Source organism: Mycolicibacter algericus DSM 45454 (assembly GCF_002086455.1).
Lineage (GTDB): Bacteria > Actinomycetota > Actinomycetes > Mycobacteriales > Mycobacteriaceae > Mycobacterium > Mycobacterium algericum.
Window position 1 is genome coordinate 1 of sequence record NZ_MVHC01000008.1, and the last position, 110,980, is coordinate 110,980.

The following is a 110,980-nucleotide window of genomic DNA, read 5'->3' on the forward strand; positions in this document are numbered from 1 at the left end:
GCAACGGCGTCAACGGGATCGCGCTGCGGATGATCGTGGGAGGCGAGGCGACGGCAGCCTGCGACTCCAGGACCGCCACCTTCTGCTGCAGCGTCGTGATGGCGTCGATCGCAGAGTTGAGTGAGGCCGTGAGGTTGATGATGGCCTGGTCGTTGGCGTTGGAGTTGGCCAGCGCCTGGACCGCCGTCTGGTTGATGACGGTCAGCAGCCCCGCGACATCCGCCGGGGTCTTGCCCGCCCCGCCGTCACCGCCGAGAGCCGCGTGCATCGTGTCCCACGTCTCTTGGATCGCGGATCCCACGGACGCCCCGCCCTGAGCGGCGGCGTTGTTGATCGGGCTGGTGACGATCTGGAAGTCGACCTGTGCGATGGCTTCCGACGCGATGCGTGTCGCCTGCCGGACCGACGGCGCTGTGTACCGCACCAGCCCTGCCGTCGCCCCGCCTCCCACGATCATCCGCAGCGCGATCCCGTTGACGCCGTTGCCGATCTGCACCATCTGTCGCAAAGGCTCCGGCAGCCCGCCCGTTCCGGTCGTCGGCACGATGCTGGCCAGGGTCAGCACCTGAACCGGACGGCCATCGAAGTACGCCACCACCTGCATTCGCACCGGGGTGTCGGTGACGCGGGACTCAAAAACCAGATCTTCCCACTCGATGTCCATCATGAAGGTGATCAGTTGCCCGACACCGCAACCTACCGCATTGCCGTACACGGCCTGCACACGGCCGCCAACCGCCTCGACCTCGCACACCCCATCGGAGAACGTGGTGCGGTCGTCGCCAACGCCATAGGCCGCGCCGAAATTGGGCGCGTACAGCAGTTCCGGCGCACTCGCGGCGACGTGGCCGGATGGCAGCACCTGCAGATTGCGGGGCGGTACCGGGGTGACGATCTTGCTGCCCGGCAGATCCGGCACCGAATTGAGGTGCACCAGCTCGGTGCCGGCAGAGAATCCATCTGCCTTGGCCTGCGCCTGGACCGCCTTCGTATCGACCACGTCGATCTGCTCGCCGACAGCCTGCGCGGCCAGCTCCGCATCCGTCTTCGGTGCCGCAACCGTGCCACCCGACCGCGGCGTGCTATCCACCACCGGGGCCAGCAGCGTGCCATTAGACGCAGGCGAAGCCACCAACCGCCAGCCGGTCGCCTGATACGTCCCGTCCACCTTCCGGTAGACGCGGTACGACGAAGCGCCCGACACTGCATCCCACCGCAAGTCGACATGCGTTGACGAGTTCGGCGGAAACAGCGTCCCCACAAACGTTTTGACGTGCGTGGCCGGACCCTCAACCCCGGACTTCACCGCAGCAATCGCATACGTGATATTGCCCGCCGGGAAGCCAGAAACCAGAATGTCCCAGAACGGAATCGCCGACACATTCGTCGGGGCCGCCGGGATCGCGGTATTCACACCCGGAGCCAGCGCGCCACCGTCGCCATCGTTAGTGCCCGGAGTCAGCACCGGATCGGCACCACCCGGCAGTGCGGCGGTCGGCGTCGTCAACGACGCAACCCACGCCCAGTTCGTGTCGAAATAGCCTATACGCCACGGCTCAATCATCTGATTGATGAACCGACGCACATCGTCAAAGAAGCTGTTGATCGGGTTGGTGATCGCGTGGATCGCATCGTCCAGCCAGGAGCCGCTACCGCCGAGCATCCAGTCGACAATGTTGTTCCAAAACCCACCGTCATTGATACCGTCGATGAAATCTTCCTGCGACGACAGTTCGACGTGAACCGTCGACCACCCGAGTAGGTCATCGATCACGTTGTGCAGCCAGGTCAGGTCGAGATTGCAAGCGTTCTCAGCGAACCGAACCGCGCCGTGCAGCAGTGATGCGATCCAGTCGAACACCGTCGCAAACGAATCCGCAACCAGATTCGCCGCCGACGTGATCGCCGTGTCCAGGAACGCCACCCACGACGACACATCGAACACCGCGGCCGTGGTATCGACGATCTTGTGCAGCAGCGACCGCAACCACTCCAGTTGCAGGTCCGCGACCGTCTGCAACCAGTCAATGACAGTATCCAGGCCCGCCTTGATGTGCGCCGGCCAGTCAATGAAGAACTGCCGAATCTCACCGAGCACCCGCGAAATCTGCTCAGTGAACAGATCCTCGAACGGCGGCTGCCCCATGCCCTCCTGGCTGCCCGAGGGCCGAATGTTGATGCCGGTCTCTTCGCGCGGAATCTGGTAGTAGTCCGGCAATTCCGGCGGCTCTGGGCTGCTCACGGCATCACGTCCGCGGCGCCAGGGTCAACACGTTGATAGCCTCCATGACTCCAGTGATATGCCGTTGATGCTTCGCCAACGGTGGCTCGCTGGCCTTGCCGTCGCCGATCTGCGCGGTAATCTCCCGCTCCCGAGGCGTGATCCGCCACATGATGTTTTCGACGTAGTTGGTGAGCATCTTCGTGCGCCGCATGTACACCAGGCTCATCAGCGAGCCGCGGAAGATGTCACGCCCCAACTTCAGCGGATGCCCATTGCGGAACACCACAGTCCCCGACGTGTGCCCCCTGCTCTCCCACAGCGCATTGATGTAGGCGTACAGCGCTTCCACGTCGTACGTGCCCGAAGTCGGGGTGAGCACCTCCATGGCCGGATGGTAGGGGCCGGCATCAGCACGCCGCCGGTAGTTGTCGAGCATCTGAAACGCCAGAAAGCTGTCCGCCAGGAACCCGTCCATCAGGTTCGATGGGATTCCCGTGAACCCGAGAAGTATTGAGGCACTGTCGATAAGCCAGGAAAAAGCAGCGTTGATGGCATCCGTCAACCACTTCGGTGACTTGCCACCGATGATGTGCCGCCAGCCCTTCGGGGTGTGATCCACGATGTTGCATTTGATGATCGCGCCATCCTGGCCACTGTCCGGGGCTTCAAGGATCGCCCACGGCTGCACATAGTTCACGCCCAACGCCGGCGCGGTGAACACCCCCGGCGGCGCGTAATCGCCGCGCGGATTCAGCAGCGGGTCCAGGGCATTGCCAAGCAGGGAGCCCTGCAGGTCCACCACGGTTCGGATCGCTGAGTCCAGAACCGTTTTCGTCGGCCCCTCGACCTGGGAGCGGTCGCGCACCCGCACCACATAGGTCGGCTGGTCGAGGTTCGCGAACTCGTCGGGCTGATCATCGCCCGGCAGCCACAGGGCCACGTCCACGTCGACACCGTAAGGGCCGGAAATGTCCTTGATCACCTGCCCAACCGACTGCATGCGCACCGTCTTGGCGACCTGCGGACTGGTGTCCAAGAACGGATTCGTGCGCACCACGTAGATGGGCGTCTTGAGCATCTGCTCAATGTTCCCGTTCGACAACATCATTGCCGCCGACCACGCCTGAGTATCGAAGTTCAGGGATGTGACAGCGTTGACGAAGTCGCCCCAACCGGACTGAATCCGCAACGCGCACTGGGCGATCATTGTTTCGATCACGGTCACGATGGGGCCGATGAACACGGCGTGGGAGAAGATCTGCGCGGCGATCGGCATCCACCACATCGGCCAGATCAGCATGTAATTCAGGGTGTCGTAGATGCTGAGGCAGTTGGACGTCGATGTCCACGCGGCATCCTGATACATGTACTCGTGGGTGTCGACGTAGTAGGCGTAGCGCAGGCCGGCGACTTCGCAGATGACCCCGACCAGGGTGTTGCGGCAGCCCATGAGGTGCTCGATGAGGACGCTGTCGCCCTTGAGCTTCAGCCGCGCCGACCCGACATCATTGCGGGGGTCTGTGCCGGACGCTTCCATCAGATCGGTGCCGGGGTTGCCCTTCGGCATCCACAGGTGGTCAGTGACCGTGAATGCGAACTCAAGGTCGTCGGCCTCTTGCGCGTCGGCCAGGGTGGCCGCAGCCTGCGAGATGGCGGCCGGGTCGCCGCCGTCGACGATCGCGTTCCACTCGACGGGGGTCAGCGTGTTGGTCATCGCAGCGGGTACTGCCGTAGAGGGATGCCGGTGGAGATCAGTTGCGAATTCGCGTCACCGTCGGTGATCGACGCGTTGATGTAGTAGGGCTGCGCCTCGCCGGAGACCGGCGCCGGCGGAATCGCGGAGTCGGTGCCGAACCGGCCCTTCAGCAGGCTGTACAGGTTGCCCTGAGGCGGCTGAATCCCGAACTGCGACGCCAGCGCGTGCATCAGCGGGGGTGCGTTGCCGCCGGTAGCGAAGTCGAGGAAGTCCTTGACGGCCTGCTGCCAGTCGTTGAGCTGCTGCGGCGTCGGCGGCTTCGCAGTCAAGTCAGTGATGGTGGTCTTGCGCGGGTCAGTCCGCAGGTAGACCACCTGGTTCTCCAGCAGCGGACCCATGCTGATCATGTCGTCAGATCCGGGCGCAACCCCGATATTGAAGGTGCCGGGCCCGACGAGTGTGTACGTGCGGTACATCGGCTCGGAGCCGATGTTGAGGCACTGGATCTGGCCCGCCTGGGGTGCGGTGTTGTTCGATGACAGTGCCCACCGGGCGACCGGCGCCGGGGTGGTCGCCATCCACAGGATCGTTGCCCCGGCGTGCATCTCCAGGCCGGCCGACCGATAGTTCGGGCCGACGTTCTGCGGACCCGTGTCGAGATGGGTCAGGATGACGCGGCCGTTGCGGCGCACCGTGTACGTACTGCCCGCGCAGATCAGCTCGAACAGGTCACCGTTCTGCGGCTGGACGTCCAGCGCCGCGCCAGTCAGCGGAAACTCACTGCCACCAACGAACTTCGTCAGGCGTACCTGATGCAACTCGACCAGTGCCCGGATGCCGTCCTGGCCCGGCGTGCCCGAGTTGTTCATGCGAGCCCAGATGCCATTGGCCGCGTTGCCGGGGAACGGCAGCCCTGTGCCGTAGCCGCCGAGCAGCAGCTCCGCGATCATGTCGTCGTCGGCGGCCCGGTGAGTCCGGTGGCGCATGATGCCCGAGCGCTCCTCGGCCAGCCACTCCGGATTGGTCGGCGGCGTCCAGATCAGCTCGCCGCCCGAGGTAGAGACATGCCCACCGTGGCCGCCGACGTAGGCCACATCCCAGCCCTCGTCAACGCCGACCTCGAGCACGGTGTAGTCGAACTCGTCGATGTGGCGGTCGTACTGGAAGCCCAGCCCGGAAATGTCCGCCTCGCTGCGCCAGAGCGCGCCGTCGATCCGCAGGCGCAGTGTCAGCTTCTGCTTGCGGGACTCGCCCCAACTGAATGGCTCGGCCGGGGTCTTGTTCCACCGCACGCCAGACCACCAACGCTCCCCGGTGGGGCTGACGACGGTCAGGGGGCTGGTGCGCTTCTTGTCGATCGACCCCAGCAGCTCGGCGACCAGCGACTGCAGGCGGCGCGGATCCCGAGCGATCGCTTCCACGGTGAGCTCGAGCTCGGCCGGGTCGTGGAGGGCGTCGATGAAGGTTTCGCCGTCTTCGGTGGCGCCCTTCTGGCCGACGATCTTCCACGGCGCGATCAGGCTCTTGATGCCACCCTTGGTGAGTCGCACGACCTCGGGGCGGTCGGGCCACGGAATCGACTCGCCGCCATGGAGATAGAACTCGACACTGCCGTCGTGGGAGGCCAGGTGCACCGTCGGGTAGCGGCCGGAGTCACGGTAGTACTGCCCGTGGGGTGTTATGGGGCCCGCGGGATAGGTCGTGACCGTCATCGCGGTCCCGGCCTCGCGTACTGCTGGCTGAGATGGTGTGTCAGGTCTTTGCCCTGGGCGTCCTCGGTGGCGTTGTTGTTGTTCAGGGTGATCTCGTTGTTGATCGTGTTGCCGCCCTGCCCCTGCTGTCCGGGCTGCTGCTTGCCGCGGGCGTCGTCGGGGTTGGGCATGGTCGACTGGCCGGCCATGTTGTTACCGGCCGGGCGCGCCCCCGCGAACCCGGAGGCGATCCGCCCAAGCCACGAGTTGCCAACATCGGCCAGCGGGGACTCGCGTGGCAGGAACGTGTTCAGCAGCCCGGAGACGCCGATACCGGCCATCTGGCCGCCGAAGGCGATCGCCCGGTTGATTTCCTTGATCGCGATCTGGGCTGCGATTCCCGTTCCTGGTATCGGTGACATCGAGGCCGCGGTCATCAAGGCGTCCATCGGTAGCCCACTGAGGCCTTGGAAGCCTTCACCACCGGCGCCGACTGAGGGGTCCAGGCCGACCGGGGCCATGCTCCCACCGCCGGCGCCGGCAATCCCGATCGGCGCCGGCATGGGCACACCGCCCGGCCCGATCGCCGCAGTGGCCAGGCCCTGCCCCGCACCCGGCACCAGGCCAGGCAGCATCGCACCGTCGCCACCGATCACCGACGCAGCCGGCGGCGTCGAGGACAACGCCATGCCGGGTAGGCCCGCCATGCCATACCCGCCACCGCCGCTGTAGCCGATGCTCGACGGCGGGCCGACAGGCATGTGGTAACGCCGCTCAAACTGCGGATCGTCCGCGCCGGCCGCATTGCCGCCATACTGGGCCCCGCCGCCGGTCGCGCCCCCGCCCTCGAAGTGGACCCCGTTCGGCAGGGTGGCCGCCATGTGCCCGGACTGGCCCGGATACGGGTTGACGCCGACATTCAGAGCACCCGGCATATAGCCAGGCCGGAACCCGAGCTTCGCCGCCTCCTCATCGCTGGCGAAGTTGGTGGTCGTGAACAGCCGGCCCGGTGTGGTCTTGCCGGTCTGCAGCATCTCCACCAGATCCGAGATCGAACCCGAGCAGTCCGCCAGCCCATTCACCAGATCAGATGCGGGACCGTACTTGGTGCGGCCGGAAGCTGATTGCGCCAGCGCCATCATCGCCGCCACATTCCCGCCGTAGCCGCCCATCGGGAAGCCGCCAATCCCTGCGGCGGCCATGCCCTGCGGCATCACCATGCCGCCACCAACGCCGCGAACGGGCCCGGCGATGGCCTGCAACGCCCCGAGCGCCGGCGCCAGCGCCAGGTTCGCCAGGAACTTGGTCAGGTTCTCCGCGATCCCCGGCAGGCCCTTGGAGATGCCGAAGTCCTGATCGATCTGCGCACCGATGGACTCCAACGCCCCGGTATGACGCTGCAACGCCTTCTGATGCGCCTCCGCGGCCTTCAGCTCGGCATCCCGCAACGCCCGCTCAGCCTGCAATACATTGTTCTTCGCCGACACCATCGTCGACTGCGCGACATTGCCCTTAGCCTCAAGCTCCAACAGCCGCAGCCGCGCCTCTTCAACGCGGGTCCTCGCATTGAGGATCGACGTGTTATCGGTCGGCCCCACACTGGTGCCGGGCACCGGAATAGCCGCCAACGACCACAACGACGGATCGAAGTAGGGGGGCGGTTCCTTGCCCGCCTTGCCGCCGCCACCGTCGCCGCCAGCGATAGCGATCGGCGCGCCACCAGCCACGCCGGCCCGCATCGCGGCACTATCCCCGCCCTGCTTGCGCTTCCAGGCGTCCAGCATCGCGTTCGCGTCAGTGGTGCGCGGAACGATTCGGGTTCGCCCGTCGCCCAACTGCTCTAGACCGAACCCCATGCCGGCGAGCTTCTCCGCTGGGCCACCCGGACCCTGCGGCAGCGGGCCAACGACCACGTCGCGGTCGACCACCTCGGCGGTCGTGCCGCCGAGGGCGTCACCGAACCGGGCCGACATCTTGCCCTGCTCAGCCCAATCCTTGATCGAATCCTTGAAGCCGTCGATCTTCACGCCGGCCTGGTCGAACCCGTCGCGGATCCGGAATACCGAGTCGGCCCACTGGTCGAGCTTCGCCGCCTCGGCCTCGTTGCCGCCCATGCCGGGAATGCGGTTGAGGAACTTGTCGACGCCCGCCATCGCCCGCAGCAGGCCACCGATCATGGTCATGGTGCCCGAGATGCTGGTGTTGACGATGTCCAGGGACGTGACCGTGATGTTGGCGACCGTCGACCAGAAGTCAATGACCGCGCCCTGGTTGGCCTTCATCCAGGCGGTCATCTGGTCGAGCTTGCCGGTCAGCGCACCAATCAGGCCGGCGGCGCTATCAAACGGGGCCGCGAGTGCAGCAGCGCCGAGGCGGCCGATAGCGGCCCCGAGGTTGTCCATTGCGCCGGAGAACGATTCGCCCATCTTCAAGGCTGACCCGCCGAGTTCCTGCTCCAGAACGGTGCGGAATAGGCGTGCGTCGACCCCGCCCTTCTTGACGAACTTGGTGAACTCATCGCCCGCCAGGCCGGTGGCCTTCTGCAGATAGGTGAAGATGGGAATGCCCTTGTCGGACAACTGCTGTAGCTCGCTGGTGAATGCGCGCCCGTTGGCCTGCACCTTGTTGAAGATCGACGCCATGTCATCGAATGACACCTTGGCGACCGCTGCGGTGTCACCGATCGTGGTCAGGTACGTGGTCAGGTCAGCGCCGGGATTGACGCCGGCCGCAACCGAGGACGCGGCCGCACCGACCGCGGCGTCCAGGCTGAACGCGGTTCCCTTCACCGACGCCTCGGCATCGGTCATGATCTTCTTGACCTCGGAGCCAGTGTGTCCAAGCGCTTTCAGTTTGGATTCGGCCTGGTCGATGTTCTTGAGCCGTTCGAACCCCTTGGTCAGGGTGTAGCCGACACCGCCGATCACCGCGGCAACACCAGCGGTGGCCGCGGCCAGCCCGGCGGTGATGCCGGCGCCCATCGCCCGCCCGGCCAGCACGCCGGCCATCGAGCCTGACGACTCCGCTTCCGACTTCAGGTCCGAGAAGAAACCGCCGATCCGAGACCGACTGAACCCGCTACTGAATCCGGTCTCGAACGCGCCAGACGCCTTGCGGGCCGAGTCCTCGTAGTCCTTCAGGTCGTTGATCGTCTGCCGGATCGCCGCAGATTCCTTGCGCCGCGCCGCCTCCAGCCGCTCGGTCTCCCGCACGATGCGCGTGGTGTTCCCAGAGTCCAAGGCAGCGTTGTACTGCTCCTGAATCGTCCTGACCCGGCCCGTCGCATCAGCAACCTTGTCGTAGGACTTGACGACCTTCTCCGCAGACTGGCGAGCAGACTTCTCCCCGGAGCTGAACCCGTCAACGAGACTGCCGGACAGATCCTTGCCGATCTTGCCGCCCAGCTCCGAGAACACCTTCTCGACCTGATCGGCAACCGACTTGAACGACGACTCATCAGCTTTCGCGCCAACAGGGATAGCAACAACCATCTACGCCACCCTCCCTCCGGTGATCTGAGCAAGAACCTTCGCGTAGGCGTCGGCCTGGAATTGATCATCAGCGGCGTCAGCCGCCTCTTGTTCAGCACGCTCAACCGGCGAGACGAACACCTGCGGCTGATACTCGTACCGAGTGCCGGCGTATCGAGACGCCCTGCTGAGCGCCGCCTCTTTATGGATCTCCTTGAGCATCTGCATCCACGTCGGCCAATCGCCGCCACTCACAGCACGCCGATACGGGCCGTTCTCCGATGAATGCTCCAGCAGGACAAGCAGTTTCCTGCTGGACATGCGGCCCTGATGCCAGTCGGCTATGTCGTGGCCGCGGTCAGATAGCTCAGCCTCAATCGCTGTCGGCTGCTGCCGCCACACCGCTATCGCGATCGGCACTTTTGGAGTCGGCCTCACGCCACTTTCGGATCCGGCGGGCCTGCTTGGCGAACGCCACCGGTATCTCGTTGAACACCACACCGGCCTTGTCGGCGCGCTTGGCCTCGTCGAGGCCCCAGATCGCAATGGCTTGCTGCTCGGCGTCGGTCGCGAGCTCGCTCGGGTGAATCTGGCTCTTGACCAGTTTCTTGTTCTTGCGGAATGGGGTCAGGATGTCGCCGCGGCGGATCACTGTGCCGTCAGATGCCGTGATGTCGTCCTCACGGTCGTAGTCCTGGCGCTCGGCCAGCATGGCATCCCAGCGGCGTTGCTGGGCGTTGCTGAACAGGTCGCGGTGCGGCACCTCGAACGGTTCCCCGTTGGCGCCGTAGATGATGTCGCCGCGCAGCAGGCTGTCGTACTCGTCGGCCTGCTCGCGGGCTTCCTCGGCGTGCGCGGTGTGCCGGTCGATGACCTCGGCGGGAATCTCGTTAGACATGGGCTGCTTGGTGTCCTCTCAGGGCTGTGGCGGCTGCGAAATGGGCTGTTGGGGGTTGGTGGCCGGAGCGGCGCGGGCCTCACAGCCCGACACCCGCGCCACTCCGGGGATCGTGTGATCAGGCCGGAGTGATCTCCAGGCCAGTTCCGCCGACGAGGCCGCTGCCGTTGCCGGTCAGCGGACCGCCGGGAGTGATGACAGTGAACGGCCCGCCGTTGGATCCGGTGACGGTCCAGTCGCTGGCCTTGTAGCCGTCATCCAGCGCAACCAGGGCGCTCTTGACGCCCATAGCCGTCGGCGTGCTGGCGCTCGCGCTGATGGCATCAGTGGTCTCGCCACCGAACGTCAGGACGAAATCGCCGCCGGTCGCGCCACCGAGGTCAACGATGTATTCGTTGGTCTCCGGGGTGCTGGCCAGTGACTCCCACAGCGGCCCACCGATCCACGTGCCACCGAGCGACGGCTGATAGACACCGTCCTGCATCGCCATGAACGACGGGTCCGGAAGCGGCTTGAACTCCAACTCGGGAGCCTCACCATCGGTCGCGCTGAACGCCGACTCGCCCATGTTCGACCGCCGCGCCAACGGATAGCCGTCAACGCACACCAGCTCCTTGCCGTTGAGCTTGCGCACGATCACCAGCAGGAACTGGCGGTCAACCTGCCCACCGCCGAGCGGCTTCGCGTAGAACGCATCCGCGCGGCCCTCCTGACCCACAATCGGCGCACCGTTGGGCAACGACAGCGGCAGTTCATGCCGCAGACGACGCACCACATCCGACGCCGAATCCGACGGCGTGAACTTGAACGTCTCCTCCAGCTTGGTGATGGTCGTGTCGTACGGGTAGATGTCCTGCTCGGTCTCGTAGTCGTCGGTCTCGATCGTTGCCGTCTTCCGCGGCCCATCACCCTTGTGCACCGGGCCGACCAGCCGGAAGCCCTCATTGTCTCCAGCTGAGTCGATCAGCAGGTCTGAGCGCAACTGCCCATCCTCGGCGAGTGGGGAGAAGTTCACGCTGCCGTTCGGGTTGTGCGGCGACATGTTGGTGGCGGGGCCACGGGCGTCCCGGACCATGACCGCGATCAGGCGACCACGGATCAGTAGGGCCGGGTTGGGGCGGTGGAACTGGCCGACGTCAAAAGAGACTCCGGTTGAGGGTCGCGCCATGGTGACGGTTTCCTTTCATGGTGAATGAACCGACGAGCCGCCGGCGGTGAGGTGCTGCGAGTTGGGCTGTGGAAACAGACGTGCCTGAATCAGGCGGTGGCGTAGGACAATCCGAGCTGGTAGCGGGCCACGAGCCGCTCGACAAGCTCGTTCTTGTAGGGCATCGGGATCGGCTTCTGCAACGTCAGGAAGTAGTCCGCATTGGCGATACGCCCGTCGGACATGATCACGTCGGGCTGCTTGCGTCCCAGCAACTTCATGCGCCGATCCACCTGGCGCGCAATCAACTTCGCTGCCTGCACACCCTCGGCGAGAATGTCGACCTGGACAACCGGCTCATCCAGGCACTCGTCAGGGTCATCGCCGCCAGCAACGCGCTGCACCGCAGCAAACGGGAATTCGTCCGCGGAATCGCGGATTGTCCCGGCCCGTAGTAGCGGGGCCAGCCAGCAGATGACGAAGTCGGTTTCGTCGGGCGCTTCTTCATCGAGCAGCTCGACGGTCATTCGACGTCGACGCCCTTGAGGGTTCCGCCGAACTTGTTCGCCGTCTTCTCACCGACAGCGAAGGCCGGTGTCGGCGTGTTCTCGCCGAGCTCCACCCCGGCCCGCGGCACGTAGCGTTCCCCGCCCTTGCTGTCAGGGCCGGTGCCGTACTCGATCAGGTGGGCGCGGCGACTGCGGTTGACGACCCGCGTGCGGCCCTTCTTGGTCTCGACCTTCCACTTCGCGGCGTAACTGCCGGTATCCACCGGAGAGATCGACTTGGCATACTCGACCATCTGCTGGGCCACGCGCTTCTTCTCGGCCTGCACCTCAGCAGACGAGCGGATCGCCTCAGCCAGTTCTGCATCGGAAACGCCGAGTCGGGCAAGGGGGTTCGATGCCATCTAGCCCTCCTGCAGCTTCCCGATGATCGTCACGTGGTCCACGGTCCCGTCGGTGTCGTACTTCGGCATCGCCGCACCCTCGACCAGGTAGGTCACCCCGTCTGCCACAAACTCGTCGGGAGCGTTCATCGCCAACGCGGCGGCGGCCGGCGGCGCGGTGAGTTTCCACATGCCGGTTTCGACGTGGGTGGAATCGCTCTCTGTGGCCGACATCGGCCGCAGGTGGCATCCCCGCACCGGAGGGAACGGCGAGCGCGGGCGGTCCTTCCTGTCAGTCACGCCGAGATAGCCAGGCTGGTCGGCCTTGCCGACCTTCACGAACGTGACCGTGCGGTTCCCGAGGCTCATGGCGACGGGATGATCTGGAACGGAGCAAAGATGGCGGCGAGGCGCTGGTGATTGCTGATCAGCGACACGCCAAGCGTCAGACCGGCAGCCCCGCCCGACGTGGCCGACCATGAGCGTTCGACATCATCGACACGCTTGCCGATCATGTCCGCGCTCTCCCGCTTCGGGTCGGTGAGCTCACGCGACATCAGGTCGACCAGGCGCATCACACCCAGCCGGAAGTCGGCCGCCTGATCGTCGGTGTAGCCGTGCGTCACGACTGCCCTGACCGCGCCGAGCCCCGATGACCAGCGCATCCGGTTGCGCTTGGCGACCGTGCCCCAGGACCGTGAGAAACGCAGCTCGTCAGGGCCATAGACCTGGCCGTCGTCGTCAATCTCCTTGACAGACAGCAGGCGCATGGTCGGCAGGGACAGCACACGCGCCCCTGGGCCGTCAACCTCGAGCTCGTCGTCGACCCGCACGGGGCTGACGTGCCAGCCGCACCACCGACGAGCCGACACCAGCGCGGCAGCAAGAAGCTGCTCGGTCGACTCATCGTCCTTGAGCCGGCCGCGCGTGTAGGTCTCGATGTCGAAGGCGGTCAGCTCGGCATGACTACTAGGGGCTGTCATCGCCTTCGGCGCCCGCCTCGCCGGCGCCGCCGCCGCCGAGGAGTGTCATCTCGGGGGCGTCCTGCTGCTCACTGGCGTTCTTCTCGACGGGCCGCCCTGCGGCCCCTCGCCGTTCATTGCGTGACCGGCGGCGGTCAGTGCTGGCGGTCTCGCCGCCAGGTGTCGACGGCTCGGCGACCGCGACGAAGTGGTCGGCGTGGGTGGCCAGGATCGGGTCGCCGTCTTCGATCAGCGCTCCGCCCGCGATCACGCGGTCCCGGTAGGTGAACCCGCCTACGCATCGGTGCTGCATGGTGCCTCCAAGGGGTTGGGGGTGCGGTGGCGTAGCGGTGGCGGGGCGCCCGTTCAGGGCGGCCCCGCCACCGGCCAGTGCTACGCGTCCTGGATCTGCAGCAGGCGGAACGCGGCCGGGTTGACCACATCCGCACCCACCCGGAAGTGGGTCAGCCATCCGCGCTTGCCGGTCGGTCGACCGTTGGCGCCGAACAGGTTCGGGATGTACTCGATGGTGGTCCCGATCCGGTCAGCGATGACGTAGTTGGAGAAGTCACCGAACACCAACACGTTGGCGCTGTCGACCACCGTCGAGGCCATGGCCTCCGCTACGTAGTTCGGCCGACCCAACAGGTCGCGCTTGCGCGCCTCGTCCAGGTGACCCCACAGGGCAGCACCGCCGGCAGTGTCGAACTGCCGCAGCTTGTTGTAGATCGCCCGGTGCGCCAGCCAGGAACCGTTCGCCGCCCAACGCGCGGGCAGCGACTCGTCCAGCTTGTACACGTCGGCCAGCGCCAGGGTCGACGCAGCGGCGGTTTCCACCACCGACGTGCCCACGTCAGCCAAGGCGGTGATGACACCCTTGGGCTGGCCACTGCCCGACCCGGTGACGAACGCCACCGACTCCATCCGGTCCTTCTCGAAGGCCATCATGGTGGCGAGCTCCTGCGCCAAGTTGCTGGCATCCTGCACCGCCTCAAACGAGGCTTCCACGAACACCTGACCCTTGCCGGCGGTGATCGTCGGCTGCGCCAGAGTCGGCGAGTCATCCGACACCTCGGTGGCCTCGGCATCCCACGAACCGGTCACGCCGGCCGACGACACGCCATGCCACGTGCCGCTGACCGACTGCACCACCCGCGAGATCTGACGCACCTGGTTGAAGCTACCCGCGGCGGTCAGGATGACAGCCGGGTCGAGCTGGAAGGGCACCAGATAGCCACCAGCCGAACCGGTGCCGATCGCCATGCTGCGCTGCAAGGCATCCTGCTCTTCACGACTCAGCGCAGCAACCTGACCGTTGTGCCGCACGATCTTAGCGAACGCACGACTGTAGTCGGGGCTGGTGGTCGCCAGCACCATCTCGGCGGTCCGCATCGACTCGTCGTTGCCGACCAGCTGGGCCGACACCTCACGCACCTTGTCGTCAGCGAACGACATGCGCTCGACCGCATCCTCAGCACGGTGCCGCATCTCCACCTCAGCGCCGGGCTGCCCGAACCGCACCGTGGAGGTGTCCCACGGATTCCGGAACTTGCCACCCAGACTCGGCGCCGACGGGCCGCCGGCACGTTCGGTGTCAACCACGCGGGGCGCGGCGGTGCCCCGCTCGACGGAGACGGGATCGTTGGTGATCGCCGACCGGATCTCAGCCAGCGCGGCATCGTGTTCCAGGTCCAGGCGGTGCTTGTGCACCTCGCGGAACTCGTCGAGCAGGACGGTCACCTGCTTGGTGTCCTCGGGGGTCTTGTCCGCCTTGGCCTTGAGGCGTTCCAGCTCATCCTGGATGTCGCGCTCACGGTTGACGGCCTGCTTGTGGGTCAATTCGACAGCCACGATCAGATTCCTTTCATGGGAGGTGTTGAGTCCCGCAGGTTGGCGACCTCAGCCAAGGCATCGGCGAACAGCCGTTCTTCTTCGGCTGCGCGCGCGGCGTCCACGTCGTCGGTCGGTGCGGGATGTTCTTCGGGGGTTTCCGACTCGTGCCCGTCATCCTCAGTGGTGCCGGGCGGCGTGCCGGTGTCATCCTCCGAGTGCTCAACGCCCACGTCAGTGGTGTCTTGCGGCTCGTCGTCAGACGAATCGCCCTGCTGGGCGATCTGCTCCGATCGGAGCAGAAGTTCAGCGAGCAGGCGGCGCTGCTCGGGCTCATCAAGCCGGGCCGGGTCGATCGTCACCGGCTCAGCACTGCGGACCCCGGCAGTGGTGTCGGTGTACGCCGGCCACACCACCGGGCCAACCTCGGTGAGCTTGGCCTCCAGAATGGTTCGTAGCAGCGGCTCGTCGTCACCGCGCCGGCCATTCCACAGTCGCTCGTCGACCTCATCGGCAGGAACCACGCTCCCGGTGGCGTCACGCCACTCCTCACGCACCACAGAGAACCGGATCGACATGCCATTGATGGCACCGGTCGACAGGGCCTCCTGGATGAAGTCGATGAACAGGTGTTGCCCCAGCCGCGCCTGAACATCGAGGCCGCGCTCGTCCTCGGCAATGCTGGTGATCACACCGATGGGCACCGACCCGATCAGGGGGTGGCGGCCGTGGTCGAACTGAAACTTGGGCGTGTTCTCACGGATCGTCTTGCGGAACGCGCTCGGGGCGAACTGCTCATCGAACCGGCCCTCCCAGGAGTCGATCCGCGTCGGCGAATTGAACACCGCGCCGTACCCGCGGAACGTCCGACCGTCACCGTTGATATCGCCATCAGCGCGCTCGAACTCCACGAACCGGCACAGATCAGACCGTGCGTGCTTCTTACTGCTCATCAGGTATTCCCTTCCGGTGAGCCGTCTTGGGCGCCGGGCTTCTGCAGCTGCACGCTCATCAATCCGGAGTGATTCAGCAGCCGGAAGTCGTTGGCCTCCACGGCAGCAACCACCGACCCCGGCTCATACCCGGCGGTGATCAACGTGTTGATCGTCTCGGCGCGCGTCTTCTGAATGTCCGCGGCGTCCTTCTCGTCCTCCCGCAGGAACGGAACACCGGACGCGTCGTACCACAACCGCACATCAGGGCTCGGCGGGCTCATGATCAGCTCGAGCGACCCGGCCATGTTCTGCCACAACGGATGCGCGGTACCGTCCGCGAGACGGCGCCGGGCCTGGCCATAGTTGCTGTACGTCGCCGAATCCAGACCCTTACTGAGCCCGACGATCACCGGAGGCACCCCTGCCGCCGCGGCGATACGCACCTCGCCACCGGCGCGCACATTGTCGAAATCCATGTCCTTGAAGTTCGACCCGGCCACCGTGAGATCCGCCCCCGGATACAGGTGCAGCGTCTTGCCGGCGTTCTCGGCGCCAGCATGCCCGGCCTCAAGCTCTTTGGCCCACTTGATGATCGCGTCACGGTCGGCTGCAGGCGAGTGCTTGATGATGATGTTCGGGGTCGCGCCGTTGGTGAGGTAGTTGCGCTGGTGTTGCGTCATCGCCTGGTCGGCAGCGATCTCCCGAAGCACCGGAGTCAGCCACGACATGCCCGTGAACTCAGCCAGCGGATCCGGGATCGGGGCGAAGTGCGCGACCTGACTGGCCCGGAACGCTACCGGTTCACCCTGCCCAACTCCGCGCTCCCAGTACAGGTAGCCGATCTTGTGGTAGCTGACCTGGCCGCCGGCCATCATGCGCGGCTTACCGACGATCTGCACCCAGTCAGGCCGCAGCCGCACCAGCGACGCGCCGAGCATGTCATCGGACGGCCGGCCACCACCCGGGCCTTCACGCACCCAGTACGAATTACCCGCCAGGTCCGCGTCCTGAATCATCCGCGACAGCAAGTCTTGGGTCGTTCCACCTACCCACGGCCGCTCAAGCAATCCGAGGTCCAGGTTGCCGAACGTGTCCGACGGCGAGCCATCACGTAGGCGCTGCCACTGGAACCGCACCGACGAGAACACCAGTTGCCGAACCGCCATGCAGGCGAACACCACGCCGTTGGACGCGAACGCGCCGCGGGTGAACGCCTCCAGCGTGTTGGCCGGCAGCTCAACCTGCTGCTGGGTCAGCGTCTGCTGCAGCCCGTACGGCTGGTAGCCGAAGCCCGCGTTGAACTGGTTGAGCTGATGCGCGTAGTCATCGATGCTCATGTCCCGCGCAGTGCCGGCCACCCGCCCGCCCGCGAGCTGGTCAATCAGCCTCACGACGGGGCGCCGACCTCACGCAACAGCACCCATGCAGCACCGACAGTCGAGCCGCCCAGCAGGCCACCAGCGGCCACCAACGCCCAACCAGCACCGGCCAGAACAGCAACACCAGCCACCACCAGGCCGATCGACAACGCAACCAGCGCAATGGCCACAACAACCACAATCCGCGTCGGGTCCATCACACTCCTCACGTCCACAACGGTTCCCAAACCTCGACAGTCTCCGGCCGGCCGAACGCCATCAATCCGTGCAGCGCCAACGTCACCGCCACCAGCTGAGTGATGTCGCTATTGCGGTCCTTGCGATCCCACGCCCACGCATCAGCCAGGTCACGCTGCTTTCCTGAGCACACCGACGTCTGCAGTGCCATCGACCCCAGGTGCCGCAGCTGCTTCTCCTTGACCGCGGAATAGAACTTGCCGCAGGCGTTGGCCATCGCCGCCGAGTTCGTCGTCGCGACGTCGACCTTGACCGCACGCAGATCCTCAATCAGAGCGCCGGCCGATGAGCGTTCATCAATCACGACCGCACACGGCGACCACTTCGACACCAGTTCCGAGACCCGGTCGACGATCCAGCCCATCCCGGGCAGCGAGGTGGCATCGGAGCCAGATTCAGCCGGGACGATGCCCAGGTGGATCAGTCCGTCCTCGCGGTAGCCGGCCACCGCGATCGCAGCATGCGTCTGCGTCTTGTTGACGTACACCCCGAACGACACTGGATCGACTGGGCTCGACCCCGGGTCGGCCAGCTCCGACCACTCGGTATCGCCGATCAGGCCGCCGCCGGTGACCGGCCAGATCCCCATCGCTTCGCGCAGGAAGCCCGCAAGGGTGAGCTTCTTTCGCAGCCGCAGGATCGACACCAACGGGGTGCGGTGCGGGTGCGAGGGGTTCATCACCGGGTATTGCGATCGATCGTCGGGGTCGGCGTCCGGGTCGGCGCCGCACTCGATCCACGCCAGATCATCGGAGGTGCCCGACAGTGCCTCCGTGCGCATCCGCGTGAATGCCTCGGACGCATCCTCCGGCTTCGGCGGCGTACCGACGTACACATGCAGCCCGAACGACGAAGTGTTCATCGTCGCGAGCATGTTCTCTTGCGCCTTGTCAGACAGGATCTGTGCCTCATCCGCGATCAGACCGTCGACACCGGGGATGCCCCGGCCGAACCCGCGCTCCCGGGCCCCGAACAAGATCCTGGATCCGTTGACGAACCGGATCTCCTCGTCACCGGAGCCCTTGAACACCTGCTCGATGAACGGTGCGACCTTCGTCTTGCTGGCGAATGCCTGCATGGCCAGGAACGTCTCACCGTGCGTACGGGCGTGGTGCGCCGACCAGATGAACAACAGCCCCGGGTTGTCGACGCACAGACCGAACACCATCCCGGCCAGCAGATAGGTCTTGCCGACCTGCCGCGGCAGAGACATGCCGACACCGCCGACCGTCGCCGCCAAGGTGCCGTCCTTGCGCTTGGCCAGGATCAGACGACCGGCGCCACGCTGCCACTCGTCGAACTCGATACCGAGCTTGTCGCGACAGGTCTTCTCAACCGCCGGCCAGCCCGTCGAGGCAATCTTCGACGGCTTGACGACATGCCGCGCGACCTCAGAGAGCTTCTTCGTCCCAGCTGTCATCGATGTCGTCGTTGGTCTCGTCGTCGAGCTGCTTCTTACGCAGCTTGATCGCCTCGATCTCCTTGCCGATCTCGATCAGCTTCCTCGACAACGACGCCAGGTCTCGCGGTGGACAGTCCAGCGCGGCAATCTCTCGGGCGATCCGATCGCGCAGTGCGATCAGCAGAGCCAGTTGATCGCCGGTCTTGGCGGCCTGGGCGACGTTGAGCGCGCGTTTGCGTACCGGTTTCTCGTCGGGCTTGACCGATCGCAGGGTGCGCTTGGCGGGTGCAGCCACAGCGACCTCCTCGACAGGTTGATGGCGCGATTTTTCGCGTTCGTTGCAGACCAGAGACGAAAACAGCACATCAGCGCAGCTCACGCATGATTTTTAGCCCCGCGCAAATGCGTTGCAGCCCAATAGATTCAATGATATTGAAAGCTGTTGTGTCGCAGTGCATTTAGCGATTTTCAGAGCATGTATCGCGGATGGTGTGTTGGTGTGGAAATCGTGGTAGATAGATCGCCTGATGAGCGCGTGGGTCGACGGTGGCCTCCTGCCTCGATCGACCCCCCACCCCCCTCCGAGCTGCGTTTTCGCCGGTCAGAGGCTCGGCGATGGGCGTTTCTGCAGGTCAGAGTCTTTTCGGGGGGGTGTCCGGTCACCAGCTGCGGGTCGCGTCGGCTGATCCGCTGACCGCCTCCGGGGCCGACTGGCTCCCGGCGCGCTGCTCGTACCACTGCTTGGCGGCTTGGGCCATCTGCCAGGGGCGTTCGTTTTTGCATCGGGCGAGGACAATCGCGCGGCCGGGATCGACGGTGACGATGCGGGCGCCGGCGCGCTGGTATCGGTCCAGGTCGGCGGGGCTGGGTTGGGAGTGGATGAGGTAGACGTTGTGGTCGGCTGTGAGTCGCATGGCTGCGTCGATCGCTGCGGTGCGTGCGGCGCGGGCGACGGTGCGGACGTGGGCTGGTTGGGTCCAGGTGTCGCGGTCGGTGGGTGTGAGCGCGGCGGCGAGCTGGTCGTAGTCGATGGTGATGTCGCCGGGCTTGGCGTGCTGGCGCATCCAGGTGGTCTTGCCGGCGGCGGGTGGTCCGGTGACGACGATGAGGGTCACCAGTCGCGGGTTCCGTCGGCGCCGGGATGTTTGGCCGCTGCCCGCCGTCGTTGGGCCTTGCGCCCGGCGGCGGCGCGGTTGCAGCGGAGTGCGTGTTCGGGGCCGCGGTAGATGCTGCGGTCGTTGTCGTCGTGGCCGAGGTCCCAGGGTTCGTCGGCTTTGATGGGTTCGCCGCATCGCCAGCAGTTGACTTTGCCGGCGAGGACGAACGGTTCGAGCTTCTTGCGGAGGCGCTTGTGTGCGCCGCCGTATCCGCGCTCAGCTGATGTTGGCTTGCGCTGCCTCGTCATTGACGCTTGCTCGCATGGTGAATCCGCCGTCGTCGTCGGTGGTGATGTCGATGCGGCGGAAGGCTTGCCGGGTGACGCCTTCGAGGGCCGCCATGATCAGGATCTTCTTCCAGAAGGGTGGCCGGGATCCGGGTTGTACGTCGGCAGAGAACTTCTGCAGGTCGGCGAGGTCGGTCATGACGGTTTCGCCGTTGACGGTGGCGGTGATGGGGCCGGCGGCCTGGCGGTCGGGGGCGGTCGGGGGTGGTTCGGGTGCCGCGGCTGGTGGTGCGACGGGGTGCCGTCGCGGTGGCCGGGTGGCCGGCGGGCTGGACGTCGCGGCCTTGGCCGGCGTGCCGGCTGCTGCTGTACCGGTTTCGCCGGCGCTTGCCAGCAGGTCCACCAGTGCTTCGGCGACGAGCTTGGCGGCGTTGGCGTGCGGAAGGCCGGCCTCTTCGGCGAAGTGGCGGGCCATTTCGCCGGGCATGGTGCTGTTGCGGAACATCGGCAGCGGCAGGGCGACTGGTCCGTCGCCGGTGCCGGGGTGGACGAGCTCGGTAGTAAGTGCGTTCTCGATGAGGTCGACGAGCGCGGCGCGGTCGGTGGCTTTGGGCATGGTTGCTCCCCGGTGGGCTGTGGGGTGGGAATGCGAAACGCCACCGGTCGCGCTGGCGGTTCCCGGTGGCGTCTGCGGCGGCACATAGTCGCGCCGTAGGCGACAGCCTACCGGTGAGGTATGGGACAAGCTGTCAAGCACATTCGTCACGGCGTGTCACTTCGCGCCTCGACGGTTGCGGGCGAAGTGCGCGTGCAGCACATCGCCCAGGCGGTAGAACTTCGTGCCAGTGTCTGAGTCGGCGCCGACGGGGCGGATGTCGCCATGCCTAGCCAGCAGTCGCAGGCGGTCACGGTTGAGCCCCTTGCCCATCTCACCCAGGCGGCAGGCGATCGGGTCGATGGTGGCTAGGGTGACGACGCTGCGGTTGGCTTCACGCACGCGCGCCCTGTCGATCACGATCTCGTCGTCCGGCGGCAGGTCCACGCAGCGGTAGCAGGCGTCGATCCGTGCAGCGATGTCGATTCCCGCGTCCTCGCTGCCCGGCGTGAGCGCCAACGGCACCATGTTGCGCCGCAGCCATGCGGAGAGCGAAATCATGTCCTCGCGGCCCGTGTAGCGGATCTGGCGGTGCTCGCACACAAATCGCACCCACGTGACGAGCGCGTTATGCAACTCGTCAGCAGCATCGACCGCGCCGACGTGGTACGGCAGCTTGGATTCAGGCTTGACGCGGTGCAGCTTGCCGATGCCGGACGGCTGGATCTTCGCCTGGCGCGTGATCGTCACCGCCAGGTCCTCGACGAGCTGCGGCACGGTGGCCAGCTTGGCGCGCAGGTCGCGTTGGGACTTGCGGTCCAGGAAGAAGTCCATTGCCATCGCTCACGCCCCCTGATGCTCGTCGTCAGCAGGTCCGCGCTTGCAGGTGGTCATGCGTCCGCCTCGATCTGGATGTGGACGCCGGCCGTTTCGCCGATCTGGGCGATGCGCTTGTAGCCGGTCAGGCTGATCACCTGGGAGTCGTCGCCGAACACGACGTTGGTGAGCGCGTCGAGGCAGGCCCGTTCGAGCTTGTCCAAGTCGGGGCGCTTTGTCGCCGCGGGTGTGCGGGTTTTGGGGGTGGATTTCGGTCGGGGCAGCACGAAGTTGAGTGTCACGTCTATCGCCCCGGTGAATATTGGGCGGCCGGCCATCGCTGCGAATGCGGCCAGGGCGATGCGTTCGCGCCAGGGTCCTGCTTCTTTGCTTGATTCGATGAGTATTCCGCGTCCGACGTGTCTTTTACTGCCTTGGGGTGCTGGTTTTCCGGGAACGAAGAATGAAATCAATGTTCGGATTCTCTTTCTCTGCGCGGTTTAGAAGGGCGGTGGGGGCTCGAACAGGGTGCCGTCGGCGTTGAGCGGATCAGCTGCTGTTGGCGTGTGGAGGTTGGGTCGTGGGTCGATGCAGGCGGCCGGCCAAACGCGGCCGCATTGGTGGTCGGCGTGGATGGTGGCGTTGCCGGGGGGCCAGCGGTGGATGTTCCATTGGGTGCGGCGAGTTGGCCGGCGTGTGTAGCTGGCGGGGATTTGGTAGGTGGGGATGTCGGCGAGGGTGGCGCCGAGTTCGGCGTCGCGGGTGATGGGCGTGGGGTCGATGCGGGTCTTCTCGCCACCGCAATACCCCTCCCAGATGGGCGCTCGGCAGTGGCGGCAGCAACTGTCTGCGAGTTCGGTGGTGATGAGGTGTTGAGGGCTGCGGCGGCGCCGTTCGGTTTTAGGCATGGCGGCCGCCGCGCTGTTTGCTGGGATGGCCGGCAGCACGATTAGCACGATCTTTTCGCTCTATCAGCTCCAGGAAACGTGCCGGGGTGGCGAAACCGCAGGTCGCACCATATTTGCTATCTCGCATGGAAGTTAACTTAAAAATAATCGTGCTAATCGTTCTTTTTGCCGCCTGATCTGCGTAAAGGACAGCACGATTAGGGGTTTCAAGATCGTGCTGAAATCGTGCTGATCGTTCTGTTCTTGAGGGTTCTCTGAGGGGCAGCACGATCTTGAGCACGATCCTGTTCAGTCGTTCCATCGTTGCTCGCTCTCCTCGGAAACCAGCGCCACGCTGTTGTAGAAGCGCACACCGTTGCTGGCCACAGATCGGATGCCGAAGCGGTTGGCTAACTCGCGGCTGAGCACCTTCGCGCCCATCTCCGTCTCGCCGTTCTCGCGCGCCCAGCGCTGATAGCGGGCGAGCACGACGCTGGTCTTGGTTTTGACGGTGATGCCGCCGCCGAGGTGGCAGCATTCGTCGAGGAACCGCTTCAGCGCGTCCTCTTGCTCCTCGTACTCCCCTGTGGCGGCGGCGACCGAGCTGGGTTCGTCGAGGCCGCCGGTGAGCATGTCGACGGTGCCGGCGGTGATCCAGGCGAGAATGGCGGGGCCTTCGTGGTCGACGAGCTCGCGGGCCAGGTTCTCGTTACGCTGCTCTGCTGGGACTTCGTGGCGGAATGGAATCAGTCGTAGGCGTCGCCAGAACGATTTTCCGCCGGCGGATACTTGGGGCTGGTGGTTTCCGGCGAGAAATAGAGTGTGGCTGGGGGTGAAGTCGAAAAAGTCTTGCCGCATGAATCGGCCTGTGATTTTGTCGCCGCCGGTCAACGATTTAATTTTGGCTTCGTCGAATCGGGATTCTTGGTTGACTTCGGAGCAAACGACGAGGCGGGCACCGTTAAGGCGGGCGATTTCGGTCTCGTGTTTGGTCTGGCCGGCGAGAAGGAAGTTGGCTGGTGCGGTGAGTGCGTAGTCGCCGAGGACGTCGACCAGGACGTCGAGGAGCACGCTTTTGCCGTTCTGGCCGGCGCCGAACAGGAACGGTAGAACGTGGTGGGTGACTTCGCCGATGGCTGCATAGCCGGCGAGGCGTTGGACGTAGCGGATGAGTTCGTCGTCGCCGCCGAAGGTGGTGTGCAGGAACTGGTGCCAGCGTGGCGCCGGTAGATCACGGTCGTAGGCGGCGCCGGTGATCTTGGTGTGCCAGCCGTGCGGCGTGTGCGGGGTGAGCGTTGCGGTGCGCAGGTCGATGACGCCGCTCGGGGTGTTGAGGAGGTAGGGGTCGGCGTCGAGGCGGTCGCGGGTGATGCGCATGGCGGGGTTGCGGCGTGCGAGTGCCACCATGGCCTCCAGGCCGGTCTTCGACAGGCTCTTGATCTTGTGCTTGGCGGTGGCCTGGTCGCCGGTGGTGTCGATCGATTCGATGACGGTGTGGGCGGCAGTGATGACTTGGCCGTCGTCGACGGCGACCTCCCAGCGTTGGGTGTCCCAGGACAGCCAACGGCCGAGCTCGGGGCAGTAGCGCAGCCGGTCTGCGCAGTTGGCGACGAGTAGGCCGGCGTTGCCGCTGTCGGTCAGCGTGACGGTCTGTGTCTTGGTGATCGGTGTGACGGTGGCCAGTTCGGCGTTGTCGGTGGCCGGGGTCGCGGGACTGCCGGTGTTGGTGGGCAGTGGGGTGACGTTCGACGGCGGTGCGGGTGGGGTGGTGGTGGTGATGTTGATGCCGCCGGCGAGCTGGTCGAGGTGGGTGTGGTGGCCGAGTTCGTCGGCGAGCCGTGCGTCGGTCATGGTGGCGACGCGGTCGCGGCCGAACGCGAGTGCTGCGGCGATCTCGTAGGGGCCTGGTTTGCGGGCTTGGTCGCCGCCGGTGGTGCAGAGGTGTCGGAAGCGGTCGCAGAGCACTTTTTCGGCGTCGCGGTGCTGGTCGGCGGTGAGGCAGCCGTTGCGGTGGGCTGCGGCCAGCCGGACGGCTTGGGAGACGAGCCAGGGGTGTCGGGAGGTGGGGGCGTCGGTTTTCCAGCCGGCGATGACGGTGGGCATGTAGGTGCACATGCCTGGGGTGCCCCACGCCCAGGCGCCCGGCGGGGCGATGACCTCGCTACCGGTGCCGCGCGGGTCGGGTTCGTGGTAGATGCCGGCTTCGTTGAGGCGTTCGTCGACCTCATCGACGGTCAAGGGCCCGCCGCCGGTCGCGGCCGCGGTGACCGGCACGGGGGTGGTCTTGTTGTTGATCGTGCCGGGTACGCGCAGGATGCGGGGGAGGTCGTAGACGTTGTCGACCTGAGCGCCGCGGCGGTCAGCGACAAGCGCGACGAGGCGGCCCCAGCGGTGCAGCAGTGCGGCCGCGTCGGCGACCGTGAAGGTTTCGGTGATGGGGGCGTCGTCGATGGGCCAGTAGGGCTGCAGCCCGTGCCCGGATGCGATGACGACTGATGGTCGGGTGCCGAGGATCTGGGCGAGGTCGTCGATGATCTGCTCGGCGACGGTGAGGGTGTCGCAGCCGCCGGGCTTGACGTCGAGATCGCACCAGAGGGCTGCCAGGCGGGTGACAGCGTCGGCGGTCCCGCGCCCCGCGTTGGTGCGCACCGGGCCGCTGGTGGGGTTCACCTGGTACCAGATGTCAGCGGTGTCGGGGAGATTGCTGACGTAGGCGGTGGCGGCGTTCGATGGTAGGACCGCGGTGTTGAAGTGGCCTTCGAGTTGGTGGCAGATTCCGACGTGTTCGGTGTCGGTGTAGCCGAGGAGTTCTAGTAGTTCGTCGAAGGTCACCGTGTCCCATCGCCTTTCGTTCCTCGGGGTTTGACTTGGTGTGGAGCGGCCGGCTGAATCGGTGAACGATCCAGCCGGCCGCGGCGAGTGGCTACTTCGCGCTGGAGGTGACCAGGAGCGCGGCCTGGGCTTCCGGGGTGAGGGTGGCCCAGACTTCCGGGGTGATGGTGGGCGGCAGGCCGGGGGGCAGCGCCGTGCCGCCAGCCGGAGCCGGCGTGGGGGCGGCGGTCGGCGCCGGTTGTACCGCCGCCGGGGCGGCCTGGGTAGTGGTGCCGAGGAAACCCGCTCCGCCATCGGCCGCCGGCGGCGTGTAGGACGCCTGGTAGATCTTCGGCGGGTTGAATGCCGGGTTCTTGCGCTCACCGTCGGCGACGTAGGTGATGTTCAGCGTGCCGCCGACGTCGAGCCCCTTGGCTCCGGCCGCGATCACGGCCTGTTGCACGGCGTTGCGCATCTGGCCGCGCACGAAGATGCGGCGTTTGCCGTCGTCTTCGTCGATGGCTGGGTCGCGCAGCTGGGTTTGAACGGTGACGACCATCTGCATGCGCGGTGAGCCGTCTTGCCACACTAGGGGTGTGCCGTCTTTGATGTCGGTCTGCTGCTGGACTTGGGGTTCTTCGGTGATGACGCCGCCGACGGTGTCACCGTAGGTGGTGAACTTCGCCGACGGTGAGCCACCGCCGGACAGGAAGCCGTAAGAGTCGTTGCGTGCTGTTGTCATTTCGTTTTTCCTTTGTTTCGTTGTTCCATTGCTGTGCACTGTTTTTCGCCTCGGCACTCGGCGTTTGTCTAGGTCGAGCCGCCGGTACAGGCCGCGGGGTTCGGATGGCTCTGGTTCGCCGTCCACCACGGGCAAAACTGGCAACTGTCGGGGGTTTTCGGGAACCACGCCCAACGTTCTGGATGCTGTTCGACGTCGAAGTCGTGGATCAGTACCAGGGCGTTGTCGATGCGGCCGAGGGTCTCGTCGACCAGCGTGTCGTTGTAGGGTTCGGTCCACAGGTGGCTGGTGGCGAGTTGGCCGGCGCGCGGCAGGAACCAGATTCCGACGTGTTGGACGTCGAAGCCGGCGTTGCGGTAGCCGCGCCCGTAGAGGTGTGCTTGCCGGCGGTAGACCTCGCTGGGGCCGTGTTTGCGGTACTCGGTCATCTTTGTTGTGCCTGGGCAGTTGTGCGTCGGGATCATCGCTTCGGTGCACAGGAATGTGCTGTCTTCGCTGTCGACGGTGATGCATCGCGTTGGGATCGTTAGGGTGCGTTCGACGGCGGTGATGATGCGGCGTTTTGCTCTGGTGGTTCCGGCCGTCCAAACCTGTTCAGCTTTGCGGGTCAGCCGGAAAGGGTTATCCCCATACGTCACGAAGGTGACCGGATACGCCGTGGTGGTGACACCGAAACCGCGGGCCTGGTGCTCCCAGATGCGTGGCTTCCACCCGAGTGATGCGATCAGCTCAGCAGCGTCATGTGCGAGTTGCTTACTGGTAGTGGTGAATACGGCCTGCTTCCGTTTGCGGTTCCAGGTGCCGTCGGTGTCCATCATTCCTTGTAGCAGTGCCAGACGCTGCGCTCGGCTTGCCCGGAAATACTGTGGCGGAACGTGCTTGTCACCGATCAGGCCCGAGGCGCGCAATGCAGCGGTGAGACCGACGATGCGACGGCGGAATGGGCCGCCGCGGACGTTCTGCCATTCGCCGAGCTCACTGCCCGCGGCTGCGATGTTGTCGAATAACTCAGGTTCAGGTTTGCCGATGCGTCCGGAGTCTGATTCACCGTCGCCGAGCCAGGCGCCCAAGACGTAGGGTTCGATGGGCAGGTTGGCATCCGGGAGTTCCAGTGCGGCTGTGTTCGCAATTCGGATTCGGAGTTGTCCGCGATAGTCGCGCAGCTGAGCCGCGATCTCGGGTGCGGTCATGATCCGCGTTCGGGAGTTCTTGCCGAACTGCACGACCCACTGATGGATGTGATCACTGATGACGCTCACGCCGTCCTCGAATGTGATGCGGTAGCAGTCACGATCGGTGTAGACCGGTGACGTCTCGGTGACGGTGCAGGGCTTTCCGGCTGCGTCGATCACCTGATCGCCGACGGCCAGGTCACCCATCGTGGTCCAGCCTGTCGGCGTCGGGATGGGCGTGCCTAGCGCCAATCCTTTCAGGTCGAGGACGGTGTTGTTCCAGGTGTCGTAGAGGTCGCAGGATCCGGCGAGGTCGGGGCGGATGGTGACGCGGCGTTCGGAGATCCAGCGGCCGATGGGCTTTCCGTCGAGCCAGGTGCAGCGGCTGGTGGTGTCGAGGAGGTGTTCGGCGATGATGCGGCCGTTATCGAGGGCGACCGCCTGCTCGAGTTGGGCGTGCACCGCGGTGCCGACGTAGGAGGGCAGCACGTCACCGGTGGGGTTGATTCGGTCGATCTGCATCAGGCCTTGGGCGAGTTTGCGTACGCAGGGGTGTCCGACTTCGGAAGGCCCGAGGGTTTTCTGTTGGGAGCGAGGTCTGGCGGCGTCGTGGTTGCGGATCAGGGATTTCAGGTCGCCGAGCAGCTCGTTGTCGGTGTCGTCTGGGGTGTCGTCGTTGCCGAACAGGAAGGCCTGGGAGGTTGTGGGCGCGCTCACGGCTTCATTCCCTCTCGTTAGGTGTTGCAGTCGGCGCACCCGTGGCCGTCGCACACGGGGCAGGTGTCGGGTTGGTAGGTGGTGCAGCCGCAGTGGCAGGTGCCGCCGTGGAAATGGCCGCACAGGCACAGGATCGGGTGGAGCATCAGAGCTGCACCTCCTGGCCGATTCCAGGTAGGTGCTGCGGTGGAGCGACGTAGCCTGTCGGGTCATGGTGCTGATTGCGGCGGCTGGGCAGGCCGAAGATCTGTCGAATGCGGGGTTTTGGGGTGCTGTGGGTTTGGCAGCAGCGATTGCGACGGCATTGGCTACCGCGGCCTCTACTGCGACGGCGATCTGGTGGCGGTATCAGGATCGAACCGAAGCTGAGTGGTCGGTGCGGCTGGTCGGTCGCGGAGGTACCGACAATATGGGCTCCAAAGTTGCTTCGCCGCAGGTCCAGGTTGTGATCCAAAACATCGGTGACGGTGTCGCGCACCAGGTTTGCGTATCCGGCGACATGTTGGCCGAGCAACCATGGCTTGGTGAGGCGGAAAGGCCTGGGGACTGGCGGAGGGAGGCCTACCAGCCGATACCGGTGTTGCGTACTGGTGACTCGGTCTATGTGAGCGCGAAGGCCGAAAGTTTCGACGTATGGGATCAAGCGGCGATTGATGTCAGCTGGTGGCCGCCGCCGACGCGCAAGAAGAAGGATTGGTGGATTCGGTCCCGGCAGCAGAGCAAACGCTTCCTGTTGAAGGACATCACGGGCCCGCCGTCCGATCTTCCCCCGGTCAAGGAGGGATACGACGTCCTCTGAGACTGCGTTCGGCGCCATGCCGATCGACACAGGCGGCCGAATCATGCGCCGACTCCGAACAGTGCGAGCTGCCCGGGCGGTAGTGGCCCCGGCACGATCGCGCTCGACCGGTGCAGAGCGGTCGAGCCGTCCTCGTAGCGGACCTCCACGTGGTCCGGCGGCTGCAACACGGTGACCACAGCGGGCCGCATCCGGCCAGCAGCCAGGTCCGCCACATCGACGCGCTGGCCGACCGTGAGCTGATCCAACGATGTCGCGCAACGCATCACGCCACCCCCAGCTCGAACAGCTCCAACTGCCCGACCGGCTCGTCGTCGGTGACTTCCTCGAAACCGAGCGCCCGATTCAGGGCGCGCTCCTGCCGCGCGCCGAGTCGCCGCAGTTCCGCGTAGTGCGCTTCCACCTGGGCGCCGGACGGGTGGTAGCTGCGACACACGCCCGAATGTGGGTTCGGTGGTGTGTGTTCGTATGGGCAGCGGCACCACTCCCATGTGCGTTGATGCCCGGTGTGCATCGCCTTGCGGACCGCGCGCAGCTCGTCGGTGATCGCCTGCGGCAGTTCGCGGGCGTACCGGTTCAATTGCGCCTTGGTGACCGTGACGACCGGCTCACCGAACATGGGAGACAGGATCTTGCCTTTGCGGCACTGGTATCCGTGCGAAAGCCACTCGGGGCCGCCACGAACGCGGGAGCCACTGCAACCCTGCATCGACTCCATCAGGTGATCCACGCCCACCGGACCGATCAAGCAGTCGCGCATCGCCCAGCCGCCCACTGCTCGCAGCAGCCAGCGTTGATCGGTGGTCAGCATGCCGCCTCCCGGAATTGCTGGCAGTCGCAGAATCGGCACGGCGCGGTCTCGGTGTAGTCGTGCTGGGCCCACCAGTGCCCGCAGCAGGTGCCCTGCGTGTTGCGGGGCAGGCCGCGCAGGATGTGGTCGGCGTCGAACCGCGGTGTCGTCGGTTCAGCCGGCGGGGTGAACAACTCCAGCTGCCCGGTCACGATGCCTGCTCGATTCGCAAGGCCGCCCGGTCGCGGACGACTTGCTTGCTGCTGATGCTGAGGCGTTCGGCGATCTCCTGGGCGGACAGTCCGAGGTCGGTGAGGCGCTGCACCGTTGCTTGGCGTTCGGCGATGTCCTCCAATTGCTCGGCGCGCCGGTCCCGGACCGTCCAGGACGGGACCGCGGCCGCGGCCGGGTCGTCGATGGTGTCTTCGTCCCAGTCCAGGGGCAGCGGCCACCTGCGGCGCCGGCCTTCGTTGCGGGCCCGCGAAGACGGTCCGGGCTGCATCTGTAGTTCGGCGAAGAGGGCGTCGACCGCGCGGGCGGTGGTCGCCAACACCAGATCCTTGTCCTCGCGCCACAATCGACCGCCATTCGACTCTGCCATTCCGATACGTGCGCACAGGTAGCGCCGGCTGTAGCCGGCGGCCACTAGGGCCTGCAGTCGGCGCCGGGTGCCGAGTGCGGGGACCTTGCGGCCGGCGGCGGCGACCCGGTGCGGTATCTCGGGTATCGGGACGGCGAGCAGTTTCACGGCGGTGCGACGCCAGACCCGTTTGGTTGGGCCGGTGCCGCGTTCGGGACGTCCGGTGATGATCACCTGAATGGTGTTGTGCGACACCCCGGATAGCTGTCGTAGACGTTTGTTGCTGATGCCTCCGGCGCGCAGGGCGAGGATGTGGTCGCGGATGGGTTGGGCGTCGACGTAGCTGGGTTGCCAGTCGATGCGTGCCCGGTCGGACTCGTAGCAGTTCTGGCAGAGTTGCCGTGATCGCATGGGGCGCTGGCCGCAGCGGGTGCAGAGCGGTTTCGGGGTCATCGCGCCAGCCAGTGGTAGAGGACGGTGCCGATGATCCAACCGGCCTGCATTCCCAGGAGTGAGGCGTAGTGCGTCTCGATGGGCACGTAGCCGGGGATCCGAATCTTCTTCACAGTCCGTGCCTTTCCAGGATGGCGTCCACCACGGCCGCGCACGCCTTCTCGCCGGACAGCTTGAAGTCGGCCAAGCTGACGCCGCCGAAGAACGGTTTAGCGTCCACCGCCGCCAGAAAACCCCGGATCTCCTTGAGCGCCTGCGTCTGCCGGTCGACTAGCTCGATGGTGCTCATCCGCGGACCTTCGATGGTGGTAGGTGGTCGGGTTCGGCCTGGGCGACATCCACGTCACCCCATCCGGTCACCTCGCGGCAGCGTGGGCAGACGAACGGGTTGGCGTGGGTGTGCTGACTGCGGGTGAGGGCGCGCTGCCTGCACACATCGCAGTGGCAGAGGTAGCCGATGATGTCGGGAAAGGTAGCCATCAGCCGACCGCCTTGCGCTGGTGGTTGTTACCGCCACCGCGACCAACACCGCCGAATACCCGCGCCGACACCGCAATCTTGCGGCCAGGCTTCTTGTTGTAGCGCTCCATGATCACCAGCGCGGTCAGCACCGGCAGGGTGCCGGACTGCACATCCCGCAGCGCGACCGCCGAGGTCTTCAAGTGCCGCGGCATCACGTCGAGCAGCGCGTCGACGAGCCGTTCGAGGTCGATGTCATCGCGCAGGGAGTGCAGGATCAGGGCGAGACCGTGGATGATCGGGGCGTCGAGGGCGTCGCGGCGTTTACCCCAGATGTCGATGATCAGCTCGAGGGTTTCGTCCAGCAGCGCGTCGTCGATGTCGGCGACCTTCTCCAGCGTGCCGACGCAGCCAATGTGACCGTCCTTGGGTGCCGGGTCGACGATGAGCCCGCGTTTGTCCAGAACGGCCTGGATGCGGCCGATGATCCAGTCGCCGGCGGCCAGGCGGGCCTTGTAGTGCTCGAAGACGTTGACCTTCTTGCGGGCCCGGTTGAGCTGGTCGAACAGTTTCGCTTCGTCGGCGACGGTGAGACCGGTGTGGACGTTGGCGACCAGCGTGGGTGGATCGTCGAGGAGTTGGGCTGCGGCCCAACGGTGTTGGCCGTCGATGATCGCGTAGCGGGGCAGGTTGGTCGGGCCGCGGTCGGAGACTTCGATGATGCCGGCGAGGCGGGGGTTCCAGTCGCGGGCCATGGCGCGGGCGCGGGCGGGGTCGCAGGGCCGTTGGTAGGTGGTGTCGACGAAGACGTCGCTGGTGTGGATGGCGGTGACGTAGACGTCGGGGTCTGCGGCCGCGGCGGTCACGATTTCACCTCGAATCGGCGGACCTCACTCGTCGACATGCACTCCGCGAACACCTCGGGATGCAGTGACTTCAGCAGCTTCTGGTCCAATGATGTGCGTTTCGACGTCTTCCAGGTGACCACGGTGGTGCCGTCGAGGGTGCCGGTGTCGTCGCCGCCCATCGCCTCCTGAATTGCGGCTTTCGCGGACGCTTCGAGTTCGTCGATGCGGGCCGCGAGCTTGGCGCGTTCGTTGCGGCAGTACTGAAGGATTTCGACCTGGGCGCGAACGCTGGCGAGGTCGGTACTCATCGGGATTCTCCTGTTGATGATTCGAGGGATTCGAGGACATCGGCCACGCTGCTGATACACGCCGGGCAGCCCGACTCGATCAGCGACCGCGGGGTCGTCGGGGTGGCAGTGAGGGTTTCGCCCAGGCCGAGTCGTGGTGTGTCCAGCCATTCGTCTGCGTGGTCGCCGAGTGTGCGTTGCGCCAGCTTGTAGACGTAGTTCTTTCCAACGCTCATGCGGCCACGCTCCGGTCTGTCTTGTAGTGAGCAACGAACTGCCTCAGCAGGTTTGCGTGGATGGGGCAGACGAAGACCACCGATTCGGCGATGGCGACACCGGATTCGTGCGTTGATAGGCCGGCGGTTTCGAGGGTGATGAGGACGTTGATGACGCCGGGGACGGTGGGCCGGATGTCCAGCGCTGAGCACACTTCGGCGGCGTGTTCGTCGGCGTACAGCTGGCCTGGGCTGGCGGGTGTGGCGTGGGCGCTGTTGATGCCGGCGGCGCCGCCGATGATCACTGCGGCGACCAGCAGCCACAGGATCGGGACGACTTTGTCGCGCCAGGTTCGGCGCCAGGGGTTGCGGGGGGTCATGCGGCCACGACCTTGGCGGCCAGGAGCGCGTTCTGCGCTTCGTGCTCCAACCAGGCGCGGGCCTCCGATTCGCTCCACACCAGCACTCCCGGAGGGGCATCGGCGCGGTAGGAGAAGAGATTCCACCGGTATCCGCTGATCGGTTCGATCAGTTCTTGCGCGACCCACACCGGCTCGCCGTTGATGCAGGCGAGCAGTGTTGTGCCGCCGTCGTCGCGGACGTGTTCGCGGATCTCCCAGCCGGTCTGGGTTACGGTGGTGTCTGGCACTGCTTCATTCCTTTCGGTTGGTGGTGCCTTCGCCCCGTCGTCAGTCGCCCTGACGGCGGGGCACTTCTCTATCTGCGGTGCGTGTCGAGGTCGGTCACTGCGGCGGCCCTGGCGAGCCCGGTCGGGGTGGGGTCGAGGCGTTCGATGTGCTCGACGACGTCGGCGCAGGTGTCGCCGAGCCGGGCCAGCAGGGTGCGGAGGGTGTTGAGCCATTCGGCGCCGGCGGCCTCGACGTCGGTCAGCGGGTATTGGCTGGGGTGGCCCGCGCCGGCGGATTGCGGCGTGCCATGACCGCTGGCGATTGTTGTGGAGCTCGGCGCGGGCCGGTCTGCCGAGTTGTGAGCCCGAAGCTCAGACACGACAGACGTCTGGGGGTGGCCGACCGCACCTGCTGTGCCGCCAAGTGCGGTCGGCCCGTCCACGCTGCGAAGCCCCGCGGTGCCACCCGACGGTCGTTGCGTGGACGTGTCCGCGAGCTGCGGCGGCCAAGGGGAGGCGGTCGCCGGCGCGGACGGTTCATCGAGCAGGTCGTAGTCGTGAGCGGCGGTCAGCCCGACCGCGGCATTGAAGTCACGGAACGCTTCGGCCAGCCAGCGGCGCATGCTCATCGGCGGACTCCTTGCGTGTGGAGTGCGGCCTGGACGGTGGCCCGGTAGGTGGCCAGTGCGGCGACGACGTGGCGGGCGCTGCCGGTGGCGACGAGCTCGGCGCGCATCTTGTCGAGGTCGATGAGCACCCGCCGGTAGAGGACCGCGGCGGGGTTGGTGGCGGGATTGTGGGCGGCGCTCATGCGGCGGCTGCCAGTCCGTCGAAGCCGCGTACGGGGTCGTAACCCATCTCGGTGGCCAGGGCGGCGAAGATCGGCGGCCACGCGTCGGCCGCCGCCGCAGACGGGGACGTGTGCGCCCGGGCCCGCGCGGCGAACCGGATGCCGGCCAGCGCGACGTCGTCGTAGTAGTCGGCCAGATCAACGTCGGTCAGCGCTGGCAGTTGGCCGGTGGGAAGGTCCGCCCACCAGTCGTCGATGTCGCGGTAGTCGGGGCCGGGCACGAACGGCAGCGGGCCGTCGGGTTCCGGCGCGGGGACAGCTGCGAGCGGCGGCCGGCCGGCGCGGTGGCGACCGTGCTCGGGGGTCGGGGCGGGCCCGGGGGTGACGGTGCCCGCCAGCATCCATCCGATACCGGCGAACGCGAGGATCATTAGGGCGCTGACCAGACTGGTCTGGGCGTCTACTGCGGGGAGCCACCAGGCGGTCATCGGGCACCGCCGGTGGTGGTGGCGTCCGACGGCCGCGGGATCGCCGCGGCGCGTCGGAGCCCCGCCTTACGCTGCAACTGCTGGAGCGCCGCAAGGAAGAGCGCTCCCGCCACATAACGGGCAGCAACCCGTGCAAACGCAAGGAGATCGTGATGAGCGGTATCGACGACCTGCTCGCGTTGGAGATCGACGAGGCGATCTGCCCTTGGGCCTACTCGCTTCAGGAGATCGTTCGAGAGCGGTCCGCGAGCCGCATTAGTGACGAGGAAGCAGTTCGGCTGACTCTCGTCACGGTCAGCACGGCGGTTCTGGATTTCGAGGAGCGGTTGAACCAGTTGGAGGGGAAGCCCAAAGGTTTCCGCCAGCCCTGACATTGTTGTGCGGCGCCTTTCGGCGGCAGCGGCGCGCTCTTGGCGCATGTCGGTGAGCGCTTGCGTGAGTCCCGGTTGTAGGCCGGGCAGGCCGGCGCTCACTGGTCACCGCCGGTGGTGGTGCCCGGCCCCGGCAGTTCCCCGCTGCCGGGGCCGGTCTCTCCTACGCTCGCTGTGTCAGCAGTGCCCGGACGGGCATCGAACGAAGGAGAAGCATGGGAGACACCGACGAATCGCTCCGCGCGATTCTGAGCAAGTTGGCGAACGCGGATGTGCCGGCCGAGCTGGTAGTCACGAAGCGGCTGCAAGACGCGTTGAAGGAGACCGACTGCAACCTGGGTGATCGTGATTCGATGCTCACGATGCTGTTGGTGGCGATTGTCGACCTGGAGACTGAACTGAGACGCCCGAAAAGCCGTTAGCTCGTCCCATACGTCGTCGATTATCAGAGGGCCTCGGATGTGTTGCGTGAGTCCCGGTTGTAGGCCGGGCAGGCCGGCGCTCACGCCGACGCCTTGGCGTTGGCTGTGATGAATCGCTGGACTTCAGCGACTGAGATCCGGCGGTGCGCACCGATCTGCACCCACCGCAATTCGCCGGCGGCGAAAAGTCGGTAGAGGGTGGCGCGGCTGACCTTTAGTACGCCCATCGTCTCGGTGACGGTCAGCAGCTGCGGAACCCGGACCGCGGCGGTCATGACTCACCGCCAGACAGTTCGTCAGCGGTGTCGAGGAGCTTCCGCGCGAACTCTTGCGCCTCATCCATGGTCAGCAGAGCGCCGCCGCCGTGAAAGCCGTTGACGTACAACCAGATGAACGGCTGGTCGTCGCCTTCGAAAGAGCCGGCGGAGAAGTCCACTGTCCGGCCGTCATCGGAAATGATCGGCTCGGACTCGGAGTAGTGAATGAAGTTGCTCATGCCGCGCCACCGCCAATCTCGCGGCGGATCTGCTCGTCGAGTGCGAGGTCGAGTTGCAGTTGCGCTTGAAGGTCACCGAGTGCGCGGCGGGTTTCGACGAGCTTCCGTGTCAACTCAGGCAGTACGTGCGGGTGCACAGTCCACGCGGAGCCGGTGTGCCAAAACCAGGCTCGGTATGCCTTGCGTGGTGCGCCGGTCTGCTTGAGTACGCCACCGTCGCGTAGGCCGCGGGTGATGTCGGTGGCGTCGAGGTCGATGCCGTACCGCTGCCGGATCAGCGCGGCGAGTTCATCCCAGGTGACCGTGTTCGGCGTGGTGGTGTGGTGGCGTCCGCCGGTGAAGTACGCCTCGATCACGTCGGCGACCTCGCACTGGTAGGCGGCGAGCTTCGGGCGGACATGCTCGGCGACCCGCGACAGCGGGATCGTCGCCAGGTGCATCAGAAACGAACGAACGTCGGCGGTGACCATCCGGTGGCCGACCTCGTGACCAGCGCCAATGGTCGTTACGACCGTGGAACCAAGAGTCGCCCAGTGCTGCTTACGGAGTCGCTTGATCTGCATGCCAGGGTCGGCGAGCCCGATCAGCTCGAAGGCGGGGCGAAGAACAACGTGCGGCTTGCCGTCCACGTCCGCAACGAGCAGGTCGTCACCGTGGAACGGGATCGTGGCGAGGGCGGCGGACATCAGGCCACCTCGCTACTGGCCGGCGTGTTGCGCGGCACGTAGTTGGTGGAGATCGACCCGGCAGGCAGCTTGTATGCGTGCTCGAGCCCGGCGATCAACTGGGCGCTCGCCCCGCGGTGGCCGTTCTCGATAGCACTCAGCGCACCCTTCGTGGGACGGTCTCCGGTGACTTCGGCGACGAGGTCGCAAACCTCGTCGAGCTTCAGGCCGGAGACCTGGCGGAGGATCGCGATCGAGACGTGCGGCGGGACTTTCGGGTTTCTTTGGCGGTCGTACCGCCGAGGCTGGGCTTCCTTCGGCACGAATCCGACGGTACACCATCATGAACCGACGGCAAACCGATATTCCGAAACATGTCCGAAGTTGGCAAACAAGGCCGACCTGCATAAACGTGCCGCCAACGCGGATTGCGCCAGGGAATTACCGGCTTGTTGTTTGCCACACGGCACGAAGGTTTGCCGAAAAAGTCTGGAACAATCGGGGGATGGCACCGAAGAACACCGAAAGGTTCGGCGGAATCATCAGCGATGCGTTCGCCGCTCTCGGCGTAACTCAAGTCGAGCTCCAAAAGCTCGGCGGTCCTAGTGACACCACCCTGCGCAGGATCATGGAAGGCCACGACGTCGGCATTTCGGTGCGCACTCTCAACGGACTTGATGCCGCGTTCGACTGGCCAACAGGGACCGCTGCGCGAGTGCTTGCCGGCGCTGACCCGCCACCCCTCCCCCATCGACACCGGATGCACGTCGGGCCAGACGCCTCCACATCACTCCGAACTTCGGACCGCGTATCCGAGCCGGCGGCACGACCCGGTACCGACTACTCGCCGGTGCTAGCCAGCATCGCCGTGGACGCAGATGACTTACGAGATGCCAGCAGCCATGTCGATACCTCGATCACAACTAGCATCGACGCCAACGATCCTGACGATGTTGAAACGCTGATTGGCGAGGTCGAAACGCTCATCTCAGACGTTGACGATCTCATTGGTGACATCACGGAATTCGCCGACATCGTGGACGAACTAGCAACGAAAGTGGTTGGCCGAGAACGGCTGCAGCGAATGAAACAGGACACCCGCCGGTTTCGACGTCGTCAGTACCTCCAGCAGCACAGCGTGAGTCTTTTCACCGACGCCGATGATGATCGCCAATCTGCTCGGCCAAATGCCGCACGCGGGAGCACGCGCGATTTGTCGCCGGATGTTGACGGCGCCGAGACCAACTCCCAAGACACGGTTGGCGAAACTCCTGAGACTGGCGCGGGGGTGCCGCCTCCGCCGACCGACAATGTCGCGCGCCGGATGACCGACGAGGAGATCCGCAGTGCAGCAGCGGCGGACCCGCTGTGGGCTGACTATGTGCGGACGAAGCGTCCCGAGCTCGCTGAAGACTGGACGTTCGAGTGACCCTGCCACCGTGTGACGGAACGTTCGCCGCCCTGCCGTACCGGGATGCTCCCTACCCGGCCACTCTCAACGAGATCGAGGCCCACTTCGTCGACGCCGCTCCCGAGTCCACGCGCCACCGGCGGGCGTTGATCATGCGGGCTCTGCGTCTGCATGTGGACATAGTGACCACGTTGGCCAGTAAGCACGGCACTGCGGTGAGGATCTTCCTCGATGGTGGGTTCATCACCTGGAAGCCGAAGGCGCCGCGTGACGCTGATCTTGTCGTCTTGGTGCCGCCGGCCGCGTACCCGCATTTCGTGCAACCACCCCTATTCCCGTTGTGGACGCTGTCAGAGGTCGGTGCCACACTGGGGCAAGGCGGTGGGGAGGTGCACGCGGAGGTTCTCCGGCCGGGCTTCGGGCTCGCAGACTGCTACGTGAATCCAGACCTGCCTACAAGCCGCAGGACGTGGCATGAGACTTGGTCTGCGGCACGCGACTTGAGCACCGACAACGTCGTCGAGGGACCACATAAGGGCTACATTGAGGTGGTGAACGACCATGGCTGACGCACCATCGATGTCGGCCTCCGAATTGCTGATCGCCGCGATCCGCGAAACCCGCGAAGCAGCGGTCGAGCACGGCTGGGATGACTACACGACCTCGTTTGCGCTCGGCCAGATGTACGCGGGCACGGTGCAGGGCAATCACGAGCTTGAGTCGATCTGGTCCCGCGAAACCGCTCCCCCCCAGGCACGCCTGGACCTGCACCTGACCGAAGGCTCCATCGAAGGGCACACCGCGCCGGCGGAGAAGTTCGCCCGGCTGGTCGCCGGCCTCTCGGATGCGACGAAGGAAATCTCGAAAAAGAAGCTCGACCGCAAGAGGTACCCGTCACCCCTGCTCGTCCGGGGCGCTGGGCCGGGCTCGTTGCGCCTGGTGATTGAGATTCAACCCCACCCCGATGATGGGCGTCCGGATTCGATGGGTGAGCTGTCGACGGTGGACAGTGAGTCGCTGCGGCAGATTGCGGCGGTCCTGGGCTCCTCCGACGACCTCTCCGAGGATTCCACGCTGACCGCGCAGATCAGCCACCTGCCAGCGAAGGCACGAGCCGCACTGCGTAAGGCCGCCAAGCAGATCGCCGGCGAGCACTGGCACATCGAGGGCAAGGTCGAGCAGCGTGGTTTTCTACCCGCTGCGGTGGGAATCAGCCCGGCCGGCGCCAAACGCCTGCACTTGGAGTTGACGCACGAGGACATCGAACCCAAACCCGTCACGATGTTCGGAATCATCGACGGGACAATCGATATCGAGCGCATCGTGTGGTTCAGCCCCGAAGGTGGACGGCGATTCCGCGCGGTGGCGATTGACAAGGAGACCGCCGAGGCGGCCTTGGAGTTGCAGCCGGGTCATCCGCGTGTGAAGGCCGAGTTCGTCGCCTACGAATCATTGGGGGCGGGCGATGATGTCGTTCGGCGGAGCTGGGAGCTGCGGTCAGTCGAGTTGGCGCCAGCCGCACATGTCGGCGGTCAGGAAGGGTTCGGCGGGCTTGTTTAGCCTCGAGCAGATGTGGAGGTCGTGATATGAGCAGGATCGAGCACCTGCGGCCACTTCAGGAGGCCGCGGTAGCTGCGTGCAATGGTGTGACGAACCCGCTACGTCATGCCGCCGACGACCTTCAGGCCCAGATCGCCGACACCACCGACGTTCAACGGCAACGCAGCCTACGGATGGCCCTCGGCTCGGCCCTGGCCGCCGAGTCGAAATTCTTCGCGCCGAAAAGCGATACGCAACCCGGAACTTGAACAAACGCGCCATGGCCGAACCCCGTCGCCAGCTGCCCCCGCAGATCAAGCCCGTCGAACTCGCCAAGCGCAAGAACGGCCGGCCGGTAGTCCGCTACCAGCTCACGGTCGATGTCGGCGAGATCGACGGCAAGCGCAAGCAGTTCCGCAAGCGCTACCCCACCGAGAAGGCAGCGCGCGCCGCGCTGGACGAGATCCGCGGCCAAGTCGCGACCGGCACCTACGTCCACCCCTCGACCCGCACCGTGGCGCAGGCGTGCGAGGACTGGCTGGCGGGTAAGCGGGCCGCAGACCGGGCCGAGTCGACCGTCGACGGATACGCGGAGAAGCTGTCAGTGGTGATCGCCGAGCTCGGTGACCGCGAGGTGCAGAAGCTCACCAAGCGCCACCTCGACGATCTGGTGATCGCGCTGCGCGCCGGCGGGCTGCCCTCCCCTACCGACAAACCGCGCAAGCCCTGGTCCCCGCGCTCGGTCAACTACCTCCTCGGCCTGCTCGTCGCGATGCTGGAATCCGAGCAGAAGCAGGGCCACGTGGTGCGCAACGTGGCCGCGTTGGTGGATCGCATCGACGGCGACGCGAAGCCACCAGATCCGCTCAGCGAGGCGGAGGTAGAAAAGGTTCTCGCGCACATCGAGGGCGACCGGTACGCCATCGCCTGGGAGCTCGCGCTGGCCGGATTCCGGCTCGCCGAGATCAGCGGCCTGCGCTGGTGCGATGTCGACCTCAAAGCGAAGTCGGTAACGGTCGCCAACACCCGGCTGCAGCGCGGCAAGAAGCTCATCGAGAAGACGCCCAAGTCACGAGCCGGGAACCGGGTGCTGCCGCTGCCGGATGACCTGTACGCGGTCTTCAAGGCGACCCGCAAACTGCAGGCTGCAGACCGGCTTCGGCTCGGCGCGGCCTATCAGGCGAGCGGGTACGTGGTGGTGAACGAGGCCGGTGAGGCGCTGACACCCAACGCGGTGGAAAACCGGTGGGCGCGGATGCTCGCCGCCGCGGGCGTGCGGCACGTCCGGTTGCACGATGCCCGGCACACCTGCGGGACATTGATGCACCTTCGCGGGGTGCCGATCGCGCTGATCTCCGCGTGGCTGGGGCATGCGTCGAAGGCGTTCACGATGCAGACGTACGTGAATCCGAAGCCGGAGGCGTTGGCCATCGCGGCGCAGAGCTTCACGCGAGTTAGCCGCGAGTTGTGACAATTCCCGTGACAACTTTGGCCTGGAGACGATGTCAGGCCCCCTCGAAAGGGGGCCTGACCTGCGGTGGCAGGTGCAGGATTCGAACCTGCGTAGGCTTTCGCCGACGGATTTACAGTCCGCTCCCATTGGCCGCTCGGGCAACCTGCCGTATCGCGCCTAGCAGACTACAACGAGGATGGACCCGCGACACAAGCGGGCAGCACAGCACCACAGCGCAGCACCGCACCAAAGAGAGGACAGGTTCGTGGCGGACTCATCGTTCGACATCGTCAGCAAGGTCGACCGGCAGGAGGTCGACAACGCTTTGAACCAGGCCGCCAAGGAGCTGGCCACGCGGTTCGACTTCCGCGGCACCGACACCACCATCGCCTGGAAGGGTGAGGAGACCATCGAGTTGGTCAGCTCCACCGAGGAGCGGGTCAAGGCCGCCGTCGAGGTGTTCAAGGAGAAGCTGATCCGGCGCGACATCTCGATGAAGGCGTTCGACGCCGGCGACCCGCAACCCTCGGGCAAAACCTACAAGGTCAGTGGCGGCCTCAAGCAGGGCATCAACGCCGAGCAGGCCAAGAAGATCAACAAGCTGGTCCGCGACGAGGGCCCCAAGGGCGTCAAGACCCAGATCCAGGGCGAGGAGATCCGGGTCTCGTCGAAGAAACGCGACGACCTGCAGGCCGTCATCTCGCTGCTCAAGGGCGCCGATTTGGACATTGCACTGCAGTTTGTCAACTACCGGTAGAAAGGCCCTGCCCACCGGCCCGCCGAGTGCCTAGGCTGGTGACCGTGAACACACAGGATGCCGTCGACGTCGTCATCGTCGGTGCCGGGATCTCCGGTATCGGCGCGGCCTACCGCATCGCCGAGCGAAATCCGGGCACCAGCTACGTCATCCTGGAGCGCCGCGAACGCATCGGCGGCACCTGGGACCTGTTCCGCTACCCCGGGGTGCGCTCGGACAGCAGCATCTTCACGCTGTGCCTGCCGTACGAGCCGTGGACCGGCCGGGAACGGGTGGCCGAGGGCCACGAGATCCGCGAGTACCTGACCGACGCCGCCCGCAAGCACGGCATCGACTCCCACATCCGGTTCAACAGCCACGTGACCGCCGCGGACTGGGATTCGTCGACCGACACCTGGACGGTCACCGTCGATGAGGGCGGCACCACCCGGAGCTACCGCAGCCGGTTCGTGTTCTTCGGGTCCGGCTACTACAACTACGACGACGGCTACACGCCGGAGTTCCCGGGCGTGCAGACCTTCACCGGCACGGTGGTGCACCCGCAGCACTGGCCCGAGGACCTGGACTACACCGGCAAGAAGGTGGTAGTCATCGGCAGCGGCGCCACCGCGATGTCACTGGTGCCGGCCCTGACGCAGCGGGCCGGGCAGGTCACTTTGCTGCAGCGCACGCCGACGTATCTGATCTCGGCGTCGAAGTACAGCAGGTTCGTCGACGTGGTCGCGAAACTGTTGCCCCGCAAGTGGTCTCACCTGCTCATCCGGTTCACCATGGCGTTGTTCGAGGGCGTGGTCTGGTTCCTCGCCCGTAAGACGCCACCGCTGATGAAATGGCTGCTGCGCCGCCAGGCCGTCAAGAACCTGCCGCGCGGTTACCCCGTCGATGTCCACTTCAAGCCGCCGTACCAGCCGTGGGATCAGCGGCTCTGCCTGATCCTGGACGCCGATCTCTACGGCGAGATCAGCGCCGGGCGGCTGGAGATGGTCACCGACCGGATCGATCACTTCGACGCGTCCGGTATCGCGCTGCAATCCGGGCAGCACCTCGACGCCGACATCATCGTCACCGCCACCGGCCTGCAGCTGCAGGCGCTGGGCGGAGTCCGGATCAGCCTGGACGGCACCGAGATCAAGCCGGCCGACCGGTTCGTCTACAAGGCGCACATGCTCGAGGACGTGCCGAACCTGTTCTGGTGCGTGGGCTACACCAACGCCTCCTGGACGCTGCGCGCCGACATGACCGCCCGGGCCACCGCCAAGCTGATCGACCACATGAACTCGCGCGGTTACACCCACGCCTACCCGCATCTGGGCGATGAGCCGCTCACCGAGAAGCCCGCCTGGGACATTCAGGCCGGCTACGTGCTGCGCTCGTTGCACGCGCTGCCCAAGTCCGGCACCAAGCGGCCGTGGAATGTCCGGCAGAACTACTTCGCCGACGCCGTGGACTACCGCTTCGACCGGATCGACGAGTCGATGGTGTTCGGGCGGGCCGGCGAAAGCGAACCACTGGCGGGGTAGGCCGGGGTAACTTCGCCCCATGGCAGCTGCTACCCGCACCCCCAAGGTCGTCGTACTCGGCGGCGGATCGTTCGGCACCACGGTGGCCTCCATCTGCTCGCGGCGCGCGCCGACGCTGCAGTGGGTGCGATCCGAATCGACCGCCGACGACATCAACGCCAACCGGCGCAACAGCCGCTACCTGGGCAACGAGGTGGTGCTGTCCGAGACCTTGCGCGCCACTACCGATTTCGCCGAGGCCGCCCACAGCGCCGACGTGGTCGTGATGGCGGTGCCCTCGCACGGCTTCCGGGGCGTGCTCACCGAGCTCGCCAGCGAGCTGCGGCCGTGGGTGCCGGTGGTGTCACTGGTCAAGGGCCTGGAACAGGGCACCAACATGCGGATGTCGCAGATCGTCGACGAGGTGCTGCCCGGCCACCCCGCCGGCATCCTGGCCGGCCCGAACATCGCCCGCGAGATCGCCGAGGGTTATGCCGCGGCCGCGGTGCTGGCCATGCCCGACCCACACCTGGCCGCCGAGCTGGCGCTGCTGTTCCGCACCAAACGGTTCCGGGTCTACACCAGCGACGACGTGACCGGTGTCGAGATGGCCGGCGCGCTCAAGAACGTCTATGCGATCGCGGTGGGGATGGGCTATTCGCTGGGGATCGGCGAGAACACCCGGGCCATGGTGATGGCGCGGTCGGTGCGGGAGATGTCCAAGCTCGGCGAGGCGATGGGCGGCGCCCGCGACACCTTCTCCGGCCTGGCCGGCATGGGCGATCTGATCGTCACCTGCACCAGCCAGCGCAGCCGCAACCGCTTCGTCGGCGAACAGCTGGGCGCGGGCAAACCGATCGACGAGATCATCGCGTCGATGAACCAGGTCGCCGAGGGCGTGCGAGCCGCCAGCGTGATCATGGAGTTCGCCTCGCAGTACGGGCTGAACATGCCGATCGCGCGCGAGGTCGACGGCGTGATCAACCACGGCTCCACCGTCGAGCAGGCCTACCGCGGGCTGATCGCCGAAACACCCGGGCACGAGGTGGAGGGAACCGGGTTCTGACTGTGTGATCGCTGTGGGATTCGCTCCGACTGTGTAACCGATGTTTACTTGCCGGACATGTCATATTCCTGATTCGGAAATACAAGATCAATAGTTTTCCCGCATCTCGGCAACACCGATGAGGGCAGGGGAACCAACCACGATGCTGACCGCGCGCAAAGCCGGCACCGACGTCGACCGACGATCGGGCCGATCGCGCACGATCCTGCGTTACGACCTGCCGGCATCCCTGGTGGTGTTCCTAGTCGCGCTGCCGCTGTCGCTGGGCATCGCCATCGCCTCCGACGCCCCGGTGCTGGCCGGTCTGATCGCCGCCATCGTCGGCGGCATCGTCGTCGGCGCGCTGGGCGGGTCGCCCCTGCAGGTGAGCGGGCCGGCGGCCGGGTTGACCGTCGTCGTCGCCGATCTGGTGAGCCGGTTCGGCTGGAAGGTGACGTGCGCGATCACCGTCGGCGCAGGCGTGCTGCAGATAGTGCTGGGACTGAGTCGGGTGGCGCGGGCCGCGCTGGCGATCTCACCGGTGGTGGTGCACGCCATGCTGGCCGGCATCGGCCTCACGATCACCCTGCAACAACTTCACGTGTTGCTGGGCGGTCAATCGGCGAGTTCGGCGTGGGAGAACTTGGCCGGCCTGCCCGACGGGCTGGTCGAGGCCCATGGCACCGAGCCGGTCCTGGGCATCCTGGTCATCATCACCATGCTCGCCTGGCGATCGGTGCCCGGCGCGCTGGGCCGGGTTCCCGGGCCGTTGGTCGCGATCGTCGGGGCGACGGTGCTGACGGTGGTCTTCTCCCTCGACGTGCGTCGCATCAAGCTGGACGGGTCCCTGCTGGACGCCGTGCAACTGCCCGGGCTGCCGCACGGCAACTGGACTGGCGCCTTCCTCGGCGTGGTCGTCGTGGCGTTGATCGCCAGCGTGGAGAGCCTGCTCTCGGCGGTGTCGGTGGACCGGATGCACACCGGGGCCCGCACCGACTTCAACCGCGAACTGATCGGTCAGGGCGCCGCCAACGTCACCTCCGGGATGCTGGGCGGCCTGCCGATCACCGGGGTGATCGTCCGCAGCGCCACCAACGTCAATTCCGGCGCGAAGTCCCGGGCGTCGGCGTTCCTGCACGGCGTGTGGATCCTGTTGTTCGCCCTGCCGTTCGCGGCGCTGGTTCAGCAGATCCCGAGTGCGGCGCTGGCCGGCCTGCTGATCACCGTCGGGGTCCAGCTGATCAAAACGGTTCACATCGAAGCCGCTTGGCGCAGCGGGGATCTCGCGGTCTACCTGGTGACGGTGCTGGGCGTGGTGTTCCTCAACCTGCTGCACGGGGTGCTGATCGGGCTGGCGCTGGCGATGGTGTTGACCGGCTGGCGGGTGATCCGGGTGAAGATCGTCGCCGAGCACATCGGCGACGAGTGGCTGGTGGCCGTCTCGGGCGCGTGCACCTTCCTGGCGCTGCCCCGGCTGACGGGCGTGCTGGCGGCGATCCCGGCCGGCACGCATGTCACCCTCGACGTCTCGACCACCTACCTCGACCAGGCGGCCGAGCAGGCGATCGAGGACTGGCGGCGACAGCATTGCGCCACCGGCGGCACGGTATACACCCCCGGTGCGGCCGCGGCAGACTCAACAGCCGACGCAAACACGCCAGCGAGCCGGCCGTGAGCTGAGCGCGAAAGCGCCTCAGCCCCGGGCCATCTCCTCGAGCCGGCGAATCCGGTCGGCCATCGGCGGGTGGGTGGAGAACAGCTGGCCGACCTTCTCCCCGACCCGGAACGGGTTGGCGATCATCAGGTGCGACTGGCTGGCCAGCTGCGGTTCGGGCGGCAGCGGCGCGGCCTGCACCCCGTCGGAAATCTTGCGCAGCGCCGACGCCAGCGCCAGCGGGTCACCGGTGAGCACGGCACCGGACTGGTCGGCCTGGTACTCGCGCGAGCGCGACACCGCCAACCGCACGATCGACGCCGCCAGCGGCCCCACCAGCGCGACCAGCAGCATCGCCAGCGGATTGCCGTCGCGGCGGTTGCCCATGAACATCGCCATGTTGGCCAACCCGGTGACCACCGAGGCCAGCGCGCCGGCGACACACGAGATCAGGATGTCGCGGTTGTAGACATGCGACAGCTCGTGGCCGAGCACCGCGCGCAGCTCGCGCTCATTGAGCAGCCGCAGAATCCCGCTGGTGCAGCACACCGCGGCGTGGCGCGGGTTGCGTCCGGTGGCGAACGCGTTGGGGGCATTGGTGTCGCTGACGTACAGCCGCGGCATCGGCTGGTGGGCGGCGGTGGCCAGCTCGCGCACGATCCGGTAGATCTCCGGCGCCTGCACCTCGGTAACCGGCTGCGCGCGCATCGCCCGCAACGCCAGCTTGTCGCTGTTGAAGTAGGTGTAGACATTCATCCCCACCGCGAACAACACCGCCAGCCACATCATCTGCGGCCCGAACGCCCGGCCCACCAAGACGATCAGCCCCGACATGACGAGCAGCAGCAAGAACGTCTTCGCCGTGTTGCGATGCGGGTGCCAGGTCATCGACTTCCTCCTCGGAGATCCGCGGTCTTGCTCATTAAACGCCGCGGACACCGCGCGGGTTCCGGCATTGCGATCAGCCGTGCCGGTTGACGGTGTAGTCGACCAGGCCGGCCAATGCCGCACGGCCCACGCAGTCGGGCAGCGAGGCCAGCTCCGCGCGGGCCTGCGCGGCGTAGTCGGCCACCGTCTGCTTCGCCCTCGCCATGCCCGCCGACGCCCGCAGCAACCCCAGCGCCTCGGCCAGCACCGCATCGTCGGTGACCGGCTCGGCCAGCAAGGTGCGCAGCCGCTCGGCGTCCGGGCCGGTCTCGGCCAGCGCGTAGAGCACCGGCAGGGTGTGCACGCCTTCGCGCAGGTCGGTGCCGGGCAGCTTGCCGGACTCGTCGGGGTCGGAATCGATGTCGATGATGTCGTCGGAGATCTGGAACGCGGTGCCGACGATGCCGCCGAGCCGGGCCAGCCGCTCGATCTGTTCGTCGTCGGCGCCGGAGAACGTGGCGCCGAACCGGCCGGACGCCGAGATCAGGCACGCCGTCTTCTCGTAGACCACTTTGAGGTAGTGCTCGATCGCGTCCACCCCCTCGTCGGCGCCGCGGGTCTCGCGCATCTGGCCGGTCACCAGCTGGGCGAACGTCTCGGCGATGATGCGCACCGCCTCCGGCCCGAGCCGCGACACCAGCCGGGAGGCCGTCGCGAACAGATAGTCGCCGGCCAGGATCGCGATGTTGTTGCCCCAGCGTGCGTTGGCGCTCGGCGCCCCGCGGCGGATCTGCGCCTCGTCCATCACGTCGTCGTGATACAGCGTGGCCAGGTGCACCAGCTCGATCACCGCGCCGGCCACGGTCACCTGCCAGGCGTCGGGTTCGGGGCCCAGCTGGGCCGACAGCACGGTGAACAACGGCCGGAAGCGCTTGCCGCCGGCGTCGAACAGGTGGGTGACGGCCTCGGTCATCAGCGCGTCGCCGCCGCGCAACTCGGTGTCCATCAGCTCTTCGATGCGCGCCACCCCGTCGCGGACGCTGCCCGCGAACGCCGGGTCGCCCAGCCCGCCGAAATCCAGCCCCGCCACCACACTCGCCGGTGTCCTCACGGCTCCAACATACTTGTGAGTGTGAATTCCAGCGCTGAGACCGTGGCCGACGTGGTGATAGTCGGGGCCGGTCCGTCGGGGTCGGCGGCCGCCGCCTGGGCGGCGCGGGCGGGCCGGGACGTGCTGGTGGTCGACCGGGCCACCTTCCCCCGCGACAAGCCCTGCGGCGACGGGCTGACCCCCAGGGCCGTCGAGCAGCTCGAATTGCTGGGCCTGGGCGACTGGCTCGACAGCCACATCCGGCACCGCGGCCTGCGGATGTCGGGGTTCGGCGGCGACGTGCAGGTGGACTGGCCCGGGCCGTCGTTCCCGTCGACCGGCAGCGCCGCGCCGCGCACCGAGCTCGACGACCGCATCCGCAAGGTCGCCGAGGAATCGGGTGCGCGAATGCTGTTGGGCGCCAAGGCCGTCGACGCCCATTACGATTCGTCGGGGCGAGTGCGTTCGGTGCTGCTGGCCGACGGTTCGGAGGTCAGCTGTCGGAGCTTGATTGTGGCCGACGGGGCCCGCTCCACACTGGGCCGGGTGCTGGGCCGGCAATGGCACCAGGAGACGGTCTACGGGGTGGCCGCGCGCGGGTACCTGGCCTCGCCGCGCGCCGACGAACCCTGGCTGACCTCGCACCTGGAACTGCGCGGACCCGACGGCGCGGTGCTGCCGGGCTACGGCTGGATCTTCCCGCTGGGCAACGGCGAGGTGAACATCGGCGTCGGCGCGCTGGCCACCGTCAAGCGGCCCGCCGACGTGGCGTTGCGGCCGCTGATGTCCTACTACGCCGACCTGCGCCGCGACGAGTGGGGATTCGAGGGCCCGGTGCGCGCGCCGGCCAGCGCACTGTTGCCGATGGGCGGCGCGGTCTCGGGGATCGCCGGGCCGAACTGGATGCTGATCGGCGACGCCGCCGCGTGCGTCAACCCGCTCAACGGCGAGGGCATCGACTACGGGATGGAGACCGGGCAGCTGGCGGCCGAGATGCTCGACTGCCCGGACCTGACCCACGCTTGGCCGGAGTTGCTGGCCGCCCGCTACGCCCGCGGGTTCTCGGTGGCCCGCCGGCTGGCGCTGCTGCTGACGTTCCCGCGGTTCCTACCGGCCACCGGCCCGGTGGCGATGCGCTCGACGACGCTGATGCGGGTGGCGGTGCGGGTGATGGCCAACCTGGTCACCGATGAGGACGCGGACTTCGTGGCGCGCGCCTGGCGCGGCGGGGGGCGGCTGTCCCGGCTGATCGACCGCCGCCAGCCGTTCCTGTAACTTTCCTTCCGCCGAGCAGACGCATAGGCCCCCTATTCAGCTCCGTTTAGGGGGCCTACGCGTCTGCTCGCCGCGATGTCAGGGCCATTGACACATATCAGCTTCATTGATATACCGGACTGATGAGCGAAGAATCATTGGATTTCCAGTTCGACGCCGCCTACCGCGGCGAATCCGAGCAGATGGGCTTGGGCGCCAAGCCGCCGTGGAGCATCGGCGAGCCCCAGCCGGAGTTGGCCGCCCTGATCGAGCAGGGCAAGTTCCACGGCGACATCCTCGACGTCGGCTGCGGTGAGGCCGCCATCTCGCTGCACATGGCCGAGCGGGGCCACACCACCGTGGGCCTGGACCTGTCGTCGACCGCCATCGACCTGGCGCGCGCCGAAGCCGCCAAGCGCGGTCTGACCAACGCCACGTTCGAGGTTGCCGACATCAGCAACTTCACCGGCTATGACGGCCGGTTCGGCACCATCGTCGACAGCACGCTGTTCCACTCCATCCCGGTGGAGGCACGCGACGGCTACCAGCGCTCCATCGTGCGGGCTGCCGCGCCGGGGGCGTCCTATTTCGTGCTGGTCTTCGACAAGGCCGCCATCCCAGAGGGCCCGCCGTTCGCGGTGACCGACGACGAACTGCGCGACATCGTGTCGAAGTACTGGGTGATCGACGAGATCAAACCGGCCCGGCTGCACGCGGTGTTCCCCGACGACTTCCCCGGTTTCGGCGGCGTTCCGCTGCAAGACGAGCCGGGCGGTCGCAAGTCGGCTGCGGGCTGGCTGCTCTCCGCGCACCTGGGCTGACAGCCATGACCGCGGGGAAACTCCCCGGCTGGCTCAAGCCGATGAACAAGGTCATGGTGGCGATTCAGAAGCTCGGCATCACCGCGGGCCCGGTCAGTGTGTTGACGGTGCCCGGCCGCAAGTCCGGTCAGCCGCGCAGCACCCCGATGACGCCGTTCACCTACGGCGGGCGACCGCACGGTGTGGCGTTTCCGGGTGCCGACTGGGCCAGCAATGCACGCGCCGCGGGCGTGGGAACCCTGAGCCGCGGTCGCAAGTCGCGGCAGGTGCAGATCGTCGAACTGTCGGCCGAGGAGGCCCGCCCGGTGTTGCGGGTGTTTCACGACGAGGTGCCGGTCGGTGTCGGCTTCATGAAACGCACCGGCTTGGTGCAACAGGGCACCCCGGACGAGGTGGAGGCACTGGCCGGGCGCGTCTCGGTCTTCCGGTTCGACCCGCTGCCGAACTGACCGTCGTCAGGCCGGGAGCTTGCGGGCCGAGTGCAGCGCCACGATGCCGCCGGTGAGGTTGCGCCAACCCACGTCCGACCAGCCTGCCTGCCCGATCTGCTCGGCCAGCGCGGCCTGATCCGGCCAGGCGCGAATCGACTCGGCCAGATAGACGTAGGCCTCCGGATTTGACGACACGGCGCGGGCCACCGCCGGCAGTGCCCGCATCAGGTACTCCTTGTAGGCGGTGGCGAACACCGGGATTCTCGGAGTGGAGAACTCACAGACCACCAGCCGCCCACCGGCTTTGGTCACCCGGGCCATCTCGCGCAGGCCCGCCACGTGGTCGACGACGTTGCGCAGCCCGAAGCTGATCGTCACCGCGTCGAACACCGCGTCGCCGAACGGCAGTTTGGTGGCATCCCCGGCCACCTTGGGCACGTCACGCTTGTGGCCGGCGGCCAGCATGCCGACCGAGAAATCCGCGGCCACACACCACGCACCGGATTTCGCGAGTTCGACGGTCGACACGGCAGTGCCGGCGGCCAGGTCCAGCACCTTCTCCCCCGGCTGCAACGCGAGAGCCTTGCGGGTGGCCCGGCGCCAGGCACGGTCGCGGCCCAGCGACATCACGGTGTTGGTCAGGTCGTAGCGGCGCGCGACGCCATCGAACATCGATGCCACGGCGTGGGGGTCTTTGTCCAGGCTGGCGCGGCTCACCGGGTTGACGCTACCCGCCTCCGATAAGGTTCGTGGAATGCGGTCTTGGCTGGGCACATTGGTGGCACTGGTGACGTTCGGCGTGGCGTTGGCGGCTCCGGCGACAGCCGAACCGCCCGGCACCACGCTGGCACCCGACCACTTCGGGGTGCTCGCCGGATCGGCCGACGCCCCGGTGCAGCTGGAGATCTTCTGCGACCCGCAGTGCTCCGAATGCGCGAAATTCATGGCGGACTCCGGTGACGAGCTGGGCCGGCAGCTGGCCGCCGGGGATGTCGCGGTGACCTACCGGTGGATGACGTTTCTGGACGCCCGCCGGGGCAATGACACCTCCGCGCGGGTCGGCAACGCGCTGATGGCAGCCGCCGACCCGGCCACCTCGGCGGCGACCTACCAGACGTTCGTCAACGAGCTGTACCGCAACGGCGGCACCCCGAACCTCGAGGAGATCGCGACCACCGCTCGGGACAGCGGCCTGCCCGCCCACGTGGTGGACCGGATCGCCGCCGGGGAGTTCGCGGTCGACCCCACATCGATGAACGCCTTCAACCGGGTGCAACTGCTGGCGGCCAACCCGGAGAGTCCCGGCACCCCCACGGTTTACGACCTTGGCACCAGAACGGTCGTCGAAACCGATGATGTCGGCTGGCTGGACCGGCTACCGCGCTAGGCGCCGTTCGACGACGGCCAACCCCGCCAGCGCGGCGATGCCGACCAGCCAGGCGATCACCACGATCGAACCGGCCGGGATGATCGCCAGCACCGCGGTGCGGTGCTGCACCCTCACCAGGTCGGGGTCGCTCTTGTCGTATTCGACGTAAATGCGCATCCCGGTTGCCAATTCGGACGGGTAGAGCACTCCGAGCTCGGGGCGGTAGGTGATTCGCTCCGGGGTGACGAACTCGATGGTCGAGCGCCGGAAACCCGCGTTGAGAACCTCGGCCTCGGCCACCCCCATGTCACGCTCGATGGCGATGTCGTTGCGCCAAGCCCCCGCCACCAACAGCAGCGACTGCAAGGTGACCACGATCATCATGATCAGCACCGCCATCCGCGACCAGCGCAGTAGGCGTCCGGCCAGGCTATGCCGCGCCACGGCGCCCTCGCCGTGAATCAGTCTGCCCAGCAACGATTTCAACGATGTGAAGCGGGGCGATCTCACAGCGCTGCCTTGATCGCGGCGTGCAGCGCCCGCAGCGAGGAGCGGTCAGCTTTGACCTCGAGCACCCGCATGCCGCCGGCGGGTTCGGCCAGCGCGGCGCCGAGCTGCTCGACCTCGATCTGGCGGGACTCGACGTGATACGCGCGGCACAGCGCGCCGACGTCGACGTCGTGCGGGGTGCCGAAGATCCGCGACGACACGTCGGCGAACCGGGGGTCACCTTGTTCCAGCAGCTCGAAGATACCGCCGCCATTGTCGTTGGAAACCACGATGGTCAGCTGCCGCGGCGTCGGCTCGGTGGGCCCGATCAGCAGCCCGGAGCTGTCGTGCACGAACGTCAGATCCCCGATCAGGGCGATGGTGCGGCCGGGATCGGACCCGGTCTGCGTTCGTTCAAAGGCCAGCGCCGCGCCGATCGCGGTGGACACCGTGCCGTCGATACCGGCGACCCCGCGGTTGGACCGAACCACCACGCCGTCGGCGGCGAAACCCACCAGCGCGGCGTCGCGCACCGGGTTGGAGGCGCCCAGCACCAGCTGGTCGCCGGGCCGCAGCGCGTCGGTCACCGCGGCGGCCACATGCAGGCCGGTGGTGAGCGGGTGGGCGGCCAACTGGTCGCGCACCGCGGCATTGGCGCTGGCGTTCAGCTCCGCGCAGCGGCGCAGCCAGGCCGCATCCGGTTGCCCGGTGGTGACGGCTCGGGTGCCGGTGGCCTGCGAGTTTCCCGACACGTCCGGCCAGCGCGGCCCGGTGGTCAGCGCGAACACCGGCACCGAGGGATCGGCCAGCAGCGCCGACACCGGCCGGTGCAGGGTGGGCCGGCCGGCCATGATGACCTGCTGCGGGCGCAGCAGCGGCAACGCCAGCGGGTGCAGTGGATGCTGCGGCGCCGGGGCGGTCGGTTCGGCGACGGTGGGCAGCGCCGCCAGGTTCGGGTGCGTCCCGGCGCCGTGCCCGGCGATCACCACGGTGTCGGGCGTCAAGTCGATGTCCAACGGCTGGTCGAAGGTGACCGCCGGGGTATAGGTCCACGGCAAGCCGCCCCGCCGGCCCGGCGGCAGCGACCCCGAATCGTCGGGCTCGGGCACCAGCGGCTCACGCAGCGGGATGTCGAACTGCACCGGCCCGGCGTTGGCGGTGCGAGATCCGTTGGCGGCGGCCAACACCCGGCACACCGCCGAGCGCCAAGTGGCGTTGAGGGCAGCCATCCGCTCCGGCGCGTCCTCGGCCAGCCCCAGGCTGATGGTGGCGCGTACCTGGGTGCCGAAATAGCCGAGCTGCTCCATGGTCTGGTTGGCGCCGGTGCCCAGCAGCTCATAGGGCCGGTTGGCGGACAGCACGATCAGCGGCACCCGCGCGTAGTTGGCCTCCACCACCGCGGGCCCCAGATTGGCCACCGCGGTGCCCGAGGTCATCGCCACGCACACCGGTGCGCCCGCGCCCACCGCCAACCCGATCGCCAGGTAGCCGGCGGTGCGCTCGTCGATGCGGACGTGCAACCGTAGCCGGCCGGCCCGGTCGGCGTCGTGCAGCGCGAACGCCAGCGGTGCGTTGCGCGACCCCGGGCACAGCACCACGTCGCGGACGCCGCCGCGGATCAGCTCGTCGACGACGATGCGGGCCTGTGCCGTCGAGGGGTTGGTCATTGTTATGAGGTTAGTCGTGCGCCGGGGGCGCAGGCGTCCAGCGGAAGGGCCGGCCGTCGACCTCGGTCAAGAACTCCAGCGCGGCCTTGTTGACCTCGTCGGGTCTCTCGATGAACCCGAGGTGTCCGGCGTCGGGAATCTCGAGGTAGCGGGCGCCCGGGATGGCGTCGGCGACCTCGCGACTCAAGTGAGCCGGGGTGACGACGTCGTCGCCGAACCCGATCACCAGCACCGGCGCGGTGATGTTGGCGTAGGCCGGAAGCCGGTTGGTCAGCGGCGCCACGTCCAATTGGCAACGCAGGCCCGGGGTGTTCTTGATCGGCCACATGGTGAACATCGCGATCCAGTCCCTGATCGCGGCGTCGTCGCTGAGGGTCTTCGGCGAAAAGCTTTCCAGCATCCGCACTTTCGCTTCGTACTCGGCGGGCAGCTCGATGCCGGACTCGGCGAGTTTGACCTCGGCTTGATAGAAGAAGTCGCGGGTGCGGTCGTGGCGGCCGCGGGTGGCCATCAGCACGGCGGATTTCACCAGTTCGGGGCGGGCCAGCATCAGTTCCTGGGCGATGAACGAGCCCATCGACACCGCGACGATGCGCACCGGGCCGACGTCGAGGGTTTCGATCAGCTGCGCGGTGTCGGCGACCATGGTCTCGGTGGTGAACCCCGAGGCGTTCTCGGTGGCGCCGATGCCGCGGTTGTCGAAGGTGATCGGGCGGTAGCGGGCGAGTTGGAAGTCGCGTACCTGGTGCAGGTGCCAGCCGCGGCCCGCGCCGCCACGCCCGGCGATGAACAGCACCGGATCGCCATCCTGATTACGGTCGTCGTAAGCAAGGTTGGTCACGGTGTGAAGGTACGCGACCCGCCGACACCTTAAGGTGTCAGGAGCAACGGCGCAGCTGGGGACGGTGATGCGGAGCGGGACCGCGGGGATGGCATCAGGGCTGGTGCTGGCCTGCGCCCTGCTGACCGGTTGTTCGAGGGTCACCGTCGGCCTCGCGGTGCCTGCCGACCACGACGGCCCCCGGCCGGTGGCGGCGTCGGCGCTGCCGGATCTGCTGCTGGAGGCCTCCACCGTCAGCGACATCATGGGCTCCCACGAGATGCGGGTCAAAGACTCCCGGTCACGGATGTTCGACTCCGTCGGGCAGTTCCCCGACCGCGCCTGCATGGCGGCGTGGATGCCCGTCGAGCAGTCGGTCTACGCCGACACCGAGTGGACCGCGACGTACGTGCAGACCCTCTCCGAAGCCTCGCTGGACCACTTCGTGATCCAGGCCGTGACGATGTTCGTCAGCCGCGACGACGCGCAGAGCTTCTTCGACGCGACCGTCCGGCGGTGGTCACCCTGCGGCGAGCGGTCCTTCACGACCAGTAAGGACGGCGACGTGGAGACGCCGTGGACGTTCGACACCGTCGTCGACGTCGACTCCACGGTGTGGATGACCCAACACCAGGACGACAGCGCGGGCTGGTCATGCCAACGGGCACTGCGCGTCGCCAACAACATCGCGATCGATGTGCTGGCGTGCAAGCTCTACGTCGGCGACGAAGCCGTCACGATCGCCAACGGCATCGACGCGCGACTGCCCAGCGTGTGAGCACTCAGAGCTTCTTGATACCCCGGACGATCCGGTGGAACGGGACCACGGCGGTCAGGCCGTTGCGCAGGCTGCGTTGCAGGGCACTCAAGTTTGCCAACACGATGTAGCGCACCCCGCAATCCCGCCACACCGCAATCTGGTCGATGATCTCGCCGGGGGTACCGGCCAACGCCGTGCCCCGGGTGAGCAGGTGCAGAGTCGCCGCGGCTGAGTAGTGACCGCCGGATTGCGCGGCCGGTGTCGGTCACCGAGGTGCCCAGCCGCAGCCGGGCCATGCGGTTGCGGGCGGCGATGTGCCCGAGCATGGTCCACGGCTCCAGGTAGGCGTCCACCGACGGCATGATCTTGGTCAGGCCGACGTACTTGGGCTGCCACAGCGCCCGCGGGAAGAGCGCGTTGAGATGGTCGGGCCCCCAGAGCGAGTCGGCTCGGCTGGCCACCGCACTCAGGTAGTTGACCCTGGTGATGGTGTCGACGACCGGGCGCGCGGCCATGACGGGATCTTGGACACCGACACCGAATCCGACCATTGGCGCGCTGTGCTCCGGCAGCGTCGGCCTGCCAAGAGTAAGCGCCTACCCTAAATGCGCGTAACAGGCTTTGATCCGCTCGATCCACCACTGCCGCCGCTGCGGTGAGGCGGCCAGGGCTTGCAGCCGGGCCGGGTCCGGTGTTACGGGCTGCACCGGCAAGTAGCCGGCTGTTTGTGGCGGCGTCTCGGCGATGTCTTCGACGAACAGCGACCCGGTGCCCAGCCCGCAGGCGTGCGGCAACTCCGGCAGTGCCGCCGCCGCATGCAGACCGGCGCCGATGCCGACCGCGGAGTCGATCGCGCTGGAGATCACCACCGGGATGCCGATCTGTTCGGCGATCTGCAGCAGCGCCGAAATGCCGCCCAGCGGCGCGACTTTGAGTACCGCGATATCGGCGGCGCCGGCTTTCGCGACGGCCAGTGGGGCCTGGCTTCCTACGGCCTTGCGGATGCTCTCGTCGGCCGCGACCGGGATGTCGATGCGGCGGCGCAATTCGGCGAGTTCGGCGACGGTGGCGCAGGGTTGTTCCAGGTATTCCAGTGCGCCGGTAGCGGTCAGCGCGTGCGCCGCCTGCACGGCGTCGTCGACGCCCCAACCGCCGTTGGCGTCGACCCGCACGGTCCGGATGAGCGCGCGGACCGCCTCCACGCGGGCCACGTCGTCGGCCAGTGCCTGGCCGGGTTCGGCGACCTTCACCTTGGCGGTGCGGGCGCCGGGAAACCGGGCCAACACGTCGGGCACCTGCTCGGCGTCGACGGCGGGCACGGTGGCGTTGATCGGGATGCGGTCGCGGCGGCCCGGCGGCGGCGGCTGGTAGGCGCCCTCGATGGCAGCGGCCAGCCAATGCGCGGCCTCAGGCGGTTCGTACTCGGGGAACGCCCCGAACTCTCCCCAGCCTGCCGGGCCGTCGATCAACGCAAGCTCGCGAACGGTGATGCCGCGGAACCGCACCCGCATCGGCAGCGCGACGACATGCACGCGGTCCAGCAGATCCTGCAGCGAAGGGTGCGGCATAGATGTAGGTTCTCAGATCATGCGGACTGGCGCGGAGCCCTCTCACCGGGACCCGCCACGACAGCCGTCGGTCGGCCTCAGCATGGCCGCCGCCCTCGACGCGATGGTCGCCGCCCCGATACCGCTACTGTCATCGCTCGCTTCGCCGGAGCACTACGCGACGGCTTCGGCCGAGCTCGATGCCGCCGTCGGCTACTACCGCGACGCCGGCTGGCTCGACGACCCGGGACGCCGGCACCGCAGCCCCGACGCGCCCGCCCACCTGCAGATCGCGCGCCTGCCGGGCCGGCAACAGGGGATCGAGGTCGCCTGGTTCGACAGTGGGTGGCGGCCCGAAACCGGCGAACCCGGTGCCCGACGCTGGCTGTCTTTGCGCGCCAACGAACGGGTACCGGTCCGGCTGCTGCGCCATCCCGGCGTCCCGCGGCCCTGGCTCGTCGCCGTTCACGGGCAGAGCATGGGACGACCGAGCGACGTCAAGATGCTGCGGGTGCGCCGGCTGCATCAGGAACTCGGCATCAACGTGGCACTCCCGGTGCTGCCGCTGCACGGCCCGCGCAGCTGCGGTTTTTCCCCCGCCCGGCAGTTCGCCTCCAACGTGTTCGCCACCAACAACGTATTAGGGCTCACCCAGGCGGTGTGGGACGTCCGCCGGCTGCTGGGGTGGCTGCGCAACGTCCAACAGGCACCCGCGGTGGGCGTGCTCGGCGTGTCCCTGGGCGCTTACGTCAGTAGCCTGTTGTCGACGCTCGAGGGTGAGCTGGACAGCGTGATCGCGGTCGTGCCGACGAGCGACCTGGCCGCCTCGATGCGCGAGGCGGCGCCGGTCACGCGCGCGAAAAGGCGGTGGCACCGCCGGATACATGACCATCGCTCGGCGCTGGTGCACCGGGTGGTCTCACCGCTTGCCGCGCCATGCCTCGTTCCCCACCAGCGGCGCCACATCGTGGCCGGCCAGGTCGACCGGATCGCCCCGCCGCGCGGCGCCGCCCAACTCTGGCAGCACTGGGACGAGCCCTCGATCGCATGGCGGCCACGTGGCCACGTCACCGCATGGCGCGGCGCCGAGTACGACGACCACATCGCGTCGATCCTGGTCGCGGATGGGCTGCAACACCGATCGTGAGGAACCGGAGGAGAGACGTTGCGCCAACTGTCCAGCGCTGATTGGACGATGGTTTCGCTCGACAGTGCCGCCGCCCACAACACCATCGGCATCGTCGGCATCTACGACCCGGCAACACGCAACGGGACGCACCGTGGGCCCGTCAGCTACGACGAGGTGCTGGCATACGTCGAGGCGCGCCTGCACGTCGCCGAGAGCTTCCGGGAGCGGCTCGTCCATGTGCCGTTCGGCGCCGATCGGCCGTGGTGGATCCGGGACGGCGGCTTCGACCTCGAATACCACGTCCGCCACATCGCGCTGCCCCGTCCCGGAAGCTGGCGGCAATTCTGCACTCAGATCGCCCGCATCCACGCCCGCCCCCTCGATCTGGCCCGGCCGCCCTGGGAGCTGTACCTGATCGACGGGCTCGACGCCGTCGACCACGTGCCCAAGGGCGCCTTCGCGGTGTTCCTGCGGGTGCACCATGCCGCTATCGATGGCGTCGCCGGCGCCGAGATACTCACCGCGCTGCACACCCACGCGCCCGACGGGGAACCGCCGCCGCCACCCGAGGGCTACCACTGGGAGCCCGACGCCGTCCCGTCCGACCTCGAGCTGCTGAGCCGGGCCGCGCTGCACGGCGTCGGCCGGCCCTTCGGCGTGCTGGGACAGGTCGGCAAGGTGGCGCGCCAAGTGCCGATGCTGCTGTCCGACAACCGCGACCCCGACCTCACCTCACCCGCGTCGTTGCCGCAGGCGACCCGCTTCAACCAGGTGGTGTCGCCCCACCGGGTGTTCGGCACCGCCTACACGACGCTGGACGTGCTCAAGGAGATCCGCACGGCACTGCCGGAAGCCAAGATCAACGACATCGGCCTGGCCATCGTCGGCGGGGCCATCCGCCGCTACCTGCTCGACAAGGACGAGTTGCCCGAGCAGGCGATGGTGGCGATGATGCCGATCTCGATCCGGCCGACAGCCACCCGCGCCAGCGGCGACGCCGCCGGGACCAGCGGAAACGAGTACTCGGTGGCGCCCATCACGATGGCGACCGACGAGGATGATCCGCTGGCGCGGCTGGCGCGGATCGTGACGTCGACCGCGCACGTCAAAGAAGCCGGTGCCCACCCGGTGCGCACGCTCATCGAAATGTCGGAGGAGGCGCTCGGCGGGCTGATGGGCACCGTGCAACGGGCAGCCGTGCGCGCGCTGAGCCGGCGCGGGCGTGCGGTGGCCGCCCACACCCTGGTGAGCAACGTCCCCGGGCCGCTGACACCGATGTACTTCTGCGGCGCGCAGATGGTCGACACCACCGGCCTGGGTCCGGTGCTCGACGGCATGGGCCTCAACAACGGCATCGGCAGCTACGGCAACCGGGTGACCTTCTGCTTCACCGCCGACCGCGCCGCGCTGCCCGACCCCGAGGTCTACGAGCAGTGCCTGCGCGACGCCGTCGACGAGCTGTTGGCCGCCGCGCGCGCTCGCAGTTGAGGCCGGCGAGATCGATGCCCGCTCTGGTTGCGGTGGGCGCGACCGGACCGAATTACAACACGTTCTAGTCTGGCCGGATGGACGACCAACGACAGTTGCGCAATCCCGTTCACATGGGCCACCTGCTGACCGGCGCGCTGAAACGCCACCGGGACACTCCGGTGCTGTTCCTCGGCGACACCACGCTGACCGGTGGGGAACTCGCCGACAAGATCAGCCAGTACATCCAGGCCTTCGAGGCGCTGGGGGCCGGCACCGGCACCGCGGTCGGGTTGCTGTCGTTGAACCGCCCCGAGGTGTTGATGATCATCGGCGCCGGACAGACCATGGGTTATCGGCGTACCGCGCTGCACCCGCTGGGTTCGCTGGACGACCACGCCTACGTGCTGGCCGACGCCGGGATCTCCACGCTGATCATCGACCCGAACCCGGCATTCGTGCAGCGCGCGGTGGGCCTGCTGGAGAAGGTCGAGTCGCTGCGGCAGATCTTGACCATCGGACCGGTCCCCGACGCACTGGCCGACGTCGCGAGCGATCTGTCCGCTGAGGCGGCGAAGTATCCGGTGCGCCCACTGGTGGCCGCCGATCTGGCCCCGGACCACATCGGCGGGCTGACCTACACCGGTGGGACGACCGGCAAGCCCAAGGGCGTGATCGGCACCGTGGAGTCGATCACCACCATGACGCAGATTCAGCTCGCGGAGTGGGAGTGGCCCGCCAATCCGAAGTTTCTGATGTGCACCCCGCTGTCGCATGCCGGGGCGGCGTTTTTCGCCCCAACCCTGATCAAGGGCGGCCAGATGGTGGTGGCGGCGAAGTTCGATCCCGCCGAGATCCTGAAAACCATTGAGGAACAGCGGATCACCGCGACGATGCTGGTGCCGTCGATGCTGTATGCGTTGATGGACCACCCGGATTCACGAACCCGGGATCTGTCGTCGCTGCAGACGGTGTACTACGGGGCGTCGGCGATCAACCCGGTGCGGCTGGCCGAGGCGATCGAGCGGTTCGGGCCGATCTTCGCCCAGTACTACGGCCAGTCCGAGGCGCCGATGGTGATCACCTACCTGGCCAAGGGTGACCACGACGAGAAGCGGCTCACCTCCTGCGGGCGCCCGACGCTGTTCGCCCGCACCGCCCTGCTCGGCGCGGACGGCCAACCGGTGCCCCGGGGCGAGGTCGGCGAGATCTGCGTCGGCGGGCCGCTGCTGTCCGGCGGGTACTGGAACCTGCCCGAGGCGACCGCGGAGACGTTCCGGGACGGCTGGATGCACACCGGCGACATGGCCCGCGAGGACGAGGACGGCTTCTGGTTCATCGTCGACCGGGTCAAGGACATGATCGTCACCGGCGGTTTCAACGTGTTCCCCCGCGAAGTCGAAGACGTGGTGGCCGAACACGCCGCGGTGGCGCAGGTGTGTGTGATCGGCACCCCGGACGACAAGTGGGGCGAGGCGGTGACCGCGGTGGTGGTGTTGCGCCCCGAGGCGCCCCGCGACGACGAGGCGATCGCGGCGATGACCGCCGAGATCCAGGACGCGGTCAAGGAACGCAAGGGCTCGGTGCAATCGCCGAAGCGGGTGATCGTGGTCGACGCCCTGCCGGTGACCGCGTTGGGCAAGCCGGACAAGAAGGCCGTCCGCGCCCAGTTCTGGGAAGGCGCCGAGCGGGCCATCGGGTAACGGCTGACGCGGAGCGCCCCGGTACGGTCGCAGGCGTGAGCAGCAACCCTTTTGACGAGAGCATCTGGCGAACGGTCGACGGCTTCGCCGACCTGACCGACATCACCTACCACCGCCACGTCACCGACGCCACGGTGCGGGTGGCGTTCGATCGCCCCGAGGTGCGCAACGCGTTTCGCCCCCACACCGTCGACGAGCTGTACCAGGTGCTCGATCACGCCCGGATGTCCCCGGACGTCGGGGTGGTGCTGCTGACCGGCAACGGGCCGTCGGCCAAAGACGGCGGTTGGGCGTTCTGCTCCGGTGGCGATCAGCGCATCCGCGGCCGCAGCGGCTACCAGTACGCGTCCGGGGAGACCGCGGACACCGTCGATGTCGCCCGCGCCGGGCGGCTGCACATTCTGGAGGTGCAGCGGCTGATCCGGTTCATGCCCAAGCCGGTGATCGCCCTGGTCAACGGCTGGGCGGCCGGCGGCGGGCACAGCCTGCATGTGGTGTGCGACCTGACGCTGGCCAGCCGGCAGCACGCGATGTTCAAGCAGACCGACGCCGACGTCGGCAGCTTCGACGGCGGCTACGGCAGCGCGTACCTGGCTCGGCAGGTCGGCCAGAAGTTCGCCCGGGAGATCTTCTTTCTGGGCCGGGCCTACACCGCCGAACAGATGCACGCCATGGGTGCGGTCAACGAGGTCGTCGACCACGCCGAGCTGGAGAGCGTCGGCGTGGACTGGGCGCGTCAGATCAACGGGAAATCCCCTCAGGCGCAACGCATGTTGAAGTTCGCCTTCAACCTGCTCGACGACGGCCTGGTGGGCCAGCAGCTGTTCGCCGGCGAGGCCACCCGGCTGGCCTACATGACCGATGAGGCCGTGGAGGGCCGCGATTCGTTCCTGGAGAAGCGCGACCCCGACTGGAGCAGGTTCCCCCGCTACTTCTGAGGGCGCGGCGCGGCGTACCGGCCCCCGCATAGAGTGGCTATCCATGAGCAAAAGCCCCCTACGCCGCCTGACCGAGGCGGTCGCCCTGGCTGCGATGCGCCCGCCCGTCGCCCCGCAGCTGCTGGCATATCGGCCGCTGGCCAAACCGGTCGACCTGAGCGGCAAGCGGGTGCTGCTCACCGGCGCGTCATCGGGCATCGGTGAGGCCGCCGCCGAACTCTTCGCCGACGCCGGCGCCACCGTGGTGGCGGTGGCCCGACGCAAGGATCTGCTCGACGAGGTCGCGGGGCGCATCACCGCCGCCGGCGGCGACGCGACCGCCATCGCGTGCGACCTGTCCGACATGGACGCCGTGGACGCGCTGGCCGCCGACGTGGAAAAGCGCCTGGGCGGGGTGGACATCCTGGTCAACAATGCCGGCCGCTCCATCCGCCGGCCGCTGGCCGAATCCCTGGACCGCTGGCACGATGTCGAGCGGACCATGACGCTGAACTACTACTCGCCGCTGCGGCTGATCCGCGCGATCGCCCCGGGCATGTTCGAGCGCGGCGACGGGCACATCATCAACGTCGCCACCTGGGGCGTGATGACCGAAGCCTCACCGTTGTTCGCGGTGTACAACGCCTCCAAGACCGCGCTGTCGGCGGTCAGCCGCGTGATCGAAACCGAATGGGCGCAAAAGGGTGTGCACTCCACGACGCTGTACTACCCGCTGGTGGCCACCCCGATGATCGCGCCGACCAAGGCCTTCCAGAACCGGCCCGCACTGACCGCGCACGAAGCCGCCGAGTGGATGATCACCGCGGCGCGCACCCGGCCGGTCCGGATCGCTCCGCGGATCGCGGTGACCGCCCGGGCACTGGACGTGATGGCGCCGGGCCTGGTGACCACGGTGATGCAGCGCGGGACGTGATAGACACGAGGCCATGGAGAGCTCGTGGAGGTCCTAGCCAGCCGGGTGCTGCTCCGACCGGCCGACTACCAGCGTTCGCTGCGGTTCTACCGCGATGAGATCGGACTGGCGATCGCCCGCGACTACGGCGCCGGGATGGTGTTCTACGCCGGGCAGTCGCTGATCGAGCTGGCCGGTCACGGCGGCCCGGAACGTCCGGGGGCGCCGTTTCCCGGCGCGCTGTGGCTGCAGGTGCGCGACATCGCCGCCACCCAGGCCGAACTGGAGGGCCGGGGCGTGCCGATCGCCCGCGAAGCACGCCGGGAGCCGTGGGGGCTGCATGAGATGCATGTCACCGACCCCGACGGCGTCACGCTGATTTTCGTGGAGGTACCCGCCAATCACCCGCTGCGCCGCGATACCCGCCAGGACAAACGCGCCGAACCCGAAGGTTAACGGCAGGCAAACACTTCGAAACGTCTCGGAGTACACCCGCATTTCGCCAGCGTGATCGTTAGACAACGGCACCAGCGGCCGCCAGAATTGACGCTGTGATGCTCTGGTGAGCCTTGATCTGTTCCTCTTGATCATCGTGGTGATCACGGCGCTCGGCTTCGACTTCACCAACGGATTTCATGACACCGGCAACGCCATGGCGACGTCGATCGCCAGTGGGGCGCTCAAGCCCAAGGCCGCCGTCACCATGTCGGCCTGCCTGAATCTGATCGGCGCATTCCTGTCGACCGCGGTCGCGGCGACCATCGCCAAGGGACTGGTGGACGCCCACCTGGTGACCCTGGAACTGGTTTTCGCCGGCCTGGTCGGCGGCATCGTGTGGAACCTGCTGACCTGGCTGCTGGGCATCCCGTCCAGCTCCTCGCACGCCCTGATCGGCGGCATCGTGGGTGCGATGATCGCCGCCGTCGGCACGCACGGGGTGATCTGGAGCGGCGTGGTGTCCAAGGTGTTGATCCCCGCCGTGGTGGCCACCGTGATCGCCACCTTGATCGCCTCCGTCGGCACCTGGCTGGTGTACCGCATCACCCGCGACGTCGACGAGCAGAAGTCCGAGAAGGTGTTCCAGCGTGGCCAGATCGGCTCCGCCGCGCTGGTGTCGTTGGCGCACGGCACCAACGACGCCCAGAAGACCATGGGCGTGATCTTCCTGGCCCTGATGTCCTACGGCGCGGTCAGCACGTCGGCGACGCTGCCGCCGCTGTGGGTGATCGTCAGCTGTGCGCTCGCGATGGCGGCCGGCACCTACACCGGAGGCTGGCGCATCATCCGCACGCTGGGCAAGGGCCTGGTCGAGATCAAGCCGCCGCAGGGCATGGCCGCCGAGTCGGCCGCCGCCTCGGTGATCTTGTTGTCCAGCCACTTCGGTTACTCGCTGTCCACCACTCAGGTCGCCACCGGGTCGGTGCTGGGCAGCGGTGTCGGTAAGCCGGGCGCCCAGGTGCGTTGGAGTGTCGCCGGGCGGATGGTGTCGGCGTGGCTGGTGACGCTGCCGATGGCCGGCGGTGTCGGCGCCGGCGCCTACGGCATCGTGCACGGCATCGGCGGCTACCTCGGGATCGGCGTCGGGGTGACGCTGTTGATCACCGCGGTGCTGGCGATCTGGCTGCGGTCGCGCCGGGCGCGCATCGACCACCACAATGTCAACGCCGAATGGGAGGGCAGCCTGACCGGCGGCCTCTCCACACCCAGCCACGTGCCGCTCCCGGCGGACGCCCCGCTGGTCGAGCAGGCCCTGCGGTCGGCATTCGAGACCGGCCCCGAGGCGCCGCAGCTGACCATCGTCCCGACCGGCGACGCCAGCGCGCGCGAAACCATCCGCTCATGAACGAGTGGTTCAACTACGCCGCAACGGGCAAGATCCTGGTCTTCGGACTGCTGGTCGGTGCCGCGCTGCCGGCGCTGTTCGCGCTCGCCACGCGAATCAATGTCGCCGCCAACGGTGGTTCCGGCGGGGTCGGCGGCCGGCGGCCGCTGCTGATCGCGGTCAGTTGGGCGATCTTCCTGCTGGTGTTGGTCGTGGCCGTCGTCGGGGTGCTGTTCGTCGCCCGCGACTTCCTGGGCCATCACTTCGGGTGGTACCTGCTGGGAGCCAAGCCGCAGTAGCCCGGCTCGCCCGCCGACTTTCGAGCTGAGTACCCGTAATATCGGTCGCGGACATGTTCGGTGGGCGACGTGGGAAAGGTGACGCGGGATGACCAAATTTCTCACCTCGATCGTCGCCTGGCTGCGCGCCGGATATCCCGACGGTGTCCCGCAGACCGACTACATTCCGCTGCTGGCACTGCTGTCACGGCGGCTGACCAACGACGAGGTCAAGACCGTCGCCGGTGAACTGATCGGGCGGGGCGAATTCGACCACATCGACATCGGGGTGATGATCGCCCGACTCACCAACGAACTGCCCGCCCAAGAAGACGTGGACCGGGTGCGGGATCGGTTGGCCGCCAAGGGCTGGCTGCTCGATGACGCCGCCAGCGGCGGAGGCACGCCATAGCCGTCCTGCGTGCGCTGGTCGTCCCACCCGATGGCGCGGTGTCGACACTGCTGCCCGCCCTGCAGGACGTTCTCGACGGCCACAGCGCCGCACTCACACCGGTCCTCGCCGACGGCGACCCCTCGGTCCTGGCGGCCCTGCGGGTCGGTGAGCCCGTCGACGACGATATCGCACTGGTCGTGACGACGTCGGGGACCACCGGGGCGCCCAAAGGAGCACTGTTGACCGGCGCGGCGCTGCAGGCCAGCGCGGCAGCCACCGAGAACCGGTTGGGCGGTCCGGGCCGCTGGCTGCTGGCGTTACCGCCGCTGCACATCGCCGGAATACAGGTCGTGGTGCGCAGCCTACTGGCCGGTACCACGCCGGTACAGATCGACGTCGCAACGGGTTTCGACGTCGAGCGGTTGCCGGCCGCGGTCGCCGAACTCGGGTCCGGGCGGCGTTACACCTCGCTGGTGGCCACCCAACTCGCCAAGGCGCTTCAGGCTCCCGCCTCGACGGCCGCGCTGGCAGAACTCGACGCGGTGCTGCTGGGCGGCGGCCCGTCGCCGCAACCGATTCTGGACGCCGCGGCGGCCGCGGGGGTGCGGGTGGTGCGCACCTACGGCATGAGCGAGACCGCCGGCGGCTGTGTCTATGACGGCGTGCCGCTGTCCGGGGTGCGGGTGCGCGTCGGCGACGCCGGGCGGATCGCGCTCGGCGGGCCGACACTGGCCCGCGGCTACCGCAATCCCGTCGACCCGGACCCGTTCGCCGAGCCGGGCTGGTTCCACACCAATGACATTGGGGCGCTGGATTCTTCGGGACGCCTGCGTGTGCTCGGGCGCGGCGACGACGCGATCAGCACCGGCGGGCTGACCGTGTTGCCCGGACCGGTCGAAGCCGTGCTGTCGACCCATCCCGCGGTGGCCGACTGCGCGGTGTTCGGTGTCCCCGACGATCGGTTGGGCCAGCGGGTGGCGGTCGCGGTGGTGGTGGCCGGCGCTGAGCCGCCGACGCTGGCGGCGCTGCGCGCCCACATCGCGGGGTCCCTGGACGCCACTGCGGCGCCGCGTGAGTTGCACATCGTCGCCGCATTGCCTCGACGCGGGATCGGAAAACTGGACCGGAAATCGTTGGTGCGGCAGTTCTCTCGTTGAGGTGGCACGCTCAAGCGGGGGTCAGTCGCCGCCGCTGCCACCCGACGAACCACCGCTGGAACCACCGCTCGAACCGCCGCCCGACGAACCACCGCTGGAGCCACCGCTCGAACCACCACCGCTCGAACCACCACCCGACGAGCTACCGCTCGAACTGCCACCGGACGAGCTACCGCCGGACGAACCACCGCTCGAACTGCCACCGGATGAGCTACTGCCGGACGAACCACCGCTCGAACTGCCACCGGATGAGCTACTGCCGGACGAGCCACCGGAACCACTGCTTGAGCTACCGCCGCTCGAGCCACCCGAGCTGCTCCCAGAACCACCAGAACCACCGCTCGACCCCGAGGAACCGGAGCTACCCCCAGAACCACTTGAGCCACTGCCCGAACCACTGCTCCCCGAACCACCGGAGTCACTACCCGAACCGCCGGCGGAGCCACCCGGACTACTGCCCGAGCCATCTGCACCGGAGCCGGTACTGCCGGAGCCGCCGGAATCGCTGCCCGCTCCCCCCGCACCGGATCCGCTTGAATCACCACCGGTTCCCGTGCTGCCCGAACCGTTGCCGCCCGACCCGCCGGGGTTACTGCCGGAGCCACCGTCGTCGCCGCCCGTGCCGGTACCACCTGAGTGGTCTCCACCGGAATCGTCGGCGCCGGAACCGCTGCCGCCGGAACCGCTGCCGCCGGAACTACTTCCGCCCGAACCGCTTCCACCGGAACCGGTGCCGCCGGAGCCCGAATCTCCACCAGAGCCAGCGCCGCCGGAGCCGGCGTCTCCACCGGAGCCGGTGTCCCCGGAGCCGGCATCTCCGCTGGACCCGGTACTCCCGGAGCCCGCATCTCCACCGGAACCGGCACTGCCGCCGGAATGACCACTGCCGGTTTCACCGCCACCGGAACCGATGTCCCCCCCACCGATTCCGCCGGTGCCACCGCTATCGCGACCCGAATCACCCAGCCCGCCACGGCCACCGTCAATCGGTCCGGGGATGATCGGGATCGGAATCGGGAACGGGATCAGCGCGGGACCCGACGGCGCGGGTGCCGTCGGCGGCACGATCGGTGGCGGGGCAACTGCGGCCGGCGGCACCGGATTCAAGGGAGCAACAACGGGATTGGGTACGGGAACGTGCGGTGCGGCCACGGGCGCGGGCTTCGGGGCCGGCAGCGCGGGAATGAAGTTACCCGGAACCGGCTGCGGCTGCAGCGGCTGCGTCAATACCGGTGGCTCCACCTGGGTGGCCGCGGCGGTCGGGCGAATACCGACCGTGACGGCCACCGCCAGCGCGGCGCACCCCGCCACCAGGATCCCGCCGACCGAACTGCCGATCAGCAGGGCCCGGCCCACCGGCGGCGGCAGCACCTCGGGCTCGTCGCCCCCACCGGATTCGTCATAGGCGTCGTAGTCGCCGTAGCCGTCCCCCTCGCCCTCGGCGTACTCCACCGGCAACAGTTCGGAGTCGTCATCGGTCATCGAGTACGCCAGCTGTTGTTCGGGCTCGCCCCCCGCTATCGCCGGCTCCGCCGTTGTGGCCGCACCCCCCGCCGTGTCAATGTCGGACAGCGAGGCGGCCATCGTCGGCTCACCGGCGGTCGTCGCCGGTGCGGCCATCGTCGCATCGCCGTCGGGCGCCGACAGCATCGTCGTCTCGCCGTCCTCGCCCTCCACATTGCGCGCCAACGCCACCGCCGAGCGGGCCTGCGACTGCTCGGAGACGTTCTCGACTCCGGCTTCGTCGAGCGCCCGACGAAGCTCGGCCAGCAACGCCGCATCCGACCAGCACAGCCGGGTGGCGGCCAGACGATGGCCTTCCTCGGCCAGCACGCGGTGGGTGCCGGTCACCGTTTCTGCCAGCGTTGCGACCGGATCCTGCGTGAGGTCGAGCATCGACTCGTCGAGCACGGCATCGCCGTAGGCGTCCGATTCCACCAGTGCCAAGCGGGCCAGCGCGCCGGTAACCGACACGCCCAGCGCGACATCCATGCGCGCGCCTCCTTCCGCCGCCGGCTTCAATCAGCCAGTTTAGCGGCGCGAGACGACAGCAAAGCGGTTCGATGTTGGCTGATCAGCGGTGTGCGGCCGACGCGCGGTTAAGGTGAGCTGGTGATCGCCGAGTCGACCCGGCGCTGGAACATCGGCCGTGACGTGACCGCCGCGGTGCTGCTGTGCGTTGCGCCGGCGCTGCCCTGGAGTCTGTACTTCGGAGCCGGGATTCCCGGCAGCGACACCAGGTTGCTGGCCGTGCTCGCCGCGGCAACCGTGCTCGCGCTCGGGTCGGTGGCCGCGACCTACGCCGGGCCCTGGGGGATCCTGGGAGCGGACGCCGATCCCGCACTGGCCGGGCGGCTACGCCGACTGCTCAGCGCCCCCTACCTGCTGCTGGTGTTGGGTGTGGTGGTCGTCGACGTGGTGCAGACCATCCAGTACGGCGGCACCTCCCGGCCGCCCGGCGGGGTGGGCCCGGGAGCCTGGCTGGGCGTCGCGGGCGCAGTGCTGGCCGGGCAGCCGGTGCTGGCCGGTCCCGTCCGGTACTGGAAGCGCGGCGCCCGTCTGCTGGGCGACGTCGCGATCGCCGGCGCCGCCTTGAGCGTGCTCTTCAACTTGTACTGGCGAGTGCACTTCGCCGTTCCCGATGTGCACTCGGCAAGCGACTTCGGCAGGCCGCACGCCGCCATCATCGCGACCGCCCTGGTCTACGGGGCGGTGGCCTGGATCACGGTGGCCATCGCATCACGGTGGATTCTGCGTCGCGACAAGGCATCACAGCTCTGCGTGGTGCTGCTCGGAGGAGCCGCCCTGCTGGCAGGTGTGCTGGTGTGGGTGTTGCCGGTGGGCCGTCTCATCGACAGCTTTCACGGCATCGCGCAGAACACCTCCACCGCGGGTGTGGGTTTCGAAGGGTACCTGGTGTGGGTGGCTGCGGCGGCGATCTTCGCGGTGGCCGCGGTGCGCGACGCATCGGCGGCAACGTGGCTGGGAGCGACACGAAATACCTTGCTGCTCATCATCATCTGGTGCCTGGGGTCGGTGTTGATGCGCATCAACGACCTCGTTGTCGCGGTCAGTCTGGAGCTGCCGTATTCGCCGTATGACAGCGCGGCGATGGCGTCCTTCGACGTGGTGACCGCAGTGGTAGCGATCTGGTTGCGGATCAACCTGGCGAATCGGTCGATTCCGGCGGCTGCCCTGTGGTCGGTGGCCGCGGTGCTGTTCGGGTTCACGATCGCGCGCATCGTGGTCGGTGTCGGACTGGCGCCGCGTCTGCCGGATTCGCAGCGGACCGACGCAGTGGCGCAGCCGGTGTACGGCAACGGCCTCGCCCAGCAGATCACCAGCACGTTCGATGTGATGCTGTGCGGGCTGGCGCTGTGTGCGCTGCTGGTCACGATCGTCGCGGGCCGGTTCGCGCTGCCGGCCGACGACCGCCCCAAACCCGGCGACCCCGGCACCCCGCGGATCTTCCGGACGACCGGATCCACGCGCAAAGTGCGTGCCGGCGGGCCGAAAATCTACCGGGGCGCTGACGATTCGGCGGGCGACGAGTCGATTCAGGGCAGCTCGAACGGCAGCTCAACGCCCTCGTAGGGCAGGCAGTGGGTGCAGCTGCGCTCTTCGTCGACCTGTTCGATTCCCCGATGTACCAGCTTTTTGAACGGCTCGATGTTCTTTTCGAACTCGGCGAAGACGTCGACGACCTTCACCCCGCTGCCGACGTCAACGCCGGCGTCCAGATCGGTGACCAAAGCAATTGCGGCATAACACATCTCCAGTTCGCGAGCCAGTACCGCCTCGGGATAGCCGGTCATGTTGATCAGCCGGAAGCCCGCCGAGGCGAACCACTGGCTCTCGGCGCGGGTGGAGAATCGCGGACCCTGGATCACCACCATGGTGGCGCCGTCGACGACGTCGGGCAGGCCGGTCACCACCGAGCGCAGCGTCGGGCAGTACGGGTCGGCGAACTCGACGTGCACGCCGCCGTCGTCGAAATAGGTGTCGGCGCGACCCCGGGTGCGGTCCACCAGCTGATCGGGCACCACCACCGATCCGGGGGGCAGCTCCGGGGTCAGGCTGCCGACCGCGCAGGGCGCAAGGATCCGCCGCACCCCCAGCGTGCGCAGCGCCCACATGTTGGCCCGATACGGCACGGTGTGCGCCGAATACTCGTGTCGCTCGCCGTGGCGCGGCAGAAACGCGACCTCGTGCCCGCCGACGGTGCCGATCATGATCTCGGCACTGGGCTTGCCGTAGGGGGTGTCGCACTGCACGCGGCGCGCGTCGTCACCGAAGAACGAGTAGAAACCACTACCGCCAACCACGCCCAGCATATTGCGCCGCTTCCTCCTCATCGCTTCGCGCTGCATCGTCAGCGCCGGGCAAGTCAGCCCCTCCCGCGTGCAAGGATCGTGCCCATGTCTGAAAGGGCCAGCTTTGCACAGTGGATCGAAGGCGCGCGTCCCCGCACCCTGCCCAATGCGATCGCCCCGGTGGTCGCTGGAACCGGCGCGGCTGCCTGGCTGGGCGCCGCGGTGTGGTGGAAGGCGCTGCTGGCGCTGACGGTCGCGGTGGCGCTGATCATCGGGGTGAACTTCGCCAACGACTACTCCGACGGCGTCCGCGGCACCGACGACGACCGAACCGGACCGCTGCGGCTGGTCGGCTCGCGGTTGGCCACGCCGCGCGCGGTGCTGACGGCGGCGATCGTCGCGCTGTCGGTCGGCGCGCTGGCCGGGCTGGCGCTTGCGCTGGTCAGCGCCCCGTGGCTGCTGGCCGTCGGCGCGGCCTGTATCGCCGGGGCGTGGCTCTACACCGGCGGATCACGGCCGTACGGCTACGCCGGGTTCGGCGAGATCGCGGTGTTCGTGTTCTTCGGCCTGGTCGCGGTGCTGGGCACCCAGTACACCCAGGCACTGCGGGTGGACTGGGTCGGGGTGGTGCTGGCGGTCGGTGTCGGCGCGCTGTCGTCGGCGGTGCTGGTGGCCAACAATCTGCGCGACATCGCCAGCGACGAACCGGCCGGCAAGATCACGCTGGCGGTGCGACTCGGCGATGCCCGCACGAGAGTGCTGTTTCAGCTGCTGGTGGCGCTGGCCGGCCTGCTGACATTCGCGCTGATGCGGGCCACGCCGTGGTGCGCGGCCGGATTCATCGCCGCGCCGCTGGCGCTGCGGGCCAGCGCCCCGGTGCGCTCCGGGCAGGGCGGTGTCGCGCTGATCCCGGTGCTGCGCGACACCGGCTTGACGATGCTGGTGTGGGCGGTGGTGGAGGCGGTGGCGCTGTCCGTCCCCCAGTGAAACCCATTGATGCGATGAAGGAGCGGAGGCCCGCCCTTTCATCGCATCAACGGGAAAGCTCACTCCCCGCGTAGCCGGGCCTGCAGATCCGCCCGATCGCGCCGGCGCCGCTCGCCGGCGGCGGCCATGCTCTCGGTGGCGCGCCGGCGCAGCGGGGTGAAGATCCACATACCCAACGGCAGCGCGATGATCAGCGCCAACAGCATCGCGATGATCGGCGGGAAGTCGCTCAGGCCGACCAACCGCCCCAGCCCGTAGATCACCGCGCTCAACACCACCACCAGCGCCAGCCGGGCAGCCGTGTACACCGCCACATCGATCACCGCACGGCCCATCCGGGGCTCACCCTCTGTCACGGTCATCAAGCCTACTGTCGGCTCAGCGAGGCTTCGGGGCCGCTAACGGTATATTCGGCGCCAGGAGGTGTCGAGAGTGCTCTACCTGCTCCTCATCCTGACCGTGGGGACACTGGTCTACCTCGGTCTGCGCGCCAGCCGGTCGCGGCCGAAGACGCGCGTCATCGGTCCGGATGACGATCCGGATTTCCTGTGGAAACTCAGCCAGGGCGACAACAAGCCGTAGCGCGCTGACCGCGCTACACGAAGTGCTGGTTGAACCGGTCGTCGCCCGGGAACGCCTCGGCGACCACGGCGGCCAGCTCGACCAGGGCCTCGCGGGTCTCGCGCTTGAGGCGCAGCATGTCGATCTCGGCGCCCTCCTCCAGGTGCGGGTCGAACGGCACCAGGCGCACCGCACGGCACCGCCGGGAGAAGTGGTCGACCACCTTCTGCATGTCGACCTTGCCCGACCGCGGCCGCACGGCGTTGATCACGGCGATCGAGTTGCGCACCAGCTCCTCGTGGCCGTGCGCGTCGAGCCAGTCCAGCGTCGCCGAAGCGCTGCGCGCGCCGTCGACCGAGCCGGAGCTGACCACGATCATGGTGTCTGCCTTGGACAGCACCGCCGACATGGCCGAGTGCATCAGGCCGGTGCCGCAGTCGGTGAGGACCAGGCTGTAGAACCGCTCCAGCACCTGCAGCGTGCGGGCGTAGTCCTCGGCGCTGAACGCCTCCGACACCGCCGGATCGGTCTCCGAGGCCAGCACCTCCAGCCGGCTGGGCCCCTGGTTGGTGTAGCTGCGGACGTCGCTGTAGCGCTGGATGCCGTCGGCGTCGCGCAGCAGGTGGCGCACGGTGGCCGGGGTCTCCATCGGCACCTTCTGGCTCAGCGTGCCCCGGTCCGGGTTGGCGTCCACGGCCACCACCCGGTCGCCACGGATGGAGGCGAAGGTGGCGCCCAGCGTCGCGGTGACGGTCGTCTTGCCGACGCCGCCCTTGAGCGACAGCACCGCGATCCGGTGACAGCCCTGCAGCGGCCGGTTGACCTGCACCACCAGGTCGTTGTAGCGGGCGGTCCGCGGGCTCTCCCCAACATTGATCAACTGCCCGGACAGCACATAGAGCAGTCGGCGCCAGCCCGACGTCGGCGGCGGCTTGACCTGCCGCAACAGTGAGGTGGTGGACAGATCCGAGAACGGCGCGATGGGCTCCGCCGGGCGATACGGGGCATTGCCCGCCCCGCCGGGGCTACCGGGGCCGCCGGCCTGACCGCCGTAGTAGACCGGCGGCGGGTTGTCCATCGGCTGCGGGACCCAGGTCGCCGGTCCGGGGTTCCACTGCTGTTGCTGGGCTTGGGTCTCGGTGGGCGCCGGCCATGGGTCGAGCGGTTCGGCGAACCGGCGTTCGGTGCGGAAGCCGCCGAAGGACCGGGTCACCGAACCATCAGCACCATCAGCGCCCTCGTTCCGCTGCTGCAACGAGCCGGTGTCCGGATCACCGCTAGGGGCCTCGTCCGCCCCGGTGACCTGCTGATACGGCCGGAACTGGGTGGTCGGATGATCCGTCATCTCGTGGCCCTGGGTGGCGTCACCCGGTGCATGGTCGGACACTGATATCTCCCCCATCAGTTGGATCCAGTCGGTGGGCAGTAAGCGCAGGGTAGCGCAGCCGCCCTAACGCTTTCTGTCAGCAGTGTTAGCCGACTCCGGCATACGAGTGCAGTCCCACCGTCACCAGATTGACGAAGAACAGGTTGAAAATCATCGCCACGAAGCCAGCGACGTTGATCCAAGCCGCCTTGTAATCGCGCCACCCGGCCGTCGACCTGGCATGCAAATAGGCGGCGTAGATGACCCAGGCGACGAAGGAGACCGTCTCCTTCGGGTCCCAGCCCCAGTAGCGGCCCCAGGCACCTTCGGCCCAGATTGCGCCGAAGATCACGCCGAAACCGAACACCGGGAACGCGAAGATGGTCGTCCGGTAGGCGATGCGGTCCAGGGTTTGCGCGTCCGGCAACCGGCGCACCATCCGGGCCAGCGCACCGGGCGCGTCGGGGTCGCTCAGCCGCGTCGATCGCACCAGGAACAGGATGCTGGCCACCCCGGCGACCAGGAACACTCCGGAGCCGATGCTGACCACCGACACGTGGATCGGCAGCCAGTAGGACTGCAGCGCCGGCATCACCGGGGCGGCGGTGGCATAAAGCCAGCGCCCGGAGATTGTGAGCAGGATCAGCACCGGCAGCAGCACGAACACCCACAGGCTGCGGTATTGCGGGCGGCGCAGCGCGACCGCGGCGGCCAGCAGGCCGGAGAAGCAGGTCAGGTTGATGAACTCGTACATGTTGCCCCACGGCGGGCGCAGCGTGGCGGCGCCGCGGAACACGATGCAGGCCAGCAGCAGCGCGATGCCCAGGTAGACCAGGGCCAGCCCGGCCCGGCCCACCCGCTCGTCGAACGGCCGCCGGGGCGCCGGCACCACCACGCCGGGGGTGGCGCTGTCGGCGCTGACCTTCCCGGCCGGTACCAGCTCGGCCCCGGCGGAGCTGCGAGCGCGGCTGTAGGCCAGTTCGACGGCCAGCAGCAGCAGCGCGATCACCAGCACGACCAGCGCCGAGGTGAACGCCCAATCGGAGTAGCGCGCCAGCCCGACGTCGATATGGGTGCTATTCATCTAGTCCTCCTTGCCGGTGTCGAACCCGGCCAGCAATCGCGTGGTCAGTCGCTCGAACTCGTCACCCCAGCCGGAGTTGTCGGTGCGTGCCAGGCCGCCCAGCTCGACGTTGACGGTACCGGCCTGCCGCGTCGGCTCCGCGGTGATCCGGATCCAGATCCGGCGGCGGCGCACCACCAGCGACACCACCAGGCCGGCCATCATCGTCATCGCGAACACCAGCACCCAGATGTCGGCCGGGTCGTGGGACACCTGGATGTTGACGAACGGCACCGCGCCGTCGAACCGCACCAGGGTGCCGTCGTCAAGGCGGATGTGCTCACCGGCCTTCAGGTTGGACCGGGCCACCTTGGTCATCCGGCCCTGGTGGATCAGCCGGGAGTCCAGCGTGAACAGTCCCTGCGGACGGCCGGTGTCCAGGCCGGTGTCACCGCGGTAGACGTCGATGGCCACGGCGGGATCGCGCAGCGCCGGGAACGCCGACGACAGCAGTTTGTTGTCGAGTTCCTCGGTCGGCGCGAACAGCCCCTGGATGCCGATCTGGTGTTTGCGCCGCTCGCCCGGATCGGGATAGGTCCCGGCCGGCGGGTCGAAGCGCATGGCGCCCGACGACAGCAGGGTCAGCGGGTTGTCGGGACGGAACTGCACCGTCTGGGTGCGGGTCTGCCCGTCGGGGAAGATCACGGTGAAGGTGGGCGCATAGCCGTGGCCCTGCAGGTAGGCCCGCACGCCGCCCACCCGCAGCGGATGGTTGACCTCCAGCAGGTACGGGCGCCACTGGTCGGTGCTCAGATCATCGCCGACCTGGTAGTCGATGTGCGCGGTATACGCGGTGGCCAACCCGGAGTCCAGGTAGTTGGCGTCGAAGTCGTGGACCCGGATGCACATCGGGTGCAGTCGGGTGCCGTCGACGGTGGTGCCGGCGCGGAACGAGTCGAACGCCGCCGGTGACGCCGAACAGAACCCCGGACCGCCGTCGGCGATGACCATCACGTTTCCCTCGTAGCCGAACAGCCGGCCGGCCGCGACCGCGGCCAGCAGGCCCAGCAGCGCGAAATGGAAGGTGAGGTTGCCGAACTCGCGCAGATAGCCCTTCTCCGCGGAGATCTCGACGGTGCTTTCAGCCGTGCGGGTGATGCGCCGCCAGCCCCGCAGCCGCCCGGCCAGCTCGGCGCCGAGCTCGTCGGGATCGCCGACCAGCTGCGCCTCGGCGTGCTTGGGAAGCCGGGCCAGGTTGCGCGGCGCGGGGACCGGGGTGGCGCGCAGGTTGCGCAGGTGCTCGAGGGTCCGCGGGGTCAGGCAGCCGACCAGCGAGATGCACAGCAGCACGTAGATGGCGGTGAACCAGAAACTGGAGAAGACGTCGAACGCCTCCAACTCGTCCAGCCACGGCCCCAGCACCGGGTGCAGCGCCAGGTACTCATCGACTTTGGCGGCGTTGAGGTTTCGTTGCGGCAGCAGCGCCCCGGGGATGGCGGCCAGCGCGAGGAGGAACAGCAGCACCAGCGCGGTGCCCATGGAGGTCAGCGCACGCCAGGTGTTGCGCAGCAGCGCGAGCAGGCGCGAAAGCCCCTTGAAGCGCGCCGTTTTGGGGGCTTTGGTGTCTGCTCGCGGGGGTGATGTGGTGGTTCCCGCCGGCGGGGGTGACGTAACCATCAGATCGGCAGCCTGACATCGGAGATCAGCCCGTCACGCACCGCGGCCACGAAGTGGCCCCAGGCGCCGGTGACCAACGCCAATCCGACCGCGATCAGCAGCACCCCGCCCAGGATCTGGATGGTCCGGGTGTGCCGGCGCAGCCAGCCCAGTCCGGCCACCGCGCTGGCCGAGCCGAAGGCCAGCGCCACGAACGGGATGCCCAGCCCCAGGCAGTAGGCGATCACCAGCACCACCCCGCGGGCCACGCCGGAGCCGTCGGTGGCCGAGGCGACCGCGATCACCCCGGTCAGGGTCGGCCCCAGGCACGGTGTCCAGCCCAGCGCGAACACCGCTCCCAACAGTGGCGCGCCCAGCACCGTCGAGAGCTGCCGCGGGTTGAAGCGGACCTGGCGTTGCAGCGCCGGCACGAAGCCGATGAACACCAGTCCCATCGCGATGGTTACCACACCGCCGATCCGCTCCAGCAGCACCTGGTTGCTGATCAGCGTGGTGGTCATGCCGAGCACGGCGATCGAGCCCAGCAGGAACACCGCGGTGAACCCGGCGACGAACAGTGCCGCCGACCCCGCCACCCGCCACCTCGCCGCCGGTGGGGCTTTCAGCGGGCCGCCGCCGGGTTGTTCTGCTCGCTCCTCGATACCGACCACCGCCGCCAGGTACGACAAGTAGCCCGGCACCAGCGGCACGACGCACGGCGAGGCGAAGGACACCAGTCCGGCCAGCGCCGACACCGCGACGGCCAGCAGCAGTGGGCCGGTGGTGGCGATCGCGGTCAGGCTGCTCACCGCGGCGCCCCGGTGCTTTCAGCGCTTTCAACGCTTTCTGAGACCAGCCGCGCCACTACCGGCTGCAGGTCTTCGGCGAGCACCTCGCGCAGGAACACCGCCGCCACCCGGTGTTGCCGGTCGAGCACCATGGTCGCCGGGATGACCGATGACGGAAACCGGCCGCCGAAGGCGATCATGGTGCGCATCGCCGGGTCGTAGATCGACGGATAGGTGATGTTGCGGTCGGTGATGAAGTCACGAGGCGCCTGCGGTTCGGGGTCGCGGACGTCGATACCCAGGAACGCCACTCCTTGCGAGCGGGTGTCGTCGTAAACCTTTTGCAGCTGGGAGATCTCGGTGCGACACGGACCGCACCACTGCCCCCACACGTTGAGGACGACGACCTTGCCGGCGAAGTCGTCGACGCCGATGGTGCGCGATGGGTCCATCAGGTCGGGCCCGGAGATCGGGCCGGGCTTCCCACGATCGGCCGGCGGGTCGTAGAAGATGTCGGTCTTGCCGCCGGGCGAGACGAACTCGAAGGTGCCGCCGTGAGTGACGGCGTCGTCACCGGTCGAGCAGCCCGAGACCAGGGCGGCCGCCACCACCCCGGCGATCAGCACCGCCCGCATCGTCAGCCGCCGGACGGGACACGGTAGTCGACGTCGACCAGCCGATCACCGTCATAGATCAGCGTGGTCACCGAGCCCACATCGCACTGGCGCCGGCGCGGATCGTGCCAGAGCCGGTTGCCGCTGAGGTGCTGCCGCACCGTCCACACCGGCAGCTGGTGGCTGACGCACACCACCTCGTGACCGGTGGCACGGGACCGTGCCTTGTCCACCGCGGTGGCCATCCGCGCGGCGATGTCGGCATACGGTTCGCCCCAGGTCGGGGTGAGCGGGTTGCGCAGATGCCACCAGTATCGCGGGTTGCGCCAGGCGCCGTCACCGGGTGAAACCCGTTTGCCCTCGAAGACGTTGGTCGACTCGATGAGATTGTCGTCGGTGTCGACCGGCAGGTCGTGTCGGGCGGCGATCGGCGCGGCGGTCTCCTGGGCGCGCTGCAGCGGCGAGGCGATGACGGCGACGATGTCGGCATCGGCCAGCATCTCAGCGGCGGCGACGGCCTGGGCCCGGCCGGTGTCAGACAGCCGGAAACCCGGGATGCGGCCGTAGAGAATGCCGCCGGGGTTGTGGACCTCGCCGTGGCGGATCAGGTGTACGCGGGTCTGCATCAGGGTTTCGGCTCTCCGGTGGTGGCGGCGGCGCGGGCGGCGGCCGGCAGTGCCGCGGCGATCCGTTCGAACGCCGCGTCGCTGAGCGCAGCCGAGACGAACCAGGCCTCGAAGGCGCTGCAGGGCGGGTAGACGCCGGCATCGAGCAATGCGTGGAAGAACGCCCGGAACCGCCAGGTCTGGCTGGCCTTGGCGGTGGCGAAATCGGTGACCGGCTGCTCGGCGAAGAACACGCTGAACATATTGCCGGCACGCGGAATCTGGTGCGGCACACCGGCGTCGGTCAACGCTTGCGACAGCAGCGCGGTCAGCCGGTCGGCGTTCTCATCGAGGGCGGCGTAGACGTCGGCGTCCGCGGCACGCAGCGTGGCCAGCCCGGCAGCGACCGCCACCGGGTTCCCGGACAGCGTGCCGGCCTGATAGACCGGCCCCAGCGGTGCCAGCCGGTCCATCACCTCCGCCCGGCCGCCGAACGCCGCGGCCGGCAACCCGCCGCTGATCACCTTGCCGAAGGTGAACAGGTCGGCATCCACCGGATCGAGCCCGTACCAGCCACTGGCGCTGACCCGAAAGCCGGTCATCACCTCATCGACGATCAGCAGCGCTCCGTGTTCGCTCGCGATCGCCCGCAGCTCGGCGTTGAAGCCGGGCGCCGGCGCCACCACGCCCATGTTGCCGGGGCTGGCCTCGGTGATGACCGCCGCGATCTGATCACCGAACTCGCTGAACGCTGCGCGCACCGCAGCAACGTCGTTGTAGGGCAACACGATGGTGTCGGCGGCGGTGGCACCGGTGACGCCCGGCGACGACGGCAGCCCCAGGGTGGCCACCCCGGAGCCGGCGTCGGCCAGCAGCGCGTCGACGTGGCCGTGGTAGCAGCCGGAGAATTTGACGACCTTGGGCCGGCCGGTGAAGCCGCGGGCCAGCCGCAACGCGCTCATGGTGGCCTCGGTGCCGGAGTTGACCAGCCGGATCTTGCTCACCGCCGGCACCCGGGCGACGATCTCGGCGGCCAGCTCGGTCTCGGTGCGCGTCGGCGCCCCGAATGACAGACCGCCGCCGGCGGCCTGTCGGACCGCGTCGACGACCGCCGGATGGGCATGGCCGAGGATCATCGGGCCCCAGGAGCAGACCAGGTCGACGTAGCGGTTGCCGTCGGCGTCGGTGAGCCAGCAGCCCTGGGCGCGGTCGATGAACGGCGGGGTGCCGCCGACGGCGGCGAAGGCGCGGACCGGTGAGTTCACCCCGCCTGGGGTGACCGCGCAGGCCTGCTCGAACAGCCGCGCGGATGCCGCCGTGACACGATCCGCACCAACCACGACGACCAGTGTCCCAGCTCGCGCGGCTCCGCCGACTACAGGGTGTAGTTGACGGGGGTTGAGGTGATCGTGCGCTCGGGGTTGGATGACCATCATGCAACTACCGCAACGGCTGGCCCGGTTCAACCGGCATGTCACCAACCCGATCCAGCGGATGTGGGCCGGCTGGACGCCTTCATTCGGCATCCTCGAGCACGTCGGCCGACGCTCCGGCAAGCCCTACCGCACCCCGCTGAGCGTGTTCAGCACCGACGACGGGGTGGCGATCCTGCTCACCTACGGCCCGGACCGGGACTGGCTGAAGAACATCATCGCCGCCGGTGGCGGCAGAATGCGCCGCCACGGCAAGACCTTCGCGGTGAGCAACCCGCAGGTGGTCACCAAAGCCGAGGCGGCGCAGCACGTGCGCGGCCGGGCCCAGGCGGTCTTCGCGCGGCTGCCGTTCGAGCAGGCGGTGCTGCTGACCAGGCTGGACTGAGGATGCAGTTCTCCGAGCGACGCGCCCGGTTCAACCGGGTGGTGACCAATCCGCTGTTCCGCCCGATCTCGGGCTGGGTGCCGATGTGGTCGATCATCGAGCACACCGGCCGTCGCTCCGGTGCGACGTACCGCACCCCGGTCTCGATGTTCCACACCGCCGACGGCGTCGCGGTGCTGCTGCCCTACGGCACCGGCCGGGACTGGGTGAAGAACCTTCAGGCCGCCAACGGCGGGCGAGCCAAGATGGGTGGCAAGACCTTTGCCGTCACCAACCCGCGGGTGGTGCCGACCGGCGAAGCCGCCGGGCTGCTGAAGTCGCCGTGGCGCCAACTGCTCGGGCGCGCCGGCGTGGCGCACACCCTGCTGCTGGACCGGGCCTGACGCCGGCGGCGCGTCACCCCGTTTCCGTGCCGGGTGCGCCCGGCTGCCCCGGGGGTCCGTCCGGGTTGCCGGGCCCACCGGCGCCCGCCGCACCGGCCGCGCCGGCCTCGACGCCATCGCCGCCGTTTCCGCCGTCACCACCGCCTCCGCCCGGACCGACCGCTCCGCCGGCAGCGGGAGCGCCGCCGGCACCGCCGGTGCCCCCGGCGCCGCCGGCGGTCGCGGCGGCGCCGCTACCGGCGTCACCGCCGTTTCCGCCGAGGCCCCCGGTTCCGCCGTCGGGATGATCGGCCGTACCGGAACCACCGGCCCCACCGGTGCCGCCCTTGCCGCCGGCGCCGCTCTCGCCGGCGTAGGGGTGGCCGAGCATGCCCACGGCGCCGTCACCGCCGTCGCCACCGTTGCCGGCCGTGGCGGACCACGACCCGGCCGCACCGCCGCTTCCACCGGCGCCGGCCGCCCGACCGTGGCTGGGGACACCTCCGTAGCCGCCGGCGCCGCCGTCGCCACCATGGCCGCCGTTGCCGCCGTCGCCGTCCGGCGAACCGGCCAGGCCGTCGCCGCCGTTACCACCCGGGGCACTGAAGCCTCCCGGCCCGGCGTTGCCCATGAACACCAGGTTGCCGGCGTTGCCGGCCGCGCCGCCGTCCCCGCCATTGCCCCCGCTGGGGTGATCCTCGGTGCCGGCGCCGCCGTTGCCGCCGTAACCGCCGGACCCGCCCGGGCCACCGAAGCCGGCCACCCCGTTTCCGCCATCGCCGGCGTCACCGCCGTGGCCGCCGTCGCCGCCGCCGTTGCCCCAGCCACCGTCGCCGCCGTCCCCGCCGCGACCGCCGGCGCCGAACAATGAGATGGCGTCGCCGCCGAGCCCGCCGGTACCGCCGTCGCCGGCCGGGCCGGTGATGCTGTCCAGGCCGTCACCGCCCCAGCCGCCTTCGCCGCCGTTGCCCAGCAGCCACCCACCGGTCCCCCCGACGCCGCCGTCGCCGCTGGCGCCGCCGTCCCCGCCCCAGCCGCCGTTGCCGATCATCTTCGCGTCGCCGCCGTCGCCGCCGGTCACCCCCGCGGCGATGTTCTCGTCGCTGCCCGCGCCGTAGCCGTTGCCGCCGTCGCCGAACAGCCAACCGCCGTCGCCGCCGTCGGGGTGGTCGACGGTTCCGTCGACACCGTCGCAGATCAGGCCGCAGGCGCCGTCAAAAGCGAAGAGCGGGTTGATGATCGGGTCGATCAAGGCGCCGGGACCCATCATCCACAAGGTGCCCAGGTCGTGGATGGTGGCGTAGAGCTGATTCTGGACCAGCCCGGCGAAAACGACCTCCACGACCGATGTCCAGGTATAGATGTCGGTGCCCACCTGGCCGAGATCCAGCGTGTCCCCGGCGGTCGCGCCCGGGTCGGCCAGCGCGAAATCGTCGAGGAACTGATCCAGCGAGAACAGGTCGTCGAAGTCGGCTCGGGCCGGCGCGGTGGCGACCGGGCTCAGTCCCAGCGCCAGGAACGTGCCTACCGATGTCGCGGCGCCCACCACTCGACTGCCGGGGTGGCGAACGGGGCGATGGGTTCGGCTCTCAGCGCACTGACGGGGCATTCGCCGACTGTAACCAGCGCAACTCCCATGCCACAACTGAGGAACTTAAATCGATGTTCGTCAGTATGTGAGGACCGATCCAGCGGTAATGACCCGCACTCGCTGGGTTAACACTTGGCCGTCGCAGGTGTATTTTTGTGCCGGTGTCGGCCGGCGATGGCTACGGAGTGTTCCCAGGTTTCGAGTTCCCGCTCGCCTGGCTGCTGGCGCCGGTGACGGTGCAGACCTTCCTCGACGAGCTGTGGGGCGCCGCGCTGCATCACATCGGCCGGGACCGCGCCGACTACTTCGACGGGCTGTCCGGGCTCGCGACGGCCGGGCAGCTGCTGGAGTCGCTGCGCACCGAGCCGTCCGCGGTGCGGCTGGTGCGCGGAGCCGACCATCTGGCCCCGGAGCAGTACACGCTCGCCGACGGCACCCTGGACCTGGGCCGAATCCACGCGGAGCTGGACAACGGCTACACGATCATCTGCAACAACATCGAGAAGTACCTGCGCCCGATGTCGACGCTGACCCACGGCGTCGAGGTCGAACTGAATTTCCCGACCCACGTCAACGCCTACGTCACCCCGCCGTCCGCCGTGGGTTTCCTGCCGCACTACGACCACCACGACGTGCTGGTGCTGCAGATCCAGGGCCACAAGACCTGGCACTTCTACGGCGACGAGCCGATACCGCCGCACCTGATGCAGCAGCTGCACGAGGTCGATCCGGCCGGCCTGCCCGAGCCCACCAGCCTGCACCTGAGCGCCGGGGACACCCTGTATGTGCCTCGGGGGCGGGTGCATTCGGCCGAGACGACGTCGGAGTCGTCGCTTCATCTGACGGTGGGTATCCACGTGCCGACGGTGCTCACGCTGCTGACTCACACGCTGCAACTGTTGAGCCTGCGCGACGACGTCGTGCACACCCGGCTGCCCGCAAGGCATTTGGACGACCCACAGCTGCAAGCCGGCCTGGGCGCGGTGGTCCGGGATGCGCTCGCCGCCGTCGAGACCCCCGCTGCGCTGGCGGAAGGCCTTGGCGCCATGCAGGATCTGCTGGTGCGCCGCGCCCGCTGCCCGGTGGTCGGACAGGTCGCCGACACCGTCGGGATCGATGCCGACACCCTGGTGCGCAAGCAGCAGCCGCTCTATTCCCGGGTGACCCGGACGGTGGACGGCGTCGGCCTGCAGTTCGCCCAATTGGTCGTCAGCGCCCGCCCCGATCATGAAGCCGCGATGTGGTTTCTGTCCGATGCCACCGAGTCATTCCGGGTCGGTGAACTACCCGGGCTGACTGCCGCCCAGCAGCTCGAGTTGGTGCGGAGCCTGATCATGAGCGGCTTTCTGGTGCGGGCGTGCGCCACCGCACCATTGAGTCCATGAATGCGGCGATATCAACCTTATTCGCCCGCATTCAGAGGAATTTTCCAGGAAATAATCGCGATTTGAGGATTAAGATTCGATTATTAACGGGTCAGGGAAGGCAGCAATGACGGAGCCGATCTGGATGGCGTCACCACCGGAGGTGTACTCGGCGTTGCTGAGCAACGGTCCGGGCCCGGGCCCGCTGCTGGCGGCCGCCGGCATGTGGGACGCGTTGAGCGCCGAATACACGGAGGTGGCGCAAGAACTGTCCGCCATGCTCTCCGCGGTGCAGGCCGGATCCTGGCAGGGCCCCAGTGCGGAATCCTATGTGGCAGCGAATGTTCCGTATCTGGCCTGGCTGAGCAAAGCCGGCGCCGATGCCATGACATTGGCCACCCAACACCAAACCGCCGCCGCCGCCTACACTTCCGCGCTGGCCACGATGCCCACGCTGGCCGAACTGGCTGCCAACCACGCCATTCACGCGGTGCTGGTGGCGACGAACTTCTTCGGGATCAACGCCATTCCGATCGCCCTCAACGAGGCCGACTACACCCGGATGTGGGTACAGGCGGCCACCACGATGTCGACGTATCAGACCGTGGCGGGCGCCGCGGTGGCGTCCGCTCCGGCCGCGTCGACCGCCCCGACGGTGCTCAACCCCGATACCCCGCAGCACCGCGACCACCAGCATCGGTCCGACCAGGCCCCCACCCAGGACTTCGGCAACATCTACCAGCAGAGCTGGTGGACGACCCGGATCGCGGAGATCAACGAGGCCATCCAGGCCGATCTTGCCGGCAACAACCCGCTCGTCAGCCTGATCAGCGACCCGGTGCTGATGACGATCGCGCCGCACTACGCGGGCGAGATCGTGCTGGGGATAGCGCCGGCCGTGACGTCGCTGACCGAGACCATGCTCGCGCTGGTCGCGCCCGCGTCACCGCTGGCCGGCTTCGCCGGTGTCGCCGGCCTGGCCGGGATCAACGTTCCGGCAGCGCCGGCGCTGCCCGCCCCGGCTCCACCGGTGCCCGTCGCCGCCGCTCCAGCCGGCCTGGCGGCCCCGCCGGCCCCCGCGCCGGCGGCTCCCCCGGCTATGGCCCCGCCTACCCCGGCACCGGCGGCGACCGTCGGTGGCGGCGTCCCGGTGATGCCGCCGCCGATCACCGGCGCCGAGACGGCGGCATTCCCGTACCTGGTCGGCGGCGGACCGTCCTACGGGGCGCCGGCGAAGATGCGCGTCGCCGCGCCCGCGGCGGCCCAGCGGTCGCAGCCGCCCGCTGCCGCGGCGGCGACCACCGCGACGGCCAGGCAGGCGCGGCGACGCCGACAGCGCGAGACCCTGACCGATCCGGGCAACCGCTACGAATACCTCGACCCCGGCGGGATCGCGGCGTCGGCCAGCGGCGCGGGCCAGCTGGGTTTCCGGGGCACCGTTCCACACGAGACACGTTCTACGGTAACGGGATTGACCACCCTGACCGACAGTACCGCGGGCCCGGCGGCGCCGATGCTGCCGCACACCTGGGAGAAGCCCGACGACCCGACGCCCGGCTGAACCGGTCACTGGCCCAGCAGGCGCATCTTCTGCTCGTTGTACTCGTCGTTGGTGATCAACCCGCGATCGCGTAACTCGGCGAACTCGCGGATCTCGGCGGCGATGCCCATCGCCGTCGGCCCGGGGGCACCCTCGGCGTCACCGGAAGCAGCGGGCGCGGCGGCGGCCGCGGGCTGCGGCAGCTGGACTTTCGGTGCCACATCCGCGCCGCCCCGCCCGCGACTCACCGAACCTGCCAGGGCGCTGCCGCCCATGCCCGCGAGCGCCATCTGACTGAAAGCACCGCCGGCGCCGGCGAGCGAACCGCCCGGTGCGGCGCCCACACCCGGGCCGGCCAGCGGCGTGGTGTAGGACAGGGTCTTGATCTCCGGGGCGTTGGCGGCCCAGCTGATCGGCACCGACAGTTTCCCCGCCGAGACCGCCTCGCCCATCGACGCCGACATCGACACCGAATTCGCCGACGACAGCGCGTCGCCGATGAAGCCACCCGGCCGCGACGGGGTCAACGGCGAGAACAGGTCGATGTTGTGCAGGATCTCGAACTCGACCTGTTCCAGCCGGTCCTGCTGGTAGAGGATCTCCCGCGTGCTGGCATCGGCCGCCATCCAGGCGCCCGAGGCCAGCACCAGCGAGACCACCTGCGCCGCGCTCAGCCCCGCGATGTCACTGAGGCTCGGCAGCGTGATCAGATCCTCGATGCCCTGGGCGGCTCCGGGCACCGTCGCCGCCGCCGCCTGCAGCATCGAGTTGTTCGGCGCCCCGAAGATCCCCGAGGCCAACTCGCCCAGCAGCGACTGGACGTTCGACGACGACGAGGTGGCTTCGGCCGCCCCGGTCGCGGCGGCCTGACTGAGCGGTCCGGCCGGATTGCTGGTCTGCGGTGGCTGCTGGAAGGGCGCCAACCCGGTCGCGGCGGCCGAGGCCGCGGCGTAGGAGTACATCGCGGCGGCGTCCTGGGCCCACATCTCGCCGTAGGCGGCCTCATTGGCGGCGATCGCCGCGGTGTTGGTGCCCAGCACGTTGGTGGCGATCAGCAGCAGCAGCTGCGCCCGGTTCGCGGCGACCACCGTAGGCGGCACCGTCGCACTGAACGCCGCCTCGTAGGCGGCGGCCGCCGCGTTCGCCTGCGCCGTCGTGTGATCGACCTGCGCCGCGGTGGCGGCCATCCAACTCGCATACCGCGCCGCCGACTGCGCCAGCGCCAACGACGCCGGTCCCAGCCAGGCCTGGCCGGTCAGCTCGGCGATCACCGACTCATACGAGGTGACCGCCGCGTGCAGTTCCGCGGACAACGCACCCCAGGCCGCGGCGGCGGCCCGCATCGGCGTGGAACCCGGGCCGGTATAGATGCGCAGCGAGTTGACCTCCGGCGGCAGGGCAGCGTAATTCATCACTGACCCCCTCCCTGGGCACGGGCCGACGTAAACCGGCGTGAGTGTATTTGTAACCGAAAAGCGCCCGGCAGGCCCGGGGATTGTGGATATGCGAAGGGCGGTTGCGCTGACCTGCCGAGATGCCGGTCACAGCCGCACGCTGCGATAACATGCGCGCGTGCGGATGCTGATCACCGCGTTGCGCGACCTGCAGTGGCGGCTGCGCCGGTTCATCGTCGCCGCCGTCGGCACCGCGATGGTGTTCGCCCTGACCCTGGTGCTGGCCGGACTGACCCACGGCTTCCGGGTCGAGGCCGAGCACGTCGTCGACTCGCTGGGGATCGACAGCTACCTGATCCAGACGGCCGCGGTCGGTCCGTTCATGGGCTCGTCACGGTTCCCGCAGAAAGAGGCCGGGGATGTCGCCGCGATCTCCGGTGTCGAGGCGGCGCTGCCGGTGGTCTACGGCAACACCATCCTGCAGGACGGCGAGTCGCCGCTGAACGTGAATGTCTACGGGGTGCCCAAGGCCGCGATGCCGCCGATCACCGCGGGGCGCGCACCGACCGAGCCCAACGAGATCGCGATGTCCGCCACGCTGAAACGCGCCGTCGGCGATGACGTCGAACTGGGCGCGGGCAAGCTGCGCATCGTCGGGCTGGTGGGAAAGTCGACGACGCTGGCCGGGCAGCCCAACGCCTTCCTGACCGTGGCGGGCGCACAGCGGCTGATGTATTCCGGGCAGCCGGTGGCCTCGGCGATCGGCCTGCGGGGCACCCCGGCCGAGGTGCCGGAGGGCTACCGGGTGGTGGATCGGGCCGCCGCCGTCGACGACATGGTGCGCCCGCTGGCCGGGGCGCAGATGGCGCTGTCGTACATGTCGGTGCTGCTGTGGGGCGTCGCCGCGCTGATCGTGGGCTCGCTGATCTACCTGTCGGCGCTGGAGCGCACCCGCGACTTCGCGGTGTTCAAGGCACTGGGTGTCACCACCGGGATGGTGCTGGCCGGGCTGGCGCTGCAGGCGGTGGCCGTGGCGGTGGCCGCGGCGGTGCTCGGCGGGGCACTGGCGGTCGCGATCGGCCCGCTGTTCCCGATGCTGGTGGCGGTGACCACCTCGTCGTTCGCGCTACTGGTGCTGACCGCGGTGGGCATCGGACTGCTGGCCAGCCTGGCCGGCCTGCGGCACGCGGTGGCCGTCGACCCGGTGCTGGCGTTCGGGGGGCCGTAGGCCATGGGAGACCTGCGGATCAACGATCTGGTCATCGAATACGCCACCGGCAGCGGCGAACCGATCCGGCCGATCCACGGCCTGAGCCTGGAGATTCCGGCCGGCTCACTGGTGGTGGTCCTCGGGCCCAGTGGCTGCGGCAAGACCACCCTGCTGTCGTGTCTGGGCGGCATCCTCAGCCCGACCAGCGGCCGAATCCGGTTCGGCGCCACCGAGGTCACCGCGTTGAGCCGCCGGGAGATCACCTCCTACCGGCGCCGCACCGTCGGCATCGTGTTCCAGGCGTTCAACCTGGTGGCCAGCCTGACCGCGCTGGAGAACGTGATGGTGCCGATGTGGGCGGCCGGCTGGACGCAGTGGTCGGCCACCGAACGCGCCCGGGACCTGCTCACCCGCGTCGGCCTGGCCGACCGGACCCACCACCGGCCCGGCCAGCTCAGCGGCGGTCAGCAGCAACGCGTCGCGGTGGCGCGCGCCCTGGCACTGGACCCGCCACTGATCCTGGCCGACGAACCCACCGCGCAACTGGACTTCGTCCGGGCCGGCGAGGTCGTGCAACTGTTGCGGGTGCTCGCCGCCGGGGACCGCGTGGTGGTGGTGGCCACCCACGACACCCGGATCGTGCCGCTGGCCGACATCGTCATCCAGCTCTCGCCCACCGCCACGCCGGCGCGGGCCCAGCAGGCGCCGGTGCGGCTGGGACCCGGCGCGGTGCTGCTGGAACAGGGCACCGTGGAGGACCTGATCTACGTCGTCACCGAGGGCGAGGTGGAGATCGCCCCGGAGACCTCCGGGACCGGCGGCGGCCTGCTCAAGATCGGCAAACCGGACAACTACGCCGGCCAACTCGGGCCGATGGTCCGTATCCCCCGCTCAGCGACGGTCCGCGCGCCGCGCGAGGCGACCGTGGTGAGCTACACCGTCGAGGCGTTCCGCCAACAGTTCGGCCAGCCGCCGACGCCCGACGTTCCTGACGATTCCTAACGAACCCGTATCAACCTGATCGGTGGCGCGGCGTGCCTGACCAACCGCGACGCGGGCCGGGAAATAATGACCGTCATGGCTGATGTGACCCGCCGGGCTGCGTTGCGCCTTGGGGTCGGTGCCGCGGGGGCTGCGGGCCTGTTCGGAGTGGGTGTCGGGCGGCAGCCGGCCGTGTCACGGGCCACCGGGAACACCTACCCCACGCGGGAATCCGGGTCGTTCGTGTCCGCGGCCCGCGGCGGGGTGGAGACCAACTGGATCATCGCCCGGCCGCCCGGGCAGACCGCGCCGCTGCGCCCGGTGATCGCGCTGCACTGCAAGGACGCCGACGCCGCCTGGGTGATGGATCTCGGCGTCGAGGAGGAGTTGGCGCAGCTGACCGCGTCGGGGCGGCCACCGTTCGCCGTGGTGGCCGTCGATGGCGGCAACAGCTACTGGCGACCGCACGGCTCCGGCGAGGACGCCGGGGCGATGGTGCTGGGTGAGCTGATCCCGATGCTGGCCGACAAGGGCATCGACACCTCGCGGGTCGGGTTCATGGGCTGGTCGATGGGCGGCTACGGCGCGATGCTGCTGGGCACCCGCCTGGGCCCGGCGCGGACCGCCGGAATCTGCGCGATCAGCCCGGCGATCTACATGACCTACTTCGGCGCGCCGGCCGGGGCGTTCGACAGTGTCGACGACTGGCGGACGAACTCGCCGTTCACCCTGGTGCCGCAGCTGGCCCACATCCCGCTGCGGGTGGATTGCGGCACGTCGGACAGCTTCTACTACGCGACCCGAAGCTTCGTCGGACAGCTGAATCCACCGCCGGCGGGCGGATTCTCACCGGGCGGGCACGACGTGTCCTACTGGCGGGCCCAACTGCCCGCCCAGTTGGCCTGGCTGGATTCCTGAGTTCGTCGGCCGGTCGCCGCCGAGTGTGCGCTGAGGGCAGTCGGACGCGCGAAATCACGCCCGGAATGCACACTGGGGGCCGGTTGACCGGGTCAGACGATTCGCGGACACTACCGCGCGAACCGCCGTAACCGCAGGCTGTTGGTCACCACCAGAACCGACGACGCCGCCATCGCCGCACCGGCGATCATCGGGTTGAGCAACCCGGCCGCCGCCAGCGGAATCGCGGCGACGTTGTAGCCGAACGCCCAGACGAGGTTCTGCCGGATGATGCGCAACGTGCGCGCCGAGAGCCGCAGCGCGGTGGGGACCGTGCCCAGGTCACCGCGGACCAGGGTCAGGTCGCCGGCCTCGATGGCGGCGTCGGTGCCGGTGCCCATCGCCATCCCGATGTCGGCGGTGGCCAGCGCGACCGAGTCGTTGACGCCGTCGCCGACCATCGCCACCCGCCGGCCCTGCGCCTGCAGCTGCTTGACGGCGTCGGCCTTGTCGGTGGGCAACACGTTGGCGATGACATCGGCCGGGTCGATCCCGACCTCGCCGGCGACCTTGCGGGCCACGGCCGCGCCGTCGCCGGTGAGCAGCATCGGTGTGATGCCCATGGCCTTGAGCTCATCCACCGCCGCGGCGCTGCTCGATCGCACGGTGTCGGTCAGCGTGATGGTCCCCCGGGTCCGGCCGTCCCAGCAGACCTCGACGGCGGTCCCGGTCTCATGGGCGGCCGCCGATCGGGTGACCTCGACCCGCACCCCGTCGACCACCCCGCTCACCCCGTGCCCGGTCCGGCTGGCGAACTCGCTCACCCGCCCGATGGGCAGCCCGGCCGCTTTGGCGCCGGCCACGATGGCCGCGGCGATCGGATGCTCGGATCCGGATTCGACAGCGGCGGCGCGCGCCAGCACGGTGTCGGGGTTCTCGCCGCGGTCGACCGCGAGGCCGCCGACGGCCATCACGCCGGTGGTGACCGTTCCGGTCTTGTCGAATACGACGGTGTCGATGTCCTTGACGGCCTCGAGGACCTGCGGATTCTTGATCAGGATGCCCAGCTGCGCGCCGCGGCCGGTGCCGACCAGGATGGCGGTCGGGGTGGCCAGCCCCAGCGCGCACGGGCAAGCGATGATCAGCACCGCCACCGCGGCGGTGAACGCCGCCGCGGCGGATTGCCCGGCCAACAGCCACCCGGCGAGGGTGAGTGCGGCGATCACCAGCACCACCGGCACGAACACCGCCGACACCCGGTCGGCCAGCCGCTGGATCGACGCCTTGCCGGCCTGGGCGTCTGTGACCAGCTTGGCCATCCGGGCCAGCTGGGTGTCGGCGCCCACCTTGGTGGCGCGGACCAGCACCAGTCCGGTGGTGTTGAGTGACCCGCCCAAAACGTCGGCGCCGACTCCCACTTCTGTGGGCAGTGACTCACCGGTCATCGCCGAGGTGTCCAGCGCGGTGGCGCCGTCGATGACGACGCCGTCGGTGGCGATGCGCTCGCCCGGCCGGACCACGACGACATCACCCACCCGCAGGTCGGCGATCGGCACCCGGGTCTCCTTCAGCCCGTCCGGGCCGCGCCGCATCACCGCGGCGTCCTTGGCGCCGAGTTCCAGCAGTTCGCGTAGCGCCGCGCCCGCCGAACGTTTGGCGTGCGACTCGGCATAGCGGCCAGTCAACAGGAAGACGGTCACCACCGCCGCCACCTCGAAATACAGATGGCCGGCCCCGGTGAGGACCGCGACCGCCGACCACAACAAGGCCGCCACGGTGCCCAGCGACACCAGGGTGTCCATGGTGGCGGCGCCATGGGCGGCGTTAGCCAGCGCGGCACGGTGGAACGGGTAGCCGCCCCACACCACGATCGGGACCGTCAGCGCGAACACCACCCAGCCCCAGCCGCTGAACTGCCAGGCCGGCACCATCGACAGCGCCACCACCGGCGCGGCCAGCAGCGCCGAACCGATCAGCCGGGGACGCAGTTGCCCGGCCGGCACGTCAGCGTGTTCGGCCGGGTGCTCGTGCGCCGCACCGATCACCGCGGCCTGGTAGCCGGCCGATTCCACGGCCCGCAGCAGCTCATCGGCCGAGACGGTGTCGTCATGCTCGACGTGGGCGCGCTCAACCGCCAGATTCACCGTGGCGTGCACCCCGTCGAGCGCGTTCAGGCCGCGCTCCACCCGCGCCGCGCACGACGCACAGGTCATTCCGCGCAGTTCCAGGTCGGTGGTGATCACCCCGTCGATGATACCCCCGCGGGGTATATGGGCTCCGATCGGCGACGGGCCCGGCGCAGCCGCGCCGTACCGATCACCGCCAGCACACCGGCGACCGTCGCCAACAGCAGCGCCAGCAGCAACATGCGCGGGTGGTAGGTCACCGAGGTGGTGGCCGGTTCACCGTCGATCACCGGCGCGACCAGGACCAGGTAGCGGACGTGCATCCAGCTCACGGCGCAGCCCAGCGCGGCGGCGCCGGCCAGGGTGAGCTCGGCGCACCCCCGGACGACCGGAGTGCTCACCATGACGATTCTTCGGCGTCGTCGTCGACGTCGGGCCGGGTGAGCTCGCCGGGCGGAATCGCCTCGGGAAGCAATTCGGTCAGCGCGGCACGCAGCCTGCGGTGATCCCGCGCCCAGGCCTGAACCGTGCGCCGCCCGCTCAGCCGCAGCCCGATGCCCACCCGACGGCGTGGCACCCCGCTCAACTCGCCCAGCGCCCGGGATTCCTGCCACTTCTCCGGTTGGGCTTTGCCCCAGCCGGTCGGCCGCTTGGCCTCGGGGTAGATCATCACGATCTCGGCGATCCGCAGGGTTTCGGTGCCCTGCCGCAGGGTGTCCCGGGTGAGCTCGACGGAGGTGTGGATCCGCGCCGCCTTCACCTGAATGGCGAGCATGCCGGAGACCAGCCCCATCATGATGGCCGGGATCACCGGCTGGAACTCACCGCCGCCGGAGTTCTGGATCAGCAGCAACAGTCCGCCGGCGACCGGGCCGAACAGCACCCAATACCAACTGGCACCGCATTCGAAGAACAGCGGTGCGGACGGTGCCGTCGGCTCGGGTTCAGACATGTCGGGTCAGCCTAACGCGGTTACCGGGCCGCCCGGCGCGGGACTCTCAGGCCGTCGCCCAGGCCAGCAGGTCCTCGACCGGCCACGTGTTGACAATCCGCTCGATCGCAATCTCGGCGTCAAGCGCGCGCTGGGCGCCGAAGCCGAGGAAGTCGAGCTGGCCCGGGGCATGTGCGTCAGTGTCAATGCTGAACAGACACCCCACCTCGTGCGCGAGATGCATTAGTCGGGTTGGTGGGTCGCGTCGTTCCGGGCGGCAGTTGATCTCCACTGCGGTGTTGTGCTCGCGGCAGGCGGTGAACACCGCCTCGGCATCGAACTGTGACTCCGCCCGTCGGCCGCGCCCACCGGTCACCAGCCGCCCGGTGCAGTGCCCGAGCACGTTGACCCGCGGATCGGAGACCGCGCGCACCATCCGCCGCGTCATCGCGCCCGACTCCATCGCCAGCTTGGAGTGCACGCTGGCGACCACGATGTCGAGTCGCTCCAGTAACTCGGGCTCCTGATCCAGGCTGCCGTCGTCGAGGATGTCGACCTCGATGCCGGTCAGGATCCGCAGCGGCGCAAAGTGCTCCCGCAGCCCGTCGATCACCTCGAGTTGGTGGCGTAACCGCTGCGGTGAGAGTCCGTTGGCGATGGTCAGCCGCGGAGAATGATCAGTCAGCGCGCAGTAGTCATGCCCCAGCGCCACCGCGGTGGTCATCATCTCCTCGATCGGCGCTGAGCCGTCCGACCAGTCCGAATGCAGATGCAGGTCCCCGCGCAACGCCGCGCGCAACACCCCACCACCCAGATCCGCCGCCTCGTCGCGCAATCGCACCAGGGTGTCGGGCTGCCCACCGGCCCAGGCCTGCGCAATCACCGCGGCGGTCTTCGGTCCGATGCCAGGCAGAGACTGCCAGCTCTCGGCCACGCCATGGCGGCGCCGCTCGTCGTCGCCCAGGGCCTCGATGACGTCGGCGGCGCGGCGATAGGCCATCACCCGACGCGGGTCCTCGCGGGCCCGGTCCTTGTAGAACGCGATCTGGCGCAGTGCCTCCACCGGATCCATCACCCCAGTCTGCCGCGACCGGTTACCGGGTCAGGTACTCCTGGGCGTCGGAGCGGTGCAGCAGGAAGGTCCCGGCGGCGATCAGCACCGATCCGACGATGCCGGTGACCGCGATGGTCACCGCGACCGCCGGCCTCGGATCGGGGTGTGACAGCCCGCTCATCGCGTACGCCACCGACGCGATCGCTCCGCCGGTCAACACGGTGCGGGCCCACCGGTACCCGGAGCGCATCAGCACCAGGAAGGTCGCCACCACCACGACCATCACCAACGCGGTCAAGCCGATGATCGGGTAAGTCACCGGCATCTCGGCGAGTTCCGGGGCAACCAGCAGGCTCACCACGTATCCGGTCGTCATCAACGGCAGCGCGGACAGCCAGAGCCAGAACCCGGTGTCGACATCGGCCGGCCGGGCGGGCCGGGTCGCCGCCGGTGGCTGCGACCCGACATCCGGACCCGTCATGCCAGCCAGCCGGCCGCGTCGACCGCCCAGTAGCTCAGCACGATGTCGGCGCCGGCGCGCCGGATGCCGATCAGCGACTCGAGCGCGGCGGCCCGCCCGTCGATCCAGCCGTTGGCCGCGGCAGCGGCGATCATCGCGTACTCCCCGGACACCTGGTAGGCGGCGACCGGGACCGGGGAGAGATCCGCGGCAGCCGCGATCACGTCCAGGTAGCTCATGGCGGGTTTGACCATGACGATGTCGGCGCCCTGGGCGAGATCGAGGGCTACCTCGCGCAGTGCCTCGCGGGCATTGCCCGGCTCCTGCTGGTAGCTGCGGCGGTCGCCTTGCAGACTGGAGGCGACCGCGTCGCGGAACGGGCCGTAGAACGCCGACGCGAATTTCGCCGCGTAGGCCAGGATCACCACGTCGCTGTGCCCGGCGGCATCCAGCCCGTCGCGGATGGCGGCGACCTGGCCGTCCATCATCCCGCTGGGACTGACCACGTGTGCGCCGGACTCCGCTTGTGCCACCGCCAGCTCCACGTAGCGCTCCACGGTCGCGTCGTTGTCGATGCGGCCGCGGTCGTCGAGCACGCCGCAGTGGCCATGGTCGGTGAACTCGTCCAGGCAGGTGTCGGCCATCAACACGGTGGCGTCCCCGAGATCAGCGGCCAGCTCCCGCAACGCGGTGTTGAGGATCCCGTCGCGGTCGATGCCCGCGGCGCCGGTGGCGTCCTTGTCCGCCTCGGCCGGAACGCCGAACAGCATCAGGCCGCCCACCCCCGCGGCCACCGCGTCGGCGGCCGCGGCCCGCAGCGAATCGCGGGTGTGCTGGTAGACACCGGGCATAGAAGGGATGGGGCGAGCTTCCGTTATCCCGTCGGCGACGAACATCGGCAGCACCAGATGCCTTGGCTCCAAAGAGGTCTCGGCCACCAGCCGGCGCAGCGCCGGCGTGGACCGCAGCCTGCGCGGACGCTCGATCATGCGTTGACGCTGCGGTGAGGGCGGACGCTACTCGCACTTCTCCGCCGTGGACGCAGCGTCAACGTGAGACAGGTCATCGCCGCACTCGCGATCAGCGCCGGCGGCTCTTCTTGCGCGGCGGCGGCAGGGCGCCCTCGGCACGCAACCGGGCGGCGTGCTCGGCCAGCGCGTCGACCAGCGGACCGACCGCGGCCGTCTCGGGCTGCACGTCGACCCGCAACCCGAATTCCGCTGCCGTCTCGGCGGTCTTGGGGCCGATGCAGGCCACGATCGTGCGGGCGTGCGGCTTGCCGGCGATGCCGACCAGGTTGCGCACCGTGGAACTCGACGTGAAGCACACCGCGTCGAATCCGCCGGTCTTGATCATCTCCCGGATGGTCGCCGGCGGCGGGGCGGCCCGCACCGTGCGGTAGGCGGTGACGTCCTCGATCTCCCAACCCCGCTCACGCAGCCCCTCGGCCAGCGTCTCGGTGGCGATGTCGGCGCGCGGCAGCAGCACCCGGTTCACCGGATCGAAAACGTCGTCGTAGGGCGGGAATTCGTCGAGCAGGCCCAGCGAGGACTGCTCCCCGGCGGGCACCAGCTCGGGGCTGATCCCGAACGCCCGGACCCGCTCGGCGGTCGCTTCGCCGACACAGGCGATCTTCACCCCGGAGAATGCGCGGGCGTCCAGCCCGAATTCACCGAACTTCTCCCACACCGCACGGACCGCGTTGGTCGAGGTGAACACCACCCACTGGTAGCGGCCGTCGACCAAACCCTTGACGGCCCTTTCCATCTGGGCTGGGCTGCGCGGCGGTTCCACGGCGATGGTGGGCACCTCGACAGGCGAGGCGCCGTGCCCGACCAGCTTCTCGCTCATCTCGCCGGCCTGATCCTTGGTGCGCGGCACCAGCACCGTCCAGCCGTACAGCGCGCGGCTCTCCCACCAGTTCAGCTTGGCCCGGTTGTTCACCGTCTTGCCGATGGTCACCACCAATGGACCGGCGGCGGTCTCCTGACCGTTGGGCAGGATGACCGGGTCGATGCTGGCCAGCGACGCCGGGTCGGTCAGTGCGCTGAGGCTGGCCTCCACCGAGCGCTGTGCGCAGGTGGTGCCCGAGGTGGTGACCACGCACGGGGTGGCGTCCGCGAGGCCGTATTCGATCAGCGTGCGGGCCGCCTCGGGCAGGTGCGAGGTGGTGGCCTGCAGGATCAGCGGGCCCGGGGCCGCAGCCAGGGCGGCCCAGTCGACGTGCGGGTCGCGGACGTCGGCAACGGTGTGCGACGAGCCGAGCGGCAGGCCGGCGTAGGTGGGCACCGCGCTGGTGGCGGGCAGTCCCGGCACGATCTCGAACTGCACGGTGGTGCGGGCTACCGCGTTGACCTCGGTGATGACGGAGTCGACGGACAGCGGGTCGCCGGCCACCAGACGCACCACGTCGGCGCCGGAGCGCGCCTCGGCGGTCAGGATCTTGGCCACCTCGGCCGGTTCGCCCAGTGCGGGACGGATGTCGGGCCCGCCCGGGACGGTCGCGGCGGCGTCTTCGGCGCCGGCGGCGCCTTCCTCGGCCGTATCGGTCTTGTCCGCCTTGGGGTCCGGCGGCACCGGCCCGGCGATCGGGGGCAGGTCCGTGCCGACCAGCCCCAGCACCGCCTCGGGCACGTCGGGGTCGACGAACACCAGCGCGGCGTTCGTCAGCGCCGTCCGCGCCCGCGCCGTCAGCAGGCCCGGGTCACCCGGACCCGAACCGACGAACACAATGCGGCCCGGCTTGGGCTTCTGCCCTCGCACGCTCACTTGGCGAGCCATTCCCTACTCCCAGTCACTTCAGCCACTTCCGAACGCGGCTGTCTTCACCGCGCGTCCGACATGAGCTCGCGCGCACCCAACTCGAACAGTTCCGCCGCGACCGACACGCCCAATTCCCGGGCTCGGTCCGGACTGCCGATGCCGGACGCGCGGATCACGTCGGATCCGTCCAGCGCCGCCACGCAACTGCGCAGCGACAGCTCTTCGAAGACCCGGCCGTCCTCATCGATCGACTCGACCACCTCGGCGATCGCGCCCACCGGTGCGGAACAACCCGCCTCCAGTTCGGCGAGCAGGGTCCGCTCCGCGGTAACCGCCTGGCGGGTGTCGGTGTCATCCAACTCCGCCAGCAACGCCGCCAGCCCGGTATCGCCGGCGCGGCACTCCACCGCGAGCGCACCTTGGGCCGGAGCCGGCAACATCTGCACCGGCTCCAGCGTCTCGGTGATCGCGTCGAGGCGTCCGATACGGGCCAAACCCGCTCGGGCTACCACGATGGCGTCGAGTTCTCCGCTGCTTACCCTGTTCAACCTGGTATCTAGGTTGCCTCGTAGGGGGCGAATTTCCAAACCGAGACCCAGTGCTCTAAGCTGTGCGGCCCTTCGCGGCGACGAAGTGCCCAGCCGGGCGCCCGCCGGCAACTCCCCCAACACCAAACCGTCCCGCGCCACCAGTGCGTCCCGGGGGTCCTCGCGCGCCGGAACCGCGGGCAGCAGAAACCGCGGGTCATCGGCGGTGGGCAGGTCCTTGTGCGAGTGCACCGCGGCGTCGACCCGGCCGTCGAGAATTGCCTCGCGCAGCGCGGCGGTGAACACCCCCACCCCGAGGTCGGCGATCGGTCCCGACGAACGGTCCCCGATGGTGCTGATCATGACCAGTTCCGCGGGGTGTCCGGCGGCCACCAGAGCGTCACGAACGGTCCCGGCCTGAGTGGTGGCCAGCAAGCTGGCCCGGGTACCGATACGGATTAGTTCTCCCAAAACGTCTACCCGGCCGGCCCGGTTTCGGCGCCGACGTCGATTCCGTCTGACACCACTGGCAATTCGCCGGCGGTCGCCACAGCGTCCACGGCGGTCGGGTCGAGCTCGAACAGCTCGCGCAGCGCCTCGGCGTAACTGTCGCCGCCGGGGGAGCTGGCCAGCTGCTTGACCCGCACGGTGGGGGCGTGCAGCAGCTTGTCGACGACGCGGTGCACGGTGCGCGCCACTTCCTCGCGCTGGGCGGTGTCCAGGCCCGGCAGCCGGTGGTCCAGCCGCAGCAGCTCGGCGGTCACCACGTCGGCGGCCCGCTGCCGCAGCGCGGTCACCGTCGGGGTGACCTCGGCCATCCGCTGCCCGGCCAGGTAGGTGGCGACCTCGCGGGCGACGATGCCGTGCGCGGCGTCGGTGTCGGAGGTGGCGACCTGCGCCGACGGCTCGCGCTGGATCCGTTCCATGTCGATGACCTGCACGCCGGGCAGTCCGGCGACCGTGGCGTCGACATCGCGCGGCATGCCCAGATCGCAGATCACCAGCGGCTGGGTCGCCTCGTCGCGATTTCCGCCGGCCAGCGCATGGTGCACATCGGCCAGCGACACGACCGGGCTCACCGCCCCGGTGCAACAGACCGCGACGTCGGCGTCGGTCAGCGTTGCGGCCATCCGTTCCAGGCTGACGGCGTCGGCCGCGGCGCCGCTCTCGCGGATCTTGTGGGCCAGCCGCTGGGCGCGCGACAGCGAGCGGTTGACGACATGGATGCGCTCCACGCCGGCGCGCACCAGGTGGGCTGCGGACAGCGCACCCATCGATCCCGCGCCGATCACCACCGCAGTTCGCCCCTGTAATGCGTTCTCGCCGAGCTGTTTCGCGGCGATATCCAGGGCGACCGACACCACCGACGCGCCGGCGGCGTCGATTCCGGTTTCGGAGTGCACCCGTTTGCCCACCGACAGCGCCCGCTGCGCCAGCTCGTGCAGCACCCGGCCGACGGTGTTGTTGGCCTCGGCGGAGGCGTAGGCGCGGCGCACCTGCCCCAGCACCTGCTGCTCGCCGACGACCGCCGAATCCAGCCCGCTGGCCACCGAGAACAGGTGCTCGACGGCCGCCTCGCTGTAGCGGACGTAGGCGTACTTGGTCAGGTCGGTCATCGACATGCCGGAGTGCTCGGAGAGCACCTGCCCGACCGCCGACAGCCCGGCGTGGAAGGCATCGACGACGGCGTAGACCTCGACCCGGTTGCAGGTCGACAGAATCATCGCCTCTGTGACGAGCGGCGATTCCAGCACCTGCGCGACGATCTTGGCCTGATCGGGTTCGGCGGTGCTGAGCTGCTCGAGTACTGAGACCGGGGCGCTGCGATGCGAGACCCCGAAGAGCAGGACGCTCACGGCAATATCACCTGGTCCGCTCCTTGCTGTCACCCGTGAACAAACTTGACTCCACGGTAGAGGCTAAAGCGCTGGGCCACCAAATTTGTTCGATTGTTCGTCTGCTCGACAACGTCGGAGGGTGCGGTTTCGTCCCCGGTCCGCCGCTTGTCGCGCCGCAATCCGCGCAGTGGGCGGGTCAGCGGCCGGCCAGGTCGGCGCGCAACCGGGCCTCGTCGACCTCCCAGTAGCTGTGTTCGCGGCCGTCGAGCAGCACCACCGGCAACCGGTCGCCGAATTCGGCCCGCATTGCGGTGTCACCGGCCCTGGCGGCGGCGTCGACATCGGTGGTGCGCAGGTCGAACCCGAGTTCGGCGGCCAGTTGCGTCAGCTGGTCGTGCACCTTGACGCAGACCGCGCAGCCGTCGCGGGTCAGCAACTGCACCTCTGGGCGGGTCATTGCCCCAGTGTGGCCCACGGTGGCTATGTTTTCGATATGCCCGGCGCAAGTGCGGTGACGATCACGAACCTGCTATACCGCTACGCCGAGTCGATGGATGCCGGCGACTTGGATTCGGCCGCAGCGCTGTTCGGTCACGCCCGGCTCAAGGTCGGCCCCGACGCCGATGCCGTGCTCGACAGCGCCGGGATGCTGCAACTGTGGCGCGGGCTGGTCAAGATCCACGCCGACGGCACACCGCGCACCAAGCACGTCATCACCAATCCGATCCTCGACATCGATGAGGAGGCCGGTACCGCGACCTGCAGGTCCTACTACACGGTGCTGCAGCAGACCGATGCCGTTGCCCTGCAGGTAATCGCGGCCGGCCGTTATCACGACGAGTTCGAGCGGGTGGACGGCGTCTGGCGGTTCAGTTTCCGGGATTACTCGATGCTCGACCTCAAAGGTGATCTACGCGATCACCTGGGGGTATTGGGCAGTTAGTCCGGTTAGTGTTGGTGGCGGCCGCAGCAGCGGCCGTCAATGCACAGCGGAGGGAGTCGGGTGATGGCTTTACCGGGCCCGACCGACGGCGATTCCGCAGCGGGCCCTGAGCTGGAGCCGGTGGTCGGCGGGGATTTCGCGGCCAGCGCCGAGCGGGCGCTGGCCGACGTGCTCGACGCCGACACCCCGGCGCCGGTCGATCTGACCGCGGCGGCGTTCTTCGACGTCGACAACACCCTGGTGCAGGGCTCCTCCATGGTGCATTTCGGCCGCGGGCTGGCCGCCCGCAACTACTTCACCTACCGCGATGTCGTCGGCTTCCTCTACGCGCAAGCCAAGTTCCAGCTGACCGGCCGAGAGAACAGCGAGGATGTCGCGGCCGGCCGCCGCAAGGCACTGGCCTTCATCGAGGGCCGGCCGGTATCGGAGCTGGTCGAGCTCGGCGAAGAGATCTACGACGAGATCATCGCCGACAAGATCTGGCCGGGCACCCGCGAGCTGGCGCAGATGCACCTCGACGCCGGCCAGCAGGTGTGGCTGGTCACCGCGACCCCCTACGAGCTGGCCGAGACCATCGCCCGCCGGCTCGGGCTGACCGGCGCGCTGGGCACCGTCGCGGAGTCGGCCGACGGGGTGTTCACCGGCCGGCTGGTCGGCGAGATCCTGCACGGTCCGGGCAAGGCGCACGCGGTGCGGTCGCTGGCGATCCGGGAGGGGTTGAACCTGCGGCGCTGCACCGCCTACTCCGACAGCTTCAACGACGTGCCGATGCTGTCGCTGGTGGGCACCGCGGTGGCAATCAATCCCGATGCCGCGTTGCGCGAGATGGCACGCAAGCGCGGCTGGGAGATCCGCGACTTCCGCACCGCGCGCCGGGCGGCGCGTATCGGGGTGCCGTCGGCGCTGGCGCTGGGGGCCGTCGGCGGGGCCCTGGCGGCGGCCGTGGCGCACCGGAACGAGCGGGCGTAGCCTGCGGAGCCCGCGAGGGCCGGGCGACCGCATCAAGCACCGTGGCGCACCGGAACGAGCGGGCGTAGCCTGCGGAGCCTGCGAGGGCCGGGCGACCGCATCAGGCACCGTGGCGCACCGGAACGAGCGGGGTTGAGCTGCTCGCTGATAGGCTTCCGCCGCCGAACACCACGGCGAGCGGAGGGGTAAACCGGCATGGCAGTACACACCGAGTCGCAAGGGGTCATCGGTACCCACTACCGGTTCCCGGACTACTTCGAAGTCGGCCGGGAGAAGATCCGCGAATTCGCCCGCTCGGTCAAAGACGAGCACCCGGCCCACTTCGACGAGGCCGCCGCGACTGAGGCCGGGCACCCCGGACTGGTGGCGTCCCTGACGTTTCTGGCGGTCGCCGGCCGCCAGGTGCAGCTGGAGATCTTCGACAAGTTCGACATCCCGATCAACATCGCCCGGGTGCTGCACCGCGACCAGAAGTTCACCTTCCACCGGCCGATCGTGGCCGGCGACAAGCTGTTCTTCGACACCTACCTGGACTCGGTGATCGAATCCCACGGCACGGTGGTCAGCGAGGTTCGCAGTGAGGTCACCGACGCCGACGGCAAGCCGGTGGTGACCAGCGTGGTCACCATGCTCGGCGAGTCGGTGAACCAGGACGCCGATACCGAGGCGGCGACGATCGCCGCCCTCGAGGCGATGCGCGATCGGGCGCTGGGCAAGAAGTAGCTACCCGACTCAGCCGAAGAACATGTTGCGGCGGCCGGCCAGCAGCCGGTACAGCGTCTGCTGGATCGTCTCGCGCACCTGGTCGGTCAGTTCGAAGGTGACCATCGGGTCGTCGGCGGCGGCGGGCTCGTAGTCGGTGGTCTCGATCGGTTCCCCGAAGGCGATGTGCCACTTCGACGGCAGCGGCACCAGGCCCGCCGGACCGGCCAGCGGGAACAGCGGGGTGATCGGGAAATACGGCACGCCCAGCAGCCGGGCCAACAGCTTGATGTCGGCGATCATCGGATAGATCTCCTCGGAGCCGACGATCGAGCACGGCACGATCGGCGCCTGGGTCTGCAGCGCCGCCGACACGAAGCCGCCGCGGCCGAACCGCTGCAGCTTATAGCGGTCCTTGAACCGCTTGCCCAGGCCCTTGTAGCCCTCCGGGAACACCGCCGTCAGCTCGCCGGCCGCCAGCAACCGGTGGGCGTCGGCGGTGCAGGCCATGGTGTGGCCGGCCTTGCGGGCGGCCGGCCCGATCACCGGCAGGTCGAACACCAGATCAGCGCCGAGCATCCGCAGGTCGCGACGGCCCGGATGGTGGTCGTGCACCGCCACCGACAGCATCAGCGCGTCCATCGGCAGCACCCCGGCGTGGTTGGCCACCACCAGTGCGGGCCCGTCGGCCGGCAGGTTCTCGATGCCGCTGACCTCGACCCGGAACCAGTCGTTGAAGAAGACCCGCAGCAGCGGCAGCGCGACGGCTTCGTTGAAGTGCGGGTCGAACCCGAACTCGTCGACGTCGTAGTCGCCGGTGATCCGCTCCCGAAGGAATGCGGCGAGGCCGGCCACCCGCCGGACGAACTCGCTCGGGGCCGCCTCGGCGTCACCGGACGCCCCCGCGGCGACGCCGCGGCGTCCGTCGATATCGTGCACTACGGCGCTGATCTGCTCGGCTGAGGCACGGCCGTCGGGGCGGGCCAGCGTCGACGGGTGTCGGCGCGCAGACGCCGAGTTCTTGTGCAGCGGAATGACTTTAGCCCTGGAATCACCAGCCATGGCGTTACCCTCCCCGCGCCCTGTTAAAACCGATATCGCCCAGGCGTTGCACCGCGCTCACCGCGCGCCGTTCCGCCGACTGCACCCATTTGGGGTCGATGATCGGACTGAGACCTCGCCCCCGCACGTAGTCATCGAATGCCTCGGCGGTGGTCCATTTGGTGCTGTACCCGAGGTCGGTTCGCATTCTAGTCGTATCCATCACCCGGCCAAAGCTGAGATAGTTCAGCTGCTCCCGGTTGATCTCGGTGTAGTTGTTGGCCCGCCGCAACGAGTCCAGCGCCCACAGTCCCAGCCCGAACACCGGCATCGGGATCCGGCCCGAGCGGCGAATCGCCTGCGACATCATGATGATGCCGTCGGCGCCGACGTTGAAGGTGCCGGCCTTACCGGCCATCGTGGCCCGTTCCAGGGCGCCCAACGCATCCTGCTCGTGCAGCAACTGCAGGCGGGCATCGCGGCCCAGCACCATCGGCACCAGCGGGCCGCCGAGGTAGCGCGACAACGCGGTGTCCATGGCCGGGCCGATCATGTTGGCCATCCGCAGGATGGTGACCGCGATGTCGGGCCGGCGCCGGCCCAGCCCGCGGGCGTAGCCCTCGATGTCGACGCTGTCGCGGGGGAAGCCCTGGGTGGGCGGCCGGTGGCTGGTGCTGTCCTCGGTGAACAGCACCGGGTCACGCGAGCAGGACCCGTAGACCTCCGAGGTCGACTTGAGCACCACCCGGCGCACCGAGGGCGCCTTCTGGCAGGCGGCGAACAACTGCATGGCGCCCATCACGTTGAGCTCTTTCAGGGCCGCCCCGCCGCCGGAACGCGGCACGTACGACGCCGCGGCAGCATGCACCACGGTATCGACTTCGCTATTTCGAATCACCTTGGCGATAAAGGGATTGCGGATGTCGGCGCGGACGAATTCGGCGCGGCCCATCCGGCGCAGCATGTCCTTGCTCGGCATCACCGCGTCCACCGCGATCACCCGGTTGATCAAGGGATTCTGCGTCAGCCTGGCGGTCAGATAGCCACCCAGGAATCGGCATGCGCCGGTGACCAACACAACCTTGGGATAGTGCCGGACGTCGCTTCGCGTGCTGTCGTTCGGGGGTCCGGCCTCGTCCACCCCGCCAGCCTAACGGCCAGTCCGGAAAAGCAATACCGCGGCGATCGCCCGTCCCCCGCCCGGGACCCGGGCGCGGGCTCGGCGGAGTTACTTACCGAGTTTTCTGCGCTGCACCCGGGTACGGCGAAGCAGCTTGCGGTGCTTCTTCTTCGACATGCGCTTGCGCCGCTTCTTGATGACTGAACCCATGAACTCCGCTATCTGCTGCTGCCCGCGCCGCCACCGGGGCGCTGGGCGAACTTGATCGACCCGGCCACTTTACCCGTAGGCAGGCGCCGAGCAGAAAACCGGCACCTGACCGGGTCCCGGACACAGCCGACCCCGGGCGTCGCCGTGCGGCGACGCCCGGGGGGCGCTTACCTGTCGACCGGCGGTCAGCCTGCGTCGAAGAAGGAGGTCTCCAAGAGGTCGTGCACCGCCTTGGCGTGCACCCGGAAAGACCGTCCCACCCGCACCGCGGGCAGTTCGCCGTTGTGCACCAGGCGGTACACCGTCATCTTGCTGACCCGCATCAGCGCAGCCACCTCGGCCACGGTGAGAAATTGTGCCCGGCCCGTGTCGGCAGGGCCGGCATCCCGTGCCGCCCGGCCGCCAGCGGAGTCTCGTGCCGAAGGCCCGTTCGCAGACGTCATCGTTACCCATTTCAATCAGGCACGTGCAGTCCCAGCGGCTTCCCCTCCGCTGCGCCCACACGCACAGACATAGAGGAGAATAGCGGGACGAATGGGGTTCCTGCGACGGGTGAGAGGCAATATGTGAAAAATAAGTGAATTACTCTGATGTGATTCTTAGCTGCTCAGAGCGGGTTTTTGCGGCCCGGACGGCCCGATCGACCGAGGTCCGCAGGCCGCCGGCCTCCAGTTCCCGCAACGCGGCCGCGGTGGTTCCACCGGGGGAGGTCACCATGGCTCTCAGCTGAGCCGGACCGGTGTCGATGACCGAATTCGCCGTCCCCGCCGTCTCGCCGCGCTCCTCCAACAGCATCTGCGCCGACCCGGCCATGGTCTGCACCGCCAGATCGGTGGCCCCCTGCCGACTCAGCCCGGCGGCGACCCCGGCATCCACCAGTGCCTCCACCATCAAGAAGAAGTACGCGGGCCCAGAACCTGAGACGGCGGTGACGGAGTCCATCTGCTCCTCCGGGACGATCACCACCGTGCCGACGCACTCGAACAGCTCGGCGACCTGCTCGACCTGCTCGCTGCTGGCGAACCGGCCCTTGGCCAGCGCGCTGGCGCCGGCGCCGACCTTGACCGGGGTGTTCGGCATCACCCGGATCACCGCGGTGCCCGCAGGCAGCTTGGACTCCACGTACCCGGTGGTGACACCGGCCACGATGCTCACCAGGACCTGCTCGGGACTGTTCTCTGAGGCGGCGGTGAGGTTCTTGGCGAACTCGGCGACGACGGATTCCACGTCCTGCGGCTTCACCGCGACGATCACGATGGACGCGTTCTCGACCGCGTCGGCGACCGAGGTCACCAGCACCGAATACTTCTCGGAGAGCTGTCGGGCGCGGTCACCGAAGCGTTCGGCGACGACGAGGTCCTTGACCGGGCGGCCGGCCGCCAGCAAGCCCGCCAGCAAGGCCTCGCCCATGTTGCCGCCGCCGATGATCGCGATTCTGGTCATGGCGACAGCATTTCAGACCCGCCTGCCTCAGCGGTCGGGAACCATGGCCAGCTGCCGGGTCTGCACCACGATGCGGCCTTCGCAGTCGACCACGGTGTGGTCTTCGTCGAACCAATCCTGGCCGATCTGCACGCAGCTGCAGATCACGCGCAGCCAGCCGTCGGCCGGCATGGCCCGCAGGTAGGCGGTGAGCTGCACCGTGGGCGCCCAGCCCATCCGGTTGACGGCGTAGGTCACCGGTGCCGAGACGTCGCCGCACAGCAGTGCGAACAGCACGTCGGGCGCGGCGCCCTTGGGCCGTACCCACATCTCGATCACCGGCGGGCCGCCATCCGAGCGCGGGCCGAGCGTGGTCAGCGCCGGGCGGATGTCGCAGCCGTGCGCCAGGTGCACGATGTGTTCCATCGGATGGCCCGGACCGATCGGCTCCAAGCCGGGCGGCGGCTCCGGCGTCATCAACGGCACCACCGGGTTGAAGGACAGCAGCGGCGGGGCCTGGTGCTCCGGCTCGCTCAGGGTGACCACCGCGCGCACCGCGGTGCGCTCGCCTTGGTTGAGTTCGACGTCGACCAGGCTGACCCGGCGGCCGCGCTTGCGAATCCTGGTCACCAGCTGCATCGCACCGGGGTCGGGCGCCCACAGGTAGCTGGCGGACACCGCGACCGGCTGGATTTTCGGCGCTGTCCCGTCGCCGGCTACGGCGGTGCGGGCGGCGTTGGCGCACAACGCCAGCATCGCGCCGCCGTGCACCTTCGGGCCGATCGTCCAGTGCTCGTTGAGCGCACCGGTGAACGATGCCACGTCGCCATCGTCAGAGCCATCGCCGCCATCGGTGCGCACCAGGGCCATGGCATCGGTGAACAGCGTGGATGAGGTCACGCGGGCCTCCTTGTGTCTCAGTGAACTTGTGTCTCAGTGATCAGCAGGCGGTCAGCGCAGCAGATGCGTGCGGGCGAACTGTAGCGACTCGATCAACAGCGCCTCGCGCTCATGCGGCGAGCGGGCGTGGGAGGTGGTCACCTCCAGCACCACATGACCGGTGAAGTCGCTGGCGGCCAGCAGGTGACACACCTCAACGGTCGGCTGGTCACCGCGCCCGGGCACCAGATGCTCGTCGGCCGGCAGTCCGGTGCCGTCGCACAGGTGCAGGTGGGTCAGGCCGGAGCCCATCCGGCGGGCCATCTCCAACGCATCGGTGCCGGCGGTCGCGGTGTGCGACAGATCCAGGGTGTAGTGCGCGTGGTTGCCGTCGAGTGGGTCGTGGGACGGCGCGAACGCCGAAATCGCGGCGCCCGGGCCGCCGCCGCGGCGGCGCATCCGTTCGCGGGACTGATCGGCGCCGAAGAAGCGGTCGGCGCGGAACGGGAACATGTTCTCCACCGCCACGGCCACGTCGCTGCGGGCCTCCAATTCGGAGACTTGGTCGCTGAATCCCTCGGCGTAGCGGCGCTGCCAGCGGAACGGCGGATGTACTACGACGGTCTGGGCTTCGAGTCGTTCGGCGGCCCGCACGCTGCGTTCCAGCTTGTGGATCGGGTTGGCGCCCCAGACCCGTTGCGAGATCAGCAGGCACGGTGCGTGTACCGACAGCACCGGCACCTGGTACTTGCGGGACAACCGCTGCACGGCGCCGATGTCCTGGCTGACCGACTCCCCCCACACCATCAGCTCGACACCGTCGTAGCCGAGTCGTGCCGCGTACTCGAAGGCAGCCTCGGCCCGCAGGGGGTAAACCGAAGCCGTCGACAAGCCGACCTTGATGGCGGGGCGCACGGACTAATAGTGAACGGCTAGTTGGCGTGCAGCGCCAGCGGCCCCAGCGTGATCAGCAGTCCGACCGCGACGGCGATCAAGGTGCTGACGATGTCGACGGTCTTGCGGACGGCCTGAACGGCGGCGACCAGGCCGAGCGTGACCAGCACCGTGAGCACCAGCGCGACGATGCTGTTCCACCGCCACAACTGGTCGAAGGCGATGAACAGCCCGCCGCCGAACGCCACCGCCAGGATCGATTGCAGCACCACCAGCAGCCCGCCGACCACGCCCGGCCGGCCAACGTAGTCGTCGTCCGCCGGCTCGGACGCGACGGCGTCGGCGGCGTCGGGGTCGGCCGGGCCGGCGGTATCGGCAAGATCGGTGCCCGCACTGTCCGCCTCGAAATCCTGCCGGACCGGCCGCTCGGCGCTGCCGGCCTTGCTGAGGACCGAGCGCACGTAGGCCGAGTCCCCGACCGCCAGGTCGGCCTCGCGCACATCGGTGTCCATCACGTCGAGTTCGACGTCGGTGTAGGTGTCGACCGGGTCGGGACGCATCCGTTCGGCGCCGGAGCCGGTGGAACGGTCGGCCGGTGCCGGGCGCCCGTTGCCCGCTGCGGGCACATCCGACCGGCGCATCGGCCGCGGGTAGGGACTCTGCTGCGGGCCGCCGGTGCGCGGCGGCTGCGGCGGCGATTTGGGCCAGCGCGGTTCGGGCGCCGACCGCTGGGCAGGTTCGTCCCGTTCCGCCGGTCGCGGCCCGGTGGCAGGGCTGTCCTCGTCGACGAATCCGGGCGCCGGGCCGATGGGCAGGGCGCCGCTCGCCGCGGTGTCGGAGGTCTCGCCGTCGTCCGGCGATTCGGCCGGCGCCGCCGGCGCCGGGGGCCCGTCCTCGTCCCGGATGATCGGGATCTCACCGGTCAGTTCGGCGACGGTGACGGCGTCGGCGTTGCCGCGCCGACGCCGGCGGCGACCGGTCACCGGCGGCGAACCGATCGTCCCGTTCTTGGCGAGCAGCTCGGCAACCGAGATCGGCCGCGTCTCGACGTCGCGGGGGTCGGGCTTGGGCTCGGTCATCGGGCGCCCCCTCTTTGCCGGGCCATGCCCACGGACGAGGATTGGAGCAAGGTGGCGCTGTCGGCTTCACGGTCGAGCCGCCGCAGGATCAAGCCCTCCCGCAGCGCCCACGGGCAAATCTGAACCGTTTCGATCGACAGCGCTCGCATGCTCGCTTCCGCCACCAGGGCGCCCGCCACGATCTGCGGGGCCCGCTCGGCGCTCACCCCTTCCAATTCGGCACGATCTGCCGTGGTCATCCTAGAGATGAATGATATGAGCTGCCTAAGGCCCGCGGCGGTCAATGTGCGCCGAACTCGCGGCCCGGCAGCCGACGGCGCGGCACCGGTGAGGCGCGCCAGCGAACGAAACGTCTTGGAACTGGCCACCGCGAGGTCGGGTGGGCCGGCGTCGAGAACCGTCGCGGCCGCGGGGGCCAACTCGGTGTCCAGCCAGTCCCGCAGCATCGACACCCGGCGCCGCCCGGGCGGGTCTTCGGGCAGCCACTCCCGGGTGAGCCGGCCGGCGCCCAACGGCAGCGACAACGCCACCTCGGGCTCCTCGTCGAGGCCGCTGGAAATCTCCAGCGAACCGCCACCGATATCGAGGTTGATGATCCGCCCGGCGCTCCAGCCGAACCAGCGCCGCACCGCCAGGAACGTCAGCCGGGACTCGTCCTCGCCCTCCAGCACCTGCAACTCGACGCCGGTCTCGGTGCGCACCCGCGCCAGCACATCCTCGGAGTTGCAGGCGTCGCGGACCGCCGAGGTGGCGAACGCCATCAGCTCCGCGCAGCCCGAACTACCTGCGATGGTGGCGAATTCGTCGATCGTGGACACCAGCTTGTCGGCACCACGCCGGGTGATCTTTCCTGAGCTGTCGGTGGCCTCCGCCAGTCGTAACGTGGCCTTGGTCGAGCTCATCGGGGTCGGGTGACCGCCCCGGTAAGCATCGACCACCAGGAGATGGACGGTATTGCTTCCGACGTCGAGTACGCCTAATCGCACGCAACCAACTTAGTGGGGCGAGGAATCGACCAAGGCGAGACAACGCGAATTCGTGGTCTAGCGTGGAGTTTTGTGACCCCCGCGCAGCCCGGCCCCCCGCGGCGTGAAGTCGGCCTGGACTTCCCCCGCGAATGGGTGGAGTTCTACGATCCGGACAACCCCGAACATCTGATCGCCGCCGATCTGACCTGGCTGTTGTCCCGCTGGACCTGCGTGTTCGGCACAGCGGCCTGCCGGGGCATCGTGGCCGGCCGGCCCGACGACGGGTGCTGTTCGCACGGCGCGTTCCTGTGCGACGACGACGACCGCGCCAAGCTCGACGACGCCGTCGCGCAGCTGACCGACGCCGACTGGCAGTACCGCGACAAGGGTCTGGGCAAGAAGGGCTACCTGGAATACGACGAGAACGACGGCGAGGAGCAATTGCGCACCCGCACCGTCAAGGGGGCCTGCATCTTTCTGAACCGGCCCGGATTCGCCGGTGGCGCGGGCTGCGCGCTGCACATCAAGGCGGTCCGGTTGGGGGTGGAGCCGCTGACCATGAAGCCCGACGTGTGCTGGCAGCTGCCGATCCGGCGCAGCCAGGAGTGGGTGACCCGCCCCGACGACACCGAGATTCTCAAGACCACGATCACCGAGTTCGATCGCCGGGGCTGGGGATCCGGCGGCGAAGACCTGCACTGGTACTGCACCGGTGACCCGGCGGCCCACGTCGGCGCCCGGCAGGTCTGGCAGAGTTTGGGGCCCGAGCTGACGGAACTGTTGGGCGAGAAGGCCTACGCCGAACTGGCGGCGATCTGTGAGCGGCGCAACGAACTCGGGCTGGTGGCCGTGCACCCGGCCACCCGCGCCGCCGAGTAGACGGAGTCTGGTGCACTTCAGCGGCCAGCCGTCCACGAACAAAAACTGCAGGTCAATGGTTGTTTTGCTGCGGAACGGCGTCGCCGGCGACTCCTGGCGAGCGCGAGAACACCCGCCGACCAGGGCAGTCAATGGTGTTCGGAGTCACCGACGAATGATTTTTAGCAGGCGGCGCAGGTCGGTATGCTCGAGGATGCCGTCCCCGGTAGCGCAGCATCATCGGAGTGCGCAATGAATTGAGAAACGCGCCCTACGCGGGCATGATCCCGTATCACACACGCCCGCTGGAGATTCATGATCAGGACCGACATCCACACCGTGGAGCTCGACCATAACGGACACACGCCGCCGGTCGTTCTCAGGCCTCCCGTGGTGCTGGAAGCGCGCAAACTCAACAAACAGTTCGGTCACGGCGATACCGCGACGCCGGTATTGCGGAACGTCGATATCCAGATAACCCGCGGCGAATTCGTCGCCATGGTCGGCCCGTCCGGCTCGGGCAAGTCGACCCTGCTGAGCATCCTCGGCCTGCTAGACCTGCCGACCTCCGGAGATGTGCTCATCAACGGCCACAGTGTCTCGCAGCTGTCGCGCCGGCAGTTGGCCGCCGTCCGATGCCAAACCCTCGGCTACGTAT

Annotated in this window: 126 protein-coding genes, 1 tRNA gene and 2 pseudogenes (1 of these 129 cut by a window edge); 42 read left to right on the top strand and 87 right to left on the bottom strand. The window is 68.4% G+C overall.

The genetic code is table 11. From position 1 onward, the window contains the following. The 28 genes and pseudogenes from BST10_RS10060 to BST10_RS10195 all read right to left on the bottom strand — a co-directional run. Positions 1–2,242 (bottom strand): annotated as a pseudogene (locus BST10_RS10060) (hypothetical protein); the annotation flags it as partial. A gap of 4 nt (positions 2,243–2,246) precedes the next feature. Beyond that, positions 2,247–3,938: a Gp37-like protein gene (locus BST10_RS10065; protein ID WP_083037658.1), complete on the bottom strand. Its 1,692-nt coding sequence runs from the start codon at positions 3,936–3,938 to the stop codon at positions 2,247–2,249. Next, positions 3,935–5,632: a DUF7257 domain-containing protein gene (locus tag BST10_RS10070; RefSeq protein ID WP_133054415.1), complete on the bottom strand. Its 1,698-nt coding sequence runs from the start codon at positions 5,630–5,632 to the stop codon at positions 3,935–3,937. The genes BST10_RS10065 and BST10_RS10070 overlap by 4 nt, the downstream gene beginning before the upstream one ends. After that, entirely contained in the window at positions 5,629–9,102 is a 3,474-nt protein-coding gene (locus BST10_RS10075; RefSeq protein ID WP_083037660.1) for a tape measure protein, read from the bottom strand. The genes BST10_RS10070 and BST10_RS10075 overlap by 4 nt, the downstream gene beginning before the upstream one ends. Beyond that, on the bottom strand, positions 9,103–9,501 hold the full coding sequence (locus BST10_RS10080) for a hypothetical protein (RefSeq protein ID WP_242665665.1): 399 nt from the start codon (positions 9,499–9,501) through the stop codon (positions 9,103–9,105). Next, complete coding sequence (locus BST10_RS10085) at positions 9,455–9,979, bottom strand: hypothetical protein (protein WP_083037661.1); 525 nt, start codon at positions 9,977–9,979, stop codon at positions 9,455–9,457. Before BST10_RS10085 ends, BST10_RS10080 begins: the two co-directional genes overlap by 47 nt. Positions 9,980–10,097: 118 nt before the next feature. Continuing rightward, complete coding sequence (locus tag BST10_RS10090; RefSeq protein ID WP_083037662.1) at positions 10,098–11,147, bottom strand: hypothetical protein; 1,050 nt, start codon at positions 11,145–11,147, stop codon at positions 10,098–10,100. 89 nt (positions 11,148–11,236) lie between these two features. Then, positions 11,237–11,653 carry a hypothetical protein gene (locus tag BST10_RS10095; protein ID WP_083037663.1) on the bottom strand — a complete coding sequence of 139 codons (417 nt, stop codon included), beginning with the start codon at positions 11,651–11,653 and terminating at the stop codon, positions 11,237–11,239. Next, complete coding sequence (locus tag BST10_RS10100; protein WP_083037664.1) at positions 11,650–12,036, bottom strand: HK97 gp10 family phage protein; 387 nt, start codon at positions 12,034–12,036, stop codon at positions 11,650–11,652. The genes BST10_RS10095 and BST10_RS10100 overlap by 4 nt, the downstream gene beginning before the upstream one ends. Then, entirely contained in the window at positions 12,037–12,384 is a 348-nt protein-coding gene (locus BST10_RS10105; protein WP_083037665.1) for a hypothetical protein, read from the bottom strand. Then, the gene (locus BST10_RS10110) at positions 12,381–12,998 is read right to left on the bottom strand and encodes a hypothetical protein (RefSeq protein ID WP_205277358.1); all 618 of its coding nucleotides are present in this window, start codon (positions 12,996–12,998) and stop codon (positions 12,381–12,383) included. The genes BST10_RS10105 and BST10_RS10110 overlap by 4 nt, the downstream gene beginning before the upstream one ends. Continuing rightward, on the bottom strand, positions 12,985–13,290 hold the full coding sequence (locus BST10_RS10115; RefSeq protein WP_083037666.1) for a hypothetical protein: 306 nt from the start codon (positions 13,288–13,290) through the stop codon (positions 12,985–12,987). Before BST10_RS10115 ends, BST10_RS10110 begins: the two co-directional genes overlap by 14 nt. Before the next feature lie 80 nt (positions 13,291–13,370). Continuing rightward, positions 13,371–14,828, bottom strand: a complete 1,458-nt coding sequence (locus BST10_RS10120) for a phage major capsid protein (RefSeq protein ID WP_083037667.1) — start codon at positions 14,826–14,828, stop codon at positions 13,371–13,373. Between the two features lie 2 nt (positions 14,829–14,830). After that, entirely contained in the window at positions 14,831–15,760 is a 930-nt protein-coding gene (locus BST10_RS10125; protein WP_083037668.1) for an HK97 family phage prohead protease, read from the bottom strand. Next, the gene (locus tag BST10_RS10130) at positions 15,760–17,133 is read right to left on the bottom strand and encodes a phage portal protein (RefSeq protein ID WP_083037669.1); all 1,374 of its coding nucleotides are present in this window, start codon (positions 17,131–17,133) and stop codon (positions 15,760–15,762) included. Before BST10_RS10130 ends, BST10_RS10125 begins: the two co-directional genes overlap by 1 nt. Beyond that, complete coding sequence (locus BST10_RS10135; RefSeq protein WP_207567902.1) at positions 17,130–17,291, bottom strand: hypothetical protein; 162 nt, start codon at positions 17,289–17,291, stop codon at positions 17,130–17,132. The genes BST10_RS10130 and BST10_RS10135 overlap by 4 nt, the downstream gene beginning before the upstream one ends. 35 nt (positions 17,292–17,326) lie before the next feature. Beyond that, positions 17,327–18,778, bottom strand: coding sequence for a terminase large subunit domain-containing protein (locus tag BST10_RS10140; RefSeq protein WP_083037670.1), 1,452 nt, complete (start codon positions 18,776–18,778; stop codon positions 17,327–17,329). Further along, complete coding sequence (locus BST10_RS10145; protein WP_109559472.1) at positions 18,750–19,055, bottom strand: hypothetical protein; 306 nt, start codon at positions 19,053–19,055, stop codon at positions 18,750–18,752. The genes BST10_RS10140 and BST10_RS10145 overlap by 29 nt, the downstream gene beginning before the upstream one ends. A 364-nt stretch (positions 19,056–19,419) precedes the next feature. Then, positions 19,420–19,875 carry an AAA family ATPase gene (locus BST10_RS10150; protein WP_083037672.1) on the bottom strand — a complete coding sequence of 152 codons (456 nt, stop codon included), beginning with the start codon at positions 19,873–19,875 and terminating at the stop codon, positions 19,420–19,422. Beyond that, the gene (locus tag BST10_RS10155; protein ID WP_083037673.1) at positions 19,872–20,165 is read right to left on the bottom strand and encodes a hypothetical protein; all 294 of its coding nucleotides are present in this window, start codon (positions 20,163–20,165) and stop codon (positions 19,872–19,874) included. The genes BST10_RS10150 and BST10_RS10155 overlap by 4 nt, the downstream gene beginning before the upstream one ends. After that, the gene (locus BST10_RS10160; protein ID WP_083037674.1) at positions 20,134–20,760 is read right to left on the bottom strand and encodes a hypothetical protein; all 627 of its coding nucleotides are present in this window, start codon (positions 20,758–20,760) and stop codon (positions 20,134–20,136) included. The genes BST10_RS10155 and BST10_RS10160 overlap by 32 nt, the downstream gene beginning before the upstream one ends. Before the next feature lie 156 nt (positions 20,761–20,916). Beyond that, on the bottom strand, positions 20,917–21,573 hold the full coding sequence (locus tag BST10_RS23775) for a hypothetical protein (protein WP_235673691.1): 657 nt from the start codon (positions 21,571–21,573) through the stop codon (positions 20,917–20,919). A 56-nt stretch (positions 21,574–21,629) separates the two neighbouring features. After that, the gene (locus tag BST10_RS10175; RefSeq protein ID WP_083037675.1) at positions 21,630–22,028 is read right to left on the bottom strand and encodes a RusA family crossover junction endodeoxyribonuclease; all 399 of its coding nucleotides are present in this window, start codon (positions 22,026–22,028) and stop codon (positions 21,630–21,632) included. 27 nt (positions 22,029–22,055) lie between these two features. Next, on the bottom strand, positions 22,056–22,463 hold the full coding sequence (locus tag BST10_RS10180; RefSeq protein WP_133054416.1) for a hypothetical protein: 408 nt from the start codon (positions 22,461–22,463) through the stop codon (positions 22,056–22,058). Further along, positions 22,456–22,764: a hypothetical protein gene (locus tag BST10_RS22945; RefSeq protein ID WP_133054417.1), complete on the bottom strand. Its 309-nt coding sequence runs from the start codon at positions 22,762–22,764 to the stop codon at positions 22,456–22,458. Before BST10_RS22945 ends, BST10_RS10180 begins: the two co-directional genes overlap by 8 nt. Beyond that, complete coding sequence (locus tag BST10_RS10185; RefSeq protein WP_083037677.1) at positions 22,752–25,274, bottom strand: DNA primase family protein; 2,523 nt, start codon at positions 25,272–25,274, stop codon at positions 22,752–22,754. Before BST10_RS10185 ends, BST10_RS22945 begins: the two co-directional genes overlap by 13 nt. A 91-nt stretch (positions 25,275–25,365) precedes the next feature. Then, positions 25,366–25,995 (bottom strand): hypothetical protein, encoded by a 630-nt coding sequence (locus tag BST10_RS10190; RefSeq protein ID WP_083037678.1) that lies wholly within the window; start codon positions 25,993–25,995, stop codon positions 25,366–25,368. A 68-nt stretch (positions 25,996–26,063) separates the two neighbouring features. Then, the gene (locus BST10_RS10195) at positions 26,064–27,884 is read right to left on the bottom strand and encodes an LAGLIDADG family homing endonuclease (RefSeq protein WP_083037679.1); all 1,821 of its coding nucleotides are present in this window, start codon (positions 27,882–27,884) and stop codon (positions 26,064–26,066) included. Between the two features lie 211 nt (positions 27,885–28,095). Here BST10_RS10195 and BST10_RS10200 point away from each other — a divergent pair, with 211 nt between their 5' ends. After that, positions 28,096–28,683, top strand: coding sequence for a hypothetical protein (locus BST10_RS10200; protein WP_083037680.1), 588 nt, complete (start codon positions 28,096–28,098; stop codon positions 28,681–28,683). 41 nt (positions 28,684–28,724) lie between these two features. On the opposite strand, the gene BST10_RS10205 is transcribed toward BST10_RS10200, so the two are convergent. The 14 genes from BST10_RS10205 to BST10_RS10260 all read right to left on the bottom strand — a co-directional run bounded on the left by BST10_RS10205 (position 28,725) and on the right by BST10_RS10260 (position 34,221). Continuing rightward, positions 28,725–28,949, bottom strand: coding sequence for a hypothetical protein (locus BST10_RS10205; RefSeq protein WP_133054418.1), 225 nt, complete (start codon positions 28,947–28,949; stop codon positions 28,725–28,727). Further along, positions 28,949–29,494 carry a hypothetical protein gene (locus tag BST10_RS10210; protein WP_083037682.1) on the bottom strand — a complete coding sequence of 182 codons (546 nt, stop codon included), beginning with the start codon at positions 29,492–29,494 and terminating at the stop codon, positions 28,949–28,951. Before BST10_RS10210 ends, BST10_RS10205 begins: the two co-directional genes overlap by 1 nt. Further along, entirely contained in the window at positions 29,488–29,685 is a 198-nt protein-coding gene (locus tag BST10_RS10215) for a hypothetical protein (RefSeq protein ID WP_083037683.1), read from the bottom strand. The genes BST10_RS10210 and BST10_RS10215 overlap by 7 nt, the downstream gene beginning before the upstream one ends. Continuing rightward, a complete protein-coding gene (locus BST10_RS10220) occupies positions 29,682–30,506 on the bottom strand; it encodes a hypothetical protein (RefSeq protein WP_083037684.1) in 825 nt (274 codons plus the stop codon). Before BST10_RS10220 ends, BST10_RS10215 begins: the two co-directional genes overlap by 4 nt. A 109-nt stretch (positions 30,507–30,615) precedes the next feature. Then, a complete protein-coding gene (locus tag BST10_RS10225) occupies positions 30,616–30,795 on the bottom strand; it encodes a hypothetical protein (protein WP_083037685.1) in 180 nt (59 codons plus the stop codon). Next, positions 30,792–30,986 carry a hypothetical protein gene (locus BST10_RS22950; protein WP_133054420.1) on the bottom strand — a complete coding sequence of 65 codons (195 nt, stop codon included), beginning with the start codon at positions 30,984–30,986 and terminating at the stop codon, positions 30,792–30,794. Before BST10_RS22950 ends, BST10_RS10225 begins: the two co-directional genes overlap by 4 nt. Beyond that, on the bottom strand, positions 30,986–31,831 hold the full coding sequence (locus BST10_RS10230; RefSeq protein WP_083037686.1) for a DUF6551 family protein: 846 nt from the start codon (positions 31,829–31,831) through the stop codon (positions 30,986–30,988). The genes BST10_RS22950 and BST10_RS10230 overlap by 1 nt, the downstream gene beginning before the upstream one ends. Beyond that, positions 31,828–32,121 (bottom strand): hypothetical protein, encoded by a 294-nt coding sequence (locus tag BST10_RS10235; protein ID WP_235673528.1) that lies wholly within the window; start codon positions 32,119–32,121, stop codon positions 31,828–31,830. The genes BST10_RS10230 and BST10_RS10235 overlap by 4 nt, the downstream gene beginning before the upstream one ends. Beyond that, complete coding sequence (locus BST10_RS23255; RefSeq protein ID WP_163762264.1) at positions 32,118–32,336, bottom strand: hypothetical protein; 219 nt, start codon at positions 32,334–32,336, stop codon at positions 32,118–32,120. The genes BST10_RS10235 and BST10_RS23255 overlap by 4 nt, the downstream gene beginning before the upstream one ends. After that, positions 32,333–32,695 carry a hypothetical protein gene (locus BST10_RS10240; protein ID WP_083037687.1) on the bottom strand — a complete coding sequence of 121 codons (363 nt, stop codon included), beginning with the start codon at positions 32,693–32,695 and terminating at the stop codon, positions 32,333–32,335. Before BST10_RS10240 ends, BST10_RS23255 begins: the two co-directional genes overlap by 4 nt. After that, positions 32,692–32,964: a hypothetical protein gene (locus tag BST10_RS10245; RefSeq protein ID WP_083037688.1), complete on the bottom strand. Its 273-nt coding sequence runs from the start codon at positions 32,962–32,964 to the stop codon at positions 32,692–32,694. The genes BST10_RS10240 and BST10_RS10245 overlap by 4 nt, the downstream gene beginning before the upstream one ends. A gap of 68 nt (positions 32,965–33,032) precedes the next feature. After that, positions 33,033–33,572, bottom strand: coding sequence for a hypothetical protein (locus BST10_RS10250; protein WP_133054421.1), 540 nt, complete (start codon positions 33,570–33,572; stop codon positions 33,033–33,035). Then, complete coding sequence (locus BST10_RS10255; RefSeq protein ID WP_083037690.1) at positions 33,569–33,754, bottom strand: hypothetical protein; 186 nt, start codon at positions 33,752–33,754, stop codon at positions 33,569–33,571. The genes BST10_RS10250 and BST10_RS10255 overlap by 4 nt, the downstream gene beginning before the upstream one ends. After that, complete coding sequence (locus BST10_RS10260) at positions 33,751–34,221, bottom strand: hypothetical protein (protein WP_133054422.1); 471 nt, start codon at positions 34,219–34,221, stop codon at positions 33,751–33,753. The genes BST10_RS10255 and BST10_RS10260 overlap by 4 nt, the downstream gene beginning before the upstream one ends. Positions 34,222–34,373: 152 nt before the next feature. On the opposite strand from BST10_RS10260, the gene BST10_RS10265 reads away from it, so the two are divergent. Then, on the top strand, positions 34,374–34,592 hold the full coding sequence (locus BST10_RS10265) for a hypothetical protein (RefSeq protein WP_083037692.1): 219 nt from the start codon (positions 34,374–34,376) through the stop codon (positions 34,590–34,592). Positions 34,593–34,807: 215 nt separating this feature from the next. Continuing rightward, positions 34,808–35,014: a hypothetical protein gene (locus BST10_RS10270; protein ID WP_083037693.1), complete on the top strand. Its 207-nt coding sequence runs from the start codon at positions 34,808–34,810 to the stop codon at positions 35,012–35,014. A gap of 80 nt (positions 35,015–35,094) precedes the next feature. On the opposite strand, the gene BST10_RS10275 is transcribed toward BST10_RS10270, so the two are convergent. From BST10_RS10275 to BST10_RS10290, 4 genes are read right to left on the bottom strand one after another with little or no spacing between them, the layout of a single operon-like run. Then, positions 35,095–35,289: a helix-turn-helix domain-containing protein gene (locus BST10_RS10275; protein ID WP_083037694.1), complete on the bottom strand. Its 195-nt coding sequence runs from the start codon at positions 35,287–35,289 to the stop codon at positions 35,095–35,097. Next, the gene (locus BST10_RS10280) at positions 35,286–35,510 is read right to left on the bottom strand and encodes a hypothetical protein (RefSeq protein WP_083037695.1); all 225 of its coding nucleotides are present in this window, start codon (positions 35,508–35,510) and stop codon (positions 35,286–35,288) included. The genes BST10_RS10275 and BST10_RS10280 overlap by 4 nt, the downstream gene beginning before the upstream one ends. Continuing rightward, the gene (locus tag BST10_RS10285) at positions 35,507–36,196 is read right to left on the bottom strand and encodes a phage antirepressor N-terminal domain-containing protein (RefSeq protein ID WP_083037696.1); all 690 of its coding nucleotides are present in this window, start codon (positions 36,194–36,196) and stop codon (positions 35,507–35,509) included. Before BST10_RS10285 ends, BST10_RS10280 begins: the two co-directional genes overlap by 4 nt. Then, complete coding sequence (locus tag BST10_RS10290) at positions 36,196–36,498, bottom strand: XRE family transcriptional regulator (protein WP_235673527.1); 303 nt, start codon at positions 36,496–36,498, stop codon at positions 36,196–36,198. The genes BST10_RS10285 and BST10_RS10290 overlap by 1 nt, the downstream gene beginning before the upstream one ends. A 182-nt stretch (positions 36,499–36,680) precedes the next feature. On the opposite strand from BST10_RS10290, the gene BST10_RS22955 reads away from it, so the two are divergent. The 5 genes from BST10_RS22955 to BST10_RS10310 are packed head-to-tail and all read left to right on the top strand — an operon-like array spanning position 36,681 to position 40,596. Beyond that, entirely contained in the window at positions 36,681–37,604 is a 924-nt protein-coding gene (locus BST10_RS22955) for a hypothetical protein (protein ID WP_133054423.1), read from the top strand. Beyond that, positions 37,601–38,155: a DUF6932 family protein gene (locus BST10_RS10300; RefSeq protein ID WP_083037698.1), complete on the top strand. Its 555-nt coding sequence runs from the start codon at positions 37,601–37,603 to the stop codon at positions 38,153–38,155. The genes BST10_RS22955 and BST10_RS10300 overlap by 4 nt, the downstream gene beginning before the upstream one ends. 10 nt (positions 38,156–38,165) lie before the next feature. Then, positions 38,166–39,146 (top strand): hypothetical protein, encoded by a 981-nt coding sequence (locus BST10_RS10305; protein ID WP_133054424.1) that lies wholly within the window; start codon positions 38,166–38,168, stop codon positions 39,144–39,146. A gap of 26 nt (positions 39,147–39,172) precedes the next feature. Beyond that, positions 39,173–39,394, top strand: a complete 222-nt coding sequence (locus tag BST10_RS22960) for a hypothetical protein (protein WP_133054425.1) — start codon at positions 39,173–39,175, stop codon at positions 39,392–39,394. A gap of 11 nt (positions 39,395–39,405) precedes the next feature. Further along, entirely contained in the window at positions 39,406–40,596 is a 1,191-nt protein-coding gene (locus tag BST10_RS10310) for a site-specific integrase (RefSeq protein ID WP_083037700.1), read from the top strand. A 67-nt stretch (positions 40,597–40,663) separates the two neighbouring features. Here the strand turns inward: BST10_RS10310 and BST10_RS10315 are convergent. After that, positions 40,664–40,746 (bottom strand) — tRNA-Tyr (locus tag BST10_RS10315). A 97-nt stretch (positions 40,747–40,843) separates the two neighbouring features. On the opposite strand from BST10_RS10315, the gene BST10_RS10320 reads away from it, so the two are divergent. The 4 genes from BST10_RS10320 (at position 40,844) to BST10_RS10335 (ending at position 45,554) form a co-directional block, all read left to right on the top strand. Further along, positions 40,844–41,335, top strand: a complete 492-nt coding sequence (locus tag BST10_RS10320; protein ID WP_013827503.1) for a YajQ family cyclic di-GMP-binding protein — start codon at positions 40,844–40,846, stop codon at positions 41,333–41,335. A gap of 35 nt (positions 41,336–41,370) precedes the next feature. Then, positions 41,371–42,855, top strand: coding sequence for a flavin-containing monooxygenase (locus tag BST10_RS10325; protein ID WP_109559473.1), 1,485 nt, complete (start codon positions 41,371–41,373; stop codon positions 42,853–42,855). A gap of 19 nt (positions 42,856–42,874) precedes the next feature. Continuing rightward, positions 42,875–43,900, top strand: a complete 1,026-nt coding sequence (locus BST10_RS10330) for an NAD(P)H-dependent glycerol-3-phosphate dehydrogenase (protein ID WP_013827501.1) — start codon at positions 42,875–42,877, stop codon at positions 43,898–43,900. A gap of 142 nt (positions 43,901–44,042) precedes the next feature. Beyond that, positions 44,043–45,554 (top strand): SulP family inorganic anion transporter, encoded by a 1,512-nt coding sequence (locus tag BST10_RS10335; RefSeq protein WP_083037701.1) that lies wholly within the window; start codon positions 44,043–44,045, stop codon positions 45,552–45,554. Between the two features lie 18 nt (positions 45,555–45,572). Here the strand turns inward: BST10_RS10335 and htpX are convergent, their stop codons facing one another. Continuing rightward, positions 45,573–46,421: a zinc metalloprotease HtpX gene (htpX, locus tag BST10_RS10340; RefSeq protein WP_013827499.1), complete on the bottom strand. Its 849-nt coding sequence runs from the start codon at positions 46,419–46,421 to the stop codon at positions 45,573–45,575. A 73-nt stretch (positions 46,422–46,494) separates the two neighbouring features. Next, entirely contained in the window at positions 46,495–47,511 is a 1,017-nt protein-coding gene (grcC1, locus tag BST10_RS10345) for a nonaprenyl/(2E,6E)-farnesyl/geranylgeranyl diphosphat synthase (RefSeq protein ID WP_081465469.1), read from the bottom strand. 21 nt (positions 47,512–47,532) lie between these two features. On the opposite strand from grcC1, the gene menJ reads away from it, so the two are divergent. The 3 genes from menJ (at position 47,533) to BST10_RS10360 (ending at position 50,014) form a co-directional block, all read left to right on the top strand. Then, positions 47,533–48,765, top strand: coding sequence for a menaquinone reductase (menJ, locus tag BST10_RS10350; RefSeq protein ID WP_371869203.1), 1,233 nt, complete (start codon positions 47,533–47,535; stop codon positions 48,763–48,765). Between the two features lie 122 nt (positions 48,766–48,887). Next, the gene (locus BST10_RS10355) at positions 48,888–49,565 is read left to right on the top strand and encodes a class I SAM-dependent methyltransferase (RefSeq protein WP_083037702.1); all 678 of its coding nucleotides are present in this window, start codon (positions 48,888–48,890) and stop codon (positions 49,563–49,565) included. Positions 49,566–49,570: 5 nt separating this feature from the next. Then, positions 49,571–50,014: a nitroreductase/quinone reductase family protein gene (locus tag BST10_RS10360; protein WP_083037703.1), complete on the top strand. Its 444-nt coding sequence runs from the start codon at positions 49,571–49,573 to the stop codon at positions 50,012–50,014. Between the two features lie 6 nt (positions 50,015–50,020). Here the strand turns inward: BST10_RS10360 and BST10_RS10365 are convergent, their stop codons facing one another. Then, positions 50,021–50,713, bottom strand: coding sequence for a demethylmenaquinone methyltransferase (locus tag BST10_RS10365; RefSeq protein WP_083037704.1), 693 nt, complete (start codon positions 50,711–50,713; stop codon positions 50,021–50,023). Positions 50,714–50,750: 37 nt separating this feature from the next. On the opposite strand from BST10_RS10365, the gene BST10_RS10370 reads away from it, so the two are divergent. After that, entirely contained in the window at positions 50,751–51,383 is a 633-nt protein-coding gene (locus BST10_RS10370) for a DsbA family protein (RefSeq protein WP_083037705.1), read from the top strand. On the opposite strand, the gene BST10_RS10375 is transcribed toward BST10_RS10370, so the two are convergent. Genes BST10_RS10375 through BST10_RS10385 form a run of 3 tightly spaced genes read right to left on the bottom strand, consistent with a single transcriptional unit; the run spans position 51,372 to position 54,362 of the window. Then, on the bottom strand, positions 51,372–51,875 hold the full coding sequence (locus BST10_RS10375) for a DUF3592 domain-containing protein (protein WP_109559466.1): 504 nt from the start codon (positions 51,873–51,875) through the stop codon (positions 51,372–51,374). The genes BST10_RS10370 and BST10_RS10375 overlap by 12 nt on opposite strands. Next, positions 51,872–53,521 (bottom strand): 2-succinyl-5-enolpyruvyl-6-hydroxy-3-cyclohexene-1-carboxylic-acid synthase, encoded by a 1,650-nt coding sequence (menD, locus tag BST10_RS10380; protein ID WP_083037706.1) that lies wholly within the window; start codon positions 53,519–53,521, stop codon positions 51,872–51,874. The genes BST10_RS10375 and menD overlap by 4 nt, the downstream gene beginning before the upstream one ends. 10 nt (positions 53,522–53,531) lie before the next feature. Beyond that, the gene (locus BST10_RS10385) at positions 53,532–54,362 is read right to left on the bottom strand and encodes an alpha/beta fold hydrolase (RefSeq protein ID WP_041316956.1); all 831 of its coding nucleotides are present in this window, start codon (positions 54,360–54,362) and stop codon (positions 53,532–53,534) included. An 88-nt stretch (positions 54,363–54,450) separates the two neighbouring features. On the opposite strand from BST10_RS10385, the gene BST10_RS10390 reads away from it, so the two are divergent. Next, complete coding sequence (locus BST10_RS10390; protein ID WP_083037707.1) at positions 54,451–55,119, top strand: sensor domain-containing protein; 669 nt, start codon at positions 54,451–54,453, stop codon at positions 55,117–55,119. Positions 55,120–55,123: 4 nt separating this feature from the next. On the opposite strand, the gene BST10_RS23260 is transcribed toward BST10_RS10390, so the two are convergent. The 3 genes and pseudogenes from BST10_RS23260 to BST10_RS10395 form a co-directional block, all read right to left on the bottom strand. Then, entirely contained in the window at positions 55,124–55,291 is a 168-nt protein-coding gene (locus BST10_RS23260; RefSeq protein WP_163762409.1) for a hypothetical protein, read from the bottom strand. Continuing rightward, positions 55,283–55,616: pseudogene (locus BST10_RS23780) on the bottom strand (LLM class flavin-dependent oxidoreductase); the annotation flags it as partial. The pseudogene BST10_RS23780 and the gene BST10_RS23260, both read right to left, overlap by 9 nt. An 81-nt stretch (positions 55,617–55,697) precedes the next feature. Continuing rightward, on the bottom strand, positions 55,698–56,669 hold the full coding sequence (locus tag BST10_RS10395) for an o-succinylbenzoate synthase (RefSeq protein ID WP_083037708.1): 972 nt from the start codon (positions 56,667–56,669) through the stop codon (positions 55,698–55,700). A 19-nt stretch (positions 56,670–56,688) separates the two neighbouring features. Between BST10_RS10395 and BST10_RS10400 the strand changes: the two genes are divergently transcribed. The 10 genes from BST10_RS10400 (at position 56,689) to menE (ending at position 66,428) form a co-directional block, all read left to right on the top strand. Continuing rightward, positions 56,689–57,795 carry an alpha/beta fold hydrolase gene (locus BST10_RS10400; protein WP_133054426.1) on the top strand — a complete coding sequence of 369 codons (1,107 nt, stop codon included), beginning with the start codon at positions 56,689–56,691 and terminating at the stop codon, positions 57,793–57,795. 18 nt (positions 57,796–57,813) lie between these two features. Next, on the top strand, positions 57,814–59,265 hold the full coding sequence (locus BST10_RS10405; RefSeq protein WP_133054427.1) for a wax ester/triacylglycerol synthase family O-acyltransferase: 1,452 nt from the start codon (positions 57,814–57,816) through the stop codon (positions 59,263–59,265). A gap of 77 nt (positions 59,266–59,342) precedes the next feature. After that, entirely contained in the window at positions 59,343–60,947 is a 1,605-nt protein-coding gene (gene fadD8 / locus BST10_RS10410) for a fatty-acid--CoA ligase FadD8 (protein ID WP_083037711.1), read from the top strand. A 35-nt stretch (positions 60,948–60,982) separates the two neighbouring features. Further along, positions 60,983–61,885 carry a 1,4-dihydroxy-2-naphthoyl-CoA synthase gene (locus BST10_RS10415; protein ID WP_083037712.1) on the top strand — a complete coding sequence of 301 codons (903 nt, stop codon included), beginning with the start codon at positions 60,983–60,985 and terminating at the stop codon, positions 61,883–61,885. Positions 61,886–61,928: 43 nt separating this feature from the next. Then, on the top strand, positions 61,929–62,798 hold the full coding sequence (locus BST10_RS10420) for an SDR family oxidoreductase (protein ID WP_083037713.1): 870 nt from the start codon (positions 61,929–61,931) through the stop codon (positions 62,796–62,798). Between the two features lie 24 nt (positions 62,799–62,822). Further along, the gene (locus BST10_RS10425) at positions 62,823–63,233 is read left to right on the top strand and encodes a VOC family protein (protein WP_083037714.1); all 411 of its coding nucleotides are present in this window, start codon (positions 62,823–62,825) and stop codon (positions 63,231–63,233) included. 106 nt (positions 63,234–63,339) lie between these two features. Beyond that, complete coding sequence (locus BST10_RS10430) at positions 63,340–64,620, top strand: inorganic phosphate transporter (RefSeq protein ID WP_013827480.1); 1,281 nt, start codon at positions 63,340–63,342, stop codon at positions 64,618–64,620. Continuing rightward, positions 64,617–64,898, top strand: coding sequence for a hypothetical protein (locus tag BST10_RS10435; protein WP_083037715.1), 282 nt, complete (start codon positions 64,617–64,619; stop codon positions 64,896–64,898). The genes BST10_RS10430 and BST10_RS10435 overlap by 4 nt, the downstream gene beginning before the upstream one ends. An 88-nt stretch (positions 64,899–64,986) precedes the next feature. Further along, positions 64,987–65,289 (top strand): DUF3349 domain-containing protein, encoded by a 303-nt coding sequence (locus BST10_RS10440; RefSeq protein WP_083037716.1) that lies wholly within the window; start codon positions 64,987–64,989, stop codon positions 65,287–65,289. A 38-nt stretch (positions 65,290–65,327) separates the two neighbouring features. Next, positions 65,328–66,428 (top strand): o-succinylbenzoate--CoA ligase, encoded by a 1,101-nt coding sequence (gene menE / locus BST10_RS10445; RefSeq protein WP_083037717.1) that lies wholly within the window; start codon positions 65,328–65,330, stop codon positions 66,426–66,428. 21 nt (positions 66,429–66,449) lie between these two features. Here menE and BST10_RS23785 read toward each other — a convergent pair whose 3' ends face one another. Next, entirely contained in the window at positions 66,450–68,420 is a 1,971-nt protein-coding gene (locus BST10_RS23785) for a DUF7159 family protein (RefSeq protein ID WP_083037718.1), read from the bottom strand. Between the two features lie 120 nt (positions 68,421–68,540). On the opposite strand from BST10_RS23785, the gene BST10_RS10455 reads away from it, so the two are divergent. Then, positions 68,541–70,022, top strand: a complete 1,482-nt coding sequence (locus BST10_RS10455) for a DUF7937 domain-containing protein (RefSeq protein WP_013827475.1) — start codon at positions 68,541–68,543, stop codon at positions 70,020–70,022. On the opposite strand, the gene BST10_RS10460 is transcribed toward BST10_RS10455, so the two are convergent. Further along, entirely contained in the window at positions 69,986–70,762 is a 777-nt protein-coding gene (locus BST10_RS10460; RefSeq protein WP_013827474.1) for an S-methyl-5'-thioadenosine phosphorylase, read from the bottom strand. The two genes, BST10_RS10455 and BST10_RS10460, sit on opposite strands and share 37 nt — an antisense overlap. Positions 70,763–70,846: 84 nt before the next feature. Here BST10_RS10460 and BST10_RS10465 point away from each other — a divergent pair, with 84 nt between their 5' ends. Beyond that, positions 70,847–71,728 (top strand): 1,4-dihydroxy-2-naphthoate polyprenyltransferase, encoded by an 882-nt coding sequence (locus BST10_RS10465; protein WP_083037719.1) that lies wholly within the window; start codon positions 70,847–70,849, stop codon positions 71,726–71,728. Positions 71,729–71,787: 59 nt separating this feature from the next. Here BST10_RS10465 and BST10_RS10470 read toward each other — a convergent pair whose 3' ends face one another. After that, entirely contained in the window at positions 71,788–72,090 is a 303-nt protein-coding gene (locus BST10_RS10470; protein WP_235673688.1) for a DUF4229 domain-containing protein, read from the bottom strand. A gap of 70 nt (positions 72,091–72,160) precedes the next feature. On the opposite strand from BST10_RS10470, the gene BST10_RS23270 reads away from it, so the two are divergent. Then, positions 72,161–72,310: a hypothetical protein gene (locus tag BST10_RS23270; RefSeq protein WP_165757190.1), complete on the top strand. Its 150-nt coding sequence runs from the start codon at positions 72,161–72,163 to the stop codon at positions 72,308–72,310. Between the two features lie 13 nt (positions 72,311–72,323). Here the strand turns inward: BST10_RS23270 and BST10_RS10475 are convergent, their stop codons facing one another. The 7 genes from BST10_RS10475 to hemL all read right to left on the bottom strand — a co-directional run bounded on the left by BST10_RS10475 (position 72,324) and on the right by hemL (position 79,730). After that, a complete protein-coding gene (locus tag BST10_RS10475) occupies positions 72,324–73,682 on the bottom strand; it encodes a nucleotide-binding protein (protein WP_371869240.1) in 1,359 nt (452 codons plus the stop codon). A gap of 79 nt (positions 73,683–73,761) precedes the next feature. Next, complete coding sequence (ccsB, locus tag BST10_RS10480) at positions 73,762–74,739, bottom strand: c-type cytochrome biogenesis protein CcsB (protein WP_083037722.1); 978 nt, start codon at positions 74,737–74,739, stop codon at positions 73,762–73,764. After that, positions 74,740–76,395 (bottom strand): cytochrome c biogenesis protein ResB, encoded by a 1,656-nt coding sequence (locus tag BST10_RS10485; protein WP_109559468.1) that lies wholly within the window; start codon positions 76,393–76,395, stop codon positions 74,740–74,742. Beyond that, on the bottom strand, positions 76,395–77,183 hold the full coding sequence (locus tag BST10_RS10490) for a cytochrome c biogenesis CcdA family protein (protein ID WP_083037723.1): 789 nt from the start codon (positions 77,181–77,183) through the stop codon (positions 76,395–76,397). Before BST10_RS10490 ends, BST10_RS10485 begins: the two co-directional genes overlap by 1 nt. Next, positions 77,180–77,797: a TlpA disulfide reductase family protein gene (locus tag BST10_RS10495; RefSeq protein WP_083037724.1), complete on the bottom strand. Its 618-nt coding sequence runs from the start codon at positions 77,795–77,797 to the stop codon at positions 77,180–77,182. Before BST10_RS10495 ends, BST10_RS10490 begins: the two co-directional genes overlap by 4 nt. 2 nt (positions 77,798–77,799) lie before the next feature. Further along, a complete protein-coding gene (locus tag BST10_RS10500) occupies positions 77,800–78,402 on the bottom strand; it encodes a histidine phosphatase family protein (RefSeq protein WP_083037725.1) in 603 nt (200 codons plus the stop codon). Continuing rightward, a complete protein-coding gene (gene hemL, locus BST10_RS10505; protein WP_083037779.1) occupies positions 78,402–79,730 on the bottom strand; it encodes a glutamate-1-semialdehyde 2,1-aminomutase in 1,329 nt (442 codons plus the stop codon). The genes BST10_RS10500 and hemL overlap by 1 nt, the downstream gene beginning before the upstream one ends. A gap of 85 nt (positions 79,731–79,815) precedes the next feature. On the opposite strand from hemL, the gene BST10_RS10510 reads away from it, so the two are divergent. Both BST10_RS10510 and BST10_RS10515 read left to right on the top strand, forming a co-directional pair. Further along, positions 79,816–80,199, top strand: coding sequence for a nitroreductase family deazaflavin-dependent oxidoreductase (locus BST10_RS10510; protein WP_083037780.1), 384 nt, complete (start codon positions 79,816–79,818; stop codon positions 80,197–80,199). Between the two features lie 2 nt (positions 80,200–80,201). Continuing rightward, a complete protein-coding gene (locus BST10_RS10515; protein WP_013827462.1) occupies positions 80,202–80,582 on the top strand; it encodes a nitroreductase family deazaflavin-dependent oxidoreductase in 381 nt (126 codons plus the stop codon). A gap of 13 nt (positions 80,583–80,595) precedes the next feature. Here the strand turns inward: BST10_RS10515 and BST10_RS24160 are convergent, their stop codons facing one another. Further along, positions 80,596–82,170 carry a PGRS repeat-containing protein gene (locus BST10_RS24160; protein WP_163762408.1) on the bottom strand — a complete coding sequence of 525 codons (1,575 nt, stop codon included), beginning with the start codon at positions 82,168–82,170 and terminating at the stop codon, positions 80,596–80,598. Positions 82,171–82,307: 137 nt separating this feature from the next. Between BST10_RS24160 and BST10_RS10525 the strand changes: the two genes are divergently transcribed. Continuing rightward, positions 82,308–83,537: a JmjC domain-containing protein gene (locus tag BST10_RS10525; RefSeq protein WP_083037726.1), complete on the top strand. Its 1,230-nt coding sequence runs from the start codon at positions 82,308–82,310 to the stop codon at positions 83,535–83,537. Between the two features lie 106 nt (positions 83,538–83,643). Next, complete coding sequence (locus BST10_RS10530; protein ID WP_083037727.1) at positions 83,644–85,077, top strand: PPE domain-containing protein; 1,434 nt, start codon at positions 83,644–83,646, stop codon at positions 85,075–85,077. A gap of 5 nt (positions 85,078–85,082) precedes the next feature. Here BST10_RS10530 and BST10_RS10535 read toward each other — a convergent pair whose 3' ends face one another. Continuing rightward, positions 85,083–86,468 (bottom strand): PPE family protein, SVP subgroup, encoded by a 1,386-nt coding sequence (locus tag BST10_RS10535; protein WP_083037728.1) that lies wholly within the window; start codon positions 86,466–86,468, stop codon positions 85,083–85,085. A 166-nt stretch (positions 86,469–86,634) separates the two neighbouring features. Between BST10_RS10535 and BST10_RS10540 the strand changes: the two genes are divergently transcribed. The 3 genes from BST10_RS10540 (at position 86,635) to BST10_RS10550 (ending at position 89,559) form a co-directional block, all read left to right on the top strand. Then, entirely contained in the window at positions 86,635–87,678 is a 1,044-nt protein-coding gene (locus BST10_RS10540) for an ABC transporter permease (protein WP_083037781.1), read from the top strand. 3 nt (positions 87,679–87,681) lie between these two features. Next, complete coding sequence (locus BST10_RS10545) at positions 87,682–88,662, top strand: ABC transporter ATP-binding protein (RefSeq protein WP_083037729.1); 981 nt, start codon at positions 87,682–87,684, stop codon at positions 88,660–88,662. Between the two features lie 63 nt (positions 88,663–88,725). Further along, positions 88,726–89,559 carry an alpha/beta hydrolase gene (locus BST10_RS10550; protein WP_163762432.1) on the top strand — a complete coding sequence of 278 codons (834 nt, stop codon included), beginning with the start codon at positions 88,726–88,728 and terminating at the stop codon, positions 89,557–89,559. A gap of 110 nt (positions 89,560–89,669) precedes the next feature. Here the strand turns inward: BST10_RS10550 and BST10_RS10555 are convergent, their stop codons facing one another. From BST10_RS10555 to BST10_RS10600, 10 genes are all read right to left on the bottom strand, one after another. Next, positions 89,670–91,751: a heavy metal translocating P-type ATPase gene (locus BST10_RS10555; protein WP_083037782.1), complete on the bottom strand. Its 2,082-nt coding sequence runs from the start codon at positions 91,749–91,751 to the stop codon at positions 89,670–89,672. Positions 91,752–91,777: 26 nt separating this feature from the next. Further along, a complete protein-coding gene (locus BST10_RS10560) occupies positions 91,778–92,068 on the bottom strand; it encodes a hypothetical protein (protein ID WP_083037731.1) in 291 nt (96 codons plus the stop codon). Then, the gene (locus BST10_RS10565) at positions 92,062–92,616 is read right to left on the bottom strand and encodes a hypothetical protein (protein WP_013827452.1); all 555 of its coding nucleotides are present in this window, start codon (positions 92,614–92,616) and stop codon (positions 92,062–92,064) included. Before BST10_RS10565 ends, BST10_RS10560 begins: the two co-directional genes overlap by 7 nt. 46 nt (positions 92,617–92,662) lie before the next feature. Further along, the gene (locus BST10_RS10570; protein WP_013827451.1) at positions 92,663–93,667 is read right to left on the bottom strand and encodes a PHP domain-containing protein; all 1,005 of its coding nucleotides are present in this window, start codon (positions 93,665–93,667) and stop codon (positions 92,663–92,665) included. Between the two features lie 22 nt (positions 93,668–93,689). Next, entirely contained in the window at positions 93,690–94,130 is a 441-nt protein-coding gene (locus BST10_RS10575) for a hypothetical protein (protein ID WP_013827450.1), read from the bottom strand. Beyond that, entirely contained in the window at positions 94,127–95,098 is a 972-nt protein-coding gene (gene hemB / locus BST10_RS10580) for a porphobilinogen synthase (RefSeq protein WP_081465464.1), read from the bottom strand. The genes BST10_RS10575 and hemB overlap by 4 nt, the downstream gene beginning before the upstream one ends. A gap of 91 nt (positions 95,099–95,189) precedes the next feature. Beyond that, the gene (locus BST10_RS10585) at positions 95,190–96,890 is read right to left on the bottom strand and encodes a bifunctional uroporphyrinogen-III C-methyltransferase/uroporphyrinogen-III synthase (protein ID WP_083037732.1); all 1,701 of its coding nucleotides are present in this window, start codon (positions 96,888–96,890) and stop codon (positions 95,190–95,192) included. A 44-nt stretch (positions 96,891–96,934) separates the two neighbouring features. Continuing rightward, entirely contained in the window at positions 96,935–97,870 is a 936-nt protein-coding gene (hemC, locus tag BST10_RS10590) for a hydroxymethylbilane synthase (protein ID WP_041316933.1), read from the bottom strand. 5 nt (positions 97,871–97,875) lie between these two features. Further along, positions 97,876–99,255 (bottom strand): glutamyl-tRNA reductase, encoded by a 1,380-nt coding sequence (locus tag BST10_RS10595; protein ID WP_083037733.1) that lies wholly within the window; start codon positions 99,253–99,255, stop codon positions 97,876–97,878. 178 nt (positions 99,256–99,433) lie between these two features. Further along, positions 99,434–99,694 (bottom strand): glutaredoxin family protein, encoded by a 261-nt coding sequence (locus tag BST10_RS10600; protein ID WP_083037734.1) that lies wholly within the window; start codon positions 99,692–99,694, stop codon positions 99,434–99,436. A gap of 36 nt (positions 99,695–99,730) precedes the next feature. Between BST10_RS10600 and BST10_RS10605 the strand changes: the two genes are divergently transcribed. The 3 genes from BST10_RS10605 (at position 99,731) to BST10_RS10615 (ending at position 101,872) form a co-directional block, all read left to right on the top strand. Then, positions 99,731–100,180 (top strand): nuclear transport factor 2 family protein, encoded by a 450-nt coding sequence (locus BST10_RS10605; protein ID WP_083037735.1) that lies wholly within the window; start codon positions 99,731–99,733, stop codon positions 100,178–100,180. Positions 100,181–100,243: 63 nt separating this feature from the next. Next, positions 100,244–101,149: an HAD family hydrolase gene (locus BST10_RS10610; protein WP_193466021.1), complete on the top strand. Its 906-nt coding sequence runs from the start codon at positions 100,244–100,246 to the stop codon at positions 101,147–101,149. Between the two features lie 195 nt (positions 101,150–101,344). Beyond that, positions 101,345–101,872 carry an FAS1-like dehydratase domain-containing protein gene (locus BST10_RS10615; protein ID WP_013827442.1) on the top strand — a complete coding sequence of 176 codons (528 nt, stop codon included), beginning with the start codon at positions 101,345–101,347 and terminating at the stop codon, positions 101,870–101,872. Positions 101,873–101,881: 9 nt separating this feature from the next. On the opposite strand, the gene BST10_RS10620 is transcribed toward BST10_RS10615, so the two are convergent. The 9 genes from BST10_RS10620 to BST10_RS10660 form a co-directional block, all read right to left on the bottom strand. Further along, positions 101,882–102,913 carry a lysophospholipid acyltransferase family protein gene (locus tag BST10_RS10620; protein ID WP_083037736.1) on the bottom strand — a complete coding sequence of 344 codons (1,032 nt, stop codon included), beginning with the start codon at positions 102,911–102,913 and terminating at the stop codon, positions 101,882–101,884. Positions 102,914–102,917: 4 nt separating this feature from the next. Continuing rightward, positions 102,918–104,033 carry an SDR family oxidoreductase gene (locus BST10_RS10625; RefSeq protein WP_083037737.1) on the bottom strand — a complete coding sequence of 372 codons (1,116 nt, stop codon included), beginning with the start codon at positions 104,031–104,033 and terminating at the stop codon, positions 102,918–102,920. Positions 104,034–104,120: 87 nt separating this feature from the next. After that, a complete protein-coding gene (locus BST10_RS10630; RefSeq protein WP_003402602.1) occupies positions 104,121–104,222 on the bottom strand; it encodes a 30S ribosomal protein bS22 in 102 nt (33 codons plus the stop codon). 185 nt (positions 104,223–104,407) lie between these two features. Then, a complete protein-coding gene (locus BST10_RS10635; RefSeq protein ID WP_041316921.1) occupies positions 104,408–104,665 on the bottom strand; it encodes a helix-turn-helix domain-containing protein in 258 nt (85 codons plus the stop codon). A 139-nt stretch (positions 104,666–104,804) separates the two neighbouring features. Continuing rightward, positions 104,805–105,665: a pyrroline-5-carboxylate reductase gene (gene proC / locus BST10_RS10640; RefSeq protein ID WP_013827437.1), complete on the bottom strand. Its 861-nt coding sequence runs from the start codon at positions 105,663–105,665 to the stop codon at positions 104,805–104,807. A 27-nt stretch (positions 105,666–105,692) separates the two neighbouring features. Further along, positions 105,693–106,544: a thioesterase family protein gene (locus BST10_RS10645; RefSeq protein WP_013827436.1), complete on the bottom strand. Its 852-nt coding sequence runs from the start codon at positions 106,542–106,544 to the stop codon at positions 105,693–105,695. Between the two features lie 51 nt (positions 106,545–106,595). After that, positions 106,596–107,438, bottom strand: a complete 843-nt coding sequence (locus BST10_RS10650) for a sugar phosphate isomerase/epimerase family protein (protein WP_083037738.1) — start codon at positions 107,436–107,438, stop codon at positions 106,596–106,598. A gap of 17 nt (positions 107,439–107,455) precedes the next feature. Continuing rightward, positions 107,456–108,496 carry a hypothetical protein gene (locus BST10_RS10655; protein ID WP_083037739.1) on the bottom strand — a complete coding sequence of 347 codons (1,041 nt, stop codon included), beginning with the start codon at positions 108,494–108,496 and terminating at the stop codon, positions 107,456–107,458. Further along, positions 108,493–109,482, bottom strand: a complete 990-nt coding sequence (locus tag BST10_RS10660; RefSeq protein WP_083037740.1) for a Ppx/GppA family phosphatase — start codon at positions 109,480–109,482, stop codon at positions 108,493–108,495. Before BST10_RS10660 ends, BST10_RS10655 begins: the two co-directional genes overlap by 4 nt. 72 nt (positions 109,483–109,554) lie before the next feature. Between BST10_RS10660 and BST10_RS10665 the strand changes: the two genes are divergently transcribed. Then, entirely contained in the window at positions 109,555–110,343 is a 789-nt protein-coding gene (locus BST10_RS10665; protein WP_013827432.1) for a DUF3109 family protein, read from the top strand. Between the two features lie 294 nt (positions 110,344–110,637). After that, positions 110,638–110,980: the beginning of an ABC transporter ATP-binding protein gene (locus BST10_RS10670; RefSeq protein WP_232062549.1), read on the top strand. 449 nt of this gene lie beyond the right edge of the window; only the first 343 of its 792 coding nucleotides appear in the window; the start codon lies at positions 110,638–110,640; its stop codon lies beyond the right edge, outside the window.

Excerpts from the sequence above, each read along its gene's own strand:
- BST10_RS10615 (WP_013827442.1), top strand. The coding sequence starts at position 101,345 with ATGGCAGTACACACCGAGTCGCAAGGGGTCATCGGTACCCACTACCGG.
- hemB (WP_081465464.1), bottom strand. The coding sequence starts at position 95,098 with ATGATCGAGCGTCCGCGCAGGCTGCGGTCCACGCCGGCGCTGCGCCGG.
- BST10_RS10330 (WP_013827501.1), top strand. The coding sequence starts at position 42,875 with ATGGCAGCTGCTACCCGCACCCCCAAGGTCGTCGTACTCGGCGGCGGA.
- BST10_RS10460 (WP_013827474.1), bottom strand. The coding sequence starts at position 70,762 with ATGCTGGGCGTGGTTGGCGGTAGTGGTTTCTACTCGTTCTTCGGTGAC.
- BST10_RS10275 (WP_083037694.1), bottom strand. The coding sequence starts at position 35,289 with ATGACCGCCGCGGTCCGGGTTCCGCAGCTGCTGACCGTCACCGAGACG.
- BST10_RS22945 (WP_133054417.1), bottom strand. The coding sequence starts at position 22,764 with ATGGAACGACTGAACAGGATCGTGCTCAAGATCGTGCTGCCCCTCAGA.
- BST10_RS10535 (WP_083037728.1), bottom strand. The coding sequence starts at position 86,468 with ATGAATTACGCTGCCCTGCCGCCGGAGGTCAACTCGCTGCGCATCTAT.
- BST10_RS10100 (WP_083037664.1), bottom strand. The coding sequence starts at position 12,036 with ATGGCATCGAACCCCCTTGCCCGACTCGGCGTTTCCGATGCAGAACTG.
- BST10_RS10205 (WP_133054418.1), bottom strand. The coding sequence starts at position 28,949 with ATGCGTTGCGCGACATCGTTGGATCAGCTCACGGTCGGCCAGCGCGTC.
- BST10_RS10260 (WP_133054422.1), bottom strand. The coding sequence starts at position 34,221 with ATGACCGCCTGGTGGCTCCCCGCAGTAGACGCCCAGACCAGTCTGGTC.
- BST10_RS10140 (WP_083037670.1), bottom strand. The coding sequence starts at position 18,778 with ATGACAGCTGGGACGAAGAAGCTCTCTGAGGTCGCGCGGCATGTCGTC.
- BST10_RS10420 (WP_083037713.1), top strand. The coding sequence starts at position 61,929 with ATGAGCAAAAGCCCCCTACGCCGCCTGACCGAGGCGGTCGCCCTGGCT.
- BST10_RS10395 (WP_083037708.1), bottom strand. The coding sequence starts at position 56,669 with ATGCCGCACCCTTCGCTGCAGGATCTGCTGGACCGCGTGCATGTCGTC.
- BST10_RS10620 (WP_083037736.1), bottom strand. The coding sequence starts at position 102,913 with ATGGCTGGTGATTCCAGGGCTAAAGTCATTCCGCTGCACAAGAACTCG.
- BST10_RS10250 (WP_133054421.1), bottom strand. The coding sequence starts at position 33,572 with ATGAGCATGCGCCGCTGGCTGGCCGAAGCGTTCCGTGACTTCAATGCC.
- BST10_RS10370 (WP_083037705.1), top strand. The coding sequence starts at position 50,751 with ATGCGGTCTTGGCTGGGCACATTGGTGGCACTGGTGACGTTCGGCGTG.
- BST10_RS10355 (WP_083037702.1), top strand. The coding sequence starts at position 48,888 with ATGAGCGAAGAATCATTGGATTTCCAGTTCGACGCCGCCTACCGCGGC.
- BST10_RS10310 (WP_083037700.1), top strand. The coding sequence starts at position 39,406 with ATGGCCGAACCCCGTCGCCAGCTGCCCCCGCAGATCAAGCCCGTCGAA.
- BST10_RS10485 (WP_109559468.1), bottom strand. The coding sequence starts at position 76,395 with ATGGTTACGTCACCCCCGCCGGCGGGAACCACCACATCACCCCCGCGA.
- BST10_RS10510 (WP_083037780.1), top strand. The coding sequence starts at position 79,816 with ATGCAACTACCGCAACGGCTGGCCCGGTTCAACCGGCATGTCACCAAC.
- BST10_RS10530 (WP_083037727.1), top strand. The coding sequence starts at position 83,644 with ATGACGGAGCCGATCTGGATGGCGTCACCACCGGAGGTGTACTCGGCG.
- BST10_RS10630 (WP_003402602.1), bottom strand. The coding sequence starts at position 104,222 with ATGGGTTCAGTCATCAAGAAGCGGCGCAAGCGCATGTCGAAGAAGAAG.
- BST10_RS10265 (WP_083037692.1), top strand. The coding sequence starts at position 34,374 with ATGAGCGGTATCGACGACCTGCTCGCGTTGGAGATCGACGAGGCGATC.
- BST10_RS10540 (WP_083037781.1), top strand. The coding sequence starts at position 86,635 with ATGCTGATCACCGCGTTGCGCGACCTGCAGTGGCGGCTGCGCCGGTTC.
- BST10_RS23785 (WP_083037718.1), bottom strand. The coding sequence starts at position 68,420 with ATGGATGTCGCGCTGGGCGTGTCGGTTACCGGCGCGCTGGCCCGCTTG.
- BST10_RS10435 (WP_083037715.1), top strand. The coding sequence starts at position 64,617 with ATGAACGAGTGGTTCAACTACGCCGCAACGGGCAAGATCCTGGTCTTC.
- BST10_RS23775 (WP_235673691.1), bottom strand. The coding sequence starts at position 21,573 with ATGGACTTCTTCCTGGACCGCAAGTCCCAACGCGACCTGCGCGCCAAG.
- BST10_RS10235 (WP_235673528.1), bottom strand. The coding sequence starts at position 32,121 with ATGAGTACCGACCTCGCCAGCGTTCGCGCCCAGGTCGAAATCCTTCAG.
- BST10_RS10075 (WP_083037660.1), bottom strand. The coding sequence starts at position 9,102 with ATGGTTGTTGCTATCCCTGTTGGCGCGAAAGCTGATGAGTCGTCGTTC.
- BST10_RS10280 (WP_083037695.1), bottom strand. The coding sequence starts at position 35,510 with ATGAGCAACTTCATTCACTACTCCGAGTCCGAGCCGATCATTTCCGAT.
- BST10_RS10270 (WP_083037693.1), top strand. The coding sequence starts at position 34,808 with ATGGGAGACACCGACGAATCGCTCCGCGCGATTCTGAGCAAGTTGGCG.
- BST10_RS10305 (WP_133054424.1), top strand. The coding sequence starts at position 38,166 with ATGTCGGCCTCCGAATTGCTGATCGCCGCGATCCGCGAAACCCGCGAA.
- BST10_RS10225 (WP_083037685.1), bottom strand. The coding sequence starts at position 30,795 with ATGAGCACCATCGAGCTAGTCGACCGGCAGACGCAGGCGCTCAAGGAG.
- BST10_RS10390 (WP_083037707.1), top strand. The coding sequence starts at position 54,451 with ATGGCATCAGGGCTGGTGCTGGCCTGCGCCCTGCTGACCGGTTGTTCG.
- BST10_RS10500 (WP_083037725.1), bottom strand. The coding sequence starts at position 78,402 with ATGCAGACCCGCGTACACCTGATCCGCCACGGCGAGGTCCACAACCCC.
- BST10_RS10255 (WP_083037690.1), bottom strand. The coding sequence starts at position 33,754 with ATGAGCGCCGCCCACAATCCCGCCACCAACCCCGCCGCGGTCCTCTAC.
- BST10_RS10110 (WP_205277358.1), bottom strand. The coding sequence starts at position 12,998 with ATGACAGCCCCTAGTAGTCATGCCGAGCTGACCGCCTTCGACATCGAG.
- BST10_RS10495 (WP_083037724.1), bottom strand. The coding sequence starts at position 77,797 with ATGCGGGCGGTGCTGATCGCCGGGGTGGTGGCGGCCGCCCTGGTCTCG.
- BST10_RS10360 (WP_083037703.1), top strand. The coding sequence starts at position 49,571 with ATGACCGCGGGGAAACTCCCCGGCTGGCTCAAGCCGATGAACAAGGTC.
- BST10_RS10465 (WP_083037719.1), top strand. The coding sequence starts at position 70,847 with ATGTCTGAAAGGGCCAGCTTTGCACAGTGGATCGAAGGCGCGCGTCCC.
- BST10_RS10655 (WP_083037739.1), bottom strand. The coding sequence starts at position 108,496 with ATGACCGAGCCCAAGCCCGACCCCCGCGACGTCGAGACGCGGCCGATC.
- BST10_RS10180 (WP_133054416.1), bottom strand. The coding sequence starts at position 22,463 with ATGCCTAAAACCGAACGGCGCCGCCGCAGCCCTCAACACCTCATCACC.
- BST10_RS10610 (WP_193466021.1), top strand. The coding sequence starts at position 100,244 with ATGGCTTTACCGGGCCCGACCGACGGCGATTCCGCAGCGGGCCCTGAG.
- BST10_RS10400 (WP_133054426.1), top strand. The coding sequence starts at position 56,689 with ATGCGGACTGGCGCGGAGCCCTCTCACCGGGACCCGCCACGACAGCCG.
- BST10_RS10155 (WP_083037673.1), bottom strand. The coding sequence starts at position 20,165 with ATGACGAGGCAGCGCAAGCCAACATCAGCTGAGCGCGGATACGGCGGC.
- BST10_RS10065 (WP_083037658.1), bottom strand. The coding sequence starts at position 3,938 with ATGACCAACACGCTGACCCCCGTCGAGTGGAACGCGATCGTCGACGGC.
- BST10_RS10200 (WP_083037680.1), top strand. The coding sequence starts at position 28,096 with ATGGTGCTGATTGCGGCGGCTGGGCAGGCCGAAGATCTGTCGAATGCG.
- BST10_RS10190 (WP_083037678.1), bottom strand. The coding sequence starts at position 25,995 with ATGACAACAGCACGCAACGACTCTTACGGCTTCCTGTCCGGCGGTGGC.
- BST10_RS10220 (WP_083037684.1), bottom strand. The coding sequence starts at position 30,506 with ATGACCCCGAAACCGCTCTGCACCCGCTGCGGCCAGCGCCCCATGCGA.
- fadD8 (WP_083037711.1), top strand. The coding sequence starts at position 59,343 with ATGGACGACCAACGACAGTTGCGCAATCCCGTTCACATGGGCCACCTG.
- BST10_RS10105 (WP_083037665.1), bottom strand. The coding sequence starts at position 12,384 with ATGAGCCTCGGGAACCGCACGGTCACGTTCGTGAAGGTCGGCAAGGCC.
- BST10_RS10560 (WP_083037731.1), bottom strand. The coding sequence starts at position 92,068 with ATGGTGAGCACTCCGGTCGTCCGGGGGTGCGCCGAGCTCACCCTGGCC.
- BST10_RS23255 (WP_163762264.1), bottom strand. The coding sequence starts at position 32,336 with ATGAGCGTTGGAAAGAACTACGTCTACAAGCTGGCGCAACGCACACTC.
- BST10_RS22955 (WP_133054423.1), top strand. The coding sequence starts at position 36,681 with ATGGCACCGAAGAACACCGAAAGGTTCGGCGGAATCATCAGCGATGCG.
- BST10_RS10605 (WP_083037735.1), top strand. The coding sequence starts at position 99,731 with ATGCCCGGCGCAAGTGCGGTGACGATCACGAACCTGCTATACCGCTAC.
- BST10_RS10095 (WP_083037663.1), bottom strand. The coding sequence starts at position 11,653 with ATGACCGTCGAGCTGCTCGATGAAGAAGCGCCCGACGAAACCGACTTC.
- BST10_RS10335 (WP_083037701.1), top strand. The coding sequence starts at position 44,043 with ATGCTGACCGCGCGCAAAGCCGGCACCGACGTCGACCGACGATCGGGC.
- BST10_RS10600 (WP_083037734.1), bottom strand. The coding sequence starts at position 99,694 with ATGACCCGCCCAGAGGTGCAGTTGCTGACCCGCGACGGCTGCGCGGTC.
- BST10_RS10555 (WP_083037782.1), bottom strand. The coding sequence starts at position 91,751 with ATGACCTGTGCGTCGTGCGCGGCGCGGGTGGAGCGCGGCCTGAACGCG.
- BST10_RS10440 (WP_083037716.1), top strand. The coding sequence starts at position 64,987 with ATGACCAAATTTCTCACCTCGATCGTCGCCTGGCTGCGCGCCGGATAT.
- BST10_RS10070 (WP_133054415.1), bottom strand. The coding sequence starts at position 5,632 with ATGACGGTCACGACCTATCCCGCGGGCCCCATAACACCCCACGGGCAG.
- BST10_RS22960 (WP_133054425.1), top strand. The coding sequence starts at position 39,173 with ATGAGCAGGATCGAGCACCTGCGGCCACTTCAGGAGGCCGCGGTAGCT.
- proC (WP_013827437.1), bottom strand. The coding sequence starts at position 105,665 with ATGACCAGAATCGCGATCATCGGCGGCGGCAACATGGGCGAGGCCTTG.
- BST10_RS10210 (WP_083037682.1), bottom strand. The coding sequence starts at position 29,494 with ATGCTGACCACCGATCAACGCTGGCTGCTGCGAGCAGTGGGCGGCTGG.
- ccsB (WP_083037722.1), bottom strand. The coding sequence starts at position 74,739 with ATGAATAGCACCCATATCGACGTCGGGCTGGCGCGCTACTCCGATTGG.
- BST10_RS10240 (WP_083037687.1), bottom strand. The coding sequence starts at position 32,695 with ATGACCCCCCGCAACCCCTGGCGCCGAACCTGGCGCGACAAAGTCGTC.
- BST10_RS10585 (WP_083037732.1), bottom strand. The coding sequence starts at position 96,890 with ATGGCTCGCCAAGTGAGCGTGCGAGGGCAGAAGCCCAAGCCGGGCCGC.
- menD (WP_083037706.1), bottom strand. The coding sequence starts at position 53,521 with ATGACCAACCCCTCGACGGCACAGGCCCGCATCGTCGTCGACGAGCTG.
- BST10_RS10575 (WP_013827450.1), bottom strand. The coding sequence starts at position 94,130 with ATGACGGGTCCGGATGTCGGGTCGCAGCCACCGGCGGCGACCCGGCCC.
- BST10_RS10470 (WP_235673688.1), bottom strand. The coding sequence starts at position 72,090 with ATGACCGTGACAGAGGGTGAGCCCCGGATGGGCCGTGCGGTGATCGAT.
- BST10_RS10635 (WP_041316921.1), bottom strand. The coding sequence starts at position 104,665 with ATGACGTCTGCGAACGGGCCTTCGGCACGAGACTCCGCTGGCGGCCGG.
- htpX (WP_013827499.1), bottom strand. The coding sequence starts at position 46,421 with ATGACCTGGCACCCGCATCGCAACACGGCGAAGACGTTCTTGCTGCTG.
- BST10_RS10160 (WP_083037674.1), bottom strand. The coding sequence starts at position 20,760 with ATGCCCAAAGCCACCGACCGCGCCGCGCTCGTCGACCTCATCGAGAAC.
- BST10_RS24160 (WP_163762408.1), bottom strand. The coding sequence starts at position 82,170 with ATGCCCCGTCAGTGCGCTGAGAGCCGAACCCATCGCCCCGTTCGCCAC.
- BST10_RS10545 (WP_083037729.1), top strand. The coding sequence starts at position 87,682 with ATGGGAGACCTGCGGATCAACGATCTGGTCATCGAATACGCCACCGGC.
- BST10_RS10090 (WP_083037662.1), bottom strand. The coding sequence starts at position 11,147 with ATGGCGCGACCCTCAACCGGAGTCTCTTTTGACGTCGGCCAGTTCCAC.
- BST10_RS22950 (WP_133054420.1), bottom strand. The coding sequence starts at position 30,986 with ATGGCTACCTTTCCCGACATCATCGGCTACCTCTGCCACTGCGATGTG.
- BST10_RS10085 (WP_083037661.1), bottom strand. The coding sequence starts at position 9,979 with ATGTCTAACGAGATTCCCGCCGAGGTCATCGACCGGCACACCGCGCAC.
- BST10_RS10125 (WP_083037668.1), bottom strand. The coding sequence starts at position 15,760 with ATGAGCAGTAAGAAGCACGCACGGTCTGATCTGTGCCGGTTCGTGGAG.
- BST10_RS10115 (WP_083037666.1), bottom strand. The coding sequence starts at position 13,290 with ATGCAGCACCGATGCGTAGGCGGGTTCACCTACCGGGACCGCGTGATC.
- BST10_RS10570 (WP_013827451.1), bottom strand. The coding sequence starts at position 93,667 with ATGGATCCGGTGGAGGCACTGCGCCAGATCGCGTTCTACAAGGACCGG.
- BST10_RS10565 (WP_013827452.1), bottom strand. The coding sequence starts at position 92,616 with ATGTCTGAACCCGAGCCGACGGCACCGTCCGCACCGCTGTTCTTCGAA.
- BST10_RS10285 (WP_083037696.1), bottom strand. The coding sequence starts at position 36,196 with ATGTCCGCCGCCCTCGCCACGATCCCGTTCCACGGTGACGACCTGCTC.
- BST10_RS10515 (WP_013827462.1), top strand. The coding sequence starts at position 80,202 with ATGCAGTTCTCCGAGCGACGCGCCCGGTTCAACCGGGTGGTGACCAAT.